Annotated in this window: 74 protein-coding genes and 6 tRNA genes; 20 read left to right on the plus strand and 60 right to left on the minus strand. The window is 55.3% G+C overall.

Annotated features, from left to right (window positions below):
* Nucleotides 1-209: 209 nt before the first annotated feature.
* Genes hemG through pepQ form a run of 4 tightly spaced genes read right to left on the minus strand, consistent with a single transcriptional unit; the run spans nucleotide 210 to nucleotide 4,203 of the window.
* On the minus strand, nucleotides 210-755 hold the full coding sequence (gene hemG, locus VF709_RS21365) for a menaquinone-dependent protoporphyrinogen IX dehydrogenase (RefSeq protein ID WP_013099226.1): 546 nt from the start codon (nucleotides 753-755) through the stop codon (nucleotides 210-212).
* Nucleotides 756-765: 10 nt separating this feature from the next.
* The gene (gene trkH / locus VF709_RS21370; RefSeq protein WP_013099227.1) at nucleotides 766-2,217 is read right to left on the minus strand and encodes a Trk system potassium transporter TrkH; all 1,452 of its coding nucleotides are present in this window, start codon (nucleotides 2,215-2,217) and stop codon (nucleotides 766-768) included.
* A 40-nt stretch (nucleotides 2,218-2,257) separates the two neighbouring features.
* Entirely contained in the window at nucleotides 2,258-2,872 is a 615-nt protein-coding gene (locus VF709_RS21375) for an IMPACT family protein (RefSeq protein WP_013099228.1), read from the minus strand.
* Nucleotides 2,872-4,203: a Xaa-Pro dipeptidase gene (gene pepQ / locus VF709_RS21380; protein WP_013099229.1), complete on the minus strand. Its 1,332-nt coding sequence runs from the start codon at nucleotides 4,201-4,203 to the stop codon at nucleotides 2,872-2,874. The genes VF709_RS21375 and pepQ overlap by 1 nt, the downstream gene beginning before the upstream one ends.
* Nucleotides 4,204-4,393: 190 nt before the next feature.
* On the opposite strand from pepQ, the gene fadB reads away from it, so the two are divergent.
* Together fadB and fadA are read left to right on the plus strand one after the other, a co-directional pair.
* Nucleotides 4,394-6,583, plus strand: coding sequence for a fatty acid oxidation complex subunit alpha FadB (fadB, locus tag VF709_RS21385; protein WP_149896986.1), 2,190 nt, complete (start codon nucleotides 4,394-4,396; stop codon nucleotides 6,581-6,583).
* A 9-nt stretch (nucleotides 6,584-6,592) separates the two neighbouring features.
* On the plus strand, nucleotides 6,593-7,756 hold the full coding sequence (gene fadA / locus VF709_RS21390; protein WP_149896985.1) for an acetyl-CoA C-acyltransferase FadA: 1,164 nt from the start codon (nucleotides 6,593-6,595) through the stop codon (nucleotides 7,754-7,756).
* 161 nt (nucleotides 7,757-7,917) lie between these two features.
* Here the strand turns inward: fadA and fre are convergent, their stop codons facing one another.
* The gene (gene fre / locus VF709_RS21395; RefSeq protein WP_013099232.1) at nucleotides 7,918-8,619 is read right to left on the minus strand and encodes an NAD(P)H-flavin reductase; all 702 of its coding nucleotides are present in this window, start codon (nucleotides 8,617-8,619) and stop codon (nucleotides 7,918-7,920) included.
* A 30-nt stretch (nucleotides 8,620-8,649) separates the two neighbouring features.
* On the minus strand, nucleotides 8,650-10,152 hold the full coding sequence (gene ubiD / locus VF709_RS21400) for a 4-hydroxy-3-polyprenylbenzoate decarboxylase (protein ID WP_161496900.1): 1,503 nt from the start codon (nucleotides 10,150-10,152) through the stop codon (nucleotides 8,650-8,652).
* A gap of 173 nt (nucleotides 10,153-10,325) precedes the next feature.
* Here ubiD and rfaH point away from each other — a divergent pair, with 173 nt between their 5' ends.
* A complete protein-coding gene (gene rfaH / locus VF709_RS21405; RefSeq protein WP_013099234.1) occupies nucleotides 10,326-10,817 on the plus strand; it encodes a transcription/translation regulatory transformer protein RfaH in 492 nt (163 codons plus the stop codon).
* Here the strand turns inward: rfaH and tatD are convergent.
* From tatD to udp, 9 genes are all read right to left on the minus strand, one after another.
* Complete coding sequence (gene tatD / locus VF709_RS21410) at nucleotides 10,814-11,596, minus strand: 3'-5' ssDNA/RNA exonuclease TatD (protein ID WP_149896984.1); 783 nt, start codon at nucleotides 11,594-11,596, stop codon at nucleotides 10,814-10,816. The two genes, rfaH and tatD, sit on opposite strands and share 4 nt — an antisense overlap.
* Nucleotides 11,597-11,637: 41 nt before the next feature.
* Nucleotides 11,638-12,408 (minus strand): Sec-independent protein translocase subunit TatC, encoded by a 771-nt coding sequence (tatC, locus tag VF709_RS21415; RefSeq protein ID WP_013099236.1) that lies wholly within the window; start codon nucleotides 12,406-12,408, stop codon nucleotides 11,638-11,640.
* A gap of 2 nt (nucleotides 12,409-12,410) precedes the next feature.
* Complete coding sequence (tatB, locus tag VF709_RS21420; protein WP_023621768.1) at nucleotides 12,411-12,953, minus strand: Sec-independent protein translocase protein TatB; 543 nt, start codon at nucleotides 12,951-12,953, stop codon at nucleotides 12,411-12,413.
* 3 nt (nucleotides 12,954-12,956) lie between these two features.
* Nucleotides 12,957-13,211 carry a Sec-independent protein translocase subunit TatA gene (gene tatA / locus VF709_RS21425; protein ID WP_013099238.1) on the minus strand — a complete coding sequence of 85 codons (255 nt, stop codon included), beginning with the start codon at nucleotides 13,209-13,211 and terminating at the stop codon, nucleotides 12,957-12,959.
* A gap of 76 nt (nucleotides 13,212-13,287) precedes the next feature.
* Complete coding sequence (gene ubiB / locus VF709_RS21430; protein ID WP_020688734.1) at nucleotides 13,288-14,928, minus strand: ubiquinone biosynthesis regulatory protein kinase UbiB; 1,641 nt, start codon at nucleotides 14,926-14,928, stop codon at nucleotides 13,288-13,290.
* Nucleotides 14,925-15,530 (minus strand): ubiquinone biosynthesis protein UbiJ, encoded by a 606-nt coding sequence (gene ubiJ, locus VF709_RS21435; protein WP_029883134.1) that lies wholly within the window; start codon nucleotides 15,528-15,530, stop codon nucleotides 14,925-14,927. The genes ubiB and ubiJ overlap by 4 nt, the downstream gene beginning before the upstream one ends.
* A gap of 13 nt (nucleotides 15,531-15,543) precedes the next feature.
* The gene (gene ubiE, locus VF709_RS21440; RefSeq protein WP_013099241.1) at nucleotides 15,544-16,299 is read right to left on the minus strand and encodes a bifunctional demethylmenaquinone methyltransferase/2-methoxy-6-polyprenyl-1,4-benzoquinol methylase UbiE; all 756 of its coding nucleotides are present in this window, start codon (nucleotides 16,297-16,299) and stop codon (nucleotides 15,544-15,546) included.
* Between the two features lie 66 nt (nucleotides 16,300-16,365).
* Complete coding sequence (rmuC, locus tag VF709_RS21445) at nucleotides 16,366-17,823, minus strand: DNA recombination protein RmuC (protein ID WP_149896983.1); 1,458 nt, start codon at nucleotides 17,821-17,823, stop codon at nucleotides 16,366-16,368.
* A 138-nt stretch (nucleotides 17,824-17,961) separates the two neighbouring features.
* The gene (udp, locus tag VF709_RS21450; protein ID WP_003860792.1) at nucleotides 17,962-18,723 is read right to left on the minus strand and encodes a uridine phosphorylase; all 762 of its coding nucleotides are present in this window, start codon (nucleotides 18,721-18,723) and stop codon (nucleotides 17,962-17,964) included.
* Between the two features lie 255 nt (nucleotides 18,724-18,978).
* Between udp and VF709_RS21455 the strand changes: the two genes are divergently transcribed.
* A complete protein-coding gene (locus VF709_RS21455) occupies nucleotides 18,979-19,785 on the plus strand; it encodes a dienelactone hydrolase family protein (RefSeq protein ID WP_013099243.1) in 807 nt (268 codons plus the stop codon).
* Between the two features lie 59 nt (nucleotides 19,786-19,844).
* Here VF709_RS21455 and metE read toward each other — a convergent pair whose 3' ends face one another.
* Nucleotides 19,845-22,106, minus strand: coding sequence for a 5-methyltetrahydropteroyltriglutamate--homocysteine S-methyltransferase (metE, locus tag VF709_RS21460; protein ID WP_440232294.1), 2,262 nt, complete (start codon nucleotides 22,104-22,106; stop codon nucleotides 19,845-19,847).
* Nucleotides 22,107-22,221: 115 nt separating this feature from the next.
* Here metE and metR point away from each other — a divergent pair, with 115 nt between their 5' ends.
* Nucleotides 22,222-23,175, plus strand: coding sequence for an HTH-type transcriptional regulator MetR (gene metR / locus VF709_RS21465; RefSeq protein WP_013099245.1), 954 nt, complete (start codon nucleotides 22,222-22,224; stop codon nucleotides 23,173-23,175).
* Here metR and VF709_RS21470 read toward each other — a convergent pair.
* The 3 genes from VF709_RS21470 to pldB all read right to left on the minus strand — a co-directional run bounded on the left by VF709_RS21470 (nucleotide 23,063) and on the right by pldB (nucleotide 25,863).
* Nucleotides 23,063-23,962 (minus strand): carboxylate/amino acid/amine transporter, encoded by a 900-nt coding sequence (locus VF709_RS21470; protein ID WP_440232295.1) that lies wholly within the window; start codon nucleotides 23,960-23,962, stop codon nucleotides 23,063-23,065. The genes metR and VF709_RS21470 overlap by 113 nt on opposite strands.
* Nucleotides 23,963-24,044: 82 nt before the next feature.
* Nucleotides 24,045-24,845, minus strand: coding sequence for a sugar/pyridoxal phosphate phosphatase YigL (yigL, locus tag VF709_RS21475; RefSeq protein ID WP_013099247.1), 801 nt, complete (start codon nucleotides 24,843-24,845; stop codon nucleotides 24,045-24,047).
* Between the two features lie 25 nt (nucleotides 24,846-24,870).
* Entirely contained in the window at nucleotides 24,871-25,863 is a 993-nt protein-coding gene (gene pldB, locus VF709_RS21480) for a lysophospholipase L2 (protein WP_013099248.1), read from the minus strand.
* A 111-nt stretch (nucleotides 25,864-25,974) separates the two neighbouring features.
* On the opposite strand from pldB, the gene rhtB reads away from it, so the two are divergent.
* Nucleotides 25,975-26,595 carry a homoserine/homoserine lactone efflux protein gene (gene rhtB / locus VF709_RS21485; protein WP_013099249.1) on the plus strand — a complete coding sequence of 207 codons (621 nt, stop codon included), beginning with the start codon at nucleotides 25,975-25,977 and terminating at the stop codon, nucleotides 26,593-26,595.
* On the opposite strand, the gene rhtC is transcribed toward rhtB, so the two are convergent.
* The 3 genes from rhtC to pldA form a co-directional block, all read right to left on the minus strand.
* A complete protein-coding gene (rhtC, locus tag VF709_RS21490) occupies nucleotides 26,592-27,212 on the minus strand; it encodes a threonine export protein RhtC (protein WP_045294999.1) in 621 nt (206 codons plus the stop codon). The genes rhtB and rhtC overlap by 4 nt on opposite strands.
* 61 nt (nucleotides 27,213-27,273) lie before the next feature.
* On the minus strand, nucleotides 27,274-29,103 hold the full coding sequence (gene recQ / locus VF709_RS21495; RefSeq protein ID WP_029883130.1) for an ATP-dependent DNA helicase RecQ: 1,830 nt from the start codon (nucleotides 29,101-29,103) through the stop codon (nucleotides 27,274-27,276).
* 90 nt (nucleotides 29,104-29,193) lie between these two features.
* Entirely contained in the window at nucleotides 29,194-30,063 is an 870-nt protein-coding gene (gene pldA / locus VF709_RS21500) for a phospholipase A (protein ID WP_149896980.1), read from the minus strand.
* A 162-nt stretch (nucleotides 30,064-30,225) separates the two neighbouring features.
* Between pldA and yigI the strand changes: the two genes are divergently transcribed.
* Together yigI and rarD are read left to right on the plus strand one after the other, a co-directional pair.
* Nucleotides 30,226-30,693, plus strand: a complete 468-nt coding sequence (gene yigI / locus VF709_RS21505) for an acyl-CoA thioesterase YigI (protein ID WP_013099253.1) — start codon at nucleotides 30,226-30,228, stop codon at nucleotides 30,691-30,693.
* Nucleotides 30,694-30,744: 51 nt separating this feature from the next.
* Nucleotides 30,745-31,641, plus strand: a complete 897-nt coding sequence (rarD, locus tag VF709_RS21510) for an EamA family transporter RarD (RefSeq protein WP_029883129.1) — start codon at nucleotides 30,745-30,747, stop codon at nucleotides 31,639-31,641.
* Between the two features lie 71 nt (nucleotides 31,642-31,712).
* Here the strand turns inward: rarD and corA are convergent, their stop codons facing one another.
* The 8 genes from corA to lptM form a co-directional block, all read right to left on the minus strand.
* Complete coding sequence (corA, locus tag VF709_RS21515) at nucleotides 31,713-32,663, minus strand: magnesium/cobalt transporter CorA (RefSeq protein WP_008501540.1); 951 nt, start codon at nucleotides 32,661-32,663, stop codon at nucleotides 31,713-31,715.
* A 151-nt stretch (nucleotides 32,664-32,814) separates the two neighbouring features.
* On the minus strand, nucleotides 32,815-32,871 hold the full coding sequence (gene ysgD, locus VF709_RS21520) for a YsgD/CorL family protein (protein WP_212743980.1): 57 nt from the start codon (nucleotides 32,869-32,871) through the stop codon (nucleotides 32,815-32,817).
* 149 nt (nucleotides 32,872-33,020) lie between these two features.
* Nucleotides 33,021-35,183, minus strand: coding sequence for a DNA helicase II (uvrD, locus tag VF709_RS21525; protein ID WP_149896978.1), 2,163 nt, complete (start codon nucleotides 35,181-35,183; stop codon nucleotides 33,021-33,023).
* A 108-nt stretch (nucleotides 35,184-35,291) separates the two neighbouring features.
* Complete coding sequence (gene yigB / locus VF709_RS21530; RefSeq protein ID WP_440232296.1) at nucleotides 35,292-36,008, minus strand: 5-amino-6-(5-phospho-D-ribitylamino)uracil phosphatase YigB; 717 nt, start codon at nucleotides 36,006-36,008, stop codon at nucleotides 35,292-35,294.
* On the minus strand, nucleotides 36,008-36,910 hold the full coding sequence (xerC, locus tag VF709_RS21535; RefSeq protein ID WP_058678770.1) for a tyrosine recombinase XerC: 903 nt from the start codon (nucleotides 36,908-36,910) through the stop codon (nucleotides 36,008-36,010). The genes yigB and xerC overlap by 1 nt, the downstream gene beginning before the upstream one ends.
* The gene (locus tag VF709_RS21540) at nucleotides 36,907-37,614 is read right to left on the minus strand and encodes a DUF484 domain-containing protein (RefSeq protein WP_013099258.1); all 708 of its coding nucleotides are present in this window, start codon (nucleotides 37,612-37,614) and stop codon (nucleotides 36,907-36,909) included. Before VF709_RS21540 ends, xerC begins: the two co-directional genes overlap by 4 nt.
* Nucleotides 37,611-38,435, minus strand: coding sequence for a diaminopimelate epimerase (gene dapF / locus VF709_RS21545; protein WP_013099259.1), 825 nt, complete (start codon nucleotides 38,433-38,435; stop codon nucleotides 37,611-37,613). Before dapF ends, VF709_RS21540 begins: the two co-directional genes overlap by 4 nt.
* Before the next feature lie 35 nt (nucleotides 38,436-38,470).
* Nucleotides 38,471-38,674: an LPS translocon maturation chaperone LptM gene (lptM, locus tag VF709_RS21550; RefSeq protein WP_013099260.1), complete on the minus strand. Its 204-nt coding sequence runs from the start codon at nucleotides 38,672-38,674 to the stop codon at nucleotides 38,471-38,473.
* Nucleotides 38,675-38,809: 135 nt separating this feature from the next.
* On the opposite strand from lptM, the gene cyaY reads away from it, so the two are divergent.
* Nucleotides 38,810-39,130 (plus strand): iron donor protein CyaY, encoded by a 321-nt coding sequence (cyaY, locus tag VF709_RS21555; protein WP_013099261.1) that lies wholly within the window; start codon nucleotides 38,810-38,812, stop codon nucleotides 39,128-39,130.
* A gap of 73 nt (nucleotides 39,131-39,203) precedes the next feature.
* Here the strand turns inward: cyaY and cyaA are convergent, their stop codons facing one another.
* A complete protein-coding gene (gene cyaA / locus VF709_RS21560) occupies nucleotides 39,204-41,747 on the minus strand; it encodes a class I adenylate cyclase (protein ID WP_440232297.1) in 2,544 nt (847 codons plus the stop codon).
* Nucleotides 41,748-42,097: 350 nt separating this feature from the next.
* On the opposite strand from cyaA, the gene hemC reads away from it, so the two are divergent.
* From hemC to VF709_RS21585, 5 genes are all read left to right on the plus strand, one after another.
* Nucleotides 42,098-43,039, plus strand: coding sequence for a hydroxymethylbilane synthase (gene hemC, locus VF709_RS21565; RefSeq protein WP_032618596.1), 942 nt, complete (start codon nucleotides 42,098-42,100; stop codon nucleotides 43,037-43,039).
* A complete protein-coding gene (gene hemD / locus VF709_RS21570) occupies nucleotides 43,036-43,776 on the plus strand; it encodes a uroporphyrinogen-III synthase (protein ID WP_114519464.1) in 741 nt (246 codons plus the stop codon). Before hemC ends, hemD begins: the two co-directional genes overlap by 4 nt.
* A gap of 21 nt (nucleotides 43,777-43,797) precedes the next feature.
* A complete protein-coding gene (gene hemX / locus VF709_RS21575; protein ID WP_029883126.1) occupies nucleotides 43,798-44,994 on the plus strand; it encodes a uroporphyrinogen-III C-methyltransferase in 1,197 nt (398 codons plus the stop codon).
* 2 nt (nucleotides 44,995-44,996) lie between these two features.
* Nucleotides 44,997-46,196 (plus strand): protoheme IX biogenesis protein HemY, encoded by a 1,200-nt coding sequence (hemY, locus tag VF709_RS21580; RefSeq protein WP_014833715.1) that lies wholly within the window; start codon nucleotides 44,997-44,999, stop codon nucleotides 46,194-46,196.
* Nucleotides 46,197-46,351: 155 nt separating this feature from the next.
* Nucleotides 46,352-47,563 (plus strand): hypothetical protein, encoded by a 1,212-nt coding sequence (locus VF709_RS21585; protein ID WP_058680743.1) that lies wholly within the window; start codon nucleotides 46,352-46,354, stop codon nucleotides 47,561-47,563.
* A 506-nt stretch (nucleotides 47,564-48,069) separates the two neighbouring features.
* Here the strand turns inward: VF709_RS21585 and VF709_RS21590 are convergent.
* The 17 genes from VF709_RS21590 to trxA form a co-directional block, all read right to left on the minus strand.
* Nucleotides 48,070-48,146 (minus strand) — tRNA-Pro (locus VF709_RS21590).
* A 42-nt stretch (nucleotides 48,147-48,188) separates the two neighbouring features.
* Nucleotides 48,189-48,275: transfer RNA gene (locus VF709_RS21595), tRNA-Leu, on the minus strand.
* Nucleotides 48,276-48,295: 20 nt separating this feature from the next.
* A tRNA-His gene (locus tag VF709_RS21600) sits at nucleotides 48,296-48,371 on the minus strand.
* Between the two features lie 67 nt (nucleotides 48,372-48,438).
* Nucleotides 48,439-48,515, minus strand: a tRNA-Arg gene (locus VF709_RS21605).
* A gap of 102 nt (nucleotides 48,516-48,617) precedes the next feature.
* Nucleotides 48,618-50,003, minus strand: coding sequence for a bifunctional threonine/serine APC transporter ThrP (thrP, locus tag VF709_RS21610; protein ID WP_114519463.1), 1,386 nt, complete (start codon nucleotides 50,001-50,003; stop codon nucleotides 48,618-48,620).
* 197 nt (nucleotides 50,004-50,200) lie between these two features.
* Complete coding sequence (gene wecG / locus VF709_RS21615; RefSeq protein ID WP_062729358.1) at nucleotides 50,201-50,941, minus strand: lipopolysaccharide N-acetylmannosaminouronosyltransferase; 741 nt, start codon at nucleotides 50,939-50,941, stop codon at nucleotides 50,201-50,203.
* 12 nt (nucleotides 50,942-50,953) lie between these two features.
* Entirely contained in the window at nucleotides 50,954-52,306 is a 1,353-nt protein-coding gene (gene wzyE, locus VF709_RS21620) for an ECA oligosaccharide polymerase (RefSeq protein ID WP_014833719.1), read from the minus strand.
* On the minus strand, nucleotides 52,303-53,382 hold the full coding sequence (locus VF709_RS21625; RefSeq protein WP_020685970.1) for a TDP-N-acetylfucosamine:lipid II N-acetylfucosaminyltransferase: 1,080 nt from the start codon (nucleotides 53,380-53,382) through the stop codon (nucleotides 52,303-52,305). The genes wzyE and VF709_RS21625 overlap by 4 nt, the downstream gene beginning before the upstream one ends.
* Nucleotides 53,379-54,629: a lipid III flippase WzxE gene (gene wzxE / locus VF709_RS21630; protein WP_013099272.1), complete on the minus strand. Its 1,251-nt coding sequence runs from the start codon at nucleotides 54,627-54,629 to the stop codon at nucleotides 53,379-53,381. Before wzxE ends, VF709_RS21625 begins: the two co-directional genes overlap by 4 nt.
* A gap of 1 nt (nucleotide 54,630) precedes the next feature.
* Nucleotides 54,631-55,761, minus strand: coding sequence for a dTDP-4-amino-4,6-dideoxygalactose transaminase (gene rffA, locus VF709_RS21635; RefSeq protein WP_149896976.1), 1,131 nt, complete (start codon nucleotides 55,759-55,761; stop codon nucleotides 54,631-54,633).
* A gap of 4 nt (nucleotides 55,762-55,765) precedes the next feature.
* Complete coding sequence (gene rffC, locus VF709_RS21640; RefSeq protein WP_149896975.1) at nucleotides 55,766-56,443, minus strand: dTDP-4-amino-4,6-dideoxy-D-galactose acyltransferase; 678 nt, start codon at nucleotides 56,441-56,443, stop codon at nucleotides 55,766-55,768.
* The gene (gene wecC / locus VF709_RS21645; protein WP_095428118.1) at nucleotides 56,440-57,702 is read right to left on the minus strand and encodes a UDP-N-acetyl-D-mannosamine dehydrogenase; all 1,263 of its coding nucleotides are present in this window, start codon (nucleotides 57,700-57,702) and stop codon (nucleotides 56,440-56,442) included. The genes rffC and wecC overlap by 4 nt, the downstream gene beginning before the upstream one ends.
* A complete protein-coding gene (wecB, locus tag VF709_RS21650; RefSeq protein WP_028028026.1) occupies nucleotides 57,699-58,829 on the minus strand; it encodes a non-hydrolyzing UDP-N-acetylglucosamine 2-epimerase in 1,131 nt (376 codons plus the stop codon). Before wecB ends, wecC begins: the two co-directional genes overlap by 4 nt.
* A gap of 56 nt (nucleotides 58,830-58,885) precedes the next feature.
* Nucleotides 58,886-59,932 carry an ECA polysaccharide chain length modulation protein gene (gene wzzE / locus VF709_RS21655; protein WP_028028025.1) on the minus strand — a complete coding sequence of 349 codons (1,047 nt, stop codon included), beginning with the start codon at nucleotides 59,930-59,932 and terminating at the stop codon, nucleotides 58,886-58,888.
* 13 nt (nucleotides 59,933-59,945) lie between these two features.
* On the minus strand, nucleotides 59,946-61,049 hold the full coding sequence (wecA, locus tag VF709_RS21660) for a UDP-N-acetylglucosamine--undecaprenyl-phosphate N-acetylglucosaminephosphotransferase (protein WP_014833726.1): 1,104 nt from the start codon (nucleotides 61,047-61,049) through the stop codon (nucleotides 59,946-59,948).
* A 242-nt stretch (nucleotides 61,050-61,291) separates the two neighbouring features.
* Nucleotides 61,292-62,551, minus strand: a complete 1,260-nt coding sequence (gene rho / locus VF709_RS21665; RefSeq protein ID WP_001054528.1) for a transcription termination factor Rho — start codon at nucleotides 62,549-62,551, stop codon at nucleotides 61,292-61,294.
* 340 nt (nucleotides 62,552-62,891) lie between these two features.
* Nucleotides 62,892-63,221: a thioredoxin TrxA gene (gene trxA / locus VF709_RS21670; RefSeq protein ID WP_004386384.1), complete on the minus strand. Its 330-nt coding sequence runs from the start codon at nucleotides 63,219-63,221 to the stop codon at nucleotides 62,892-62,894.
* 144 nt (nucleotides 63,222-63,365) lie between these two features.
* Here trxA and rhlB point away from each other — a divergent pair, with 144 nt between their 5' ends.
* Both rhlB and gppA read left to right on the plus strand, forming a co-directional pair.
* A complete protein-coding gene (rhlB, locus tag VF709_RS21675; protein ID WP_013099279.1) occupies nucleotides 63,366-64,631 on the plus strand; it encodes an ATP-dependent RNA helicase RhlB in 1,266 nt (421 codons plus the stop codon).
* Between the two features lie 6 nt (nucleotides 64,632-64,637).
* The gene (gene gppA / locus VF709_RS21680; protein WP_013099280.1) at nucleotides 64,638-66,122 is read left to right on the plus strand and encodes a guanosine-5'-triphosphate,3'-diphosphate diphosphatase; all 1,485 of its coding nucleotides are present in this window, start codon (nucleotides 64,638-64,640) and stop codon (nucleotides 66,120-66,122) included.
* A 51-nt stretch (nucleotides 66,123-66,173) separates the two neighbouring features.
* Here gppA and rep read toward each other — a convergent pair whose 3' ends face one another.
* The gene (rep, locus tag VF709_RS21685) at nucleotides 66,174-68,198 is read right to left on the minus strand and encodes a DNA helicase Rep (RefSeq protein ID WP_013099281.1); all 2,025 of its coding nucleotides are present in this window, start codon (nucleotides 68,196-68,198) and stop codon (nucleotides 66,174-66,176) included.
* A gap of 85 nt (nucleotides 68,199-68,283) precedes the next feature.
* Between rep and ppiC the strand changes: the two genes are divergently transcribed.
* Nucleotides 68,284-68,565 (plus strand): peptidylprolyl isomerase PpiC, encoded by a 282-nt coding sequence (gene ppiC / locus VF709_RS21690; protein WP_013099282.1) that lies wholly within the window; start codon nucleotides 68,284-68,286, stop codon nucleotides 68,563-68,565.
* A 93-nt stretch (nucleotides 68,566-68,658) separates the two neighbouring features.
* Here the strand turns inward: ppiC and ilvC are convergent, their stop codons facing one another.
* Nucleotides 68,659-70,134: a ketol-acid reductoisomerase gene (ilvC, locus tag VF709_RS21695; protein ID WP_013099283.1), complete on the minus strand. Its 1,476-nt coding sequence runs from the start codon at nucleotides 70,132-70,134 to the stop codon at nucleotides 68,659-68,661.
* Nucleotides 70,135-70,286: 152 nt separating this feature from the next.
* Here ilvC and ilvY point away from each other — a divergent pair, with 152 nt between their 5' ends.
* Entirely contained in the window at nucleotides 70,287-71,177 is an 891-nt protein-coding gene (gene ilvY, locus VF709_RS21700; RefSeq protein ID WP_038420965.1) for an HTH-type transcriptional activator IlvY, read from the plus strand.
* A 45-nt stretch (nucleotides 71,178-71,222) separates the two neighbouring features.
* Here ilvY and ilvA read toward each other — a convergent pair whose 3' ends face one another.
* The 7 genes from ilvA to ilvL all read right to left on the minus strand — a co-directional run bounded on the left by ilvA (nucleotide 71,223) and on the right by ilvL (nucleotide 77,773).
* Nucleotides 71,223-72,767, minus strand: a complete 1,545-nt coding sequence (gene ilvA / locus VF709_RS21705; protein WP_014833732.1) for a threonine ammonia-lyase, biosynthetic — start codon at nucleotides 72,765-72,767, stop codon at nucleotides 71,223-71,225.
* Nucleotides 72,768-72,769: 2 nt separating this feature from the next.
* A complete protein-coding gene (ilvD, locus tag VF709_RS21710; protein ID WP_013099286.1) occupies nucleotides 72,770-74,620 on the minus strand; it encodes a dihydroxy-acid dehydratase in 1,851 nt (616 codons plus the stop codon).
* Between the two features lie 60 nt (nucleotides 74,621-74,680).
* Nucleotides 74,681-75,610 carry a branched-chain-amino-acid transaminase gene (ilvE, locus tag VF709_RS21715; RefSeq protein ID WP_013099287.1) on the minus strand — a complete coding sequence of 310 codons (930 nt, stop codon included), beginning with the start codon at nucleotides 75,608-75,610 and terminating at the stop codon, nucleotides 74,681-74,683.
* 18 nt (nucleotides 75,611-75,628) lie between these two features.
* A complete protein-coding gene (ilvM, locus tag VF709_RS21720; RefSeq protein WP_003860184.1) occupies nucleotides 75,629-75,892 on the minus strand; it encodes an acetolactate synthase 2 small subunit in 264 nt (87 codons plus the stop codon).
* Nucleotides 75,889-77,535 (minus strand): acetolactate synthase 2 catalytic subunit, encoded by a 1,647-nt coding sequence (gene ilvG, locus VF709_RS21725; RefSeq protein WP_038420805.1) that lies wholly within the window; start codon nucleotides 77,533-77,535, stop codon nucleotides 75,889-75,891. Before ilvG ends, ilvM begins: the two co-directional genes overlap by 4 nt.
* Nucleotides 77,536-77,537: 2 nt before the next feature.
* On the minus strand, nucleotides 77,538-77,588 hold the full coding sequence (ilvX, locus tag VF709_RS21730) for a peptide IlvX (protein WP_102046757.1): 51 nt from the start codon (nucleotides 77,586-77,588) through the stop codon (nucleotides 77,538-77,540).
* Nucleotides 77,589-77,674: 86 nt separating this feature from the next.
* The gene (gene ilvL, locus VF709_RS21735; protein ID WP_023620831.1) at nucleotides 77,675-77,773 is read right to left on the minus strand and encodes an ilv operon leader peptide; all 99 of its coding nucleotides are present in this window, start codon (nucleotides 77,771-77,773) and stop codon (nucleotides 77,675-77,677) included.
* Between the two features lie 341 nt (nucleotides 77,774-78,114).
* Between ilvL and VF709_RS21740 the strand changes: the two genes are divergently transcribed.
* Nucleotides 78,115-79,635: a YifB family Mg chelatase-like AAA ATPase gene (locus tag VF709_RS21740; protein WP_149896974.1), complete on the plus strand. Its 1,521-nt coding sequence runs from the start codon at nucleotides 78,115-78,117 to the stop codon at nucleotides 79,633-79,635.
* A 32-nt stretch (nucleotides 79,636-79,667) separates the two neighbouring features.
* Here VF709_RS21740 and VF709_RS21745 read toward each other — a convergent pair whose 3' ends face one another.
* Nucleotides 79,668-80,006: a DUF413 domain-containing protein gene (locus VF709_RS21745; protein WP_013099290.1), complete on the minus strand. Its 339-nt coding sequence runs from the start codon at nucleotides 80,004-80,006 to the stop codon at nucleotides 79,668-79,670.
* A 118-nt stretch (nucleotides 80,007-80,124) separates the two neighbouring features.
* Between VF709_RS21745 and hdfR the strand changes: the two genes are divergently transcribed.
* The gene (hdfR, locus tag VF709_RS21750; protein ID WP_020685959.1) at nucleotides 80,125-80,946 is read left to right on the plus strand and encodes an HTH-type transcriptional regulator HdfR; all 822 of its coding nucleotides are present in this window, start codon (nucleotides 80,125-80,127) and stop codon (nucleotides 80,944-80,946) included.
* A gap of 102 nt (nucleotides 80,947-81,048) precedes the next feature.
* Here hdfR and VF709_RS21755 read toward each other — a convergent pair.
* Nucleotides 81,049-81,124 (minus strand) — tRNA-Trp (locus VF709_RS21755).
* 53 nt (nucleotides 81,125-81,177) lie between these two features.
* Nucleotides 81,178-81,254 (minus strand) — tRNA-Asp (locus tag VF709_RS21760).
* Between the last annotated feature and the right edge of the window lie 48 nt (nucleotides 81,255-81,302).

The following is an 81,302-nucleotide window of genomic DNA, read 5'->3' on the forward strand; positions in this document are numbered from 1 at the left end:
AGTGCCACTTCGTTTTCGCTGCGGCGCGGGGTGTGCATATTACGCCTTCCCGCTTCAGAGTCAAGCGTTTAATTTGCTTTTCTCTGCTGACCCGGCGGCGTGTGTGCCGTTGTTCCGTGTCAGTGGAGGCGCATTATAGGGAGTTATTCTGAAGTGACAAGCACAAAATACAAAAAACTTTTCGTTCGCTCACTTTTCAAACTCCACGATTAAATACGCCGCGATTCGGGTGATAAATGCGCGATTTCCCGGGCAAAACTGCTCACCTGCGTCCAGTCGGTATAAACCACTTCTTTACGCGTATCGGTTTCACCGCCGGTCATTTTCATAATCAGCCGAATCATAAAGCGGTCATACCAGCGGTAGCGGGGATAACGCAGCGCCCCTGCAAAGACGGCACACAGGTCTGGCTGCCACGGCGAATTCAGCAAAAACTTGCGCGTGTAGCTGTTGGTCTGCGGTGTACGTTTTTCAGGTTTGCGGGCCACCAGATTGACCGAGTAGAACGCCCCGGGCAGCTTATTGAGCGCTGCCGTATGCTTTTTCACAAAGCGATCCAGCGCAGGATGGAAATGCCCGTAACGGATAGACGCCCCAATCACCACGCGGTCGTAATCCTGCCAGGCGATTTGCTCCGTACGGTTCAGGTTCACCACATCAGAGTAAATGCCCAGCTCTTGTAGTTCAGAAGCCAGATAAGAGGCAATCTCACGCGTTTGCCCGTCTCGCGTAGAGAATAGAATAAGTGTTTTCACCGACGACTCCTTACTCGCGCCAGAATGTTGGGGTGAACAGCACCAGCAGCGTAAAGACCTCAAGACGCCCAAACAGCATATTGGCGATTAGGATCCATTTCGCGACCGGGTTCATACTGGCAAAGTTATCCGCCACGACCCCCAGGCCAGGCCCGAGGTTATTAAGTGTTGCCACAACGGACGCAAAGGCAGAGAAATCATCCACCCCCGTCGCGATGATTGCCAGCATACTGACGATGAAGACCAGGGCATACGCCGAGAAGAACCCCCACACCGCTTCGAGAATACGTTCCGGCAGGGCACGGTTGCCCAGCTTGATGCTATAGACTGCATTCGGGTGAACCAGGCGTTTTAATTCACGGTTCCCCTGCTTGAAGAGCAGCAGAATACGAATCACCTTCAGGCCACCGCCCGTCGACCCTGCGCAACCACCAATAAATGCCGAGCACAGCAGCAGCACCGGCAGGAACAGCGGCCAGCGCGCAATGCTGTCCGTGGTAAAACCTGCGGTTGTCGCCATCGACACCACCTGGAAGAACGCCTGGTTTAGCGTGGTCAACGCCGAGTTATAGACATCATGGAACCAGAGCACCAGCGTACAGATGACCACCAGCGTGAGCTGGACGCCAATAAACATACGGAACTCCGGGTCGCGCCAGTACACCTTCAGGCTACGTCCGCTGAGTAATGAGAAGTGTAGACCGTAGTTACAGCCGGAGATCAGCAGGAAAATAGCAATAATGGTGTTGATCGTTGGACTATCAAAGTAGCCCACGCTGGCATCGTGGGTAGAGAACCCGCCGATGGCGATTGTCGCAAAGCTGTGCCCGATGGCATCGAACGCGGGCATACCGGCAAACCACAGCGCCAGCGCACAGGCAACGGTCAGTAAAACATAAATCAGCCACAGGGTCTTCGCCGTCTCGGCAATACGCGGGCGCATCTTGTTATCTTTCAGTGGCCCCGGCATTTCTGCCCTGTACAACTGCATGCCCCCGACGCCCAGGATAGGAAGGATGGCAACCGCCAGAACAATGATCCCCATACCACCGAACCATTGCAGCATCTGGCGATAAAAGAGAATGGCGTGGGGTAATGAATCCAGCCCAACCAGCGTAGTCGCGCCGGTAGTCGTTAAGCCGGAGAAGGATTCAAAAAAGGCATCCGTGATGCTCAGATTGGGCTGTTCAGAGAAAATAAAGGGCAGCGAACCGACGCTTCCCAGCACCGTCCAGAACAGCACCACAATCAGAAACCCTTCACGTGATTTCAGCTCACCTTTCTGACGACGGTTTGGCCACCACAGCAGCGAGCCAATCGCCAGCGCAACAAAGAAGGTCTGGGTAAATGCCCGCCCCGCGCCGTCCCGGTAGATAAGCGCCACCAGTCCTGGGAGAATCATCGTCCCGGAAAAAAGTATGACCAGCAGTCCAACGATTCGGGTTATGGCACGAAAATGCATCTCTGCCGCTTCCTTTGGTATTCAAAAAGTGAGGTGGGGATTATTCTTCAATCGGCAGCAATTGCAACGAACCGCGACTAAAATCCGCCAGTTTTGCCGAAAAAGCAGCCTGTTCAGCCTGAGGAAGCGCCACGCGCAATTGCACCATTGCCTGGTAATCACTGTGTGCAATCACACCGTTAAACTGTTTAAGCAGCGCTTCGACACCCGATAGCTGGGCGTAGTCGCACAACAAAGTATATTCGGTGAGTGGCGTTTTGCGGGTGGTGACCAACATATTAAGCGCCTGCTGTACGCCCCCGCCATACGCTTTCACCAGCCCACCGGTACCTAATAGAATGCCGCCGTAGTAGCGAACAACCACGGCGGTGATTTCACCCACGCCACTGCCCATGAGCTGGGAAAGCATAGGTTTACCGGCAGTACCCGCCGGTTCACCGTCATCAGAAAAACCCAGCTGCTGCGAATCGTCTGGCGGCCCGGCGACCCACGCCACGCAGTGGTGACGGGCGTCGGGATGCGCAGCGCGGACAGACTCAACAAACGCCTTTGCCGCCTCTACGCCATCGGTGTGTGCCAGCAGCGTAATAAAGCGGCTTTTCTTGATTTCTTCAACAAAGGTGACCGGCTCAGCCGGTATCAGCCAGCTTTCCATCAGGCCAGCTTCAGGTCTCGCGTCATATTCTCGATACCGTTCTCATGAATCACGACGTTATCTTCGATACGAATACCGCCAAACGGCTTCAGCGCGTCAATTTTTTCCCAGTTGAAGTGCTTGCTGAACTGACCTTCGCGCCATGGCGCTAACAGCGATTCGATAAAGTAGATCCCCGGCTCGATGGTCAGCACCATGCGCGGCTCAAGGATACGCGTGCAGCGCAGGTAAGGATATTTAGACGGCGCGGCGAGGTGCGTGCCGGTATCATCCTGCATAAAGCCCGCAACATCATGAACCTGCAGACCCAGCGGGTGGCCGATACCGTGCGGCATAAAGGGTCCGGTCAGATCGTTTTCAACCATCGCCTCTTCGCTCATGTCTTTCACGATCTGGTGTTTACGCAGCAGTTTAGCGATGCGCTGATGGAACTGGATATGGTAATCCACATAGCTGGTTCCGGCTTTCATGGTGCTGATAAGCGCCAGTTGCTCATCGTTAACGTCTTTAATCAGATGCGCAAAATCGGTATCCGCATTGGCCGCCCAGGTACGGGTCAGGTCAGCCGCGTAGCCGTTGTACTCTGCGCCTGCGTCCAGCAGGAAGCTGCGCATCTCAGACGGCACATGGTGATCCAGTTTGGTGTAATGCAGCACAGAGGCATGCTCATTCAGAGCGACAATGTTGCTGTAAGGCACATCGGTGTCACGGTGACCGGTCGCGGTGAGGTACGCCTGATTGATATCGAACTCGCTCATACCGGACTGGAAGGCTTCATGCGCTGCACGGTGACCATTCACCGCCGTTTTTTGCGCTTCACGCATGCAGTAAAGTTCGTAGTCGGTTTTATACGCGCGGTAATAGTGCAGGAAATCCAGCACTCCTTTGGGGTTGAGTTTGTCCGCCGGGATATCCAGACCCAGCGCACGCTCCGGGACCGGGCCAATGTAGGCAATATTGCCACGCGCGGCAGGCAACTGGCTGCCAATACCGTCGGCTTTTGGTAAAGCCATGACGTCCACTTCTTCTGTCCAGAAGCTGGTCGGCAGCGGCTCAACGTTGTGCCAGTAATCCACAGGCAGATAGAACCACAGTTTCGGCTTGTTCACGCCATCCACCAGCAACCAGCAATTTGGCACCTGTGTTACCGGCACCCAGGCTTTAAACTGCGGGTTAACCTTAAACGGATACGCATGGTCATCCAGGAAGGTATTCATCAGCTCGCCCGAGTGGATTAACAGCGCATCCAGCTTAAAGCGGGCAAGTACATCACGGGTACGTTCCTGTAGGGTAACGATATGATTTTTATAAAGCGAAGCCAGTGAGTCCATCATTCTTCCTTTCGTTTTTTTGACCTCAAGTCCTCGCATCTTAGCACACCTGTCTCCGGCTGCGTGATTTCCACCGACCGTGATCAATGCAGCAATTTCTTAATGAGTAATTTGCATTTTATTAACATAAATCCCACACTCCGACTCATCTGGTATGACCAGATCCACTTGCTGGATTCAGGAGACTGACATGCTCTACAAAGGCGACACCCTGTACCTCAACTGGCTGGAAGATGGCATTGCCGAACTGGTGTTCGATGCCCCCGGCTCAGTCAACAAGCTCGATACCGCGACGGTGGCCAGTCTTGGCCAGGCGCTGGATGTACTTGAAAAGCAAACTGATTTAAAGGGGCTGCTGCTGCGCTCGAACAAAGCGGCCTTTATTGTTGGTGCCGATATCACCGAATTTCTTTCACTGTTCCTGGTGCCTGAAGAACAGCTGAGCCAGTGGCTGCACTTTGCCAACAGCGTCTTTAATCGTCTGGAAGATCTGCCTGTCCCGACCCTTTCCGCCGTTAACGGCTACGCGCTGGGCGGCGGCTGTGAATGCGTGCTGGCCACCGACTACCGCCTCGCCACGCCGGATCTGCGCATCGGCCTGCCGGAAACCAAACTGGGCATTATGCCGGGCTTTGGCGGCTCCGTACGTATGCCGCGCATGCTGGGTGCCGACAGCGCGCTGGAAATTATTGCCGCAGGTAAAGATGTTGGCGCAGAGCAGGCGCAAAAAATAGGCCTGGTTGATGGCGTCGTGAAGCCAGAAAAACTGATTGAAGGCTCCCTCGCCATTCTGCGTCAGGCCATTAACGGCGATCTCGACTGGAAGGCCAAACGCCAGCCGAAACTGGAGCCGTTAAAGCTCAGCAAGATTGAAGCAGCCATGAGTTTCACCATCGCCAAGGGCATGGTGATGCAGACGGCGGGTAAACACTACCCGGCGCCGATCACGGCGGTGAAAACCATCGAAGCCGCAGCCCGCTTTGGCCGTGACGAAGCCCTGAAACTCGAAAACCAGAGCTTTGTCCCGCTGGCACATACCAATGAAGCTCGCGCACTGGTGGGTATCTTCCTCAACGATCAGTTCGTGAAAGGTAAAGCAAAACAGCTGACGAAAAACGTTGAGACGCCAAAACATGCGGCGGTACTTGGCGCTGGCATTATGGGCGGCGGCATCGCTTACCAGTCCGCCTGGAAGGGCGTGCCGGTGGTGATGAAAGACATCAACGAGAAATCCCTGACGCTGGGGATGACCGAAGCGGCCAAGCTGCTCAATAAACAGCTGGAACGCGGCAAAATTGACGGTCTGAAACTCTCAGGCGTGATCTCTACTATCCAGCCCGTACTGGAATACACCGGTTTTGACCGCGTCGATGTGGTGGTTGAGGCCGTGGTAGAGAACCCGAAAGTGAAGAAAGCGGTGCTGGCCGAAACGGAAGAGAAAGTGCGTCCGGAGACCGTACTGGCCTCTAACACCTCGACGATTCCGATTAGCGAGCTGGCAAGCGTCCTGAAGCGCCCGGAAAACTTCTGCGGAATGCATTTCTTCAACCCGGTGCACCGCATGCCACTGGTCGAAGTGATCCGCGGCGAAAAAACCTCTGACGACACCATCGCAAAAGTGGTGGCGTGGGCCAGCAAGATGGGCAAAACCCCGATAGTGGTCAACGACTGCCCGGGCTTCTTCGTCAACCGCGTACTGTTCCCTTACTTCGCTGGTTTCAGCCAGCTGCTGCGCGACGGCGCGGACTTCCGCAAAGTCGACAAAGTGATGGAAAAACAGTTCGGCTGGCCGATGGGGCCGGCGTATCTGCTGGATGTGGTTGGCATTGATACCGCGCATCACGCGCAAGCGGTTATGGCGGCGGGCTTCCCACAGCGCATGCAGAAAGATTATCGCGATGCGATTGACGCCCTGTTTGACGCCAACCGCTTTGGTCAGAAAAACGGTCTGGGCTTCTGGCGCTATAAAGAAGACAGCAAAGGCAAACCGAAGAAAGAAGAAGATCCGGCGGTGGATAGCCTGCTGGCCGGGGTTAGCCAGCCAAAACGTGACTTCACGGACGATGAAATCATCGCCCGGATGATGATTCCGATGATCAACGAAGTGGTGCGTTGCCTGGAAGAAGGCATTATCGCCAGTCCGGCAGAAGCCGATATGGCGCTGGTCTATGGTCTGGGCTTCCCTCCGTTCCACGGCGGCGCGTTCCGCTGGCTGGATACACTCGGCAGCGCCCGCTATCTCGATATGGTGCAGCAGTATCAGCACCTCGGCCCGCTGTATGACGTGCCGGAAGGGCTGCGTAATAAAGCGCGCCATAACGAATCCTATTACCCAGCAGTTGAGCCAGCCCGTCCGGTTGGCGAGCTGAAAACGGCTTAAGGAGTCACAATGGAAAAGGTTGTCATTGTTGATGCGATTCGCACCCCGATGGGCCGTTCAAAAGGCGGCGCATTCCGTAACGTGCGTGCAGAGGATCTCTCAGCGCAACTGATGCGTAGCCTGCTGGCGCGTAATCCGGCGCTGGATCCGGCTGCGCTCGACGATATCTACTGGGGCTGTGTGCAACAGACGCTTGAGCAGGGCTTCAACATCGCCCGCAATGCTTCGCTGCTGGCGGAGATCCCACATTCGGTGCCGGCAGTTACCGTCAACCGTCTGTGCGGCTCCTCAATGCAGGCACTGCATGATGCGGCGCGTATGATCATGACCGGTGACGCGCAGGCCTGCCTGGTCGGCGGCGTGGAGCACATGGGCCATGTGCCAATGAGCCACGGGGTCGATTTCCACCCGGGCATGAGCCGTAACGTGGCGAAAGCCGCAGGAATGATGGGCCTGACCGCTGAAATGCTGTCCCGCCTGCACGGAATTAGCCGTGAAATGCAGGATACCTTCGCCGCGCGTTCTCATGCTCGTGCATGGGCCGCCACGCAATCCGGCGCGTTTAAGAATGAGATCATCCCGACCGGCGGCCATGATGCTGATGGCGTTCTGAAGCAGTTCAGCTACGACGAAGTGATCCGCCCGGAAACCACCGTTGAAGCGCTATCCACCCTGCGTCCGGCGTTTGACCCGGTCACCGGTACGGTTACAGCCGGTACCTCGTCGGCGCTGTCTGACGGAGCGGCCGCGATGCTGGTAATGAGCGAAAGCCGCGCCCGCGAGCTGGGGTTAACGCCTCGCGCCCGGGTGCGCTCAATGGCGGTGGTAGGCTGCGATCCTTCTATCATGGGTTACGGCCCGGTTCCGGCCTCGAAGCTGGCGCTGAAGAAAGCGGGATTGACCACCAGTGATATCGACGTGTTCGAGATGAACGAAGCCTTCGCCGCGCAGATCCTGCCGTGCATTAAAGATTTGGGGCTGATGGAGCAGATCGACGAGAAAATTAACCTCAACGGCGGCGCGATCGCCCTCGGTCACCCGCTGGGCTGCTCCGGGGCGCGTATCAGCACAACGCTGATTAACCTGATGGAACGCAAAGACGCGCAGTTTGGTCTGGCAACGATGTGTATTGGGTTGGGTCAGGGTATCGCAACGGTGTTTGAGAGAGTGTAAGGCTATAACGTAGGCCCGATAAGCATCGCGCCATCGGGCTTTTGCCGGGAGGCGCTGCGCTTTCCCGGCCTACGAGAGGTACCTCGCCGCAAGTGACGCCATTTGCGAAGAGAGACAGTTTAGTTGCCGTTCTTCCCGCCTGTCAGGGGCGGGTTTTTTATTTAGATAAACGCAAAAGCATCGCCAAACAGACGATCTTCACGCGCATCTCGTTCGTTACAGAACAGGTCACGGGCAATTTTCGCCATCTCAAAGCGGCCAGCGATATAGATATCGTGCCCTGCCAGCGTGCCATGATCCTGTAGTACCGCCGTCAGCACTGTGCCGCTACGCCCACGCCAGCCCTCTTCCGGCTGCTCAACCACCGGTTCAACACGCAGGTTGGGATGGTTAACGCTCAGCGCTTCAAGCTCAGAGAGATCGTAGAGATGTTTCTCTTCGCGGCCACCCCAGTAGATAGTGATATCACGGTTCGGGTTACGCGCCAGGGCCGTCAACAGAATAGAGCGCACGTAGGAGAAGCCTGTACCACCGGCAATCAGGATCAGCGGACGGTCTTCATCGTCACGCAGCCATGCATCACCGTGTGGAATATCCACCACGATCTCGCGCTCTTTAAGAATGCGGTCCATGACGGCCATTGCATACAGGTTAAGCTCTGACGCACCAATATGAAGCTCAATAAATTCCTGCTCCGCTGGCGTTGAGGCCATAGAGAAAGGACGCTTATCACGTTCATCCATCACGACCATCAGGTACTGACCAGCACGGAAAGAGAATGCCGCTTCAGGCACTAAACGGACGCGATATACGGTGTCGGTGATAGCATCTACCGAGGTCACTTTACAGCTTAAGGTTGTCATTCGCTCTCTCTGTCGGGAAGTCTATAGGGCTTAACGGTCAGCCTGCGGTTTACCGTTATTCATTATGGCCAGTTCGTCCCAGATCGCGTCAATTCGCGCGGTCACAGCAGGATCTTTTTTGATCGGGCGACCCCATTCACGGTCGGTTTCGCCAGGCCATTTATTTGTGGCATCCAGTCCCATTTTTGAGCCAAGACCGGAGACCGGCGAGGCAAAATCCAGATAATCTATCGGCGTGTTTTCCACTAACACCGTATCGCGCGCCGGATCCATTCGCGTGGTAATGGCCCAGATAACATCATTCCAGTCGCGGGCGTTAACGTCATCATCGCAGACAATCACAAATTTGGTATACATAAACTGGCGCAGGAAAGACCATACGCCCATCATCACGCGTTTAGCGTGACCAGGATACTGCTTCTTCATTGTGACCACCGCCAGGCGATACGAGCATCCTTCCGGCGGCAGATAGAAATCAACAATTTCCGGGAACTGCTTTTGCAGGATCGGCACAAACACTTCATTCAGCGCCACACCCAGTACTGCAGGTTCATCCGGTGGACGTCCGGTATAGGTGGAGTGATAAATCGCATCTTCACGCTGGGTAATGTGCGTGACGGTAAACACCGGGAAGTTATCCACTTCGTTATAATAGCCCGTGTGGTCACCGTACGGGCCTTCGGGTGCCAGCTCGCCCTGTTCAATGTAACCTTCCAGGACAATCTCTGCACTCGCGGGCACTTCGAGGTCGTTAGAGATACACTTCACGACTTCCGTTTTGGTGCCACGCAGCAGTCCTGCAAAGGCATATTCAGAGAGTGTATCCGGCACTGGCGTTACCGCGCCCAGAATGGTGGCGGGGTCGGCCCCTAACGCAACTGAGACCGGAAAACGCTCGCCCGGGTGTGCAGCGCACCACTCCTGGAAATCCAGCGCGCCGCCGCGATGCGACAGCCAGCGCATGATGAGCTTATTCTTGCCAATCAGCTGCTGGCGGTAAATACCCAGATTTTGACGCTCTTTATGCGGCCCGCGTGTGACGGTGAGCCCCCAGGTAATGAGTGGCGCGGCATCTTCAGGCCAGCACTGCATGATCGGGATTTTGGTCAGATCTACCGCATCCCCTTCCAGCACTTTCTGCTGGCACGGCGCACCGCGCAGACGTTTGGTTGGCATGTTCAATACCTGCTTAAACTGCGGCAGCTTGTCGAACAGATCGCGGAAGCCTTTCGGTGGCTCCGGCTCTTTCAGAAACGCCAGCAGTTTACCCACTTCACGTAACGCCGTGACGTCCTCCTGGCCCATGCCCAACGCCACACGGCGAGGGGTTCCAAACAGGTTGCACAGCACCGGCATTGAATAACCCTTCGGGTTTTCAAACAGAAGTGCCGGGCCACCGGCACGCAGGGTGCGGTCAGCAATTTCTGTCATTTCCAGATAAGGATCGACAGGAAGCGTAATGCGTTTGAGTTCGCCCTGCTTTTCCAGCAGCGTCAGGAAGTCGCGGAGATCGTGGTATTTCATGCAGTTAATCATGGCCTCTCTGTAAGCGCTTCATTATACGGCGTAAGCCTGCGTGATGCTGTAATTTTGTTAAATTAGCGTGAACTTCTGCATCCTGTTCCCTTTTCGGCCATTATAATCAACTTAGCGATCCCGCCAGGGTTTTGATATGCTTGCGCCCGAAACTAAGGGAAAGAGTGATTATGCAGGCCTGGTATTTACTGTATTGCAAACGCGGGCAACTTCAGCGCGCGCAGGAACATTTAGAACGTCAGTCTGTAAATTGCCTGACACCCGTGATCACGCTTGAAAAAATGCAGCGCGGGAAGCGCACAACCGTCAGTGAGCCGCTATTTCCGAACTATTTGTTCGTGGAATTCGACCCGGAAGTGATCCACACCACCACCATCAGCGCCACGCGCGGCGTCAGCCATTTTGTTCGTTTTGGTGCGCACCCGGCAACGGTGCCATCGACGGTGATCCATCAGCTTTCGGTTTATCAACAACCTGAAGATATTACCGACCCGGAAACCCCGTACGCGGGAGACAGTGTCGTCATCACCGAAGGTGCCTTCGAAGGCCTGCAGGCGATTTTCGCCGAGCCGGACGGTGAAGCACGCTCCATGTTATTGCTCAATCTGCTTAATAAGCAGGTGCTACAGAGCGTGAAAAACACCGACTTCCGCAAAGTTTAAAAATCAATGCCAAACAGGCGACGCACGTTGTCATCCGTCTGCGTAGATAACCCGTGCGGATCCTCTCCGCGCCACTGCGCCACGCTCGTAACAATATGCCCCAGCCATGCCGGTTCGTTACGTCGCGATGCCGGTTTTGGTTTGATATCACGCGGCAATAAATAAGGCGCGTCGGTTTCGAGGAGCAACCGGTCGGCCGCGATCACCGGCAACAGTTCGCGAAGCTCCAGCCCACGGAGCTCATCGCACACCCAGCCGGTAATCCCCAAATAAAGCCCACGATCCAGACAGTCCAGCGCCTCCTGACGTGAACCGGTAAAACAGTGCAACACCGCGCCTGGCAGTTTATCCAGCCAGGGATCCAGCAGCGCGAGGAAGCGCTCATGCGCATCGCGACAGTGCATAAACACCGGCATTTCAAGCTCGGCCGCCAGGGCAAGTTGCGCCGTGAATGCTTTTTCCTGCTCGGCAGGGGTGGAAAAATTGCGGTTGAAATCGAGCCCACATTCCCCGATAGCCACCACTTCGGGGGTTTTCGCCAGCCTGTGAATGATATCAGCGCTCTCCAACGTCCACTGGCTGCTGTCATGAGGATGCACGCCCGCGGTAGACCAGCAACGGTCGTAGCGTTGGGCCAGCTGTTGCGCCTGCTCGCTTTCATGCAGGTTGGTGCCTGTCAGCAACAGTCCTTTTACGCCAGCGGCAAACGCGCGCCCCACGACGTCATCGCGATCTTTCGCAAACTGTGAACTGGTCAGGTTAAGTCCAATATCAAACATGCAATTCCCCATATGACAACCGCCCTGACGGGCGGCTGGTTTTACTCTTCAGTGCTCTTTTCAGAGACGTCGTCTTCGTCCTCTGACCGACGCCCTTTCCCCACATAGAAACGTGAGAAGAAGACGCCTACCTCAAACAGACAGTACATCGGTATGGCCAGCAGCGTTTGCGAGAAGACATCGGGCGGCGTCAGCAGCATGCCGACCACAAATGCGCCGACCAGAATATACGGACGCTTTTTACGCAGGTCTTCTGGTGTGGTTACACCCACCCAGCAAAGCAGCACAATCGCAACCGGCACTTCGAACGCCACGCCGAATGCCATAAACAGCGCCATCACAAAGCTGAGGTAGCTGGCAATATCGGTCGACACCTGTACCCCTTCCGGCGCGGTATGCGTCAGGAAGCCAAAGGCCAGCGGGAAGACAACAAAATAGGCAAACGCCATGCCGATATAGAACAGCAGCGAGCTGGAGACCAGCAGTGGGATCACCAGTTTGCGTTCATGCTTATACAGAGCGGGCGCCACAAACGCCCAGATCTGATACAGCAGGATGGGTGCAGAAGCGATCAACGATACCCAGAACGTGAGCTTAATGGGCGTAAAGAACGGCGAAGCAACGTCCGTCGCGATCATCGTTGCGCCCAGCGGCATCTGCTTTATCAGCGGCGCGGAGACAACCTGGTAGATGTCATTGGCGAAATAAACCAGGCATAAGAAAATAACGAAAACCGCAATAATGCAGTTTAACAGGCGCTTACGCAGCTCTATGAGGTGCGTAATGAGCGGTTGAGTATCATCTACTGCCATGTTTACGCTTTATCACTCGACGAGGGGGATGATTCGGTAACAGGCGCGGCGGGCTTTGCTTCAGCCGCGTTGACCACAGGGTCTTCCGGCTGCGCCTGTTTTTTCAGTTCAGGTTCCTGCGGCGTATGTTCAGGCGCGGTGGCCTGATGCTCCGCGCTGGCAGGCGTTACGCCCTCGCGCTGCGCTTCACTATTTTTCACCACCGGGTTATGGATGGTGTTCGCTTCATCGCTCGCTTTTTCAGGATCGTTAACGCTGTAGGAGCGCTTCATGGATTCTGCCGCTTCGCGCAGTTCATCCATGGAGGCTTTCAGTTCCGGCGTCAGGTTATCCATGCTCGCCTTCTCAACCTTTTTCAGGCTTTCCTGAAACTCCTGCAGCTTAAGTTCCTGCGCCAGCTCGTTCTGTACGGTGGATGCCAGCGAACGAAGCGCACGCACCCACCCCACAACCGTTTTTACTGCAACGGGTAAACGCTGTGGCCCCAGCACGATGAGGCCAATCACAAAGACCAGCAGCAGCTCACTAAAACCAATGTCGAACACGACTTACACCTGCTCTTTATCGTGGCGTTTAGCGTCTTCCTTTTTGGCATCTTCTTGCTTGTCGGAGATGGATTTAGCAGTAAAGTCAGCGTCCTGGCTGGTTTTATCCTGCTTGCTCTCATCATCGCTCATTGCTTTCTTGAAGCCTTTGATAGACGCGCCCAGATCGGAACCGATAGAACCGAGCTTTTTGGTGCCAAACAGCAGCACGACGATGACGGCAATAATGACTAATTGCCAGATACTGATACCACCCATACATATTCCTCAGAGATAGATGATTAATTAGTCAGACCGCATTATACGTATGCGACCTGGTGATAGCGATGCCTGTTCAGCGCGTCTTTCTCCAGCCAACGAACCAGACCACTATTCCGGCAGCCATTAGCCAGGCGGGCATCATCTGCCAGTCCGGACGGTTGATTAACAACAACGTACCACTGAGCAGCAGGGTTGCGCCAATGCCAAACAGATAGCGAGACTGGCCCTGGCGTACGCGGTTCGACTGAAGCTCGTGGGCGATTTTATCCATGCTGAGCTGAAGGTTCTTGCTCTGACGCAAACTGTCATACACCAGTTCAGGAAGTTCCGGCATTTTTTCAACCCAGAACGGGGCTTTCTCTTTGAAAGCTCGTACCAGAGCCGGAATGCCAACCTGATCCTTAATCCAGGATTCCAGGAACGGTTTCGCGGTCTTCCACAAGTCTAACTGAGGATAGAGCTGTCGACCTACACCTTCAACGTAAAGTAATGTTTTCTGAAGTAAAACAAGCTGTGGCTGCACTTCCATATTGAAGCGGCGAGCGGTGTTAAACAGATTCAGCAACACGTGACCGAACGAGATTTCTGCCAGCGGTTTTTCAAAAATCGGTTCACAGACGGTACGGATGGCAAACTCAAACTCTTCGACATTGGTGTCCGGCGGAACCCAACCTGAGTCAACGTGCAGTTCAGCCACTTTACGGTAGTCACGATTAAAGAAGGCGATAAAATTCTCCGCCAGATAACGCTTATCTTCTTTATTGAGCGAGCCGACAATACCGCAATCAATGCCGATATATTGCGGGTCGTCCGGATGCTCATAGCTCACAAAGATATTGCCCGGATGCATGTCTGCGTGGAAAAAGCTGTCGCGGAAGACCTGAGTAAAGAAGACCTGTACGCCACGTTCAGCCAGCAGCTTCATGTTCGTTCCCTGTTTCTCCAGGGCCACGACATCCGAGACGGGAATACCGTAAATACGTTCCATGACCATCATGTTCTGGCTGCAATAGTCAGAATAGACTTCAGGAACATACAGCATCGGGCTGTTTTCAAAATTGCGCCGTAGCTGAATGGCGTTTGCCGATTCGCGCAGCAGGTTTAGTTCATCGATCAGCGTTTTTTCATATTCCCGTACCACTTCCAGCGGGCGCAGGCGGCGTCCGTCAGGGAGCAGACGCGGAACCCAGCGCGCCAGACGATAGATAAGCTTCATGTCCGCTTTGATGATCGGCAGAATATCCGGGCGGATAACTTTGATAACGACTTCTTTGCCATTCTCTTTCAGACGCGCGGTGTGCACCTGGGCAATGGAGGCAGAAGCCAGCGGCTGAATGTCGAAATCGTCGAACCAGGTCTCAACAGGAATATTGCCCATCGCCTCTTCGATCTGTTTTTTCGCGCGCACGCCGTCAAACGGGGCCACGCGATCCTGCAGCAGTGCCAGCTGATCGGCAATCTGGGGCGGGAAAAGATCGCGACGGGTCGAGAGCATTTGGCCGAATTTAATCCATACCGGGCCCAGCTCCTGTAGCGCCAGACGCAGGCGTTCACCCAGCGGCTGTCCTTTGTGGCGATTAGGCATCCAGAACAACATCCGCCGCCAGATACGAAGCGGCAGCGTGATACGCATTTTGGGGATAAGCTCGTCGAGCCCGTAACTCAAAAAGGTGTGGACGATAAAATAGAGGCGCCGAATTTCACCAGGCGTCATTTGCCCTCCAGTTTTTCCAGCCGTTTGGTTAACGCATCAACCGCACGTTCAACAGCCGCAGTCTCTTCCGCGAACCAGGCCACTTCCAGCGGTCCGGGGGCCATACGCCACTCTTCAGTCAGCACTTCTGCCGCATAGCGCTGCTGACGTTGCAGGCTTTTACGCAGGAAGGCGGTACCACCATGCAGGGCTTTGCCGATCCCTTCCGCTGCAATGTCGCCAATAAATGGGGCAAGCAGTTCCGCCGGGTCGAACTCGGCCAGATCGCTGAGCGCAACGAAATTTTGTACAACCTGAATGTCGCCTTCCACTTCCAGCTCACCGCTGCGGATCAGCGCCGTCAGTTGCTGGCGGTCACGCAGTTTTGGCAGCACGCTCATGCGCGTGATGACAGAGCAGTCGGCGTCTCCTTCCCACTCCCCCAGAACATCAAGCTGGCGTTCGCTGAAGACCAGCACAAGCGGCGTCGAGAATTCTTTTAAAACGATCCGCAATACCTTCCCGTTAAGTCGCTGCCGCGCGGCTTTTAGCGCTGGCGCACGATAGAGAAAGGCATTCAGTACATTCTCGATGCCTGCGGTGACTAAGGGTTTAAAGGGCACAGGACACCTCCACTCAGAACTTATAACCGCGATGCAGTGCGACGACACCCGCCGTCATGTTGAAATACTCAACGTTTTCAAACGCCGCATCCTGCATCATGGCCTTCAGGGTGTCCTGATCCGGGTGCATGCGAATGGATTCCGCCAGATAGCGGTAGCTTTCTGCGTCGTTTGCCACCAGTTCGCCAATACGCGGCAGAACATGGAATGAATAGGCGTCGTAGGCTTTGCTCAGTGGCTCGATAATCGGTTTGGAGAACTCAAGCACCAGCAGACGTCCGCCCGGCTTCAGCACGCGATACATTGAGCGCAGCGCTTTTTCTTTATCGGTGACGTTACGCAGGCCAAAAGAGATAGTGATGCAGTCAAAGGTGTTATCCGGGAACGGCAGCGCCTCGGCGTTTGCCTGCACATATTCCACATTCCCCACCACGCCAATGTTACGCAGCTTCTCACGCCCCATTTTCAGCATGGAGTCGTTAATATCAGCCAGAACAACACGCCCGGTTTCACCCACCAGACGGGAGAATTTCGCGGTCAAATCGCCCGTGCCGCCGGCAAGGTCCAGTACCGTTTGTCCACGACGCACACCGCTACAGTCGATGGTGAAGCGCTTCCACAAGCGATGAATGCCGAATGACATCAAGTCATTCATCACATCGTACTTCGCCGCCACGGAATGAAATACGTGGGCCACCATGTCAGCTTTCTGCGCTTTGGCGACAGTCTGAAAGCCAAAGTGCGTTGTGTCTTGTGAATCGTCAACCATCTCAGAGCCTGCTTATCAGTAAAATGTTCGTGAAGTGTAACAGATTGGGCGCGTTTGCCCTACGTTTCAACCACCACGTGAGAAACGCGCCAGATGCGGGTCTGGCGATAACTCTGCCGCTAACTCGTTGTCTTCACTGTCTCTCTTTTGTCCATCAGCGCCTTCGCGCAGGCGAAACTCTTCGTCCTGTGCCGTGGCTTGCTCAACCAGTTCCGGATTAATCTCGCGTTTAACCTCCACCCCCAGGCCGCGGAAGGCTTCGGCTTGCGCCAGCAGATTACCCCGCCCGGAGGCGAGTTTTTTCATCGCCTGGCGGTAGTTGTCCTGCGCGCGGTCCAGGCTTTGCCCGACCGAGGACATATCATCCACAAAGAGGCGCATTTTGTCGTACAGCTTGCTGGCGCGATCGGCAATCTGCTGCGCGTTGCGGCTCTGATGTTCATAGCGCCACAGGTTGGCAATGGTGCGTAACGCCACCAGCAGCGTGGTGGGGCTGACCAGCATAATGTTGTTTTTCAGCGCTTCAGTTATCAGTTCCGGCTGTCTGTCGAGTGCCAGCAGAAAAGCAGGCTCTACCGGGATAAACATCAGAACATAGTCAAGCGAGCGCAAACCCGGCAACTGCTGATAGTCTTTTTTGCCCAGCAGACGAATATGGTTCCGCACGGAGGCAATGTGCTCCTGCAACGCCGATTCGCGGGTGTAGTCATCCTCCGCGTTGAAGTAACGCTCATAGGCCACCAGCGTCATTTTGGCATCAATCACCACATCTTTACCCTGCGGCAGACGCACAATGACATCTGGCTGCATTCGCGAGCGGGCATCGTTTTCTATGCTGACCTGGGTTTCGTATTCATACCCTTCGCGCAGTCCAGAGGCTTCCAGCACCCGCGTGAGAACGACTTCACCCCAGTTACCCTGCGTTTTGTTATCCCCTTTCAGGGCGCGGGTCAGGTTGACCGCTTCCTGCGCCATTTGTGCATTCAACTGCTGCAGATTACGAATTTCGTGTGCCAGGGTGTGCCGCTCGCGGGCCTCCTGACCAAAGCTGTCCTGCACCTGACGACGGAAACCGTCCAGTTGCTCACGCAGAGGCGTCAGGAGACTGTTCAGACTCTGGCGGTTTTGTTCGTCAACGCGGCGGTTGCTGTGCTCAAAAATGCGGTTCGCGAGATTCTCAAACTGTTCGCTGAGGCGCTGCTCGCTGTTCATCATCTGGCGGATTTTGTCTTCCGCATGCAGTTGAGTGGATTCCAGGCGGGTCGTTACTTCACGGAGATCGGCTTCCAGTGAGGTGTTGATATCACGCAGATTGCGCAGTTCGTTGTTGAGTAACTCGCACTCGTCTCGCCAGTGTTCACTCAGCGCAAGTTGCTGTTTTGTCGCGCTTAACTCGGCGACTATCTCTTCACGCTCTGCCAGCTGATCGGCCTTTTGCTGCGCGTGCTGATAGCTGGAAATCAGCCAGCCTATCGCCACGCCCGCGAGCGCAATCACCGCGTAAATCAGAATTGAGAGATCCACAATGCCCCCTGCATCAACGTATTACCGCACAAAATAAGATTGTGCTGTATAAACGTCCAGTTTGAAAGGGTTTTCCTGCGAGGCGCTACGCAAAAAATAAAGGCCGAACGTGTCGGCCTTTGATGTCAGAAGAGAGGATTAGATCAGACGACGGGCCGCTTCAACCACGATTTTTACCGCATGACTTTCGGTTTGTTTCATGGTTTCGGCGTTCGGGATTTCCTGCTGGGTACGGTTGACGATTACCCCCGCCACCATACCGGCACGCAGACCCTGGCTTGCGCACATGGTCAGCAGCGTTGCAGATTCCATTTCATAGTTCATCACGCCCATAGACTGCCACTCTTCCATAGAGCCTTTAAAACGGCTCACCACACGGCCAGAGAAGGTGTCGTAACGCTCCTGACCCGGGTAGAAGGTATCCGACGAGGCGGTTACGCCCACGTGCGTGGTTGCGCCAACGGATTTCGCTGCTTCAACCAGCGCCGTCGTACATTCAAAATCGGCAACCGCCGGGAATTCCATTGGTGCAAAGTGCAGACTCGCCCCGTCCAGACGCACGGACGCGGTAGTCACCAATACATCACCCACGTTGATATGCGGCTGGATCGCACCAGTCGTCCCGATACGCAGGAACGTCCGGATGCCCAGCTGCGCCAGTTCTTCAACGGCAATGGAGGTAGATGGGCCACCGATACCGGTAGAGCACACAATCACGGCCTTACCATCCAGCTCTGCACGCCAGGTGGTGAATTCACGATGGGCTGCCAGCTTAACCGGCTTATCCATCAGCGCGGCGATCTTTTCCACACGCTCAGGATCGCCCGGGACGATCGCAAGCGTAGCCCCTTGTAAATCGTTTTTGGTGAGGCCGAGATGAAAAACATCAGACTTAGACATAGGTGACTCCTCTGTGGGTCGGTTAGTCAGAAGAAGTAAAACGGTACTTTACAGAAGCGATACGCATAATTTCGTGACACATCTCACCATGAATGAAAATGATTGCAGTAGATTTCCATAAAAAAGTGATTTACATCACATTAACAAGTTATATCGTGGTGTGCTGCACAAAAGATAGACCGTTTAAGGCACTGTGGGTTGTTAACCTGGTGTCTATATTTACCTTTGCGCTAACTCATTGGTACGGAGAATGCCATGACTGAAAAAACCGGTTTTGCACCTGCTGCGGCTCCGCATGCCTCAACCATCGTCTCAACGCCTGAAGACGCCATTACGGCGGGAGAGACCTCCATTCCCTCGCAGGGGGAAAATATGCCTGCTTACCACGCGCGACCAGCATCGGCAGACGGTCCGCTGCCGATCGTGATTGTGGTTCAGGAAATTTTCGGCGTTCACGAACATATTCGCGACCTCTGCCGCCGACTGGCGCTGGAAGGTTACCTGGCCGTTGCGCCAGAGCTCTATTTCCGTCAGGGCGATCCGAACGACTACAGCGATATCCCAACGCTTTTGAGCAACCTTGTCAGTAAAGTGCCGGATGCACAGGTGCTGGCCGATCTGGATCATGTTGCCAACTGGGCGGCGCGTAACGGCGGTGATGCGCATCGACTGATGATAACGGGGTTCTGCTGGGGCGGACGCATTAGCTGGCTGTATGCCGCGCACAATCCGCAGCTGAAAGCTGCTGTGGCCTGGTACGGTAAACTGGTGGGCGAAAAAACGCTGAACTCGCCAAAACATCCGGTTGATATCGCCACAGACTTAAATGCCCCGGTGCTGGGACTGTACGGTGGTCAGGACACGGGTATTCCACTCGATACGGTAGAGACCATGCGCCATGCGCTACGCGCGGCGAATGCGAAGGCCGACATTGTCGTGTACCCGGATGCCGGACACGCGTTTAATGCCGATTATCGCCCGAGCTATCACGCGGAATCAGCCAAAGATGGCTGGCAGCGGATGCTGGCGTGGTTTAGCCAGTACGGCGGCAAGAAAGCGTAAACATACAAGCCCGGTGGCGGCGATGCCTTACCGGGCTACATAATGGGATCGACTCTATCTTAACCCTGACGCAAATTCTGCGCCGCTTTCACCATATTCGCCAGCGCCGCGCGGGTTTCAGGCCAGCCGCGGGTTTTCAGACCGCAGTCAGGGTTCACCCACAGGCGTTCTGCCGGAATGCGCTGGGCGGCTTTCTTCAGCAGGGCTTCGATCCACTCCACGCTCGGCACGTTCGGGGAGTGAATGTCATATACGCCCGGCCCGATTTCGTTCGGGTAATCGAACTCTTCGAATGACTCCAGCAGTTCCATATCTGAACGCGAGGTCTCGATGGTGATCACGTCGGCATCCAGTGCGGCAATGGAATCCATGATGTCGTTAAATTCGCAGTAACACATGTGGGTGTGGATCTGGGTGTCGTCCTTCGCCACTGCGGCATTGATGCGGAACGCTTCCACACCCCACTGCAGGTAGGCGTCCCAGTCGCTGCGACGCAGCGGTAATCCCTCGCGCAGGGCCGGTTCGTCAATCTGGATGATGCCAATGCCCGCCGCTTCCAGATCCGCCACTTCATCGCGCAGCGCCAGCGCAATTTGCCTGGCGATGGTTTCACGGGTCACGTCCTCACGCGGGAAGGACCAGCAAAGAATGGTCACCGGACCGGTCAACATGCCTTTTACCGGCTTGTCGGTCAGGGACTGGGCATATTTAGCCCATTCGACGGTGATCGGGTGCGGACGGCTGACGTCGCCGATCACCACCGGTGGTTTTACACAGCGGGAACCATAGCTCTGTACCCAGCCGTTTTGGGTAAAGACGAAACCGTCTAGATGTTCACCGAAGTACTCCACCATGTCGTTACGCTCTGCCTCCCCGTGAACCAGCACGTCCAGGCCTAAGCGCTCCTGCTCCACAATCGCCTGTTTGATATGTTCCGCGATGCCGGTGCGGTAGTTGGCCGCATCAAGGTTGCCCTTTTTGAAGTCCAGGCGCAGGCCGCGGATCTCGGTAGTTTGCGGGAAGGAACCGATGGTGGTGGTTGGCCACGCAGGCAAGTTGAAACGGGCGCGCTGGGCTTCTGCACGCATTTCATAGGGGCTTTGACGCTGGCTGTCCTGCGCGGTGATAGCCGCCAGACGTTTTTCCACCGCCGGGTTGTGAACGCGAGACGAATGACGACGGGCCTGAATCGGAGCGCTCCATTCGGTAATCGCCGCCGTGTCACCGCTGTTCAGGGCGTCACGCAGCAGAGTCAGCTCTTCACATTTCTGCAAGGCAAAGGCAAACCAGCTTTTCACTTCCGCATCCAGGCGGGTTTCAACGCTGAGATCGATAGGGCTGTGCAGCAGTGAACACGAAGAGGCCACCCATAGCTCACGTTTGCCGACGATGTCTTTAATTTGAGCATATTTTTCTGTCAGATCGGCGCGCCAGACGTTACGACCGTTCACCAGCCCGGCAGAGAGCAGCCACTCCGCTGGCAGGCGCTTGTGCAGTTCTGCAACATCATCTTTTCCATGCACCAGGTCAACGTGCAGGCCCTGCACTGGCAATTTGTTGATGGTACCGAGGTTCGGCGTCACACCTTCAAAGTAGGTGGTAAGCAGCAGCTTCACCTGCCCGGTCAGTGCATCGTAAGCCGGTTTGAAGGCATCGAGCCACGCTTGCGGCAGTTCGAGCACCAGTGCCGGTTCGTCGATTTGCACCCACTGAATACCGCGTTTGCCCAGCTCAATCAGCACCTGTTTGTAGACCGGCAGGATATCCTTCAGCAGGCTCAGACGATCGAACGGCTCGCCTTTGACTTTTCCTAACCACAGGTAGGTCACTGGCCCCAGCAGCACCGGTTTCACCTGGTGCCCCAGTGCCAGCGCTTCGTCCACTTCATCCAGCAACTGGGTCCAGGTCAGTTTGAACTGCTGACCTTTAACAAACTCCGGCACCATATAGTGATAGTTGGTGTTAAACCACTTGGTCATTTCCGCCGCTGCCGCTGGCTCACCGGTTGGCGCACGGCCACGGCCGATGCGGAACAGCGTGTCGATATCTACCGATCCATCGTTGTTCTGATGACGAGCCGGGACATTGCCAAGCAGCAGGCTGGTCGTCAGAACATGGTCGTACCAGGCGAAATCGCCCACCGGCAGCAGGTCTACGCCCGCCTGTTTTTGCTGCTCCCAGTGGCGGGCACGCAGTTCGCGGCCCACTGCCAGCAGCTCTTCACGCGTGGTGTTTCCTGCCCAGTAGCTTTCTTGTGCTTTTTTTAGCTCGCGACGAAGGCCAACGCGAGGGAAACCGAGAGTGTGATTGCGGATTGTCATGTCATGCCCCTTGTGAAATTCGTTATTTAGACGTCCAGATGTTTACACATCTATAATTGGCAGGTACTGTATATTCCTCAAGCGCAAAATGTTCATGGCGAAGTGAAGGACTTTCATGATCGAGATAAAACACCTGAAAACGCTACAAGCGTTGCGAAACTGCGGTTCTCTCGCGGCGGCGGCGGCCTCACTGCACCAGACTCAGTCCGCCCTTTCTCACCAGTTCAGCGATCTGGAACAACGTCTCGGCTTTCGTCTTTTTGTGCGTAAGAGCCAGCCGCTGCGCTTTACCCCCCAGGGCGAGATCCTCCTGCAGCTGGCAAATCAGGTGCTGCCGCAAATTGCCAGCGCGCTTCAGTCCTGCAATGAGCCGCAGCAAACTAAATTGCGTATCGCCATTGAGTGCCACAGCTGTATTCAGTGGCTGACCCCCGCGCTTGAGAACTTCCGCCAGAAGTGGCCGCAGGTAGAAATGGACTTTACCTCCGGCGTGACGTTTGACCCGCAGCCGTCACTCCAGCAGGGCGAGCTGGATCTGGTGATGACGTCAGACATTCTGCCGCGTAGCGGCCTGCATTATTCGCCAATGTTCGATTATGAGGTGCGTCTGGTGCTGGCACCGGATCATCCGCTGGCCAGCAAGACGCGTATCACCCCGGAAGACCTGGCGACTGAAACGCTGCTGATATACCCGGTGCAGCGCAGTCGCCTGGATATCTGGCGCCATTTCCTGCAGCCGGCTGGCATCAGCCCACAACTGAAAAGCGTGGATAATACGTTGCTGTTGATTCAGATGGTTGCCGCCAGAATGGGCATCGCGGCGCTGCCGCACTGGGTGGTAGAGAGTTTTGAACGCCAGGGCCTGGTGGTCACCAAAACCCTGGGAGAAGGACTGTGGAGCCGGCTGTACGCCGCCGTGCGCGATGGCGAGCAGCGTCAGCCGATCACGGAAGCGTTTATTCGCTCAACGCGGAACCACGCGTGCGACCATCTTCCGTTTGTGCGGAGCGCGGAGCGACCCAACGGCGATGTACCCACAGCGAAGCCAGGATCACCGCTCCCCCAATAAGGAAACTCGGCCAGTGGGGCTGTTGCTGCCAGATAGCAAGGTTTACCAGTAGCCCCGCGGGCACATGCACGTTGTTCATGATGCCCAGCGTACCGGCGTCTACCTGAGTTGCGCCATAGTTCCACATGAAGTACCCCAGTCCCGAGGCCACCACACCCAGCCAGACCAGAATGCCCCACTGCACGGTGGTGGTAGGTAATTTTTGCGGGTTACCCAACATAAACCAGGCTGCGACCGCGACCACCGCCGCCCCCATATAGAACCAGGCAAACGCGTTGTGCTGTGGCATCGGGCGGTTTTCCATCAGGCGCTTGTAGCCCACCATACCAATAGCGAAGCTGATGTTTGCTAACTGCACGAACATCAGGCCGGTCCAGAAATGATCGCTCACTTTATCGTAGCGAATAATCGCCGCGCCAATCACCGCCAGCGCTGCGCTCAACAGATAGCCCCAACGCAGACGACGCCTGCTGAGCAGGTCGTAAATCAGCGTGATATAGAGCGGCGTCAGCACCGTAAAGAGCAGGAACTCCGAGACGGACAAGTAGATATACGCCCGAAAGCTAAACAGATACATGATGCCGAGCTGCATCGCCCCCACCAGCATATACAGCAAAACGGTTTGCAGGGATTGTCCGCGCGTACGCAAAAAGGGCAGGAACACCAGCGCCGCCAGCCCCACGCGCATCAGCACCGAGAAATAGCTGTCGACCGATCCGGCAAGGTATTCGCCAATCAGGCTAAAGGAGAAGGCCCACAGGATAGTGGTGATAATGAGTAGCGCCACAATGCTTGTCTCTCAGAAAGAAGGAGAGGCATTGTAGCGAACTCTTTAGTTGACAACTGAGCAATAAACAACCAAATGAAGATTATTCAAGGAACAGCTTGCGCAGATATTTTGGTACCGCATTGTCTGCGTTGGTGCCGATCACTTCCAGCTCCGGGTGCAGGTCTTTCAGGCGCTGGTGCGCGTTCTGCATGATGCAGCCTTTACCCGCCATCGAGAGCATCTCAGCATCGTTCATGCCATCACCAAATGCGATACAGTCTTTCAGTTCAAAGCCCATGCGTTTGGCCACCGCTTCCAGAGCGTGCCCCTTGGAAACGCCACCCGCCATCACTTCCAGGCAGGTCAGCGTGGAGAAGCTTACGTTGACGCGATCGCCCCAGCGGGCGTTGATCGCCTGCTCCAGCGGCAGCAGTTCTTCGTGACTTTCGCAGGTAAAGAAGACTTTGCTGATCCCTTCCGGCTCGAGCAGACCTGGCTCATACAGGGAGTAGTTAAACACCGCTTCTTTGAAGAAGCGCATCTCTTCCGGGCGGTGGCGGTTCATGAACCAGTCATCGTCGCGGTAAACGTTCGTGACGATAGCCGGATTATTGTGCACCACACCGAACAGATCGGCGGCAATATCGCGATCCAGGTTGTGGGTAAAGATCAGATTGCCATCGGTGTCGTGAACGCGCGCACCGTTGGAGGTGATCATGTACGATTTAATCTCAAGATTATCGCGGATCTGCCCCACATCCACGTGGTGGCGCCCGGTGGCAAACACAAAGTGCACGCCACGGGCAGTCAGCAGCTTTAAGGTCTCTTTCGCGTACGGCGACAGGGTGTGGTCGGGGGAAAGCAGCGTGCCATCTAAATCAGATGCAACAACCTGGTACATAGGAAAATTTAACCTCAATAGAAAATCAGTTATGCCGGTCGAAAAACTCGACGATGGCGTTAAGCGCGACTGAGCGCATAGCGTCCTTTTCAAAAAGGATCTCATGGTACGCGCCGTTGATGACCAGCGGTTTACCCCCTTCACAAGGGTGACCGGCGGCAGCGCGCAGTTCACAAAAACGGTCATGCATGCGGTTATCCACCACACGCTCTTCTTCAGCCTGAATCAGGAGTGTCGGCGTGTCATCATCACCAACGCCCGCCAGAACCTGCTCCCCTGCATGTATCCCCTCCCGCACCCAGTGCCAGGTGGGGCCGCCAACGCGCAAGCGAGGCTCATCGGCATAGAAGCGCAGGTTGCGGCGATAACGCTGACGGCTATGGGTTAAGACGTTGAGGGCAAACGGCAAAGCCCGCCAGCGTCCTGTTCCGATGGCGTAGCCTTCACGAATGCGCTGATGGCCCTCAGCCCAGTCGAGAAGATGGCGCACCATCCAGTCCGGAAAACGTATCACAATGCCATACATCGGCGCGGTCAGCGCAATGGCATCGCACTGGTGATCGTAGCGCTGCAAAAAGAGCGTAGAGATCGCGCCGCCCATGGAGTGCGCAAGAATATAGCGCTTACGCCACGGGCCGGGCTGCACTTCCTGCTGCCAGAAGGCGGCAAGATCGTCGACATAATCACTGAAGTTATCTACATGGCCGCGATGGGTATCTGGCAACATTCGACCAGAAAGCCCCTGCCCGCGATGGTCGATAATTAACACGTCAAAACCCAGATGGAACAGGTCGTACGCCAGCTCGGCATATTTTATGTAGCTTTCGATACGCCCGGGGCAGACCACAATCACCCGGTCATTTTTTTCATCACGGAAACGAACAAAGCGCACCGGGATATTCCCGACGCCCGTAAACTCATCTTCCTCACGCTGACGCCAGAAATCGGTCAGCGGCCCCATGGAGAAAGCAGCAAATGCGTTTTCTCGTGTTTCCCAGTCCTTTTTCTGCTGCAACATCGGGTTTCCACCCCCCGTCATTCAGGGAATATCGTTTTTTTCGTAACTGGTCACAAAATGACTCAACAATAGCGTATTGTGGCATAAAAACAGACGATTCGGGAGTTTCAAATGACCTTCGAGTGGTGGTTCGCTTACCTGCTGACATCCATCATCCTCAGCCTGTCACCGGGTTCGGGGGCAATTAATACCATGACAACCTCCATTAACCACGGTTATCGCGGGGCGGCAGCATCCATTGCCGGTTTGCAAACCGGACTGGGGATTCACATTGTGCTGGTGGGCGTGGGTTTAGGGACGCTCTTCTCCCGCTCGGTGCTGGCATTTGAAGTGCTGAAATGGGCCGGTGCGGCGTATCTGATTTGGCTCGGCATTCAGCAATGGCGCGCAGCAGGCTCAATTGACCTCAACACTCTTGCCCGGACGCAAACGCGCGGCCGCCTGTTTAAGCGGGCGGTGTTTGTGAATCTGACCAACCCAAAAAGCATCGTTTTTCTGGCTGCCCTGTTCCCGCAGTTTATCGTCCCGCATCAGCCGCAGGTCATGCAGTATGTAGTCCTGGGCGTGACCACCATTGTTGTCGATATTATTGTGATGATTGGCTACGCGACGCTGGCGCAGCGGATTGCAGCATGGATTAAAGGGCCTAAGCAAATGAAGGCCCTGAACAAAGTGTTTGGTTCGCTGTTTATGCTGGTTGGCGCGCTGCTTGCGTCAGCGCGTCATGCTTAGCGAGAGATAATAAGGTGAATACCAAAGCCGGCGAACAGCGCGCCGGCGAAGCCGTCAATCCATTTCGCGATGCGCTGATAGCCACGGCGCATCGCCGGTAAGGCAAACAGGCTGGCAACAACGGTGAACCACGCAAACGTCTCAACCACGATCAGCAGGAAGATACCCCAGCGTGCACCCGCCCCCACGCTGTCGCCCACGAACAGGGAGAAGACGGAACCGAAATAGATAATCGCTTTCGGGTTCGCCAGGTTGGTCAGCAGCCCTTTCACAAAGCTACGGCCGCCCGTTGCCAGCTCAACTTTTGGCTCTTGCGTTTTTTTCTCTTCTTTCTTCAGCGCTCCGCGCAGCATCTGGTAGCCCATCCAGCACAGGTACAGACCGCCACCAACCATGATGATGTTATGCAGCCACGCCATCTTCGCCAGGATGAGGTTCAGGCCAAGCAGCGCCACGGCCGCCCAGACCATAACACCCATAGTGATACCCAACACCCCCATCATTGCTTCTTTGCGGGAGCGGCTGACGGCGGTTTGTGACACGAAGAAAAAGTCAGGGCCCGGGCTCATCAGCGCAACAATGTGCACCAACGCCACGGTAAGAAATAGCATTAACATAATTCGCTCGCGGGGAAATAATTCAGTGAGTCATCATCCTGGCACTTTTTTGCGCGGCTGACTACTCCTCATCATCACCATCGACATGTGAACGGATGAGCGCCATGAATTCTTTACCAAAGCGCTCCAGCTTGCGCGTGCCCACGCCGTTGACGCTGAGCATTTCGCTGGCGCTGAGCGGCATCTGCTCGGCCATCTCGATCAGCGTCGCGTCGTTGAAGACCACATATGGCGGAATGTTCTCTTCATCGGCAATCGCTTTACGCAGCTTGCGCAGTTTGGCAAACAGCTTGCGGTCGTAGTTGCCGCCGTAGGATTTCTGCATCACCCGCGGTTTCAGGGCCACTACGCGCGGCACGGCAAGCTTGAGTTCAACATCCCCACGCAGCACCGGGCGCGCGGCTTCGGTGAGCTGAAGCGCGGAGTGCTGGGCGATGTTCTGTGTGGCAAAACCGAGGTGAATCAACTGACGAATAATGCTGACCCAATGCTCGTGGCTCTGGTCTTTGCCAATACCGTAGACAGGCAGCTTATCGTGGCCCATGTCGCGGATACGCTGGTTATTGGCGCCGCGCAGCACTTCCACCACGTAGCCCATCCCGAAGCGCTGATTAACACGGTATATGGTCGAAAGCGCCTTACGCGCGTCCATCAGGCCATCGTACTGCTTTGGCGGGTCGAGACAGATATCGCAGTTGCCGCACGGCTCCTGACGCCCTTCACCAAAGTAGTTGAGCAGCACCAGACGGCGGCAGGTCTGCGCTTCCGCAAACGCGCCCATGGCGTTGAGTTTGTGACGCTCGATATCCTGCAGCTGTCCCTGCGGTTTCTCTTCCAGGCAGCGGCGCAGCCACGCCATATCGGCCGGATCGTAAAACAGCATCGCTTCCGCAGGCAGGCCATCACGGCCGGCGCGGCCGGTTTCCTGGTAGTAGGATTCGATATTTCGCGGAATGTCGAAGTGCACCACAAAGCGGACGTTGGGCTTGTTAATGCCCATGCCGAACGCCACCGTCGCCACCACAATCTGCAGGTCATCACGCTGGAATTTTTCCTGCACGTCGGCGCGGATGTGGTTTTCTAACCCGGCATGATAGGCCGCCGCGCTAAAGCCGCGGTTTTGCAGACGCGCAGCGGTGTCTTCCACCTTCGCGCGGCTGTTGCAGTAGATGATGCCTGACTTGCCGCGTTGCTCCTGCACATAGCGCAGAAGCTGATCCAGCGGCTTGAATTTTTCCATCAGCATATAGCGGATGTTCGGGCGGTCGAAGCTGCTGACCTGGATCAGCGGGTCGTTCAGCCCCAGCAGGCGGACGATATCCAGCCGCGTGGTGTCATCTGCCGTAGCGGTCAGCGCCATAAACGGCAGTTCAGGGAAGCGCTGACGCAGCTGACCAAGTGCCGCATATTCCGGGCGGAAATCGTGACCCCACTGCGAGATACAGTGTGCTTCATCAACGGCCAGCAGAACGGGATTCCAGTGCGCCAGATGGTCGAGGAAGTTATCCAGCATCAGACGTTCTGGTGCGATATACAGCAAGCGAACCTGTCCGGTACGGCAACCGGCCATCACCTCTTGCTGCTGCTCGCGGGTTTGCGTGGAGTTAAGACAGGCCGCCGCCACGCCGTTGGCGAGCAGCTGGTCGACCTGGTCTTTCATCAGAGAAATCAGCGGCGATACCACGACCGTCAGGCCATTAAGTACCAGCGCGGGCACCTGATAGCAGAGCGATTTACCGCCACCGGTCGGCATTACCACCAGGCAATCACGGCCTTCCAGCACGGTTTCAATGATGGTTTCCTGGCCAGGACGGAACTGCTGGTAGCCAAAGGTTTCATGCAAAACCTGTTTAGCCAGCGACTCCTGATTCAATACTTCCGCCTGCGCCACGTTAACCCCATATGCCAGAAATGAAACAGGCGCTATTTTCAGCGCCTGAGAGAGAAACTTCAACGTTTAACGCAAAAACATTCGAGCGTCTTAGAAAATATCGTTCAGCATCACGCCGACACCCACGCGGGTCTGATTGAAGTTGTAATCGATGAGCGACTCGCCGTAACCGCTGTAGACCTGCGTATAAATACGCACGTGTTTGGTCATCGGGTAGCTTAAGCCCACTTCTGCGCCGCCGTAACCGGTGTTCCAGTTGTACTGGCCCCTGGCGCTCAGCACCGCATCACCCAGCTGATAGCCAATCCTGAGCTGATAGTAGCCCATATATTTGGTGATATCCGGGTTGTCATCGGTGCTGCCCACCACGTACCACGGCTTCACTTCCACCATCATATTACCGTTTTGCGCCATCAGGCGCGTATAGGCGCGGTTCCAGCTACGTGAGGTTGGATCGGAACGGCCGTTGGAGTCATGGTTGAAGCCCACTTCAACTTCACGCAATGTCCAGCCTGCAAACTCATAATCCGTTGCGAACCCCAGGAACAGCTGTGGCTCATAGTTGGTTTCACGGAACGGTGAAGATTCACCGCTGTTGGAAAGCTGCCACCAGGATTTCTGGGTATAAGATGCACCGAGAACCGAATTCGGCCCCAGAATGCCGCGCCAGAACGGAAACGCGAGGCTGAGCTGATATTTCACCTCATCTTTGCGCGCATTCTCAGCCCAGTCATAGGAGCGAATCGCCTCTTTGTTGAGATCGCTGGTCCAGGTATAGAGCACATAGTTGGTGTCGTACGGGTAGAGCGTGAAGGGATTATCATGCTCCTGCAGCAGGTTAGCGATAATGCTACCGCGAACTGCTGGCGTATCATGCACCTCTTTGACTGTCGCTTCCTGCGCATAGGCTGTGAGGGGCAGCGCAACCGCTGCCAGTAACCCTGCCAGATACGTCCGCATCGGTGGTGTTCTCCTGCAAAATGTTAAATGATCTGAATCGTTATATGGCGCACATTCTACAGACTTCTGCAGCAACTGCTGCATCCTCGTTTCTGAAAGTGGCATTCTTGCCTGTCCGGGCATAAAATCAACATTTTATTAACATTAAGGATGTGATGTCTCATGTCAGCCATGCTAACCGCCGAAGAAGCGTTAAAACTCGTGGGCGAGATTTTTGTTTACCATATGCCGTTTAACCGCGCGCTGGGACTGGAGCTGGAGCGTTACGAAAAAGACTTTGCCCAGCTCAGCTTTAACAACCAGCCGATGATGGTAGGCAACTGGGCACAGAGCATTTTACATGGCGGGGTAATTGCCTCCGCGCTGGACGTGGCTGCAGGGCTGGTATGTGTTGGCAGCACCCTGACCCGCCATGACACCATCAACGAAGACGAGCTGCGTCAGCGCTTATCCCGCATGGGTACCATCGATTTACGCGTCGATTATCTGCGTCCCGGGCGCGGAAACCGCTTCACCTGCAGCAGCAGCCTGCTCCGCGCGGGTAATAAGGTCGCCGTGGCGCGTGTTGAACTGCATAACGAAGAACAACTTTATATCGCCAGCGCAACCGCCACTTATATGGTGGGTTGAAGCTGAAAAATCGGGTAAAGTTAATTCACTTTTTTGTCACGGATTTTCCCGATGGATGCTAAACAGACGCGGCAGGGCGTGTTACTCGCCCTTGCCGCTTATTTTATTTGGGGTGTCGCACCCGCCTACTTTAAATTTATCGCTTACGTACCGGCTGATGAGATCCTCACTCACCGCGTCATCTGGTCCTTCTTCTTCATGATCGCGCTGATGAGCGTTAGTCGTCAGTGGTCTGGCGTCAAAACGCTGCTACAAACTCCGAAGAAGATCTTCCTGCTGGCACTCTCGGCAGTACTGATTGGCGGAAACTGGCTGCTGTTTATCTGGGCGGTGAATAATCATCATATGCTCGAAGCGAGTCTGGGCTACTTTATAAACCCGCTGGTGAATATTGTGCTGGGGATGATTTTCCTCGGCGAGCGCTTCCGCCGGATGCAGTGGCTGGCGGTGATCCTCGCCTTCTGCGGCGTGCTGGTTCAGCTGTGGACCTTCGGTTCACTGCCTGTTATTGCGCTGGGGCTGGCGTTCAGCTTTGCGTTCTACGGGCTGGTGCGTAAGAAGATTGCCGTGGAAGCGCAAACCGGCATGCTGTTTGAAACCCTGTGGCTGTTGCCGGTGGCCGCTATCTATCTCTTCGGCATTGCCGACAGCCCGACCAGCCACATGGGCAGCAACCCGTGGTCCCTGAATGTGATGCTGATGGCCGCAGGCGTGGTGACGACCATCCCACTGCTCTGCTTTACCGGTGCGGCAACGCGCCTGCGTCTGTCCACGCTGGGCTTTTTCCAGTACATCGGCCCGACGCTGATGTTCCTGCTGGCGGTGGTGTTTTACGGCGAAGTGCCGGGTGCGGATAAGATGGTGACGTTCGCGTTTATCTGGGTGGCGCTGGCGATTTTTGTCGCTGACGCGATTTATACCCAGCGCCGGGTGCGTAAAGGGCTGTGATTTTCCCCTCTCCCGGTGGGAGAGGGAGTTCGATCATAGGGCGGGTAAGCACAGCGCCACCCGCCAGATTTTTACAGCCAGTTGCGACGCTTGAAATAGAGATACGGCGCCAGCCCGGCGAGGATCATAAAGATAATCGCCCCCGGATAGCCGAAACTCCACTTCAGCTCTGGCATAAACTCAAAGTTCATCCCATAGCTGGATGCCACCAGCGTCGGCGGCAGGAACACCACGGATACCACCGAGAAGATCTTGATAATGCGGTTCTGCTCGATGTTGATAAAGCCCATCGCCGCCTGCATCAGGAAGTTGACCTTCTGGAACAGTGATTCGTTGTGCGGCAGCAGGGATTCGATATCGCGCAGGATCTCACGCGCCTGTTCCAGCTGGCCGCCCGGCAGACGCGCCTTGCGCACCAGGAAGTTCAGCGCGCGCTGGGTATCCATCAGACACAGACGCACCTTCCAGCCGATATCTTCCAGCTCCGCCAGCGTGGAGAGCGCTTCGTCGTATTCATCGCCCTGATGGCCTTCCATGATGACGCGGCTCAGTTTTTCCAGATCGCTGTAGATATTTTCAATCTCATCCGCCAGCTGCTCAATTTTGGTTTCGAACAGATCGAGCAGCAATTCGTAAGCATTGCCGTCCACCATCGCCTGGCTGCGGGCGCGCATACGGTAGAGACGAAACGCCGGCAGTTCGCGCTCGCGCAGGGTAAACAGGCGACCGTCGCGAATGGTAAATGCCACGGTGGAGTTCCCCGCGTGGTCTTCGGCATCTTCAAAGAAGAAGAAGGAGTGAATGTGCAGGCCGTCTTCGTCTTCAAAAAAACGTGCGGATGCTTCGATGTCTTCCAGTTCCGGGCGAGTGGCCAGACTCTGCCCCAGCTCAGATTGTACGCGCAGGCGTTCATCGTCGTCCGGCTCGACCAGATCCACCCATACGGCATCAATGAGGGGCTGTGACTCTTCGGCTTCAAGCCGAGTCAGTCGGTTATTTTCGAGTTGAAATGCGCTCAACATGACCGGGACTCCCAATGCAAAAAATATCGGACAGTTCGGTGGGCACACAGAAACAAATTGGGTTTCAGACCATTAAACAGCCTGACTCAGCGCGACGGGAATAATGCAGGTCGCTGACAACCACTAAGGCCATCAGCAAGAGGAGATAGCCTTAGGAGTTGTTCCTGGATGACAGGGAATTGAGCCAGTATCTACTGGGTGTGTCCAAGGCGAATGTCCTCTTAGCGTAATCGTGCGCGCATGTTACGCCAGCAGCAACTGTGGCGTCAACACGCAACGAAACGCTGAAGGGCATTAATTGACCTTCAACGTATAAGGCTAGCAGATTATTACAAAATAATGATATTTTTCTGAAAGTTACACTGCTTCCAGCTTGGCATACGCGGCCACCAGCCATTTGATCCCCTGCCCCTGGAACGCCACCTGCAGGCGACTGTGCTCGCCGCTGCCTTCCAGATTGACGATGGTGCCTTCACCAAACTTCGAATGACGCACGCGCTGGCCCAGCTTATAGCCGGTGTCGGTTTCCGCAATCGGCGAGCCCATCCGCTGATGGCTGACCGGGCGGCTGATACTGGAACGCAGACGCACCTCTTCGACACACTCTTCCGGTAGTTCGCCGATAAAGCGCGACGGACGGTGATAGACCTCTTTACCGTACAAACGGCGGGTTTCAGCGTAGGTCAGCGTCAGCTTCTGCATCGCTCGCGTCACGCCTACGTAAGCCAGACGGCGCTCCTCTTCCAGACGCCCGCCTTCATCCAGCGACATCTGGCTCGGGAACATACCCTCTTCCATGCCGACGATAAACACCTGCGGGAATTCGAGGCCTTTGGCAGAGTGCAGGGTCATCAGTTGAACCGCATCCTGCCAGGTATCCGCCTGCCCTTCGCCTGCTTCCAGCGCGGCGTGAGAAAGGAACGCCTGCAGCGGCATCAGGTCTTCGTCTTCTTCGTTGTAGCTGAACTGGCGCGTTGCCGTCACCAGTTCCTCTAAGTTCTCAATACGGGTCTGGCCCTTCTCGCCTTTCTCCTGCTCGTACATGGTGCGCAGGCCCGAGTCTTTGATCACCCGGTCAGTCTGCACGTGTAGCGGCATGTCGGCGGTTTCCTGCGCCAGCGCGTCAATTAATTCCAGGAAGCGCTGCAGCGCGCTAGCAGCGCGTCCGGCGAGGGCTTTTTCCTGCAACAGCTCGCGGCACGCCTGCCAGAGCGTAAGCTGACGATCGCGCGAGGCCTGACGCACCACGTCCAGCGTTCGGTCACCAATGCCGCGGGTTGGCGTATTTACCACACGTTCAAACGCCGCATCGTCGTTTCGGTTAGCGATCAGGCGCAGATACGAGAGCGCGTCTTTGATCTCCTGACGTTCGAAGAAGCGCATGCCGCCGTAGATACGGTACGGCATGCTCACCTGCAGCAGCGCCTCTTCCAGCACGCGCGACTGGGCGTTGCTGCGGTAGAGAATGGCACACTGTTCCAGCGCGCCACCGTTGTCCTGCCAGGTTTTGATGCGGTTCACCACGAAACGTGCTTCGTCGAGCTCGTTGAAGGCGCAGTAAATGGAAATCGGCTCACCGTCGACCCCGTCGGTCCATAGCTTTTTACCCAGGCGCCCGTTGTTGTTTTCAATCAGGGCGTTGGCCGCGCTCAAGATATTGCTGGTCGAGCGGTAGTTCTGCTCCAGACGGATGGTTTCGGCGCCGGGGAAGTCGTTGAGGAAGCGCTGAATGTTTTCCACCTGCGCGCCACGCCAGCCGTAGATGGACTGGTCGTCATCGCCTACGATCATCACCTTGCCGGTATCCCCGGCCAGCAGGCGGATCCAGGCGTACTGGATGTTGTTGGTATCCTGGAATTCGTCCACCAGGATATTGGTGAAGCGTTCACGGTAATGCTGCAGGATATGCGGTTTGTTCAGCCACAGCTCGTGGGCGCGCAGCAACAGTTCGGCAAAGTCCACCAGCCCGGCGCGGTCACACGCTTCCTGGTAGGCCTTGTAAACGTTCTGCCAGGTCTGCTCCACCGGATTGCCAAAGCTCTGAATATGGTGCGGGCGCAACCCTTCGTCTTTCTGGCCGTTGATGTACCACATCGCCTGACGCGGCGGCCACTGTTTCTCGTCGAGGTTCATCGCCTTAATCAGGCGTTTCAGCAGACGGAGCTGGTCTTCACTGTCGAGGATCTGGAAATCCTGCGGCAGATTGGCGTCCATATGGTGCGCACGCAGCAGACGGTGCGCCAGACCGTGGAAGGTGCCGACCCACATGCCGCCCTGGCTGGTGCCCATCAGTTGGGCAATACGGTGGCGCATCTCCGCCGCCGCCTTGTTGGTGAACGTGACCGCCATGATGGAGTACGGAGAGCAGTTTTCCACGCTCTGCAGCCAGGCGATACGGTGAACCAGCACGCGCGTCTTACCACTGCCCGCCCCAGCCAGCACCAGCAGGTTGGTACGCGAGGCGGCAACCGCGTCACGCTGTTTGTCATTAAGGCTGTCGAGCAGGTAAGAAACGTCCATTGGCACCGTCACATAGTATTCAGGAACACAGCAAAGCGCCCGGTGGCGCTTTGCTTACCGGGCCTACAACTGCAAAAACCCTGGTAATTTATACAATATTACTGGTGATTATATCAGCGTCGTGAGGGATGCCAACCGTGAAATTTCCAGGTGCGGCAGAACACGGCTGTCCGGGGCGATCATCAGGTCCGTCTTTTCTGGCTTGATCCAGCAGGCCTGCATACCGCAGCGGATGGCACCCGCTACGTCTGTGGTCAGGTCATCACCCACATGCAACATTTCGCCGAGCGGCAGGTTCAGCTTCTCCGCCGCCAGATGATACATATCGTTAAACGGCTTCGAGCGCCCGTGCGGACCCGCCCGCAGCACAAATTCAAAGTAATCCCCCAGACCAAACAGCTCCGGCTGCGCATTGCCATTGGTGATGGCGACCAGCGGCCATTTTTCTGCCAGTTTTGCCAGGGTGTCGTGCGTTTCCTGCGGCACGTCGATACGGCTGCGCCATTTGGCGAAGTTTTCCATTGCGGCTTCAGCCCCGACGGCCGCATCCTGTGCGCTCAGCCCAGCGTTGAGCATCGCCTGCTCCACCGCACGGCGACGCCATTCGGTTACATCGTGATAAATATCCGGCTCGGTCTCACGCAGGGACTGACGCAGCAGCTGAAAGTCCTTGTTCTGCATCGTCTTTAGCGCCGGATGGTAGTTCTGAACAAACGCCAGTGACTCCTGCTCAGTTCGCAGGATCACTTCACGGTTGTCATAAAGGGTGTCATCAAGATCAAAAGTCAGGGCTGAGATGTGACCCAGTGGGCGGTAAAAACGCATTATTTCCCCCGTTTGGCGCGTGGATGCGCCGCATCATACACCGACGCAAGGTGTTGAAAGTCTAAGTGGGTATAGATTTGGGTGGTGGAGAGATTCGCGTGGCCGAGCAGCTCCTGCACGCCACGCAGATCGCCACTCGATTCCAGCATGTGGGTGGCAAAAGAGTGGCGCAGCTTGTGCGGATGGACGTGGCTGTTCAACCCCTGCTTAATGCCCCACTCTGCAAAGCGTTTCTGCACGTTACGCGCCGAGATCCGCTTGCCGAGTTTCGACAGGAACAGCGCCTCCTCCTCGGCGCCAAACAGCCCGCGCAGATCCAGCCAGTGCTCAATCCACGAGACGGCATTACGGCCAATCGGCAGGCGGCGCTCTTTGCTGCCCTTACCCATCACCCACACTTCGCCGGACTCCAGATCGAGATGTTTTAAATCGAGATTAACCAGTTCGGAAAGACGCAGGCCCGCACCGTACATGACCTCCAGCATCGCGCGATCGCGCACGGCCAGCGGGTCGTTGAGGTCAATATCCAGCAGGCGGTTTACATCGTCGACGTCGATATTTTTCGGCAGGTGACGCGGGGCTTTCGGCGTGGCGATGCCTTTCGCCGGGTTGGCTTTTAAGCCGCCCTGGCTCACCAGCCAGTCGAAGAAACTGCGCAGCGCAGAAAGCCTGAGCGCCAGACTCGCCGGGCTTAGGTTTTTTTTACGGCTGCGCACAACAAACCCACGGACGGTTGCAGCGTCACATTGTTTCCAGCTTTTCAGGCCGATCTCATCGGCAATCTGCATGATGGCATCAAGCTGACGCTGATAATTCAGCAGCGTAATGGGGCTTAGCTGACGTTCAACGCCCAGGTAGCGCAGAAAGCGCGAGACGTCAGTCGCGAGCAGGGCGTCCGTCATACACGTTCAATCCAGCGCTCCAGCAGCTCAGGCAGCATCAGGGCGATCTCCTGCAGCAGCTGCGTGCCTTGTCCCTGCTCGTAATGATGCGCGTCGCGGCTGGTAAATAACATCACCCCCAGATCGCCATCACGCCCCATCATCGACATCGCCACCGAGCCTATCGCTTTCGCCTCCGGCAGTACCACCAGCAGTTCCGGCCCGTTAAGCGGCCCAAGATAGTGATGTTCGTGGCCCAGACGCTGAATACGCAGGGGTTCAAACGCCTGGCGACTCAACGCCAGATGGGTAAAACCGGACGGCGCGCCAATGCGCCAGCGGTCAGGGAAAAGACGAATCGTTGCGCCAGCCAGCCCCAGTTCACGCGCCCAGCGGTGGAAGCGGCTGAGAAATTCTTCGAGGCTGTGCGCCGAGGCCAGACGCGCCTGCAGATGCAGAAGACGATAGAACAGGCTTTCGTTCGTGTTGGCCTGCTCCATCAGCAGCGTCATGTTCTCTTCAAGCTGATTGATGTGGTTGCGCGAGCGTGCCATGTGCCATTCGACCAGCGACACGGTCCCGCGAACCGGATGCGGCACACGCATCGCTTCGACGACGCGTGCATTGCGAATAAAAAACTCAGGATTGCGCAGCAGATAATCAACAACAGCCCTGTCGTCCAGTTCCGTCACCGTTTCCTGCAGTTCTTCCCCTGGTTGTTTCATAGATGGATAAACCCGTCATAGACATGTGCCGCCGGGCCAGTCATATACAGTGGATGACCCGGTCCTTTCCAGGCGATATCAAGACGACCGCCTGGTAACTCCACGCGAACCTCTTCGGCCAGTAACCCCTGAGAGATGCCGACGGCCACCGCAGCACAGGCACCGCTTCCGCAAGCCTGCGTTTCGCCCGCGCCGCGCTCGTACACGCGCAGACGGATATGCTCACGCTTCACCACCTGCATAAAACCGATATTCGCCCGTTCCGGGAAACGTTCATGGCTTTCCAGCACCGGGCCCAGGGTTTCAACCGCGGCCGTTTCCACGTTATCAACCTGAATCACACAGTGTGGGTTGCCCATCGAGACGACGCCACACAATACTGTCTGCTCGGCCGCACGCATAATATAGGTCTTTTCCGCTTTGTTTGCGCGAAACGGCACCGCAGAAGGTTCGAAGTTTGGCTCGCCCATGTTCACGCGCACCAGCTCGTCATCGGTAACGCTGAGCACCATGCGGCCATTCGCCGTGCTGACACGGATATCGCGTTTGTTGGTCAACCCTTTCAGGCGGACAAAGCGGGCAAAACAGCGCGCGCCGTTGCCGCACTGATTCACCTCGCTGCCATCCGCATTGAAAATACGGTAGTGGAAATCGAGGTCGGGATCGTACGGCGGTTCAACCACCAGCAGCTGATCGAACCCCACGCCCAGGTGTCGATCCGCCAGGCGGCGGATCAGTTCCGGGGAGAAAAAGACATTCTGCGTTACCGCGTCGACGACCATAAAATCGTTACCAAGGCCATGCATTTTAGAGAACTGCATCATTTGCTCCATTGCGCGGGTACAGAACGTGATCGTCAGAGATTAACCTGAGTCGGGCCACCGTTGTTGCCACGATCGTTAGTGTCTGGCGTAGATGACTCAATGCCGCTGTTCACAGGTTTCGTCGGTGGCGGCGCGGTTTTATCCGCTGGCGGGAAGTACAGCGGCCCCTTCAGCCCACAGCCAGTCAGACTAAACAGCGTGATGAGAACGGCAAGCGTTCGGAAAGCGTTTTTCATTATAAAGTTGCCCGTAAGTTCAAATCTGTTTCTATCATCGCAGGAGAAGACACAAAAGCAAGAGTTTGCCGCTTTCCTGCAACGGGAATTATTTAGGGTTATACTGCCGGCATCACGAAAAACAGGAACAAAACCATGAACGACAGTGAATTCCATCGCCTTGCCGACACCCTGTGGATGACCATTGAAGAGCGCCTGGACGACTGGGAAGGCGACAGCGATATCGATTGTGAAATCAACGGCGGTATCCTGACCCTCAGTTTCGAAAACGGCAGCAAAATTATTATTAACCGCCAGGAGCCGCTTCACCAGGTATGGCTGGCGGCCAGACAGGGTGGCTACCATTTCGATCTGAAAGGGGATGAATGGGTTTGTGACCGTAGCGGCGAAACCTTCTGGGATCTGCTGGAGCAGGCTGCAACCGCGCAGGCGGGTGAAGACGTGAGTTTCAGGTAGTGTTGTTGCCCGGTGGCGGCTACGCCTTACCGGGCCTACAACGGCTCGGAACGTAGCCACCCGGCGAAAAGCATCACGAGAAATACTGCTGCAACAGCGGTGCGGTATCCTGATTCGCAGGCTCGGCAGGCGTGACGGCCTGAGTACGGAACGGAATCACCTGCGCACGGCCATCGACATTCACAATCTGGTAGAACTGCGGCAGGTTGAAGTTGATGAAGCTGGAGCCGTAGGTGAAGCGGTCGTGTGATGAGGAGTAGAAGCGGCTAACGTCACGCACCAGCTCCTCTTTACTGCCTTCGCAGTGGTGATACACCTCTGCACGGTTGGTCTCATCAAGAATATAGATGTTGAAACCGGCATCGTCTCCCGACTCTTCAAAGAAGAACTGGATAATCCCTTCACTGGCAAAGCCATCCACCACCTGCGGCAGCTTGACGTGGTTGGTCTCCACCTGAACCGACAGGCCATGCAGTTTGTTGTGCGAAATCGCGCCGTAAAACTCAATGGCGTTCTCCAGCTTCTGCACCGACACGTTCAGGCGTTCGAAGAACAGACCCCAGGTTTGCCCTGAAACACGCAGCGCTTTAAAGCGACCGGTTTCCTGACGGGTACTGGAAAGACGCAGCTCAATACATTCTGAAACTAACTGCTGCACGCGGGTACGAATCAAACCACGCAGGTGCTGGCTGTAGCAGAACACTTCCACGCTGTCCGGCGGCGCGGCATCCTGGTGCATCTTACCGAGAATGGTTTTCAACGCTTCGATCATCGCCTGCTCGCCGTTGAAGTGCAGCGTACGCACTTCGTTCCACGAGTTGCGGTACAGCAGATCCACGCTGCCGACCAGGCAATTTTGCTGCTCGCCAAAGCTGAAGACGTCCAGCTTGCGGAAGTCAAAATGCACGACCTGATTGCGGAAGGCCGCCGTCGGGTCATATTCCAGGTTGACGATAATCGCCAGATGGCGAATTTCACACGGGCTGTAGAGCGCTTTTGGCGTGGGTGCCGGCAGACGCAGCGGGAAGTGATGGGAGACATCTGACACCATCTCCTGAAGTTTGGCTAAATCGACCACCTCGTTGCCTTTGATAAACAGGCGTGTGCGCGAGGTCAGCAGGCCGTTAAACCAGGCCCAGGCCACCAGCTTGTTCAGGTAGCGGTTATACTCCAGCGGCTGATGGCTAATGATTGAATCCATGCTTGGGGCACGGTTATACAGATACCACCCGGTGCGGTTCGCGCGGCCCGGCGGCACATAGATAAAGGTCAGGTTTGGCTCTGACAGATCGGGCGAAATTTGCGGGTTAACCAGAGTGACTTTGCCCGGCAGCGCTTCAAACGCGGCATACAGTTTGCGGGTCAATACCCCGATGTCCTGCGGGCTGGCGGACACGCTGAGGTTGTTACGGCGCGCAAAGCGGATCAGGTTACGGTAGCTTTGCATCATCGCATCAAGCAGTTCGTTGTGCGCTTCACGCACCTGATCGATTTTCCAGTTGGCGCGATTGTCGAGCATGGAAAGACGCTCTTCGCCCCATCCCCACTCTTTGACGAGCTGAGAGACCACTTCACGACGCCAGCCCACGCAGGCGCGTTCGCGGCTCAATTTCTCACAAACTTTGAGATAGAAACATCGACGCACCAGGTCGAGACGCGTGGTGTCATCAATGGCTTTCAGGTATTCGGTAACGCGTTCCAGCATCATGCAGTAGGCGTCAAGCCCAAAGGAGACAATCTCCCCGTCGTGCAGACGCTGCTTGATATCTTTCGCCAGCAGGCGTGGGGTTGGGTATTCCCAGGAATAGGCTTCGAGCAACAGCGTTTTCAGCACCGCTTTGTATGGTGAGTCGATGCTCTTATAAAGCTGCCAGAGGCTCGCGCCAAAGTACTCTTCGGCTGACAGGGAGCTCAGGCCGCCCAAATCCAGCCATTCGTTTGGCGTCAGTACGCCCTGCGCGTAGAGCGACATCACGTAATCATCGTAATGCTCTTCTTCTTCGCACGGGACCATATTCCACAGAATACGCTTCCCGGCCAGACGCACTGCCGTACGGTAAAATTCGTCCAGCAATAAAATGTGCTGCGTGGAGCCACAGTCCTCACCACCCAGACTGCCGCTTTCGTTATGGCGGAAACGGTTTTCATCAATCAGGAAGAAGCTCACTTCCACGCCAAGCGATGCCGCCCAGCTTTCCAGCAGGCTACATTTACGCTGCAGCAACTGACGCTCTTCGTTATCGAGCCAGGATTGATGACAGACCCAGATGTCCAGGTCAGACGAACAGCTTTGCCCTACCGAAGAGGTGCTCCCCATGGAGTAAACGCCGGTGATAGGCAGTTCACCTTTCGGGGATTCCTGCGGCGGCATGCCACGGTAGAGTTCAAGTTCGTTGAGATAATGCTGTTGGGTTTCATCAGGCGTGAAAAGGCAAATGCCCTTGGGAACGTTACCGTCAAGGTAACCCGGCATCAGCGGATGGTGATAGTGCAATAATGTCGGCAGCAGACTGTATACCTGCTGGAAAGCAGGGCCCATGGCAGCAAGCGCGCGATCCACACGCAGTTGATTGATGGCATCCAGTCTCTGTTTCAGAGTCTCAATATAGAGGTACAAGACGTATCGCCTGATGTTTCCGGGTGTCGCAAGCTATTCAAAAACCAAAATAACAGCGAGCCCGCAGTATTTCAAAAAGATAACCGTTACCCTTTTTCGCCCTTATCATTATGCTGGTACCGACGAAAAAATGGTCTAAAACGTGATCAATTTAACACCTTGCCGATTGACCGTAAAGAAAGTTGCGCTACATACAAAGTGTAGCACCGTTCTGTACGTGTAAATTCCTTAATACGGCTGTGGCTGACGAGAACTCCCGCCCTGTCCCTCTCTTCTTCATCACCGTAAAACTGCCATCCCAGAGTCAACAATGTTAGGATGGTTAGCGATTGATAATGACGGTAACAAGCATGTTAGACAATGTTTTGAGAATTGCCACACGCCAAAGCCCTCTTGCGCTCTGGCAGGCACATTATGTTAAGCAGCGCCTGGAAGCCTGCCACAGCGGCTTGCGCGTCGAGCTGGTGCCCATGGTCACGCGCGGCGATGTGATCCTTGATACGCCGCTGGCGAAAGTGGGCGGCAAAGGCTTGTTTGTCAAAGAACTGGAACTGGCATTGCTTGAGAACCGCGCCGATATCGCCGTGCATTCGATGAAAGACGTGCCCGTCGAGTTCCCGGAAGGGCTGGGACTGGTGACCATTTGCGAGCGCGAGGATCCGCGCGATGCGTTTGTCTCTAACCAGTTTGACTCGCTTGATGCGTTGCCCAAAGGCAGCGTGGTTGGCACGTCCAGTTTACGCCGCCAGTGTCAGTTGGCTGAACGCCGTCCGGATCTGATCATACGCTCGCTGCGCGGTAACGTCGGCACGCGTCTGGGCAAGCTGGATAACGGCGATTACGATGCCATTATCCTCGCGGTAGCAGGACTTAAGCGTCTGGGGCTGGAGTCACGCATTCGCGTCGCGTTGCCACCGGAGCTCTCTTTGCCGGCCGTGGGACAGGGCGCTGTAGGTATTGAGTGCCGTCTGGATGACAGGCGTACCCGTGAACTGCTTGCGCCGCTGAATCATGACGAGACGGCCATTCGCGTCAAAGCCGAGCGTGCGATGAATACCCGCCTTGAAGGGGGGTGCCAGGTGCCGATTGGCAGCTATGCTGAATTAATTAACGGTGAACTGTGGCTGCGTGCGCTGGTTGGCGCGCCGGACGGTTCGCAGATGGTACGCGGTGAGCGCCGCGGTAAACCGCAAGATGCTGAGCAGCTTGGCGTTTCGCTGGCGGAAGAGTTACTGGATAACGGTGCCCGCGAGATTCTGGCTGACGTTTACGATGGAGAGCCCCCTGCATGAGTATTCTCGTCACCCGCCCTTCTCCCGCAGGAGAGCAGTTAGTGAGCCGTCTGCGCGCACTGGGGCAGGTGGCCTGGAGTTTTCCGCTTATTGAATTCTCCCCGGGTCGGGAGCTGTCCGCGCTCGCCGACCATATGAATACCCATCAGGAAGGCGACCTGCTGTTTGCCTTGTCGCAACATGCCGTGGAATTTGCCCATGCGCAGCTACAACAGCAGGGACTGAACTGGCCTACCGCGCCACGCTATTTCGCGATTGGCCGTTCCACCGCCCTGGCGCTGCATACCGTAAGTGGAGCAGACGTACGTTACCCGTTAGATCGGGAAACCAGCGAAGTCTTGCTACAATTACCTGAATTACAAACCCTAATCGGAAAACGTGCGCTGATTTTACGCGGTAACGGCGGACGCGAACTGTTAGGCGAAACGCTGCGTGAACGCGGAGCTGACGTCACGTTTTGCGAATGTTATCAACGCTGTGCAAAACATTACGATGGTGCACAAGAGGCGATGCGCTGGCATACGCGCGGCATTACAACGTTGGTGGTGACCAGCGGCGAAATGCTGCAGCAACTCTGGTCGCTGGTGCCGCTTTGGTATCGTGAAAACTGGTTACTCCACTGTCGGCTTTTGGTCGTCAGTGAGCGTCTGGCGAACCTCGCCCGGGAACTGGGCTGGCAAGATATTCGGATCGCTGATAACGCCGACAACGATGCGCTGCTGCGCGCATTACAATAACTCTCATAATGGGATGCCATAATGACGGAACACGACAAATCCTCCGCCGTGGTTGAAGAGACCAGGGAGACTGTGGACATGACGCCACAGTCAGAAACGACTGAGAAAACCGTTGAGAAGAAAAACGGCAGCAACAAGACCAGCCTCGCGCTGAGCGCGATTGCCATCGCCATTGCGCTGGCAGCAGGCGTCAGCCTCTACGGCCTGGTGAAACAGCAAAGCACCAATCAGACGGCAACCAGCGACGCGCTGGTTAATCAGCTCGCTGCGCTGCAAAAAGCGCAGGAGACACAAAAAACCGAGCTGGAAGGCGTCATCAAACAGCAGGCTGCCGCGCTTGCCGATGCGAACAGCAAACAGGAAGAGCTAACCAAACAGCTGGACGAAGTACAGCAAAAAGTGGCCTCCATTTCCGGTACCGATGCCAAAACCTGGCTGCTTTCTCAGGCCGATTTTCTGGTGAAACTGGCCGGGCGTAAGCTCTGGAGCGATCAGGATGTCACCACCGCCGCCGCTCTGCTGAAAAGCGCAGATGCGAGTCTGGCGGACATGAACGATCCAAGCCTCATCACCGCACGTCGCGCCATTACCGAAGACATCGCCAGCCTCTCCGCCGTTTCTCAGGTGGATTATGACGGCATCATCCTCAAGGTAAATCAGCTCTCGAACCAGATTGATAACCTGCAGCTGGCAGATAACAACGACGACGATTCTCCCATGGATTCCGACGGCACCGAGCTGTCCAGCTCCCTGAGCGAGTGGCGTGTAAACCTGCAAAAAAGCTGGCAGAACTTTATGGACAGCTTCATCACCATTCGTCGCCGTGATGAAACCGCCGTGCCGCTGTTAGCGCCGAACCAGGATATCTACCTGCGTGAGAACATTCGTTCCCGTCTGCTGGTCGCGGCCCAGGCCGTGCCACGTCATCAGGAAGAGACCTACAAACAGGCGCTGGATAACGTCTCCACATGGGTACGTGCTTACTACGATACCGATGATGCCACCACCACGGCGTTCCTCGATGACATAGACAAACTGAGTCAGCAGAACATCACCATGAACGTGCCGGATAAACTGGCCAGCCAGCCGATTCTGGAAAAGCTGATGCAAACGCGCGTACGTAACCTGCTGGCACAGCCGGGCGTTCCGGCTGCGCAGACGGGTGAACCTGCACCAGCCGCCGCGCCCGCGCCTGAAAGCGCCCCACAAGGAGAGTAACGATGCTTAAAGTACTCTTACTCTTTATCCTGCTGATCGCCGGGATCGTCCTTGGGCCGATGCTTGCCGGTCACCAGGGATACGTGTTGATCCAGACCGACAATTACAACATCGAAACCAGCGTAACGGGTCTGGTGATCATTCTGATCCTGGGCGTTGTGGTGCTGCTGGCGCTGGAGTGGATCCTGCGCCGTATTTTCCGCACCGGTGCCCATACCCGTGGCTGGTTCGTTGGCCGCAAGCGCCGTCGCGCCCGTAAGCAGACCGAGCAGGCGCTGATTAAGCTCGCCGAGGGCGATTATCAGCAGGTGGAAAAGCTGATGTCCAAAAACGCCGATCACGCCGAACAACCCGTCGTGAACTATCTGTTGGCTGCTGAAGCAGCTCAACAGCGTGGTGACGAGGCCCGCGCCAATCAGCATCTGGAGCGCGCATCGGAGATGGCGTCCGACAACCAGATCCCGGTTGAGATCACTCGCGTTCGCCTGCAGCTGGCACGTAATGAAAACCATGCGGCGCGCCACGGCGTTGACCGTCTGCTGGAAATCACTCCTCGCCACCCTGAAGTGCTGCGCCTTGCCGAGCAGGCCTATATCCGTACCGGTGCATGGGGTTCACTGCTGGACATTATTCCTTCGATGGCGAAAGCCGACGTGGGTGATGATGAACATCGTGACGAACTCCAACGCATGGCGTGGATTGGTTTGATGGATCAGGCGCGTGCCGATCTGGGCAGCGATGGTCTGAAAACCTGGTGGAAGAATCAGAGCCGCAAAACACGTCAGCAGGTTCCTCTGCAGGTGGCAATGGCGGAACACCTGATTGAATGTGACGATCATGACACGGCTCAGGAGATCCTCCTCGACGGTCTGAAGCGCCAATACGACGATCGTCTGGTCATGGTGATCCCGCGTCTGAAAACCAACAACCCTGAGCAAATCGAAAAAGTGCTGCGCCAACAGATCAAAACCGTTGGCGATCGTCCGCTGCTCTGGAGCACGCTGGGCCAGTCGCTGATGAAACACGGTGAATGGCAGGAGGCGAGCCTCGCCTTCCGTGCGGCGTTAAAACAGCGCCCGGACGCGTTTGACTATGCGTGGCTTGCCGATACGCTCGACAAGCAGCATAAACCGGAAGAAGCTGCCGCCATGCGGCGCGACGGCCTGCTTTTGACATTGCAGAATAACGGAAATCAGCAATAATCGTTAAGGAGGCCGGACGGCCTCCTTTTTTACGCACCCTTTTTGCATATCCATCAGGAAACGTTCCGGCCAATGTAACGATCTCTTTTCATTAACCTTTTTACACACACGCGCATCAGCCGCGTGGACTAAATCGTTTTTGAAAGGAAATCGTCATGAACTCGCTTTTGTATGCGCTTGTTGAAGCGCTGCGCTGTCATCGCTGGCTGCGTTTGCTGGCCTGCGCCTTTATTTTTACGTCGTTGGGAAATGGGTTAACTCAGGTTGTTGTCTTCGGTTTACTTTTAGACTGGTCGGCACCAGCCACTCTGCTTACGCTCGCCTTTCTTTTTGCAACGGTGCCTGGTTTTATCGGCAGCATCATCAGCGAAAAACTGTGCGCACACTATTCTCCCGTCTCTTTGTTGATCCTGTCAGAGGGGTTGGGCTTACTCGCCCTGTTATTCCCACTGCTGGGTATTCATTATCACAGTATTTCAGCGCTGCTTGCTGTGCAATCCACCGAAGCCCTGTTGAATGGGATGAGCTGGCCGGCCCTAACGTTGCTCTTTAAACGCGGACTCAGTAAAGCAGAGCTTCCTGCAGCAACCTGTCTTGAAAACGTGATTTTTGCGGCTCAGGTACTGCTCGGTACCGGACTGGGCGTAGTACTTTTCCAGCGAATATCGGTGATGACATTGCTGGCAATCGATGCTGCCAGCTTTCTGGGGTCAATGTTTATGCTGTGGCTGGCTGGAAGGACATTTACTGCGCAAGCACGCTCTTTATCCCCAGACGAAGGCTCCCCGGTTATGCTGCGGTGGCATGCGCTGACCCTCCGGCAAAAACGCAGTTTACTCATTTTGCCCGTTCTGGCAGCCGTCGGTTCACCCGCCATGGCGCTTTTACCGGCGCTAGCGCAGCAGATCCAACCGGAGGATGCTGCGGCTCTCGCCTTACCGCTTCTCTTTGCCAGGAGTATGGGGCAGCTTTGCGGCCCTATACTCCTGAAGAGAGACAGCCTGCCGCGGCTCACTGCGCACACACCATTGTTAATGCTCTGCCTTAGCCTCTTTTTAGCGGCTTACGGTGTGATCCCGTTTTTATCTGGTTGGATGGTGTGTGCACTGGGGATGATTTTTATTGCGCATCTGGCATCAAACGTTGTTTTCGCGGTGGGAACATATGGTGTGCTCAGCAACTTTCACTCTACGCAGACTGCTTCAGCGAGTGGAAAAGTCTGGCGCTGGCAAACGCTCAGTGCCTCTTTGTTCACCGGTATTGCAGCGGCATTAACCGCCGCGTTAGAGGCACTACAGGCAATGTATATTGTCTCTGCGGGTGCGCTGCTTCTGGCAGCCCTGGTCATGTTTCGTTACCGTGAATAAGGCATAAAAAAACGCCTGCTATAAAAGCAGGCGTTAAAACAGGTCTGTAAGACAACATATTTGGTGCTTCACTCAACGTTATGCCCATGGTGTCTGATGAGGCCGAAGCGACATCTGTCAGTGGACGATAAGCACCGTAAATGGCTCTGCATCATTCCTGAGTTTATGAGGCACGAAGGCGAACATAAGAGATGGAATGAGCATCTACACGTATATTATTGCACGTTACATGCCAACGTTACACGAAGAAATTTTACATCGCGCAACATTTTAAGATAAAAGGAATTTCTGCTGCTAAGACCCGTCTGACGCACCATAAGATATCGGTAAAAGCGCAGAAGTGTCGTCAGAAAGAGACGGTTAAGACGCTGATGAAATATTATCTTAGTTTTCAATTAATTAAGTGTCGCTGGTTCGCGACAACAGGAAACGCGTATGTCGGGGAATGGATACAGAGGTGAAAAGCCGCAGAAAACAAAAAACCCCGCCGAAGCGGGGTTCAAAATTGGTCGGCGAGAGAGGATTCGAACCTCCGACCCACTGGTCCCAAACCAGTTGCGCTACCAAGCTGCGCTACTCGCCGATGTACTGCTTTTTGAATTTTTAGTTCAATTCATTAAAGTCGTGGTGCGAGGGGGGGGACTTGAACCCCCACGTCCGTAAGAACACTAACACCTGAAGCTAGCGCGTCTACCAATTCCGCCACCTTCGCAATTCACAACTCTTCAATAATGGGGTGGCTAATGGGATTCGAACCCACGACAACTGGAATCACAATCCAGGGCTCTACCAACTGAGCTATAGCCACCACTGTATTCTTTCACGCGGTACTGACTACTTCTCAGACCACCGCAGCTCTAGCGCCGGGACTAAAATGGCGCGCCCGACAGGATTCGAACCTGAGACCTCTGCCTCCGGAGGGCAGCGCTCTATCCAGCTGAGCTACGGGCGCTTAGCGCCGTTGCGGGGCTGGATATTACGTACCTCCGACCCCGCTGTCTAGTGCTTTTTTGAAAAAAATGCGCGTTTGGTTATGGTTTGCACATTTTGCCGCTTATTCCTCCACTTTCTGCGTGGTGACGCGGCGCCCCAGCCCAAATAGCTTATAGGCTGCAGTGACTGCCGCCAGGAAGATCATCCCGACAAACAGCGACATGCGGGTATCATCATTAAAGTACATCCCGATTAATACGCAAATCAGGAACGCCATCGTCAAATAGTTCGCATACGGGAACAGAATCGAGCGGAACGGATGGCTGGCAATCGCCTGTTTATGCGCATGGCGGAAACGCAGCTGGCTAATCAGAATAACGAACCACGGCACCATCCCCGGCAGCACGCTGGCGCTGTAGACATAAACAAATACGCGCTGCGGGTTTGGAATAATGTAGTTCAGGCATGAGCCAATCAGCAGGATGGCAATCGACACCGCCACACCCGCAACAGGCACACCCGCGCGGGACACTTTACTCATTGCCGCAGGCAACTGGTTGTTCTTCGAAAGCGCATAGAGCATACGACCACAGCTGTACATTCCGCTGTTACAGCCAGACAACGCCGCCGTCAGGACGACAAAGTTGATGATACCTGCCGCCGCCGTAATACCAATCTTCGCGAATGTTAAGACAAACGGGCTGCCTGTCGTGCCGATCTCATTCCACGGGAAGATGGTCACGATAACGAAGATCGCCCCCACATAGAAAATCAGGATACGCCACAGCACCTTACCCACCGCACTACGCAGCGTGACCTGCGGGTTCTTCGCTTCACCGGCTGTAATACCGATAAGCTCAACGCCCTGATAGGACGCGACAACGATACACAGCGCCGTCAGGAAGCCTTTCCAGCCACCAGCGAAGAAGCCGCCGTGCCCGGTCAGGTTACCGAAGCCAATCGCGTGACCACCGTTGCCAAAGCCGAAGAAAATGACGCCGAGACCAACCACAATCATCACGATGATGGTGGTGACTTTAATCATCGCAAACCAGAACTCGATTTCACCATAAAGGCGAACGGCTGCCAGGTTTGCCATTGCCACCAGCCCCACAGCAATCAGCGCCGGTATCCACTGGACCATATCCGGGAACCAGAACTGCACATACACCCCGATTGCGGTAATCTCCGAGATACCCACCGCCATCCACATAAACCAGTATGACCAGGCCGTCAGATAGCCGAAGAACGTGCTCATGTAGCGGTGCGCATAGACGGCGAAAGAGCCGGTCACTGGCTCCAGGAAGAGCATTTCGCCCATCGAACGCATGATGAAGAAAACGAACAGGCCAGCAATAATATATGCCAGCAGAACGGATGGCCCGGCCCATTTGAGCGTGCTTGCAGAGCCCATAAACAGGCCCACACCAATAGTGCCGCCCAGCGCTATCAGTTCAATATGACGAGCTTCCAGCCCACGCTGTAGCTCCGGTTTTTTCTCTGCCATAGATCCTCGGTTGTGTTTGCTGTTTCCCGGCTTAATACCAGGTATTGTTTTTTAGGGGTACTAAAATACGGAGCGAATGGTTTCTTAAATTCTGCAAAATGGCAAACAATGCATTAAAAAAATAAATGCATTGCACAGTTTCGCAGCAGTTTTGCAGGGGAGTTGCAGCGCGAACAGCATATCGCGCTACATTTTGATTACATTTTCCCGGTGTAGTGCCAGGCGAGATAACGCAGCAGACGGAGCTGGCGTTTAATACGTGTTGGTTGCGACAGCAGGCGGTACAGCCACTCCAGTCCCAGGTTTTGCCATACCTTCGGCGCACGTTTTACATGGCCAGTAAAGACGTCATACGTCCCGCCGACGCCCATATAGAGGGCATCCGGGCAAACCAGACGGCAATCACGCATCAGAATTTCCTGGCGCGGTGAGCCCATCGCCACGGTGACAATTTTCGCTCCGCTGTCGCGCACGCGGTCAAACAGCGCCTGCCGCCCCTCAGGTTTAAAATAGCCGTCCTGACTACCCACAATATTAACATTCCACTGACGCCGCAGCTTCTGCTCGGTCTGCGCCAGGACCTCAGGCTTACCGCCAATAAGAAATACGGGCGTGCCTTCTGCCCCTGCACGTGCCATCAGCTGTTCCCAGAGATCGGCCCCCGCGACGCGTGAAACATTAGCACCAGGAAACTTTTTGCGGATCGAGCGTACCACGCTGATACCGTCCGCGTATTTAAACTCGGCGGCGTCTATCAGACTTCTGACTTCAGCGTTATCTTCTACCGCCAGCATCTTCTCCGCATTGATGGCGACCAGCGTACCGGATTTCATCTGGCCACCCGCAAAGAGAAAATCCAGCGCGTGTTGCATATCGCGCCAGCCAATAAGCTGCAGGCCACGCAGCGCGTAGCGCGGTGCAGAGGTTGTGTCGGTCATGACTATCCTTACTCAGACTTGCGACAGCGTTCTGCTGCCCTGTGGCTCGCGCTTATGCACAAGCCCTGCACTGTCAAACAACCAGTACAGCAGTTTGGCCAGCAGCAGGCAGACGCCGAAAACGACCATGAAGAAAACCACGCGCGAGACGAATGAATCCAGCCCCTCGCGCGCCAGAACGATCATATTGAAAATGGCACCAAAGCAGAAACTGTGCAAAATGGCGGCCTTGTAGCGGTTAGTCTCTTCGTTGCCGAGCACATAGAGCCAGTCAAACCATTTGATAATCAGCCCTACCACAACCGCGCCCGGCAGAATAAACCAGCTTCCGCCCATTACCACCAGCGAACCAATCAGCGTAGGGGAAATGGCCAGACCTGAATGGTTGTTCAGCACTTCCCAGGTGAAGTAGTTCGCTGTGTTGAGCACAGCACCCGGGCGGTCAGGCCACAGCCACGACGGGATAAACACATAGAAGTCACGCACAATGGGTGCCAGCCCCTGGAAATCGATCTTGTCGTAGTTTTGCAGCAGTAAAGCGAGGTTTTCCCACGGCGAGAAGGTGTCGCGCGTGAGATACAGGAAGGTGTAAAACGCTTCGTCACCGGCCACGTTCAGTCCATAGCGCTTAAGAGCCAGCCAGAACATCCCCACAATGCCAAACACGCCCGCTGCCGCCAGCATCCACAGGGAGATCCACCCGCGAATGATGCCGATAAACAGGAAGATCGCAAAGGCGATAATAATGTTGGCGCGCGTCCCACCCACAATCATGTAGGTCAGGAAACCAAAGGCCACCGTGCTCACCAGGAAAAAGAGCCAGGCCTTACTGTCCTGGCGCAGGAAAAAGATCACCAGCATTGCCGGGATGAAGAAATAGAAGAAGCGCTTAAGCGCCACGCCCGAAACTTCGGCAGAAAAAATCTGGCTGTAGGAGTGCAGCTTAAACAGCAAAAAGCCGTTATGCATGAAGAAGATCCCCACGCTGACCAGCGCGATGGTCATCAGCATTACCCACGTCAGATGGGTCTCTACCCTGTTCATGGTGAACAGCGGACGACGCGGCGCACTCGCTTTCACCGCACGCAGACGCGTTTTATAGGTGACGTAGTACACCGCATAGAAGCAGGTCGCCGACAAGAGTGCCTGGAGCAGGATTTCCGGCGGCGCGACACTCACGTCAAAACGGAAAACCAGAATACTGGTCAGCGGAAAACCGAAGAAGAAGGTCAGAAGAAACAGTAACGAGAAGAAGACGTTAAAGTTAAAACGCACGCGGCGGAACTCAAACCAGGTCAGAGTGGCGATAAATAGCGTGCTCAGAAGCCATACCACTAACAAGCCGCTGAATTGCAACTGGCTCATGCGTTGTCTCCTGAAGCGATACGCAGCGCACGGTGCCACGGCGTAAGGTAGTTCGGACTAAAGAAATCGATGGTACTTTTATCCACCAGCGCCAGTTGACGCTGAGCTTCACGTACCACCTCCACGTTCAGGGTATCCGTGGTGAACAGCACCGGAATGTGTTGTTCAGCCATATCCTGCCAGAACGGATTATCGCGATTAAGCACACAGGGAACGCCTGCCTGAATCAGCAGGCACAGCGTGCCAATCCCCTGCTGGCGGGCAAAGATGAAATAGCCGAGATCGCACTGGCGAAGCAGCGCCAGATATTCATCAAATTCCAGCTTATCGCGCAGGATGTTCACATTCTCCGGGCTAAACAGTCCCAGAGCCTGCTGGCGAACGTCATTGATGTAAGCATCATTATTGGCCGGATAGCCCATCGGCACAACGACATTTACCGTGTCGCCAAACTGCTGATGTACCGCCTTCAGCGCAGCAATATGCTCGTTACTGCGATCGCCTGAGTTACCCACCAGGATCGTCAGCTTACCCTCACGCGGCGTATCGTTTGCCATATTATTCAGCGCCGGGTTCATGCGTGTCGGGAAATAGAGCAGCTCACCGCGAACGTTGGGGTGCTGTTTCGCGAAGTAATTGAGATCGCCACGGGTGGCGAAAACACAGCCAACCCGCCCCTGCGCCATACGCCGTAGCGGGTAGAAGAGTCGGAACTTCCAGCCGCGGGAGACTTCATAGAGATCGGCCCCCCAGATATGCCAGCTGCACTGGGAAGGTTTAATCCCGCCGCTCAGGAGAGCCAGCCACAGACCGGTATTAAATTGTCCATGGAAGAAGAAGCGCTGCTCACGATCCGCTTTCGCTTTCGCGACAACCGCCTTTGCCAGGGCGGCTTTATCCGGCCAGAAGGTAAGCGTCAGCGCCGGACACATCTCGCTCAGGCCCCTGTCCTGGCCTGCAACCATAAACTCGCGTGCATCGGGATTGTCCGGGGCCAGCTCATCGTTGAAGAACCGCAAAACGGTCTGGTTATGGTGTGGGATATCCGATCCCAGTATGTGAATCAGTGCAGTCATGCGCGTTTACGCCAAAGTAAAAATACGCCGCAACAGGCAGCGAAATAAACGATATAGGTTGCCATATAGGCCTGAGCCGCCCCCAGTGCACCGTGTGCCGGGATCAGCCAGTGTGAGAACGCCGTCAGGAGCGTAAACTGGCTTATCTCTGCCAGGATATACAAACGCAGCGAGGCTTTCGCAATCACCAGATACCCGAATACGTAAGCGCCTACTTTCAGTACATCCCCCACCAGCTGCCAGGCAAACAGATCGCGCATGGCGATGAATTTCGCCGAAAAGAGCAGCCAGATGGCGACATCGCGCAATAACCACACGGTAAAACTGGCCGCCGCCACGGCGGGAAGTACAAAACGCAGCGAGCGGGTAATCTCGCGGGTAATATCCTGTCGGGAGCTCAGACGCGATAAGGTTGGCAGCAACCAGACGCTAAAGGAAGCCGTTATAAATTGGAGGTAGGCGTCAGAAATGCTGCTTACGCCCTGCCAAATTCCCACCTCATCCCAGCTGTAATGCGCCGCCAGCAGGTTTCGCATCATCACGTAAGCCACTGGCAGCGTAACAGAGGTAATGAGCGCCATCAGGGTAAATTTACCCAGTTGACCCGCAAGCACCTTGTCCCACTGCGGTTTCAGGTAGCTTAAGGGGATAACGCCACGACGCATCAGCATAAATGCCGCCGGAACGACCACTAACGCAGGTACCAGCGCCAGACCCAGCAGCGCGCCTTCATACCCGCCCAGGCGGTAGCAGAAGTAATAGGCGATAACACCTATAACACTGCCCAGGATCAGCGCAAGCGCGTTCCCGGCAGCATCACGAAACCCTTTCATCAGCGCCAGTAGCAGGTTAGCCCACGCGATCCCCATCTGAACCAGAGCGACCAGACGCACCAGCCCTTCATAATGCGTGTGTCCAAACAGCCCCTGGCTAATGGGGGCCGCCGCCAGCAGAAACACCGCGGCCAGCAGAGTAGAGAAACCTAACACCATCGCCGACGATGTGCCGACGACTTTGCGCAGCTGCGCTGCGTCATCCTGATGCTGTGCAACGTATTTCGTAACGCCGTTGAAGATCCCGGCGCCGGCCAATACCCCAAGGACGGTGACAAGCTGGCGGAAATTGCCCGCCAGACCCACCCCAGAAGGGCCGAATGAGACGGCCAACAGCTTGACGACCAGCAGCCCGGCGCCAATTTTGACAAGCGTGGACGCGGCGGTCCACACCGATGCTTTTGCCAGAGACATATCAGCCGAAATAGCTCAGAAGGGTATTAATCACCGTACGCTGGTTAACCGGCGCGAGGTTGTAGAACAGTGGCAAGCGAAGCAAACGCTCACTTTCTATCGTGGTATAGCGGTCTTCACCCGCGAATGTCCCGAACGCTTCACCGGCCGGGCTGGAGTGCAGCGGAATGTAGTGGAACACCGCCATAATCTCAGCCTCTTTCAGCCAGGCAATCAGCTTGCTGCGATCGTCGTTATCGCGCAGTTTGATATAGAACATATGGGCATTGTGGACGCAGTCTGCTGGAATGGTCGGCAGCGCAATACGCCCGGCTTTTGCCAGCGGTGCCAGCGCGTCGTAATAGGTCTGCCACAGGGACAAACGCTGCAGGTTAATGCGCTCTGCCGCCTCCAGCTGTGCCCACAGATACGCCGCCTGCAGATCCGCCATCAGATAGCTTGAGCCAATATCGCGCCAGGTATACTTATCAACCTGGCCACGGAAGAACTGGCTGCGGTTGGTGCCTTTTTCGCGGATCACTTCCGCACGCTCAACCAGCGCGCGGTCGTTAATCAGCGTCGCGCCGCCTTCACCACCTGCGGTGTAGTTTTTGGTTTCGTGGAAGCTAAAGCAGCCGATATGGCCAATGGTGCCGAGCGCGCGTCCTTTGTAAGTGGACATCACGCCCTGAGCGGCATCTTCCACCACAAACAGGTTATGCTTTTTCGCGATCGTCATAATGGTGTCCATTTCACAGGCCACGCCCGCGTAATGGACCGGAACAATCGCCCGCGTTTTATCAGTGATCGCCGCTTCAATCAGCGTTTCATCGATATTCATGGTGTCCGGACGAATATCCACAAAGACGATTTTCGCCCCGCGTAACACAAACGCGTTTGCCGTGGAGACGAAGGTGTAGCTCGGCATAATCACTTCATCACCGGGCTGAATATCCAGCAACAGCGCAGCCATTTCCAGCGACGCCGTACAGGAAGGGGTCAGCAGCACTTTAGCGCTGTGAAAACGCTGTTCCATCCACTGCTGGCAGCGACGGGTAAACCCACCATCACCGCAGAGTTTGCCGCTGCCCATAGCAGACTGCATATAGTCGAGTTCGGTTCCCACGACGGGTGGTGCGTTAAATGGAATCATCTTGTCACCTGTATAACCAGTAGGCGGTGGCGTCGATGTTGGCACCACTCGCAATATAACGTTTAAGCGCAGCGGTGTTGCCCATCTGGGTTGCCACCCGCAGCATCGAGACCTGTTGCTGCTGCGCCCAGTGTAGCGCCGCCTGCATGAGTTTCTCGCCCATACCCCGGCCGGCTAATAAGCCGATACGCGCCTCGCGCTCGTTGAGCTTGCGAAGCGAAACAAAACCCTGGATCTGGCCGTCCGCCGCGCGGAACACCAGGCAAACATGATCGAACGTCCCTTTTACTGCATTCTCAATCCACTGGGCATAAAAACGTCCGCTGTCCTCAGGTGCATACCAGGGGGCACGAAAGCGACTGCGGGCAAACGCCTGCGCCGCCATTTCGCGCAGCACCGGGATATCCTGCTCAGCGGCAACCTCCGCGCCTGGCGCCTCATGCCGGGTTAGCGTAATGGCAAGATCCACTTCGCCTTCCACCAGCTGAAAACCGTGTTGCTGAAGCGCATCCAGCAGGTCGGCGCGGTCCGCCGGGATCTTCGCCTGTACCCGCTGCCAGACGCGAAAGTCGGCGTCGGTCAGTGCCGGTGCAGTTTCGCGCAGACGCAGAATGGCTGAAGGCAGGCCAAAAAAATGGCTCTCCCACTCAAGGGACTCAAGCATCCCGTTCAGGTTGCTCAACGCCAGACACCTTTGGTATCAACAATGTAACGCTGCTGTACGGCATCAGCGGGGGTCGCTTTAAACTCTTTATGATCCACCAGCAGCACCAGTACGTCCGCCGTGGCCAGCGCGTCATCCAGCGCGGTAAGCGTGCAGTGCCCCGCCAGTTTTGCCGGCAGTTCATGAATATTCGGCTCGACCACCAGCGTTTCGCCCGTGTGCCATTGGGCAATCATCTCAGCAATTTCCATCGCCGGGCTTTCGCGCAGATCGTCGATGTTAGGTTTGAATGCCAGGCCAAAGCAGGCAATTTTCAGTTCACTGGCCCGTTTGCCACTCTCAGCCAGACAATCTGCCACCGTGGTTTTAACCTGGTTGAGAACCCAGTGTGGCTTGCTGTCGTTAACTTCACGCGCGGTGCGGATCAGGCGTGCCTGATCGGGGTTTTGCGCCACGATAAACCATGGATCGACGGCGATACAGTGACCGCCCACGCCCGGGCCTGGCTGCAGAATGTTAACGCGCGGATGGCGATTCGCCAGGCTGATTAATTCCCAGACGTTAATCCCCTGATCGGCACAAATGAGCGACAGTTCGTTGGCAAAAGCGATGTTCACGTCGCGGAAGCTGTTTTCCGTCAGTTTGCACATTTCTGCGGTACGGGCGTTCGTCACCACGCATTCGCCTTCGAGGAAAATCTTGTACAGCGCGCTGGCACGAGCGGAACAAACAGGCGTCATCCCGCCAATCACGCGGTCGTTTTTAATCAGTTCGACCATCACCTGCCCCGGCAGCACGCGCTCCGGACAGTAGGCGATATTGATATCGGCCTGCTCTCCCGCCTGCTGCGGGAAGCTTAAATCCGGCCGGGCTTCTGCCAGCCACTGTGCCATCTGCTCGGTTGCGCCAACCGGAGAAGTGGACTCCAGGATCACCAGCGCCCCTTTCTTGAGCACAGGTGCAATAGATTTCGCAGCGGCCTCGACGTAGACCATGTCGGGTTCATGGTCGCCTTTGAATGGCGTCGGCACAGCAATGAGATAAGCATCGGCTTCAACCGGCGTGGTACTGGCGCGCAGGAATCCCCCATCAACGGCCTCTTTGACCACGCGGTCGAGATCGGGCTCCACAATATGGATTTCGCCACGGTTAATGGTTTCCACCGCGCGCGCATTGATGTCCACGCCTACAACCTGTTTTTGACGAGAGGCAAATGCTGCCGCTGTAGGCAAGCCAATATAGCCAAGACCAATGACAGAGATGGTAGTAAAACTCATAGCGATACCCGATTGTGTTTAAGTGCATGCAAAATACGGCCACAAGCCAGCCCATCACCGTACGGGTTATGGGCCCGGCTCATCGCCTGATACGCTTCTTCGTCGTGCAGCAGGTGTGTCACTTCATCGACGATACGCTGCTTATCCGTGCCGACCAGACGCACCGTGCCCGCTTTTACCGCCTCCGGGCGCTCGGTGGTTTCACGCATTACCAGCACCGGCTTGCCGAGTGAAGGTGCTTCTTCCTGAATACCGCCTGAATCGGTGAGGATCAGCCAGGCATGATTCATAAGCCAGACAAACGGCATGTAGTCCTGCGGCTCAATCAGAAGGACATTTTCAACATGTCCCAGAATGCGGTTGACCGGCTCGCTGACGTTAGGGTTGAGATGCACCGGATAGACAATCTGCACATCTTCGTTTTGCGCGGCGATTTCAGCCAGCGCATGACAGATTTGCTCGAAACCCCGGCCAAAGCTTTCACGACGGTGGCCGGTGACAAGAATGGTTTTTTTGCCGTTGTTCAGGAACGGGTAGCGCGCAGCGAGTTCTGCCTGAAGTTCGTTGTTAGCCAGCACACGGTCACGCACCCAAATCAGGGCATCAATAACCGTATTGCCGGTCACAAAGATTTTTTTGTCGGCAATATTTTCACGCAGCAGGTTCTGGCGCGAATTTTCGGTGGGTGCAAAGTGGTACATCGCCAGGTGTCCGGTAAGCGTGCGGTTGGCTTCTTCCGGCCACGGCGAATAAAGGTTGCCGGTGCGCAGGCCCGCTTCAACGTGGCCGACAGGAATACGTTGATAAAACGCTGCCAGACTGGTTGCCACAGTGGTGGTGGTGTCGCCATGCACCAGCACGACATCAGGCTTAAAAGATTCCAGAATGGGCTTTAACTCTTGCAAGATACGGCAGGTAATCTCCGTTAATCCCTGCCCCGGCTTCATTATATTGAGGTCATAGTCCGGGACGATGGAAAAGAGCGTTAAAACCTGATCGAGCATCTCCCGGTGTTGCGCCGTGACGCACACTTTCGCTTCAATATCAGGATCGCTGGCCAGCGCATGCACCAGAGGCGCCATCTTGATGGCCTCCGGCCTGGTGCCAAATACGGTAAGTACTTTCACATCGATTCTCTTCGATTAGGCGATGAAGGCCGTAGCCTTCATCGTAGACGGCGTTCTTAATTTGTGCGACGACGTATTAACGCCACGCCAGCGCCCGTCAGTGCGCCCACAATCCCCCACATGATCATCAGGAATGCACGACGCGGACTATCGCGTTTTACAGGTTCTTCAGGCGTTCGCAAATAACGATAGGTCTGAAAACGCGGGTCCAGCGTTGGACCAACATTCAGGGTGGTGAGCATGGCGCGGTTTTGATCGTAGTCGAGGTCAAAATCAGGGCCAACGGCCTGTAGGTTTTCCAGACGAGCCTGCAGCATTGGACGACCAAGCAGGAACATTTCAGAATCAGGCAGTTCATCCGCCGGAACGTCCGTTTCGCTGCGAGAAATATTGTGCTGTTCCGCAATTTTGAGTGCCTGTTCAATGTTATGAACACGGCGGGAGAATATGGCTTTAGCCACCTCTTCCTGACGTTTTACCTGCGCTTTCATCTGGATGGTACGGGCCGCCCAGGCGCCTTTGAGTTCTTCATTAAGATGACTTGCGGCGCGCTGGCTGGCAAAAGCGACATACTGGCGCAACAGGTTATTGGCATCCGGCGCCGTCTCTGCAATCAGTTTGACGCTGTCATTAACATTACGCAGCGCATCGCCCGGCATAAACTGAATATTGTTAATCAGGTCATCCAGCAGCGCGGCATCGGCTTTGCTGTTGCCCACCATGCGTTGCTTGTAATAATCCGTCTGGCTCCAGAAATCACGACGCGTGTCCCAGGAGGCCAGCTGCATGACAAACTCTTTATACGCCTCATCCATAACGGAAGCCTGATCGGGCGTCGCCAGATTTGCCTTGATATCCAGGTTGCGCAGGAACTGCTGCTGGGAATAAAACCCACCGAGCATGTTAACCGTTGGTCTGTCTGTAATTGCCGTGGCGCTCCACTCCTGCTTTGCAAAGAAAGTGTAGGCCAGCGCTAACAGTGCGAACCCCAGCGCGATCCCCGCAATCCAAAGTTTGCCTGCCCATAACACGCGAAACAAACCCCGAATATCCAGTTCATTCTCAGTTACCACTGATTTCGCTCCCGCCAACGGTTGAGTCATCATAGTCCCGGTTTTACTTAGTTAATGTTGTGTTTTTGTCATTGTTACGACGCATCCTGCGTTTCAGACGTTTAATGAATCGCGCCACTTTCCATGCGCGCTTAATGCAGTAGCCGTACAGGAAAAATGCTAGCAAGAATAATACCAACATTACCCATTCAGGAATGAAATGAGCATATTCTGCGGCGACGCCAATCGCGGCCAGAATAGCGGCAGCAAGGGTAATCAGGACAAACGCCTGACGGGAAGTAAAGCCCGCACGCATGATGAGATGATGAATATGCTGGCGATCGGGAGAGAAAGGACTCATCCCTTTACGCAGACGGCGATACATAATCGCCACCATATCCATTAACGGAATGGCGATAATCCACAGCGCGGTTACCGGGCTAATCGGGTGAGTTTTACCCTGCGTAGTTTCGAGCAAAATCCAGATAACGGTAAAACCGATTAGCGTACTGCCGGCGTCACCCATAAAGACTTTATAGCGACGCCCCAGCGCACCGAGATTAAGGAGAATATAAGGCAGGATGGCGGCAATCATGGCAAAACACCACATTGACAGGCTGTACTGACCATCAAACCAGAGAATGATGCCGATTGCGGCAAACGAAACCGATGACAATCCGCCAAGCAGACCGTCAATACCATCCACCATGTTGAAAGCGTTAATCGCCGCCCAGACAGCAAAAAGCGTCAGGAAGAAGCCAAATGGACCCAGGACTAATTCCCATGGGCCAAAGACATAGCCGAGGCTTCTCAGGTAAAGTCCGCCGACGACCATCATTATCACGCCAATCGCCGCCTGAACGGTGGCGCGGATCTTCACCGCGATATCGAATCGGTCATCCAGTGCCCCGACAAGGACCAGGACACCCGCACAGGCAAGATAGAGTGCTGCGTGTGGAATATAATAATCCGCAATGCCAAATGTGAAACAAATGCCAGCGTAAACAGAAATCCCTCCAACCAGAGGAATAAGTCCCTGATGACGTTTACGGAAATTGGGCTTATCCACCAACCCTATTCTTTTTGCCACCTTACGCGCGATGAACAAAAAACAGGTTGTGAATAAAAAAATACTGATCAGCTCAGTAACGGCGGTGAGTAGATTCACAATGGATTGCTCTCAACAAATGTTAGTCCCGGAAGTATAACCATGAAGCCTCCGCCTCAGAAGTATTAAAGGTGGCTTCTTACAACTCCCTTTGTATATTTTTCAATCAATTATTTCTTTGACTGTACAAACGGTCCTATTGTCGCACCGACCGGTCAAAATTGGGAGTGTGTGGTAATAGCGTATAGTCCATAAAAGAAAAACGCCACGTAAAAACGTGGCGTTCACTGGCTTTATTTGCGTTACGAGCGCTTCATCATGTCGAAGAAATCGTCGTTGGTTTTGGTCATCGCCAGTTTGTTAATGAGGAATTCCATTGCGTCGATTTCACCCATTGGGTGGATAATTTTGCGCAGGATCCACATTTTCTGCAGCTCTTCCTGAGTGGTGAGCAGCTCTTCCTTACGGGTACCGGAACGGTTGTAGTCGATAGCCGGGAAGACACGTTTTTCTGCAATCTTACGAGAGAGGTGCAGTTCCATGTTACCTGTCCCTTTAAACTCTTCGTAGATCACTTCGTCCATTTTGGAGCCAGTATCGATCAGCGCCGTCGCGATGATGGTCAGGCTACCGCCCTCTTCCACATTACGTGCAGCACCGAAGAAGCGCTTCGGACGATGCAGGGCGTTGGCATCCACACCACCGGTCAGTACTTTACCGGAAGCCGGAACCACGGTGTTGTAGGCACGCGCCAGACGGGTGATGGAGTCGAGCAGAATGATAACGTCTTTCTTGTGCTCAACCAGGCGTTTCGCCTTCTCAATAACCATTTCCGCAACCTGAACGTGACGGGATGCTGGCTCGTCAAAGGTCGACGCCACAACTTCACCTTTCACCAGACGCTGCATCTCGGTCACTTCTTCCGGACGTTCGTCAATCAGCAGTACCATCAGCACGCAGTCAGGGTGGTTGTAGGCAATGCTCTGCGCGATGTTCTGCAGCAGCATGGTTTTACCCGCTTTTGGCGGTGCCACAATCAGACCACGTTGACCACGACCAATTGGCGAAGCCAGATCCAGCACGCGCGCGGTTAAGTCTTCGGTAGAACCGTTACCACGCTCCATACGCAGACGAGAGTTCGCATGCAGCGGCGTTAAGTTCTCGAAGAGGATCTTATTACGCGAGTTTTCCGGTTTGTCGTAGTTAACTTCGTTAACTTTCAACAGCGCAAAGTAGCGTTCACCCTCTTTTGGAGGACGAATCTTACCTGAAATGGTGTCACCAGTGCGGAGGTTGAAACGGCGGATTTGGCTGGGGGATACGTAGATGTCGTCAGGGCCGGCGAGGTAGGAGCTGTCTGCAGAGCGGAGGAAACCAAATCCGTCTTGCAATATCTCCAGCACACCGTCGCCAAAGATATCTTCGCCACTCTTAGCGTGCTGCTTCAGGATGGCGAAAATGATGTCCTGCTTGCGCATACGAGCCTGGTTTTCCAGTCCCATATTTTCGCCGAGAGTGATCAGCTCAGAAACCGGCGTATTCTTTAATTCGGTAAGATTCATAATGGTGTGGGTTCTTAAACTCGGGGTGATTCTCGAACTTAATGTTGTGAATGGTATGGCAGGGTCATCCATGCCTGTTTAGCGGCCATCAACTCATGTCTGTTCGCTGTCTGGTCACAGGGAAAGAACGCAGATCTGAAACGACAAGACGGATTGAGTGACAAGCCCGGAATTTAGCCACTTCACGCACTGTTTATGTTAACAACGGGAAGTTTCGGGTAAAACAAGATTCAAACAACAAGATATGTTTAAAACGAAGTCATAGCTAACTTAGCACGACTTAAGCCGGGCGTCCAGAGTTGCACATCATTTTGGCCTCTGGACGCGCAGCGGAGAAACCTTACGCCAGGTTAGCGTCGAGGAACTCTTTCAGTTGACCTTTAGACAGTGCGCCCACTTTGGTCGCCGCCACTTCGCCGTTTTTAAACAGCAGCAGGGTCGGGATGCCACGGATGCCGTATTTTGGCGCGGTACCCGGGTTCTGGTCGATGTTCAGCTTGGCAACAGTCAGTTTGCCCTGATATTCGTCAGCGATCTCATCCAGAATCGGGGCGATCATTTTGCAAGGACCACACCATTCAGCCCAGAAATCGACGAGGGTCAGCCCGTCAGCCTTAAGTACGTCCGTGTCAAAACTGTCGTCAGTCAGGTGAATAATTTTATCGCTCATATATAACTCCACAGGAATAAGCCTGGTGCGTTGGTTTCGCCTTCATCAACGACGTGTTGATGTCGCATTAACCAACTAAAGGTTGACTTTATTTCACCGGATACGCTTTCGTAAAGCAATAGTAAGCTGATATTCTACCACACTATGAGCAAAACACATTTAACAGAACAGAAGTTTTCCGACTTCGCCCTGCACCCAAAAGTGATTGAAGCCCTTGAAAATAAAGGGTTTCATAACTGCACGCCCATTCAGGCTCTCGCCCTGCCGCTGACGCTGGCCGGTCGTGACGTAGCAGGGCAGGCGCAAACCGGTACTGGCAAAACGATGGCGTTTTTAACGTCAACGTTTCATTATTTACTTTCTCATCCAGCGATTGCAGACCGCAAAGTTAACCAGCCGCGCGCGCTTATCATGGCTCCGACGCGAGAACTGGCGGTACAGATCCACGCAGACGCTGAACCTCTGACGCAGGCGACCGGCCTGAAGATTGGCCTGGCTTACGGCGGCGATGGCTACGATAAGCAGCTGAAAGTGCTGGAAAGCGGCGTGGATATCCTGATCGGTACCACTGGCCGTCTTATCGATTATGCAAAACAGAATCACATTAACCTCGGCGCAATCCAGGTTGTGGTGCTGGATGAAGCCGACCGTATGTACGATCTGGGCTTCATCAAAGACATCCGCTGGCTGTTCCGTCGCATGCCTCCGGCGAACCAGCGTCTGAACATGCTGTTCTCCGCTACCCTTTCTTATCGCGTACGCGAGCTGGCGTTCGAGCAGATGAACAACGCCGAATATGTGGAAGTGGAGCCGGAGCAGAAAACAGGTCACCGCATTAAAGAAGAGCTCTTCTATCCTTCTAATGAAGAGAAAATGCGTCTGCTGCAAACGCTGATCGAAGAGGAGTGGCCAGATCGCGCCATTATCTTCGCGAACACCAAACACCGCTGTGAAGATATCTGGGGCCATCTGGCTGCAGATGGTCACCGTGTGGGTCTGCTGACCGGCGATGTGGCACAGAAAAAACGCCTGCGTATTCTCGACGAATTTACCCGTGGCGATCTCGATATTCTGGTCGCAACCGACGTGGCCGCGCGTGGTCTGCACATTCCCGCCGTCACGCACGTCTTCAACTATGACCTGCCGGATGACTGCGAAGACTACGTACACCGCATTGGTCGTACCGGTCGCGCAGGTGCAAGCGGTCACTCCATTAGCCTTGCGTGTGAAGAATATGCGCTGAATCTCCCGGCGATTGAGGCCTACATTGGTCACTCTATTCCACAGAGTAAATACAATCCGGATGCGCTGTTAAGCGAACTGCCGCCGCCTAAGCGCCTTACCCGCGCCCGCTCCGGCAATGGCCCGCGTCGTTCTGGCGCACCGCGTAATCGTCGTCGTTCAGGTTAAGAAAATATGCTCAGCTCCACCTCGCTTTATGCGGCAATTGATCTCGGTTCGAATAGTTTTCATATGCTGGTTGTGCGCGAGGTGGCGGGAAGCATACAAACGCTGACGCGCATTAAGCGCAAGGTCCGCCTCGCGGCGGGCCTGAGCAGCGATAATTATCTCTCTCCCGAAGCCATGGAACGTGGCTGGCAGTGTCTGCGTCTCTTTGCCGAACGCCTGCAGGATATCCCCCATTCGCAAATTACCGTTGTCGCCACCGCGACGCTACGCCTGGCAGTAAACGCCGTGGATTTTATTGCCAAAGCGCAGGAAATTCTCGGGTGCCCGGTTCAGGTTATCAGCGGTGAAGAAGAAGCACGTCTGATCTATCAGGGTGTTGCGCACACGACGGGCGGCGACGATCGCCGTCTGGTCGTCGATATCGGGGGTGCCAGCACCGAGCTCGTCACCGGCACGGGCGCGCAGGCGACCTCGCTGTTCAGCCTGTCGATGGGCTGTGTGACCTGGCTTGAGCGCTACTTTGCCGATCGAAATCTGGGTAAAGAAAACTTCGACGAAGCGGAAAATGCTGCCCGCGAGGTGTTACGTCCGGTAATGGACGAACTGCGCTATCACGGCTGGAAAGTTTGCGTGGGTGCGTCAGGTACCGTGCAGGCGTTGCAGGAAATCATGATGGCCCAGGGGATGGACGAGCGGATCACGCTTACCAAGCTCCAGCAGTTAAAACAGCGCGCGATTCAATGTGGTCGCCTGGAAGAGCTGGAAATAGAAGGCCTGACGCTGGAACGCGCGCTGGTCTTCCCGAGCGGCCTGGCCATTTTGATCGCCATTTTTACCGAGCTGAACATCCAGTGTATGACGCTGGCCGGTGGTGCGCTGCGTGAAGGTCTGGTCTACGGAATGCTGCATCTTTCGGTTGATCAGGACATCCGCACCCGAACCCTGCGTAACGTACAGCGTCGCTTTATTGTCGATACCGATCAAGCGCAACGGGTAGGTCAGCTGGCATCATTGTTTGCCGATCAGGTAAAAAACAGCTGGGATATTGATCCGTTAAGCCGCGATCTGCTGCTAAGTGCCTGCGCGCTGCATGAAATTGGGCTGAGCGTCGAGTATAAGCAGGCGCCGCTGCACGCAGCCTGGCTGGTGCGTAATCTCGATCTGCCGGGCTACACGCCGGCACAAAAGAAACTGCTGGCAACGTTACTGTTGAACCAGACCAACGCCGTTGACCTCTCCTCGTTACATCAGCAAAACGCCGTGCCGCCGCGCGTGGCCGAGCATCTGTGCCGCCTGCTGCGTCTGGCAATTCTGTTTGCCAGCCGACGTCGCGATGATTTGCTGCCCAATATTCATCTGGTGGCGGATGACGAAAGGCTGTCTCTGACGCTGCCGGAAAACTGGATTGATAATCACCCGCTTGGGGCAGAGATGATTGAGCAAGAGTGCCAGTGGCAGAGCTATGTCCACTGGGCGCTTGAAGTGAAGTAACACGCTGTGCATTGCCGGGCGGCGGCTTCGCCTGACCCGGCCTGCAAATTCTTATCCCTTCTCTTTGGCTTTAGCCAGCATGGCGCGAATGTTCGCGACGTTAGCCTGACCTTTGTGCATTCGTTCTTCAGCGGTTATCACCTTGCGCTCCTGCTCCCAGATCAGGTCATCCTGCGGCAACTCCAGCAGGAAACGGCTCGGCTCAGGGCGAACCAGTTCCCCATACTGACGGCGCTCTTTACACAGCGTAAATGTTAATTCTTTCTGCGCGCGGGTAATGCCCACGTAGGCCAGACGACGCTCTTCATCGACGTTATCTTCATCAATGCTGCTCTGGTGCGGCAGTAAGCCCTCTTCCATGCCGACCAGGTAGACATACGGAAACTCCAGCCCTTTAGACGCATGCAGCGTCATCAGTTGAACCTGATCGGCTTCCTCTTCGCTCTCACCGCGCTCCATCATGTCGCGCAGCGTAAAGCGGGTAACGACCTGGGTCAGGGTCATCGGCTCGTCGATTTCTGAGCCTTCCAGCATTTCCGTCATCCAGCTGAACAGCTGGTTAACGTTTTTCATGCGCATCTCTGCCGCCTTCGGGCTGGCAGAGGTTTCATACAGCCAGGACTCATAGTCGATGCCGTGGATCAGATCGCGAACGGCAGCAACCGGTTCGCGCTCCGCCAGACGCTGGACTTCGCCAAGCCAGTGGGTAAAGCGGGTTAAGGAATCATAACCGCGCCCGGTTAACGTCTGGCTCAGCCCCATATCGAAGCTGGCGGTAAACAGGCTTTTGTTGCGCGTCATCGCCCATTCACCGAGCTTTTGCAGCGTCGCCGGGCCGATTTCACGTTTCGGCGTGTTCACGATACGCAGAAAGGCGCTGTCGTCATCCGGGTTGGTGAGCACACGCAGATAGGCCAGCAGATCTTTGATTTCAGGGCGCGAGAAGAAGGAGGTTCCGCCGGAAATTTTGTACGGGATGCGGTTCTGCATCAGCATCTTTTCAAAGACGCGCGACTGGTGGTTGCCGCGATAGAGGATCGCGTAATCTTTATATTCCGTTTTATTGACGAAGTGGTGCGCAATCAGCTCGCCCGTCACGCGCTCCGCTTCATGCTCTTCATTATTGGCACTGAGCACTTTGAGCTCCGTGCCATAGCCAAGTTCCGAGAAAAGGCGTTTTTCGAAGACGTGCGGGTTATTGGCAATCAGGATATTTGCCGCTTTCAGGATGCGCCCGGATGAGCGGTAGTTCTGTTCCAGCTTGATCACCTGCAGCGCCGGAAAATCTTTGCTCAGCAGCACCAGGTTTTGTGGGCGCGCGCCGCGCCAGGAGTAGATTGACTGGTCGTCATCGCCTACCACGGTGAAACGCGCGCGCTGTCCCACCAGCAGCTTCACCAGCTCATACTGGCTGGTGTTGGTGTCCTGGTATTCATCCACCAGCAGATAGCGGATTTTGTTCTGCCAGCGTTCACGCACCTCTTCATTACGCTGCAACAGCAGCGTGGGCAGCAGGATCAGATCGTCAAAATCCAGCACGTTACACGCTTTCATATGTGCATCGTACAGACCGTAGCAGTGAGCGAAGATCCGATCCCGCTCACCTTTGGCGCTCGCCGCTGCCTGAGCGGGGGTCATCAGATCGTTTTTCCAGTTAGAGATCGTCGAGATCAGCTGCTGCAACAGCACTTTGTCATCTTCGATCAGCCCCTCGGTAAGCTCTTTAAGCAATGCCACCTGATCGGTGTCATCGAAAAGCGAGAAGTTAGACTTCATCCCCAGCGCCGCGTATTCGCGTTTGATGATATCCAGCCCCAGCGTGTGGAACGTGGAGATCATCAGGCCTCGCGCCTCTTTACGCCCCAGCGTCTGGCCGACACGCTCTTTCATTTCGCGCGCCGCTTTGTTGGTAAAGGTCACCGCAGCGATATGCCGGGCCTGATAGCCGCAGCCGCGGATCAGGTGGGCGATTTTGTTCGTGATCACACGCGTTTTGCCGGAGCCAGCCCCCGCCAGCACCAGACACGGTCCGGTGACAAATTCGACAGCTTGTTGTTGTCCGGGGTTTAAACGCATAAATGATCACTCAATGAAAGTCAGGAGGGGAGAATAACAGCGTGGTAGTATAGCGAGCCTAATCCATACCACTCAAGGCACGATCATGGCAAAAACAGCAGCAGCACTGCATATCCTTGTTAAAGAAGAGAAACTGGCTCTGGATCTTCTGGAGCAGCTCAAAAACGGCGCCGACTTCGGCAAGCTGGCGAAGAAGCACTCCATTTGCCCGTCAGGCAAACGCGGCGGTGACTTAGGGGAATTCCGTCAGGGTCAGATGGTTCCGGCGTTCGACAAAGTGGTCTTCTCCTGCCCGGTACTGGAGCCGACTGGCCCGCTGCACACGCAGTTCGGCTACCACGTGATTAAAGTGCTGTATCGGAAATAAACAGCAAGGCCTTCTCTAAGAGAAGGCCTTTAATGTTTGCACCCTCTCCCCGTGGGAGAGGGGCGGGGTGAGGGCATCAGCCCGCACCTGGTGTTAACCCGCTACCGCGATACGTTTCATATCAGTCATGTAGCCACGCAGTTTGTGACCTACTTTCTCGATCTGGTGGCTGCGAATCGCTTCGTTCACATCGCGCAGTTGCGCGTTATCTACCGCACCTTCCGCAATGGCTTTGCCCAGATCGCCCGGCTGCAGGGTGGTCATGAACTCTTTCAGCAGCGGTACGCATGCATAAGAGAACAGGTAGTTGCCGTACTCAGCGGTATCGGAGATAACCACGTTCATTTCGTACAGACGCTTACGGGCGATGGTGTTCGCGATCAGCGGCAGCTCGTGCAGAGATTCGTAGTACGCAGACTCTTCGATGATGCCGGAATCCACCATGGTTTCGAACGCCAGCTCAACACCTGCTTTTACCATCGCGATCATCAGTACGCCTTTGTCGAAGTACTCTTGCTCGCCGATTTTACCTTCATACTGTGGCGCAGTTTCGAACGCGGTCTTACCGGTCTCTTCACGCCAGGTCAGCAGTTTCTTATCATCATTCGCCCAGTCAGCCATCATGCCGGAAGAGAACTCGCCGGAGATGATGTCGTCCATATGTTTCTGGAACAGCGGCGCCATAATGGTTTTCAGCTGTTCGGACAGCGCGAAAGCACGCAGTTTCGCCGGGTTGGACAGACGATCCATCATCAGCGTGATACCGCCCTGCTTCAGCGCTTCGGTGATGGTTTCCCAGCCGAACTGAATCAGTTTTTCTGCGTATGCCGGGTCGGTACCCTCTTCCACCAGCTTATCGAAGCACAGCAGTGAACCGGCCTGCAGCATGCCGCACAGAATGGTCTGCTCGCCCATCAGGTCAGATTTCACTTCAGCCACGAAGGAAGATTCCAGAACGCCCGCACGGTGGCCACCAGTAGCCGCTGCCCATGCTTTCGCGATCGCCATCCCTTCGCCTTTCGGATCGTTTTCCGGGTGAACCGCGATCAGCGTCGGCACGCCGAAGCCACGCTTGTACTCTTCACGGACTTCTGTACCCGGACACTTCGGAGCCACCATCACTACGGTGATGTCTTTACGGATCTGCTCGCCCACTTCAACGATGTTGAAGCCGTGAGAGTAACCCAGCGCCGCGCCGTCTTTCATCAGCGGCTGAACGGAGCGCACAACATCAGAGTGCTGTTTGTCTGGCGTCAGGTTAACAACCAGATCCGCCTGTGGGATCAGCTCTTCGTAGGTACCCACTTTGAAGCCGTTTTCGGTCGCTTTACGCCAGGAAGCACGTTTTTCAGCAATTGCTTCTTTGCGCAGGGCGTAAGAGATATCCAGCCCGGAGTCACGCATGTTCAGACCCTGGTTCAGACCCTGCGCGCCACAGCCGACGATGACCACTTTTTTACCCTGAAGGTAGCTCGCGCCATCAGCAAATTCATCGCGCGCCATGAAGCGGCATTTGCCCAGCTGCGCCAGCTGCTGGCGCAAGTTCAGTGTATTAAAGTAGTTAGCCATGGGTGATACCTCGTGATGTTGTGTGTCTTATTGTTCGGTTCGCGTTTCAGCGAGAATGTACCCACATTACAACAGGAAATTTATTGCGGAAATTGATATATTCACAACGTCACGTTGCAATATCTGCAATGTAAAAAGGGGGAGTGGAATCCGTGGATTTACGCGATCTGAAAATGTTCCTGCATCTGGCGGAAAGCCGCCATTTTGGCCGTAGCGCCCGGGCCATGCACGTTAGCCCGTCCACACTTTCGCGCCAGATCCAGCGCCTTGAAGAGGACCTCGGCCAGCCGCTGTTTGTGCGGGATAATCGCACCGTTACCCTCACGGAAGCGGGCGAAGAGCTGCGGATCTTTGCTCAGCAGACGTTGCTGCAGTATCAGCAGCTTCGACACGCCATCGATCAGAAAGGGCCGTCTTTATCCGGCGAGCTACATATTTTCTGCTCCGTAACGGCCGCCTATAGCCATCTTCCCCCTATCCTTGACCGTTTCCGCGCGGAGCATCCCTCGGTTGAAATTAAGCTCACCACCGGCGATGCCGCCGATGCCATGGAAAAAGTCGTCACAGGCGAAGCCGATCTGGCCATTGCCGGGAAGCCCGAAACCCTGCCGGGCGCGGTGGCGTTCTCTATGCTGGAGAATCTGGCGGTGGTGCTGATCGCCCCGGCGCTACCCTGCCCGGTGCGTAATCAGGTGTCGGTGGAAAAGCCGGACTGGTCATCGGTGCCGTTTATCATGGCCGATCAGGGTCCGGTGCGACGCCGTATCGAACTCTGGTTCCGTCGTCAGAAAATCAGTAATCCGTCGATTTACGCGACGGTGGGTGGACACGAGGCGATGGTCTCAATGGTGGCGCTTGGCTGCGGCGTGGCGCTGCTGCCGGAAGTGGTGCTGGAAAACAGCCCGGAACCGGTGCGCAATCGCGTGATGATTCTGGAGCGCAGCGACGAAAAGACGCCGTTCGAGCTTGGCGTGTGTGCACAAAAAAAGCGGCTGCATGAGCCGCTTATTGATGCGTTCTGGAAGATATTGCCGAACCATTAAAGTCGGGTGGCGCTACGCTTACCCGACCTATACGCAGACCTCCCCTTAGCCCGCGAGGAAGAAGCGGAACGCCGGGTTGTGGGTTTCATCATGGCACTCATAGCCCAGCTCGTTCAGACGCGTTTCGAAATCCGGCTCGTGCTCGGCCAGTTCAAACGCGGCCAGCACGCGGCCATAGTCGGTGCCGTGGCTGCGGTAGTGGAACAGCGAGATGTTCCAGTGCGTGCCCAGCGTATGCAGGAACTTCAGCAACGCGCCCGGGGATTCCGGGAACTCAAAGCTGTAGAGACGTTCCTTAAGCGGCTTCGACGGACGACCACCGACCATATAACGTACGTGCAGTTTCGCCATCTCATCGTCAGAGAGATCGACCACGCTGTAGCCGCCTTCGTGCAGCAGGTTGAGGATCTCTTTGCGCTCTTCCAGACCGCGGCTTAAACGCACGCCGACAAAAATACAGGCGTCTTTCGCATCGGCAAAACGGTAGTTGAACTCCGTTACCGAACGGCCACCAAGCAGCTGACAGAACTTCAGGAAGCTGCCCTTCTCTTCCGGAATGGTCACCGCCAGCAGGGCCTCACGTTGCTCGCCCAGCTCGCAGCGTTCAGAAACGTAACGCAGACCGTGGAAGTTGACGTTAGCACCCGAGAGCACGTGCGCCAGGCGCTCGCCGCGAATGTTGTGCTGGGCAATGTATTTTTTCATTCCAGCCAATGCCAGCGCGCCGGACGGTTCCGCCACCGCACGCACATCCTCGAAGAGATCTTTCATCGCCGCGCAGATCGCATCGCTGTCGACGGTGACGATGTCGTCAAGATACTCCTGGCACAGACGGAAGGTTTCGTCGCCAATACGTTTCACGGCCACGCCTTCGGCAAACAGCCCAACGCGCGGAAGATCGACCGGATGACCCGCATCCAGCGCGGCCTTCAGGCAGGCTGAATCTTCCGCTTCCACGGCAATCACTTTGATCTGCGGCATCAGCTGTTTGATCAGCACCGCCACGCCTGCAGCTAAGCCACCGCCGCCCACCGGAACGAAAACACGGTCAAGATGGGCATCCTGCTGCAGCAGTTCCAGCGCCAGGGTACCTTGTCCTGCAATCACCATCGGATGGTCGAACGGCGGTACCCAGGTAAAGCCCTGCTGCTGCGCCAGCTCAATCGCTTTGGCTTTTGCTTCGTCAAAGTTAGCGCCGTGGAGCAGCACTTCGCCGCCGAAGCCACGCACCGCATCCACTTTGATGTCTGCCGTGGCAACCGGCATCACGATCAGCGCTTTCAACCCCAAACGGGCAGACGAGAACGCCACACCCTGCGCGTGGTTGCCCGCCGACGCGGTAATCACGCCGCGTGCTTTTTGCTCGTCGGTCAACCCGGCCATCATCGCGTAGGCCCCGCGCAGCTTGAAGCTGTGCACCGGCTGACGGTCTTCGCGCTTCACCAGAATCACGTTGTCGAGGCGCGAAGAGAGTTTTTCCATTTTCTGCAGCGGGGTGACCTGCACCGCTTCATAGACCGGCGCGCGTAGCACTGCCCGGAGATATTCCGCCCCCTCAGGGGCGGCGGATAAGGGTTGTGACTCGGCCATCATTAGCCCCCAAGTTTCGATTTATCGCGTACCGCGCCTTTGTCTGCACTGGTCGCAAGGCTCGCGTAAGCGCGCAGGGCGAAGGAGACTTCACGCTGGCGGTCCTTCGGCGTCCAGGCTTTATCGCCGCGCGCTTCCTGTGCTTCACGACGAGCCGCGATCTCCTGATCGCTCAGCTTGAGCTGGATCCCGCGATTCGGAATGTCGATTTCAATCAGGTCACCGTCTTCGATGATCGCAATGTTGCCGCCGCTCGCCGCTTCCGGTGATACATGGCCGATGGAAAGACCGGACGTACCGCCCGAGAAACGTCCGTCGGTGATCAACGCACAGGCTTTACCGAGGCCCATCGATTTCAGGAAGGTGGTTGGGTAGAGCATCTCCTGCATGCCTGGACCGCCTTTCGGCCCTTCGTAACGGATGACCACCACGTCGCCTTCCACAACTTTGCCGCCCAGGATGGCGTCTACCGCCTCGTCCTGGCTTTCGTACACTTTGGCCGGGCCGGTGAATTTCAGGATGCTATCATCCACGCCCGCGGTTTTTACGATGCAGCCGTTTTCCGCAAAGTTGCCGTACAGCACGGCCAGACCGCCGTCTTTACTGTAGGCGTGCTCCAGCGAACGGATGCAGCCTTCGGCGCGGTCATCATCCAGGGTGTCCCAGCGACAATCCTGAGAGAAGGCCTGCGTGGTACGAATACCGGCCGGACCCGCGCGGAACATGTTTTTCACCGCCTCATCCTGAGTCAGCATCACGTCATATTTATCCAGCGTCTGCGGCAACGTCAGACCGAGAACGTTCTTCACATCGCGGTTCAGCAGCCCGGCGCGATCCAGCTCGCCAAGAATACCGATGACGCCACCCGCACGGTGTACGTCTTCCATGTGGTATTTCTGGGTGCTTGGCGCGACTTTACACAGTTGCGGCACTTTGCGGGACAGCTTATCGATATCGCTCATGGTGAAGTCGATTTCCGCTTCCTGCGCCGCAGCCAGCAGGTGCAAAACGGTGTTAGTAGAACCGCCCATGGCGATATCCAGCGTCATGGCATTTTCGAACGCCGCCTTGCTGGCGATGTTGCGCGGCAGCGCGCTGGCATCGTCCTGCTCGTAGTAACGTTTGGTCAGTTCAACAATGCGCTTACCGGCGTTGAGGAACAGCGCTTTACGGTCAGCGTGCGTCGCCAGCAGCGAACCGTTGCCCGGCTGAGAGAGGCCCAGTGCTTCGGTCAGACAGTTCATGGAGTTGGCGGTGAACATCCCGGAACAGGAGCCGCAGGTTGGGCACGCGGAGCGTTCCACCTGGTTGCTCTGCTCGTCAGACACTTTTGGATCCGCGCCCTGGATCATCGCATCGACCAGGTCGAGCTTGATGATTTTGTCAGAAAGCTTGGTCTTGCCCGCTTCCATAGGACCACCGGAGACGAAAATTACCGGAATGTTCAGACGCAGGGAAGCCATCAGCATCCCCGGGGTGATTTTGTCGCAGTTGGAGATACAGACCATGGCATCCGCACAGTGAGCGTTAACCATATATTCCACCGAGTCGGCAATCAGCTCGCGCGACGGCAGTGAATAGAGCATGCCCCCGTGCCCCATCGCGATACCGTCATCCACCGCAATGGTGTTGAATTCTTTCGCCACACCGCCCGCAGCTTCAATTTGCTCAGCAACCAGTTTGCCGAGATCGCGCAGGTGCACATGGCCCGGCACAAACTGGGTGAAGGAGTTCACCACGGCGATGATAGGTTTACCGAAATCAGCGTCGGTCATCCCGGTGGCGCGCCACAGTGCGCGGGCACCCGCCATGTTACGGCCGTGGGTGGTGGTGGCGGAACGATACTTAGGCATGCTTTATTTACTCCCGTCTGACTATTAAATGGGACGGTGCGTGCCGCCCCATATTTATGCTTATTGATTAACCTGATCCAACCAGCCGTATTTATCTTCTGTTTCGCCGGTGAAGAGGCCGAAGAAGGCTTGCTGAATACGTTTGGTAACCGGGCCACAGCGGCCTGCACCCACCTGAATACCGTCTACACTGCGAACCGGCGTGATCTCAGCCGCCGTACCGGACATAAAGACTTCATCGGCCAGATACAGGGATTCGCGGGACAGAACCTGTTCACGCACTTCGATACCCAGATCTTTCGCCAGCTTAATGATGGCGTCACGGGTAATACCCGGCAGGGCTGAAGAGGTAAACGGCGGGGTGAACAGGATACCGTCTTTCACTTCAAACAGGTTCTCACCTGCACCTTCAGATATATAACCGTTCACATCCAGCGCGATGCCTTCCTGATAGCCGTGGCGGCGCGCTTCACTGCCGACCAGCAGTGAGGAGAGGTAGTTACCGCCCGCCTTGGCCGCAGTTGGGATGGTATTAGGCGCCACGCGGTTCCAGGACGAGACCATTGCGTCGATCCCTTGCTCCAGCGCTTCTGCACCCAGGTACGCCCCCCACGGGAACGCAGCAATGATCACGTCTGTGGTGTAACCGGCTGGCGGGTTTACGCCCATGCCCACGTCACCCACGAAGACCAGCGGACGAATATAGGCGCTGGTCAGGTTGTTCTTACGAATCACCTCGCGGCAGGCTTCCATCAGCTCATCAACGCTCTGAGAAACCGGGAAACGATAAATTTTGGCTGAGTCATGCAGACGCTGCATATGTTCACGATGACGGAACACCACTGGCCCTTTGTGAGAGTCGTAGCAACGGATGCCTTCAAACACAGACGTACCGTAGTGCAGCGCATGGGACATCACGTGGACCTTCGCGTCCTCCCAACGAACCATCTCACCATTGAACCAAATGTAATCAGCTTTTTTTGTCGTCATTTTCTCTTCCTGTCACGCTCAGGCGCGGATTTGTTGTGATGTGGTTGTGCTCTGGCAGATGGCAACATGGGCAACATCCACCAGCTTTGATAATTGACTAAACAGTAAGTCGACCGGGCGCGGGCTGGCAACGGTTAATTCGATACTGATATTTTGGGCGTCAGTGGCCGTCTCCATATTCATAGAGCAAATCTGAAAGCCACGATGACGGACCACGCGCAAAACGCGCTCTAATGTCTCTGGATTGAAGCGAGCCTGAACGGCGACCTGATGTTGCATCATGATAATTTCTCCAGCATTTGTGAGTTACTGGCACCTGGCGGTACCAACGGCCAGACGTTCTCAAGCTCGTCGATTGAGACATGAAGCAGGTAAGGCCCTTCGCTTGACAGCATGGTGTCGAGTGCCGCTTCAACCTGGTCTTTACGGGTGATGTGCTGTCCAGGAATGCCAAAGGCGCTGGCCAGAGTGAGGAAATCGGGGTTATCAGTCAGGGTGGTTTCGCTGTAGCGCTCCTCGAAGAACAGCTGCTGCCACTGGCGCACCATCCCTAAACGCTGGTTATCAAGCAACACGATCTTCAGCGGCAATTGTTTACGCTTAACGGTGCCCAACTCCTGAACGTTCATCATGAAGGAGCCGTCACCGGAGATACAGATGACCGTATCGTTTGGACGGGCAACCTGAGCACCCACCGCGGCAGGCAGGCCGAAGCCCATCGTACCTAATCCGCTGGAGGTGATGAAGTTTTCCGGGCGGGTGTAGGTCATATGCTGCGCAGACCACATCTGGTGCTGGCCGACATCGGTCGTCACTACACTGTCTGCCGGTTTACGGTCAGACAACTGCTTCAACAACAGCGGCGCATAGATGGCCTCACCCGAATGGTCGTAACGCCAGGCGTGCTCGGCACGCATTTCAGCCGTGTGCTGGCGCCACTCGCCGATATTCAAAGGCTGCTGTAACGCCGGCAGCAGCGTGTTGAGATCGCCCTGCAGCGCAACATGCGCCTGACGCAGCTTGTTCATTTCCGCCGGGTCGATATCCATATGGATAACTTTGGCGTTTGGCGCGAAGGTATTCAGCTTGCCGGTCACGCGATCGTCAAAACGGGCACCGACGGCAATCAGCAAATCACACTCCTGCACCGCCAGGTTTGCCGCTTTGGTGCCGTGCATCCCCAGCATGCCCAGGTAGTATGGGTAGTCAGCATCCACTGCGCCCAACCCTTTCAGCGTGCAGGTGGCAGGCATTTGCGTTACCGCGATAAATTCGCGCAGGGCCGGAACTGCCTGTGCCATGCCAACGCCGCCGCCGACGTACAGCATCGGCTGGGCTGCCTGCGCCAGCATCCGACGCGCCTCTTCGACTTCCGCATGTGGGAACGCGTCGTCACTTTCAACGGTGGAGAAGTGCGGTTCCAGCTCGCCGAGTGCAACCTGAATATCTTTCGGGATATCCACCAGAACCGGGCCAGGACGGCCAGAGCTGGCAATACGGAACGCTTCCGCCATCACGCCCGGCAGTTCTTCGAGGGACTGCACGAGGAAGCTGTGTTTGGTACAGGCCAGCGACAAGCCGAGCACATCGACTTCCTGGAAGGCATCAGTACCGATGAAGGGTGAGGCCACCTGGCCGGTGATCGCCACCACGGGAACGGAATCGAGCAGCGCGTCAGCCAGACCGGTGATCAGGTTTGTGGCGCCCGGTCCAGACGTTGCCATGCAGACGCCCGTTTTACCGGTGGCACGTGCATAGCCAATGGCCGCCATGGCTGCGCCCTGCTCGTGTCGGCACAAGAGGTGTTCCACGCCGCCGTCATACAGTGCATCGTAAATCGGCATAATTGCGCCTCCCGGATAACCAAAGACGGTTTCGACTCCCTGTGCGCGCAACGCATGTACTACCCACTGTGCCCCATTCATAGTTAGTTCCCCGTCATAAATCGGGAGAAACAGAATTTTGTGCTATTTGTCATTCTCTGCTCCTCGTTTAAGTTTTTTAGTCATAAAAAAACCCCCGGACCTTTCGGTGCGGGGGTCTTAGTTCGTTAAGGCTTGATTTCTAAGCCTTTCCTCGTCCAAGTGCAGCCCCGCACGGTGGGATAATAATCACCACCACGCTAATCACGACCAGGCTAATCACTAGTAGAAGGGCTGTCATTTTCGGTTCTTTGTGCATCTTGTTCGAAGGAATGCCTAAAGAGTTATCACAGTTATCAAACCAAACACAAGATTTATTTATGACGGATTTGATTAGCAGGCAAATCATATTCCTGAAAAGCTTTGTTTTATATAAGGAAATTAGATAGTGAATATTTTTCATTTTTTTGGCGTGTTTTAGCGCTATGCCGCGTTCCGTCCTTCTCTTTGCGAGATGACTTCCGAATGAGTGAAATAGTTACACTATGTCGCTAAAAAGCAGGAATGAGCGTCGTAAATCAGCCAACTGACGCTCAACAGGCAAAATCAATACTGACATAGTGAATCACTGAGGAGGTGCTTATGTCACTGTCAGTTGTTTACACGCGTGCGGCGATCGGAGTAAAGGCACCGCTTATTTCTGTGGAGGTTCATCTGAGTAATGGGCTCCCTGGGCTAACGCTTGTCGGCTTGCCAGAAACCACGGTCAAAGAAGCCAGAGATCGGGTTCGCAGCGCAATTATCAATAGCGGTTATACCTTCCCCGCTAAGAAGATCACGATCAACCTTGCTCCCGCAGATCTGCCCAAGGAGGGCGGACGATACGATTTACCTATCGCTATTGCGCTTCTCGCAGCCTCTGAGCAGCTCAACACTGCGAGGCTAGGCTCGTACGAGTTCATTGGCGAACTGGCGCTTACAGGCGCGTTAAGAGGCGTTCCTGGCGCCATCTCTGGTGCGCTGGAAGCCATTCATGCCGGTCGACAAATTATTGTAGCCAATGAAAATGCCTCAGAAGTGAGCCTGATTGCCGAGAAAGGATGCCTGGTCGCGGGGCATTTACAGGAAGTCTGCGCGCACCTTGAAGGCCGACATACCCTCTCCGAGCCAGAGGAAACCGGAGATATCCTGCCTGAAAGCCCGGACGACCTCAGCGATATTATCGGGCAGGAGCAGGGGAAGCGGGCACTGGAGATCACCGCAGCCGGAGGACATAACCTGTTGCTGATTGGCCCGCCGGGAACAGGGAAAACCATGCTGGCGAGCAGGCTGAATGGGTTATTGCCGCCACTCAATAATCATGAGGCACTTGAAAGCGCAGCGATATTTAGCCTGGTGAGCTCTGCATCATTGCAAAAACAGTGGCGACGACGCCCTTTTCGCTCTCCCCATCACAGTGCCTCCCTGACGGCCATGGTCGGAGGGGGCTCCATTCCGGGGCCGGGAGAGATCTCGCTGGCACACAATGGTATCCTGTTCCTTGATGAACTGCCTGAGTTTGAACGCCGCGTACTGGATGCCCTGCGGGAACCTATCGAATCTGGCGAGATCCATATCTCCCGCACGCGCGCCAAAATAAGCTACCCGGCACAGTTCCAGCTGGTTGCCGCCATGAACCCCAGCCCATCAGGCCATTATCAGGGAAATCATAATCGCTGCACGCCTGAGCAGACGCTGCGCTATCTGGGGAAGCTGTCAGGCCCTTTCCTCGATCGTTTTGATTTATCCCTGGAGATCCCCTTACCGCCCCCTGGTTTGCTCAGCCAGACAACGATACGCGGTGAGAGCACAGCGAAGGTTCGCGAACGGGTTATCGCCTCACAGGCCCGACAGTACGCTCGTCAACATAAGCTGAAAGCGCGTCTGGATAATGCTGAGATTCGGCAGTTTTGCCATCTTAAGGCTGAGGATGCCTGCTGGCTTGAAGAGACATTGACGCGATTTGGGCTCTCGATCCGTGCATGGCAGCGCCTGCTGAAAGTGGCTCGCACTATTGCCGATGTGGAAGGAGAGCCAGAAATTGAAAGACACCATCTGCAGGAAGCGCTGAGCTATCGCGCCATAGATCGGTTGTTGCTGCACCTGCAAAAATTACTGGCATAAAAAAAGGAGCCGAAGCTCCTTTTCTCATCAACTTAGTCGTCAGACTCGGTGTAGTCTTCAGCACCTTCCATCTGCGGCTTACCGCCAGACAGCGTATGGAAACGCTTTGGACGCTTGATGCGTGCCATATACTTGATCCATACACGTTCTGCTTCAGACTGCGGCTCACGCTCACCGCGACAAACAGCAACAAACTGTTTTTCGTCTTCAGTCGCAGGCTCACGTTTACCCAGATCCAGCTCGTTAAAGGCATAACCATGACGCTCAAGCAATTGCGCCTCTTTGATGGTGAAATCGCCGTGACGAGAGAACCCGCGTGGATAATTTTTATTGTCGAAAAAACGATTAGTCGTCGTAAAGCTTTCCGCCATCCTACACGCTCCTAATTCTTTGGCCGAGCTATTTATGGCGCGGAGTATTAGTTACGCTTGACAGAGTGTAAAACAAAACATTTAAATCATAACGACAAATAATTTTGTGGAGAAAGATGTGGATACGGAATTGCTAAAAACTTTCCTTGAAGTGAGCAGGACACGCCACTTCGGGCGAGCAGCTGAAGCCCTCTATCTGACGCAGTCAGCGGTCAGTTTTCGTATTCGACAGCTGGAAAATCAATTGGGTGTGAATCTATTTACCCGCCACCGCAACAATATCCGCTTAACGCCGGCCGGTGAGAAACTGCTCCCGTATGCAGAAACGTTGATGAATACCTGGCAGGCGGCCCGTAAAGAGGTGGCTCATACGTCCAGGCACAATGAGTTCTCGATCGGGGCCAGCGCCTCCCTGTGGGAATGTATGCTCAGTCAGTGGCTTTCGCGGTTATACCATTCGCATGGGCATTTGCAATTCGAGGCCAGAATTGCGCAACGCCAGTCGCTGGTTAAGCAACTTCACGAGCGCCAGCTTGATCTGCTGATCACCACTGAAGCCCCCAAGATGGACGAATTTAGCAGCCAGATTGTTGGGCAGTTTGGTCTGGCTCTGTATGCGTCTGAGCCTGCGATGATGAAGTCCGATCTAACCTATCTGCGGCTTGAATGGGGCCCCGATTTTCAACAGCATGAAACCGGTTTGATCGCCCCTGACGATGTTCCACAGTTAACAACCAGCTCAGCGGAGATCGCCTGCCAACAGCTTTCCTTGCTAAAGGGCTGCACGTGGTTACCCGTTTGCTGGGCAGACAGTAAACCGGGACTCCATACCGTACTGGATTCCACTACGCTTTCCAGGCCGTTGTATGCAATCTGGCTGCAGAACAGCGATAAGCAATCGCAGATAAAAGATCTATTAAAAATCAATATTATGGAATGATTTACCAGCCAGCATAATGGCTGGCTGCAGTTTTTGATTAGGAAGGGATTTTGGCCGTGTTGAAGGCAAAAAAAATCCTTTGCCGAAGCAAAGGATTCTATATGGCAGGGGCGGAGAGACTCGAACTCGCGACACCCGGTTTTGGAGACCGGTGCTCTACCAACTGAGCTACGCCCCTAAAGTTTTTTGCCATTAAGCCTGCCGATAAGGCAGGCTTAATGTCTTAATAAGTGGCGGAACGGACGGGACTCGAACCCGCGACCCCCTGCGTGACAGGCAGGTATTCTAACCGACTGAACTACCGCTCCACCGAAGACTGCTGTAACCACCGGATTTATGCACCGGCTTACTACTTA

The organism is Enterobacter sp. Lyrl_3 (assembly GCF_051948675.1).
In the GTDB taxonomy this organism is placed as follows: Bacteria; Pseudomonadota; Gammaproteobacteria; order Enterobacterales; family Enterobacteriaceae; genus Enterobacter; species Enterobacter cloacae.

Excerpts from the sequence above, each read along its gene's own strand:
- lptM (WP_013099260.1), bottom strand. The coding sequence starts at position 38,674 with ATGAAAAACGCTTTCCGAACGCTTGCCGTTCTCATCACGCTGTTTAGT.
- dapF (WP_013099259.1), bottom strand. The coding sequence starts at position 38,435 with ATGCAGTTCTCTAAAATGCATGGCCTTGGTAACGATTTTATGGTCGTC.
- pldB (WP_013099248.1), bottom strand. The coding sequence starts at position 25,863 with ATGTTGCAGCAGAAAAAGGACTGGGAAACACGAGAAAACGCATTTGCT.
- VF709_RS21375 (WP_013099228.1), bottom strand. The coding sequence starts at position 2,872 with ATGGAAAGCTGGCTGATACCGGCTGAGCCGGTCACCTTTGTTGAAGAA.
- VF709_RS21625 (WP_020685970.1), bottom strand. The coding sequence starts at position 53,382 with ATGACTGCACTGATTCACATACTGGGATCGGATATCCCACACCATAAC.
- ppiC (WP_013099282.1), top strand. The coding sequence starts at position 68,284 with ATGGCAAAAACAGCAGCAGCACTGCATATCCTTGTTAAAGAAGAGAAA.
- xerC (WP_058678770.1), bottom strand. The coding sequence starts at position 36,910 with ATGACGGACGCCCTGCTCGCGACTGACGTCTCGCGCTTTCTGCGCTAC.
- metE (WP_440232294.1), bottom strand. The coding sequence starts at position 22,106 with ATGACAATCCGCAATCACACTCTCGGTTTCCCTCGCGTTGGCCTTCGT.
- ilvE (WP_013099287.1), bottom strand. The coding sequence starts at position 75,610 with ATGACGACAAAAAAAGCTGATTACATTTGGTTCAATGGTGAGATGGTT.
- ilvG (WP_038420805.1), bottom strand. The coding sequence starts at position 77,535 with ATGAATGGGGCACAGTGGGTAGTACATGCGTTGCGCGCACAGGGAGTC.
- rarD (WP_029883129.1), top strand. The coding sequence starts at position 30,745 with ATGGATGCTAAACAGACGCGGCAGGGCGTGTTACTCGCCCTTGCCGCT.
- ilvD (WP_013099286.1), bottom strand. The coding sequence starts at position 74,620 with ATGCCTAAGTATCGTTCCGCCACCACCACCCACGGCCGTAACATGGCG.
- wecG (WP_062729358.1), bottom strand. The coding sequence starts at position 50,941 with ATGACCGACACAACCTCTGCACCGCGCTACGCGCTGCGTGGCCTGCAG.
- ubiE (WP_013099241.1), bottom strand. The coding sequence starts at position 16,299 with ATGGTTGACGATTCACAAGACACAACGCACTTTGGCTTTCAGACTGTC.
- tatD (WP_149896984.1), bottom strand. The coding sequence starts at position 11,596 with ATGTTTGATATTGGACTTAACCTGACCAGTTCACAGTTTGCGAAAGAT.
- hemD (WP_114519464.1), top strand. The coding sequence starts at position 43,036 with ATGAGTATTCTCGTCACCCGCCCTTCTCCCGCAGGAGAGCAGTTAGTG.
- rho (WP_001054528.1), bottom strand. The coding sequence starts at position 62,551 with ATGAATCTTACCGAATTAAAGAATACGCCGGTTTCTGAGCTGATCACT.
- ilvL (WP_023620831.1), bottom strand. The coding sequence starts at position 77,773 with ATGACAGCCCTTCTACTAGTGATTAGCCTGGTCGTGATTAGCGTGGTG.
- rffA (WP_149896976.1), bottom strand. The coding sequence starts at position 55,761 with ATGATTCCATTTAACGCACCACCCGTCGTGGGAACCGAACTCGACTAT.
- trxA (WP_004386384.1), bottom strand. The coding sequence starts at position 63,221 with ATGAGCGATAAAATTATTCACCTGACTGACGACAGTTTTGACACGGAC.
- rep (WP_013099281.1), bottom strand. The coding sequence starts at position 68,198 with ATGCGTTTAAACCCCGGACAACAACAAGCTGTCGAATTTGTCACCGGA.
- tatC (WP_013099236.1), bottom strand. The coding sequence starts at position 12,408 with ATGGCAGTAGATGATACTCAACCGCTCATTACGCACCTCATAGAGCTG.
- thrP (WP_114519463.1), bottom strand. The coding sequence starts at position 50,003 with ATGGCAGAGAAAAAACCGGAGCTACAGCGTGGGCTGGAAGCTCGTCAT.
- ilvC (WP_013099283.1), bottom strand. The coding sequence starts at position 70,134 with ATGGCTAACTACTTTAATACACTGAACTTGCGCCAGCAGCTGGCGCAG.
- pldA (WP_149896980.1), bottom strand. The coding sequence starts at position 30,063 with ATGCGGACGTATCTGGCAGGGTTACTGGCAGCGGTTGCGCTGCCCCTC.
- wzxE (WP_013099272.1), bottom strand. The coding sequence starts at position 54,629 with ATGTCTCTGGCAAAAGCATCGGTGTGGACCGCCGCGTCCACGCTTGTC.
- wzyE (WP_014833719.1), bottom strand. The coding sequence starts at position 52,306 with ATGAGCCAGTTGCAATTCAGCGGCTTGTTAGTGGTATGGCTTCTGAGC.
- rhtC (WP_045294999.1), bottom strand. The coding sequence starts at position 27,212 with ATGTTAATGCTATTTCTTACCGTGGCGTTGGTGCACATTGTTGCGCTG.
- yigI (WP_013099253.1), top strand. The coding sequence starts at position 30,226 with ATGTCAGCCATGCTAACCGCCGAAGAAGCGTTAAAACTCGTGGGCGAG.
- gppA (WP_013099280.1), top strand. The coding sequence starts at position 64,638 with ATGCTCAGCTCCACCTCGCTTTATGCGGCAATTGATCTCGGTTCGAAT.
- ilvA (WP_014833732.1), bottom strand. The coding sequence starts at position 72,767 with ATGGCCGAGTCACAACCCTTATCCGCCGCCCCTGAGGGGGCGGAATAT.
- yigL (WP_013099247.1), bottom strand. The coding sequence starts at position 24,845 with ATGTACCAGGTTGTTGCATCTGATTTAGATGGCACGCTGCTTTCCCCC.
- VF709_RS21585 (WP_058680743.1), top strand. The coding sequence starts at position 46,352 with ATGAACTCGCTTTTGTATGCGCTTGTTGAAGCGCTGCGCTGTCATCGC.
- wecC (WP_095428118.1), bottom strand. The coding sequence starts at position 57,702 with ATGAGTTTTACTACCATCTCTGTCATTGGTCTTGGCTATATTGGCTTG.
- VF709_RS21540 (WP_013099258.1), bottom strand. The coding sequence starts at position 37,614 with ATGAAACAACCAGGGGAAGAACTGCAGGAAACGGTGACGGAACTGGAC.
- uvrD (WP_149896978.1), bottom strand. The coding sequence starts at position 35,183 with ATGGACGTTTCTTACCTGCTCGACAGCCTTAATGACAAACAGCGTGAC.
- hemY (WP_014833715.1), top strand. The coding sequence starts at position 44,997 with ATGCTTAAAGTACTCTTACTCTTTATCCTGCTGATCGCCGGGATCGTC.
- fadA (WP_149896985.1), top strand. The coding sequence starts at position 6,593 with ATGGAAAAGGTTGTCATTGTTGATGCGATTCGCACCCCGATGGGCCGT.
- fre (WP_013099232.1), bottom strand. The coding sequence starts at position 8,619 with ATGACAACCTTAAGCTGTAAAGTGACCTCGGTAGATGCTATCACCGAC.
- rhtB (WP_013099249.1), top strand. The coding sequence starts at position 25,975 with ATGACCTTCGAGTGGTGGTTCGCTTACCTGCTGACATCCATCATCCTC.
- metR (WP_013099245.1), top strand. The coding sequence starts at position 22,222 with ATGATCGAGATAAAACACCTGAAAACGCTACAAGCGTTGCGAAACTGC.
- pepQ (WP_013099229.1), bottom strand. The coding sequence starts at position 4,203 with ATGGACTCACTGGCTTCGCTTTATAAAAATCATATCGTTACCCTACAG.
- rhlB (WP_013099279.1), top strand. The coding sequence starts at position 63,366 with ATGAGCAAAACACATTTAACAGAACAGAAGTTTTCCGACTTCGCCCTG.
- hemC (WP_032618596.1), top strand. The coding sequence starts at position 42,098 with ATGTTAGACAATGTTTTGAGAATTGCCACACGCCAAAGCCCTCTTGCG.
- fadB (WP_149896986.1), top strand. The coding sequence starts at position 4,394 with ATGCTCTACAAAGGCGACACCCTGTACCTCAACTGGCTGGAAGATGGC.
- corA (WP_008501540.1), bottom strand. The coding sequence starts at position 32,663 with ATGTTGAGCGCATTTCAACTCGAAAATAACCGACTGACTCGGCTTGAA.
- cyaY (WP_013099261.1), top strand. The coding sequence starts at position 38,810 with ATGAACGACAGTGAATTCCATCGCCTTGCCGACACCCTGTGGATGACC.
- hemX (WP_029883126.1), top strand. The coding sequence starts at position 43,798 with ATGACGGAACACGACAAATCCTCCGCCGTGGTTGAAGAGACCAGGGAG.
- VF709_RS21745 (WP_013099290.1), bottom strand. The coding sequence starts at position 80,006 with ATGGCGGAAAGCTTTACGACGACTAATCGTTTTTTCGACAATAAAAAT.
- udp (WP_003860792.1), bottom strand. The coding sequence starts at position 18,723 with ATGTCTAAGTCTGATGTTTTTCATCTCGGCCTCACCAAAAACGATTTA.
- wzzE (WP_028028025.1), bottom strand. The coding sequence starts at position 59,932 with ATGACTCAACCGTTGGCGGGAGCGAAATCAGTGGTAACTGAGAATGAA.
- yigB (WP_440232296.1), bottom strand. The coding sequence starts at position 36,008 with ATGCGTTTTTACCGCCCACTGGGTCACATCTCAGCCCTGACTTTTGAT.
- VF709_RS21455 (WP_013099243.1), top strand. The coding sequence starts at position 18,979 with ATGACTGAAAAAACCGGTTTTGCACCTGCTGCGGCTCCGCATGCCTCA.
- ubiB (WP_020688734.1), bottom strand. The coding sequence starts at position 14,928 with ATGACGCCTGGTGAAATTCGGCGCCTCTATTTTATCGTCCACACCTTT.
- tatA (WP_013099238.1), bottom strand. The coding sequence starts at position 13,211 with ATGGGTGGTATCAGTATCTGGCAATTAGTCATTATTGCCGTCATCGTC.
- rfaH (WP_013099234.1), top strand. The coding sequence starts at position 10,326 with ATGCAGGCCTGGTATTTACTGTATTGCAAACGCGGGCAACTTCAGCGC.
- ilvM (WP_003860184.1), bottom strand. The coding sequence starts at position 75,892 with ATGATGCAACATCAGGTCGCCGTTCAGGCTCGCTTCAATCCAGAGACA.
- VF709_RS21740 (WP_149896974.1), top strand. The coding sequence starts at position 78,115 with ATGTCACTGTCAGTTGTTTACACGCGTGCGGCGATCGGAGTAAAGGCA.
- trkH (WP_013099227.1), bottom strand. The coding sequence starts at position 2,217 with ATGCATTTTCGTGCCATAACCCGAATCGTTGGACTGCTGGTCATACTT.